Origin of the sequence: Calothrix sp. CCY 0018 (genome assembly GCF_963920925.1) — a bacterium.
GTDB lineage: Bacteria > Cyanobacteriota > Cyanobacteriia > Cyanobacteriales > Nostocaceae > Rivularia.
The window spans coordinates 1-115,013 of the sequence record NZ_CAWUDI010000030.1; the positions used below are offsets into that span (position 1 = coordinate 1).

The 115,013-nt window shown below is 37.4% G+C and carries 87 protein-coding genes and 3 pseudogenes; 39 read left to right on the forward strand and 51 right to left on the reverse strand.

Features of this window, described 5'->3' with window-relative positions; translation table 11 throughout:
* The coding region (locus ACM03V_RS21020; protein ID WP_414622747.1) for a WD40 repeat domain-containing protein at positions 1-307 on the forward strand (307 nt) is incomplete at its 5' end.
* A gap of 91 nt (positions 308-398) precedes the next feature.
* On the opposite strand, the gene ACM03V_RS21025 is transcribed toward ACM03V_RS21020, so the two are convergent.
* The 6 genes from ACM03V_RS21025 to ACM03V_RS21050 form a co-directional block, all read right to left on the reverse strand.
* Positions 399-1,715 carry an AAA-like domain-containing protein gene (locus ACM03V_RS21025; RefSeq protein ID WP_414622748.1) on the reverse strand — a complete coding sequence of 439 codons (1,317 nt, stop codon included), beginning with the start codon at positions 1,713-1,715 and terminating at the stop codon, positions 399-401.
* A gap of 343 nt (positions 1,716-2,058) precedes the next feature.
* On the reverse strand, positions 2,059-2,391 hold the full coding sequence (locus tag ACM03V_RS21030) for a hypothetical protein (protein ID WP_414622749.1): 333 nt from the start codon (positions 2,389-2,391) through the stop codon (positions 2,059-2,061).
* Between the two features lie 47 nt (positions 2,392-2,438).
* Positions 2,439-3,350, reverse strand: coding sequence for a hypothetical protein (locus ACM03V_RS21035; protein ID WP_414622750.1), 912 nt, complete (start codon positions 3,348-3,350; stop codon positions 2,439-2,441).
* A 57-nt stretch (positions 3,351-3,407) separates the two neighbouring features.
* Positions 3,408-4,544, reverse strand: coding sequence for a hypothetical protein (locus ACM03V_RS21040; protein WP_414622751.1), 1,137 nt, complete (start codon positions 4,542-4,544; stop codon positions 3,408-3,410).
* 5 nt (positions 4,545-4,549) lie between these two features.
* Positions 4,550-7,513, reverse strand: coding sequence for a dynamin family protein (locus tag ACM03V_RS21045; RefSeq protein WP_414622752.1), 2,964 nt, complete (start codon positions 7,511-7,513; stop codon positions 4,550-4,552).
* 339 nt (positions 7,514-7,852) lie between these two features.
* Complete coding sequence (locus tag ACM03V_RS21050; protein WP_414622753.1) at positions 7,853-8,878, reverse strand: AI-2E family transporter; 1,026 nt, start codon at positions 8,876-8,878, stop codon at positions 7,853-7,855.
* A gap of 537 nt (positions 8,879-9,415) precedes the next feature.
* Here ACM03V_RS21050 and ACM03V_RS21055 point away from each other — a divergent pair.
* Positions 9,416-10,387, forward strand: a complete 972-nt coding sequence (locus ACM03V_RS21055; protein ID WP_414622754.1) for an AAA-like domain-containing protein — start codon at positions 9,416-9,418, stop codon at positions 10,385-10,387.
* A 196-nt stretch (positions 10,388-10,583) separates the two neighbouring features.
* Here the strand turns inward: ACM03V_RS21055 and ACM03V_RS21060 are convergent, their stop codons facing one another.
* Complete coding sequence (locus ACM03V_RS21060) at positions 10,584-12,668, reverse strand: reverse transcriptase domain-containing protein (RefSeq protein WP_414622755.1); 2,085 nt, start codon at positions 12,666-12,668, stop codon at positions 10,584-10,586.
* A gap of 17 nt (positions 12,669-12,685) precedes the next feature.
* Here ACM03V_RS21060 and ACM03V_RS21065 point away from each other — a divergent pair, with 17 nt between their 5' ends.
* From ACM03V_RS21065 to ACM03V_RS21075, 3 genes are all read left to right on the forward strand, one after another.
* The gene (locus ACM03V_RS21065) at positions 12,686-13,144 is read left to right on the forward strand and encodes a hypothetical protein (protein WP_414622756.1); all 459 of its coding nucleotides are present in this window, start codon (positions 12,686-12,688) and stop codon (positions 13,142-13,144) included.
* Complete coding sequence (locus tag ACM03V_RS21070; RefSeq protein ID WP_414622757.1) at positions 13,141-14,484, forward strand: recombinase family protein; 1,344 nt, start codon at positions 13,141-13,143, stop codon at positions 14,482-14,484. Before ACM03V_RS21065 ends, ACM03V_RS21070 begins: the two co-directional genes overlap by 4 nt.
* Positions 14,485-14,576: 92 nt before the next feature.
* Positions 14,577-15,218: a hypothetical protein gene (locus ACM03V_RS21075; RefSeq protein ID WP_414622758.1), complete on the forward strand. Its 642-nt coding sequence runs from the start codon at positions 14,577-14,579 to the stop codon at positions 15,216-15,218.
* 83 nt (positions 15,219-15,301) lie between these two features.
* Here ACM03V_RS21075 and ACM03V_RS21080 read toward each other — a convergent pair whose 3' ends face one another.
* The 11 genes and pseudogenes from ACM03V_RS21080 to ACM03V_RS21130 all read right to left on the reverse strand — a co-directional run bounded on the left by ACM03V_RS21080 (position 15,302) and on the right by ACM03V_RS21130 (position 23,738).
* The gene (locus tag ACM03V_RS21080; RefSeq protein WP_414622759.1) at positions 15,302-16,303 is read right to left on the reverse strand and encodes a hypothetical protein; all 1,002 of its coding nucleotides are present in this window, start codon (positions 16,301-16,303) and stop codon (positions 15,302-15,304) included.
* 283 nt (positions 16,304-16,586) lie between these two features.
* Positions 16,587-16,961: pseudogene (locus tag ACM03V_RS21085) on the reverse strand (reverse transcriptase N-terminal domain-containing protein); the annotation flags it as partial.
* A 275-nt stretch (positions 16,962-17,236) separates the two neighbouring features.
* Positions 17,237-19,087, reverse strand: coding sequence for a DNA translocase FtsK (locus ACM03V_RS21090; RefSeq protein WP_414622760.1), 1,851 nt, complete (start codon positions 19,085-19,087; stop codon positions 17,237-17,239).
* Position 19,088: 1 nt separating this feature from the next.
* On the reverse strand, positions 19,089-20,174 hold the full coding sequence (locus ACM03V_RS21095) for a peptidoglycan DD-metalloendopeptidase family protein (RefSeq protein WP_414622761.1): 1,086 nt from the start codon (positions 20,172-20,174) through the stop codon (positions 19,089-19,091).
* A 228-nt stretch (positions 20,175-20,402) separates the two neighbouring features.
* Positions 20,403-20,888 (reverse strand): hypothetical protein, encoded by a 486-nt coding sequence (locus tag ACM03V_RS21100; protein ID WP_414622762.1) that lies wholly within the window; start codon positions 20,886-20,888, stop codon positions 20,403-20,405.
* Between the two features lie 9 nt (positions 20,889-20,897).
* Complete coding sequence (locus tag ACM03V_RS21105; protein WP_414622763.1) at positions 20,898-21,398, reverse strand: hypothetical protein; 501 nt, start codon at positions 21,396-21,398, stop codon at positions 20,898-20,900.
* A 67-nt stretch (positions 21,399-21,465) separates the two neighbouring features.
* Positions 21,466-22,302: a phage terminase large subunit family protein gene (locus ACM03V_RS21110; protein ID WP_414622764.1), complete on the reverse strand. Its 837-nt coding sequence runs from the start codon at positions 22,300-22,302 to the stop codon at positions 21,466-21,468.
* Between the two features lie 13 nt (positions 22,303-22,315).
* Positions 22,316-22,534, reverse strand: coding sequence for a hypothetical protein (locus ACM03V_RS21115; RefSeq protein WP_414622765.1), 219 nt, complete (start codon positions 22,532-22,534; stop codon positions 22,316-22,318).
* Positions 22,518-22,781, reverse strand: coding sequence for a hypothetical protein (locus ACM03V_RS21120; protein WP_414622766.1), 264 nt, complete (start codon positions 22,779-22,781; stop codon positions 22,518-22,520). Before ACM03V_RS21120 ends, ACM03V_RS21115 begins: the two co-directional genes overlap by 17 nt.
* A gap of 8 nt (positions 22,782-22,789) precedes the next feature.
* Positions 22,790-23,386, reverse strand: coding sequence for a hypothetical protein (locus ACM03V_RS21125; RefSeq protein ID WP_414622767.1), 597 nt, complete (start codon positions 23,384-23,386; stop codon positions 22,790-22,792).
* Positions 23,340-23,738 (reverse strand): hypothetical protein, encoded by a 399-nt coding sequence (locus ACM03V_RS21130; protein ID WP_414622768.1) that lies wholly within the window; start codon positions 23,736-23,738, stop codon positions 23,340-23,342. The genes ACM03V_RS21125 and ACM03V_RS21130 overlap by 47 nt, the downstream gene beginning before the upstream one ends.
* Positions 23,739-24,380: 642 nt before the next feature.
* Here ACM03V_RS21130 and ACM03V_RS21135 point away from each other — a divergent pair.
* The 6 genes from ACM03V_RS21135 (at position 24,381) to ACM03V_RS21160 (ending at position 36,359) form a co-directional block, all read left to right on the forward strand.
* Positions 24,381-28,364 carry a metallophosphoesterase gene (locus tag ACM03V_RS21135; protein WP_414622769.1) on the forward strand — a complete coding sequence of 1,328 codons (3,984 nt, stop codon included), beginning with the start codon at positions 24,381-24,383 and terminating at the stop codon, positions 28,362-28,364.
* Positions 28,361-29,572: a CHAT domain-containing protein gene (locus ACM03V_RS21140; RefSeq protein ID WP_414622770.1), complete on the forward strand. Its 1,212-nt coding sequence runs from the start codon at positions 28,361-28,363 to the stop codon at positions 29,570-29,572. Before ACM03V_RS21135 ends, ACM03V_RS21140 begins: the two co-directional genes overlap by 4 nt.
* Before the next feature lie 76 nt (positions 29,573-29,648).
* Positions 29,649-32,939, forward strand: coding sequence for a CHAT domain-containing protein (locus tag ACM03V_RS21145; RefSeq protein ID WP_414622771.1), 3,291 nt, complete (start codon positions 29,649-29,651; stop codon positions 32,937-32,939).
* 2 nt (positions 32,940-32,941) lie between these two features.
* Positions 32,942-34,099, forward strand: coding sequence for a CHAT domain-containing protein (locus tag ACM03V_RS21150; RefSeq protein WP_414622772.1), 1,158 nt, complete (start codon positions 32,942-32,944; stop codon positions 34,097-34,099).
* The gene (locus ACM03V_RS21155; RefSeq protein WP_414622773.1) at positions 34,096-34,872 is read left to right on the forward strand and encodes a hypothetical protein; all 777 of its coding nucleotides are present in this window, start codon (positions 34,096-34,098) and stop codon (positions 34,870-34,872) included. The genes ACM03V_RS21150 and ACM03V_RS21155 overlap by 4 nt, the downstream gene beginning before the upstream one ends.
* Complete coding sequence (locus ACM03V_RS21160; RefSeq protein WP_414622774.1) at positions 34,842-36,359, forward strand: two-component regulator propeller domain-containing protein; 1,518 nt, start codon at positions 34,842-34,844, stop codon at positions 36,357-36,359. The genes ACM03V_RS21155 and ACM03V_RS21160 overlap by 31 nt, the downstream gene beginning before the upstream one ends.
* Before the next feature lie 157 nt (positions 36,360-36,516).
* Here ACM03V_RS21160 and ACM03V_RS21165 read toward each other — a convergent pair whose 3' ends face one another.
* On the reverse strand, positions 36,517-37,059 hold the full coding sequence (locus ACM03V_RS21165; protein WP_414622775.1) for a hypothetical protein: 543 nt from the start codon (positions 37,057-37,059) through the stop codon (positions 36,517-36,519).
* Positions 37,060-37,162: 103 nt separating this feature from the next.
* Here ACM03V_RS21165 and ACM03V_RS21170 point away from each other — a divergent pair, with 103 nt between their 5' ends.
* The 4 genes from ACM03V_RS21170 to ACM03V_RS21185 all read left to right on the forward strand — a co-directional run bounded on the left by ACM03V_RS21170 (position 37,163) and on the right by ACM03V_RS21185 (position 41,778).
* Complete coding sequence (locus ACM03V_RS21170; RefSeq protein WP_414622776.1) at positions 37,163-38,476, forward strand: clostripain-related cysteine peptidase; 1,314 nt, start codon at positions 37,163-37,165, stop codon at positions 38,474-38,476.
* Positions 38,477-38,526: 50 nt separating this feature from the next.
* Positions 38,527-39,447, forward strand: a complete 921-nt coding sequence (locus ACM03V_RS21175) for a HipA-like protein (RefSeq protein WP_414622777.1) — start codon at positions 38,527-38,529, stop codon at positions 39,445-39,447.
* Entirely contained in the window at positions 39,444-40,214 is a 771-nt protein-coding gene (locus ACM03V_RS21180; RefSeq protein ID WP_414622778.1) for an HIRAN domain-containing protein, read from the forward strand. The genes ACM03V_RS21175 and ACM03V_RS21180 overlap by 4 nt, the downstream gene beginning before the upstream one ends.
* 316 nt (positions 40,215-40,530) lie before the next feature.
* Positions 40,531-41,778: an ISL3 family transposase gene (locus tag ACM03V_RS21185; RefSeq protein ID WP_414622779.1), complete on the forward strand. Its 1,248-nt coding sequence runs from the start codon at positions 40,531-40,533 to the stop codon at positions 41,776-41,778.
* Between the two features lie 336 nt (positions 41,779-42,114).
* On the opposite strand, the gene ACM03V_RS21190 is transcribed toward ACM03V_RS21185, so the two are convergent.
* The 8 genes from ACM03V_RS21190 to ACM03V_RS21225 form a co-directional block, all read right to left on the reverse strand.
* Positions 42,115-43,587 (reverse strand): hypothetical protein, encoded by a 1,473-nt coding sequence (locus tag ACM03V_RS21190; RefSeq protein WP_414622780.1) that lies wholly within the window; start codon positions 43,585-43,587, stop codon positions 42,115-42,117.
* The gene (locus ACM03V_RS21195; RefSeq protein ID WP_414622781.1) at positions 43,575-44,789 is read right to left on the reverse strand and encodes a hypothetical protein; all 1,215 of its coding nucleotides are present in this window, start codon (positions 44,787-44,789) and stop codon (positions 43,575-43,577) included. The genes ACM03V_RS21190 and ACM03V_RS21195 overlap by 13 nt, the downstream gene beginning before the upstream one ends.
* Positions 44,753-45,664, reverse strand: a complete 912-nt coding sequence (locus ACM03V_RS21200; protein WP_414622782.1) for an AAA family ATPase — start codon at positions 45,662-45,664, stop codon at positions 44,753-44,755. Before ACM03V_RS21200 ends, ACM03V_RS21195 begins: the two co-directional genes overlap by 37 nt.
* Positions 45,652-45,825: a hypothetical protein gene (locus ACM03V_RS21205; protein WP_414622783.1), complete on the reverse strand. Its 174-nt coding sequence runs from the start codon at positions 45,823-45,825 to the stop codon at positions 45,652-45,654. The genes ACM03V_RS21200 and ACM03V_RS21205 overlap by 13 nt, the downstream gene beginning before the upstream one ends.
* 61 nt (positions 45,826-45,886) lie before the next feature.
* Positions 45,887-47,122: a hypothetical protein gene (locus ACM03V_RS21210; RefSeq protein WP_414622784.1), complete on the reverse strand. Its 1,236-nt coding sequence runs from the start codon at positions 47,120-47,122 to the stop codon at positions 45,887-45,889.
* A gap of 234 nt (positions 47,123-47,356) precedes the next feature.
* The gene (locus tag ACM03V_RS21215) at positions 47,357-48,418 is read right to left on the reverse strand and encodes a trypsin-like peptidase domain-containing protein (RefSeq protein ID WP_414622785.1); all 1,062 of its coding nucleotides are present in this window, start codon (positions 48,416-48,418) and stop codon (positions 47,357-47,359) included.
* Between the two features lie 240 nt (positions 48,419-48,658).
* Positions 48,659-49,111, reverse strand: coding sequence for an NACHT C-terminal helical domain 2-containing protein (locus tag ACM03V_RS21220; protein ID WP_414622786.1), 453 nt, complete (start codon positions 49,109-49,111; stop codon positions 48,659-48,661).
* A gap of 151 nt (positions 49,112-49,262) precedes the next feature.
* Positions 49,263-49,418, reverse strand: coding sequence for a hypothetical protein (locus tag ACM03V_RS21225; protein ID WP_414622787.1), 156 nt, complete (start codon positions 49,416-49,418; stop codon positions 49,263-49,265).
* Positions 49,419-49,463: 45 nt separating this feature from the next.
* On the opposite strand from ACM03V_RS21225, the gene ACM03V_RS21230 reads away from it, so the two are divergent.
* Together ACM03V_RS21230 and ACM03V_RS21235 are read left to right on the forward strand one after the other, a co-directional pair.
* The gene (locus ACM03V_RS21230; RefSeq protein WP_414622788.1) at positions 49,464-51,608 is read left to right on the forward strand and encodes a CHAT domain-containing protein; all 2,145 of its coding nucleotides are present in this window, start codon (positions 49,464-49,466) and stop codon (positions 51,606-51,608) included.
* Positions 51,609-51,614: 6 nt separating this feature from the next.
* Positions 51,615-53,252, forward strand: a complete 1,638-nt coding sequence (locus tag ACM03V_RS21235) for a hypothetical protein (RefSeq protein WP_414622789.1) — start codon at positions 51,615-51,617, stop codon at positions 53,250-53,252.
* An 84-nt stretch (positions 53,253-53,336) separates the two neighbouring features.
* On the opposite strand, the gene ACM03V_RS21240 is transcribed toward ACM03V_RS21235, so the two are convergent.
* Complete coding sequence (locus tag ACM03V_RS21240; RefSeq protein ID WP_414622790.1) at positions 53,337-53,651, reverse strand: hypothetical protein; 315 nt, start codon at positions 53,649-53,651, stop codon at positions 53,337-53,339.
* Between the two features lie 239 nt (positions 53,652-53,890).
* Here ACM03V_RS21240 and ACM03V_RS21245 point away from each other — a divergent pair, with 239 nt between their 5' ends.
* Positions 53,891-54,508 carry a Uma2 family endonuclease gene (locus tag ACM03V_RS21245; protein ID WP_414622791.1) on the forward strand — a complete coding sequence of 206 codons (618 nt, stop codon included), beginning with the start codon at positions 53,891-53,893 and terminating at the stop codon, positions 54,506-54,508.
* Positions 54,509-55,055: 547 nt separating this feature from the next.
* Here the strand turns inward: ACM03V_RS21245 and iscB are convergent.
* The 3 genes and pseudogenes from iscB to ACM03V_RS21260 form a co-directional block, all read right to left on the reverse strand.
* Positions 55,056-56,333 (reverse strand): annotated as a pseudogene (gene iscB / locus ACM03V_RS21250) (RNA-guided endonuclease IscB).
* A gap of 435 nt (positions 56,334-56,768) precedes the next feature.
* The gene (locus ACM03V_RS21255; protein ID WP_414622792.1) at positions 56,769-56,972 is read right to left on the reverse strand and encodes a ribbon-helix-helix domain-containing protein; all 204 of its coding nucleotides are present in this window, start codon (positions 56,970-56,972) and stop codon (positions 56,769-56,771) included.
* 571 nt (positions 56,973-57,543) lie between these two features.
* Positions 57,544-57,717: a plasmid partition protein ParG gene (locus ACM03V_RS21260; protein ID WP_414622793.1), complete on the reverse strand. Its 174-nt coding sequence runs from the start codon at positions 57,715-57,717 to the stop codon at positions 57,544-57,546.
* Between the two features lie 203 nt (positions 57,718-57,920).
* On the opposite strand from ACM03V_RS21260, the gene ACM03V_RS21265 reads away from it, so the two are divergent.
* Complete coding sequence (locus tag ACM03V_RS21265; RefSeq protein ID WP_414622794.1) at positions 57,921-58,550, forward strand: hypothetical protein; 630 nt, start codon at positions 57,921-57,923, stop codon at positions 58,548-58,550.
* A gap of 77 nt (positions 58,551-58,627) precedes the next feature.
* Positions 58,628-60,328, forward strand: coding sequence for a hypothetical protein (locus tag ACM03V_RS21270; RefSeq protein ID WP_414622795.1), 1,701 nt, complete (start codon positions 58,628-58,630; stop codon positions 60,326-60,328).
* Between the two features lie 380 nt (positions 60,329-60,708).
* Here ACM03V_RS21270 and ACM03V_RS21275 read toward each other — a convergent pair whose 3' ends face one another.
* The 6 genes from ACM03V_RS21275 to ACM03V_RS21300 all read right to left on the reverse strand — a co-directional run bounded on the left by ACM03V_RS21275 (position 60,709) and on the right by ACM03V_RS21300 (position 71,722).
* Positions 60,709-63,609 (reverse strand): CHAT domain-containing protein, encoded by a 2,901-nt coding sequence (locus ACM03V_RS21275; RefSeq protein ID WP_414622796.1) that lies wholly within the window; start codon positions 63,607-63,609, stop codon positions 60,709-60,711.
* Positions 63,610-63,695: 86 nt separating this feature from the next.
* The gene (locus ACM03V_RS21280; RefSeq protein WP_414622797.1) at positions 63,696-67,298 is read right to left on the reverse strand and encodes a hypothetical protein; all 3,603 of its coding nucleotides are present in this window, start codon (positions 67,296-67,298) and stop codon (positions 63,696-63,698) included.
* 2 nt (positions 67,299-67,300) lie between these two features.
* Complete coding sequence (locus ACM03V_RS21285) at positions 67,301-67,696, reverse strand: hypothetical protein (RefSeq protein WP_414622798.1); 396 nt, start codon at positions 67,694-67,696, stop codon at positions 67,301-67,303.
* A 30-nt stretch (positions 67,697-67,726) separates the two neighbouring features.
* Complete coding sequence (locus ACM03V_RS21290; RefSeq protein ID WP_414622799.1) at positions 67,727-69,973, reverse strand: caspase family protein; 2,247 nt, start codon at positions 69,971-69,973, stop codon at positions 67,727-67,729.
* A gap of 31 nt (positions 69,974-70,004) precedes the next feature.
* Complete coding sequence (locus tag ACM03V_RS21295) at positions 70,005-70,970, reverse strand: DUF1822 family protein (RefSeq protein WP_414622800.1); 966 nt, start codon at positions 70,968-70,970, stop codon at positions 70,005-70,007.
* 17 nt (positions 70,971-70,987) lie between these two features.
* Positions 70,988-71,722 (reverse strand): hypothetical protein, encoded by a 735-nt coding sequence (locus tag ACM03V_RS21300; protein WP_414622801.1) that lies wholly within the window; start codon positions 71,720-71,722, stop codon positions 70,988-70,990.
* Between the two features lie 620 nt (positions 71,723-72,342).
* Here ACM03V_RS21300 and ACM03V_RS21305 point away from each other — a divergent pair.
* The 6 genes from ACM03V_RS21305 (at position 72,343) to ACM03V_RS21330 (ending at position 79,789) form a co-directional block, all read left to right on the forward strand.
* Positions 72,343-73,926 carry a type I restriction-modification system subunit M gene (locus ACM03V_RS21305; protein ID WP_414622802.1) on the forward strand — a complete coding sequence of 528 codons (1,584 nt, stop codon included), beginning with the start codon at positions 72,343-72,345 and terminating at the stop codon, positions 73,924-73,926.
* Positions 73,927-74,046: 120 nt separating this feature from the next.
* Positions 74,047-74,718 carry a restriction endonuclease subunit S gene (locus ACM03V_RS21310; protein WP_414622803.1) on the forward strand — a complete coding sequence of 224 codons (672 nt, stop codon included), beginning with the start codon at positions 74,047-74,049 and terminating at the stop codon, positions 74,716-74,718.
* Positions 74,719-74,736: 18 nt separating this feature from the next.
* Positions 74,737-78,120, forward strand: coding sequence for a type I restriction endonuclease subunit R (locus tag ACM03V_RS21315; RefSeq protein WP_414622804.1), 3,384 nt, complete (start codon positions 74,737-74,739; stop codon positions 78,118-78,120).
* A 223-nt stretch (positions 78,121-78,343) separates the two neighbouring features.
* On the forward strand, positions 78,344-79,039 hold the full coding sequence (locus ACM03V_RS21320; protein ID WP_414622805.1) for a M48 family metallopeptidase: 696 nt from the start codon (positions 78,344-78,346) through the stop codon (positions 79,037-79,039).
* Between the two features lie 52 nt (positions 79,040-79,091).
* Positions 79,092-79,265 carry a hypothetical protein gene (locus ACM03V_RS21325; RefSeq protein ID WP_414622806.1) on the forward strand — a complete coding sequence of 58 codons (174 nt, stop codon included), beginning with the start codon at positions 79,092-79,094 and terminating at the stop codon, positions 79,263-79,265.
* Between the two features lie 278 nt (positions 79,266-79,543).
* Entirely contained in the window at positions 79,544-79,789 is a 246-nt protein-coding gene (locus ACM03V_RS21330) for a Pb-reticulocyte-binding protein (protein ID WP_414622807.1), read from the forward strand.
* Positions 79,790-79,980: 191 nt separating this feature from the next.
* Here the strand turns inward: ACM03V_RS21330 and ACM03V_RS21335 are convergent, their stop codons facing one another.
* Genes ACM03V_RS21335 through ACM03V_RS21345 form a run of 3 tightly spaced genes read right to left on the reverse strand, consistent with a single transcriptional unit; the run spans position 79,981 to position 85,088 of the window.
* On the reverse strand, positions 79,981-80,328 hold the full coding sequence (locus tag ACM03V_RS21335) for a type II toxin-antitoxin system PemK/MazF family toxin (protein ID WP_414622808.1): 348 nt from the start codon (positions 80,326-80,328) through the stop codon (positions 79,981-79,983).
* The gene (locus tag ACM03V_RS21340) at positions 80,328-80,561 is read right to left on the reverse strand and encodes a hypothetical protein (RefSeq protein ID WP_414622809.1); all 234 of its coding nucleotides are present in this window, start codon (positions 80,559-80,561) and stop codon (positions 80,328-80,330) included. The genes ACM03V_RS21335 and ACM03V_RS21340 overlap by 1 nt, the downstream gene beginning before the upstream one ends.
* A 30-nt stretch (positions 80,562-80,591) precedes the next feature.
* Positions 80,592-85,088: an eIF2A-related protein gene (locus ACM03V_RS21345; RefSeq protein WP_414622810.1), complete on the reverse strand. Its 4,497-nt coding sequence runs from the start codon at positions 85,086-85,088 to the stop codon at positions 80,592-80,594.
* Positions 85,089-85,421: 333 nt separating this feature from the next.
* Between ACM03V_RS21345 and ACM03V_RS21350 the strand changes: the two genes are divergently transcribed.
* The 7 genes from ACM03V_RS21350 to ACM03V_RS21380 all read left to right on the forward strand — a co-directional run bounded on the left by ACM03V_RS21350 (position 85,422) and on the right by ACM03V_RS21380 (position 89,632).
* A complete protein-coding gene (locus ACM03V_RS21350) occupies positions 85,422-85,784 on the forward strand; it encodes a hypothetical protein (RefSeq protein ID WP_414622811.1) in 363 nt (120 codons plus the stop codon).
* Positions 85,785-85,856: 72 nt separating this feature from the next.
* Positions 85,857-86,657 carry an antirestriction protein ArdA gene (locus ACM03V_RS21355; RefSeq protein WP_414622812.1) on the forward strand — a complete coding sequence of 267 codons (801 nt, stop codon included), beginning with the start codon at positions 85,857-85,859 and terminating at the stop codon, positions 86,655-86,657.
* A 332-nt stretch (positions 86,658-86,989) separates the two neighbouring features.
* Positions 86,990-87,730: an HNH endonuclease gene (locus ACM03V_RS21360; RefSeq protein ID WP_414622813.1), complete on the forward strand. Its 741-nt coding sequence runs from the start codon at positions 86,990-86,992 to the stop codon at positions 87,728-87,730.
* A gap of 56 nt (positions 87,731-87,786) precedes the next feature.
* Complete coding sequence (locus ACM03V_RS21365; RefSeq protein ID WP_414622814.1) at positions 87,787-87,924, forward strand: hypothetical protein; 138 nt, start codon at positions 87,787-87,789, stop codon at positions 87,922-87,924.
* A gap of 76 nt (positions 87,925-88,000) precedes the next feature.
* A complete protein-coding gene (locus ACM03V_RS21370; RefSeq protein WP_414622815.1) occupies positions 88,001-88,294 on the forward strand; it encodes a GIY-YIG nuclease family protein in 294 nt (97 codons plus the stop codon).
* Between the two features lie 118 nt (positions 88,295-88,412).
* The gene (locus tag ACM03V_RS21375) at positions 88,413-89,309 is read left to right on the forward strand and encodes a hypothetical protein (RefSeq protein ID WP_414622816.1); all 897 of its coding nucleotides are present in this window, start codon (positions 88,413-88,415) and stop codon (positions 89,307-89,309) included.
* 92 nt (positions 89,310-89,401) lie between these two features.
* A complete protein-coding gene (locus tag ACM03V_RS21380) occupies positions 89,402-89,632 on the forward strand; it encodes a hypothetical protein (RefSeq protein WP_414622817.1) in 231 nt (76 codons plus the stop codon).
* A 395-nt stretch (positions 89,633-90,027) separates the two neighbouring features.
* Here ACM03V_RS21380 and ACM03V_RS21385 read toward each other — a convergent pair whose 3' ends face one another.
* Positions 90,028-90,600, reverse strand: coding sequence for a Uma2 family endonuclease (locus tag ACM03V_RS21385; RefSeq protein WP_414622818.1), 573 nt, complete (start codon positions 90,598-90,600; stop codon positions 90,028-90,030).
* 607 nt (positions 90,601-91,207) lie between these two features.
* Here ACM03V_RS21385 and ACM03V_RS21390 point away from each other — a divergent pair.
* Positions 91,208-96,016, forward strand: a complete 4,809-nt coding sequence (locus ACM03V_RS21390) for a caspase family protein (protein ID WP_414622819.1) — start codon at positions 91,208-91,210, stop codon at positions 96,014-96,016.
* 239 nt (positions 96,017-96,255) lie between these two features.
* On the opposite strand, the gene ACM03V_RS21395 is transcribed toward ACM03V_RS21390, so the two are convergent.
* Entirely contained in the window at positions 96,256-97,599 is a 1,344-nt protein-coding gene (locus ACM03V_RS21395) for a peptidoglycan-binding domain-containing protein (RefSeq protein ID WP_414622820.1), read from the reverse strand.
* Positions 97,600-98,454: 855 nt separating this feature from the next.
* Between ACM03V_RS21395 and ACM03V_RS21400 the strand changes: the two genes are divergently transcribed.
* Positions 98,455-100,620 carry a caspase family protein gene (locus ACM03V_RS21400; RefSeq protein ID WP_414622821.1) on the forward strand — a complete coding sequence of 722 codons (2,166 nt, stop codon included), beginning with the start codon at positions 98,455-98,457 and terminating at the stop codon, positions 100,618-100,620.
* A gap of 115 nt (positions 100,621-100,735) precedes the next feature.
* Here ACM03V_RS21400 and ACM03V_RS21405 read toward each other — a convergent pair whose 3' ends face one another.
* A complete protein-coding gene (locus ACM03V_RS21405; RefSeq protein WP_414622822.1) occupies positions 100,736-101,086 on the reverse strand; it encodes a hypothetical protein in 351 nt (116 codons plus the stop codon).
* 364 nt (positions 101,087-101,450) lie between these two features.
* On the opposite strand from ACM03V_RS21405, the gene ACM03V_RS21410 reads away from it, so the two are divergent.
* Positions 101,451-101,810, forward strand: coding sequence for a DUF3768 domain-containing protein (locus ACM03V_RS21410; protein WP_414622823.1), 360 nt, complete (start codon positions 101,451-101,453; stop codon positions 101,808-101,810).
* Between the two features lie 61 nt (positions 101,811-101,871).
* On the opposite strand, the gene ACM03V_RS21415 is transcribed toward ACM03V_RS21410, so the two are convergent.
* The 6 genes from ACM03V_RS21415 to ACM03V_RS21440 form a co-directional block, all read right to left on the reverse strand.
* Complete coding sequence (locus tag ACM03V_RS21415) at positions 101,872-102,117, reverse strand: hypothetical protein (protein WP_414622824.1); 246 nt, start codon at positions 102,115-102,117, stop codon at positions 101,872-101,874.
* Between the two features lie 81 nt (positions 102,118-102,198).
* Complete coding sequence (locus ACM03V_RS21420) at positions 102,199-105,978, reverse strand: hypothetical protein (protein WP_414622825.1); 3,780 nt, start codon at positions 105,976-105,978, stop codon at positions 102,199-102,201.
* A gap of 389 nt (positions 105,979-106,367) precedes the next feature.
* Entirely contained in the window at positions 106,368-107,090 is a 723-nt protein-coding gene (locus tag ACM03V_RS21425) for a DUF6753 family protein (protein WP_414622826.1), read from the reverse strand.
* On the reverse strand, positions 107,087-108,163 hold the full coding sequence (locus ACM03V_RS21430; RefSeq protein WP_414622827.1) for a cobalamin biosynthesis protein CobQ: 1,077 nt from the start codon (positions 108,161-108,163) through the stop codon (positions 107,087-107,089). The genes ACM03V_RS21425 and ACM03V_RS21430 overlap by 4 nt, the downstream gene beginning before the upstream one ends.
* Positions 108,164-108,193: 30 nt before the next feature.
* A complete protein-coding gene (locus tag ACM03V_RS21435) occupies positions 108,194-108,634 on the reverse strand; it encodes a hypothetical protein (RefSeq protein ID WP_414622828.1) in 441 nt (146 codons plus the stop codon).
* A gap of 1 nt (position 108,635) precedes the next feature.
* On the reverse strand, positions 108,636-109,769 hold the full coding sequence (locus tag ACM03V_RS21440) for a ParM/StbA family protein (RefSeq protein WP_414622829.1): 1,134 nt from the start codon (positions 109,767-109,769) through the stop codon (positions 108,636-108,638).
* A 948-nt stretch (positions 109,770-110,717) separates the two neighbouring features.
* Between ACM03V_RS21440 and mobV the strand changes: the two genes are divergently transcribed.
* The 3 genes from mobV (at position 110,718) to ACM03V_RS21455 (ending at position 114,100) form a co-directional block, all read left to right on the forward strand.
* Positions 110,718-112,385: a MobV family relaxase gene (mobV, locus tag ACM03V_RS21445; RefSeq protein WP_414622830.1), complete on the forward strand. Its 1,668-nt coding sequence runs from the start codon at positions 110,718-110,720 to the stop codon at positions 112,383-112,385.
* Positions 112,369-112,875: a hypothetical protein gene (locus tag ACM03V_RS21450; protein WP_414622831.1), complete on the forward strand. Its 507-nt coding sequence runs from the start codon at positions 112,369-112,371 to the stop codon at positions 112,873-112,875. The genes mobV and ACM03V_RS21450 overlap by 17 nt, the downstream gene beginning before the upstream one ends.
* 391 nt (positions 112,876-113,266) lie before the next feature.
* A complete protein-coding gene (locus ACM03V_RS21455) occupies positions 113,267-114,100 on the forward strand; it encodes a hypothetical protein (RefSeq protein WP_414622832.1) in 834 nt (277 codons plus the stop codon).
* 112 nt (positions 114,101-114,212) lie between these two features.
* On the opposite strand, the gene ACM03V_RS21460 is transcribed toward ACM03V_RS21455, so the two are convergent.
* Both ACM03V_RS21460 and ACM03V_RS21465 read right to left on the reverse strand, forming a co-directional pair.
* Positions 114,213-114,488 carry a hypothetical protein gene (locus ACM03V_RS21460; RefSeq protein WP_414622833.1) on the reverse strand — a complete coding sequence of 92 codons (276 nt, stop codon included), beginning with the start codon at positions 114,486-114,488 and terminating at the stop codon, positions 114,213-114,215.
* 175 nt (positions 114,489-114,663) lie between these two features.
* A pseudogene (locus ACM03V_RS21465) lies at positions 114,664-115,013 on the reverse strand (hypothetical protein); the annotation flags it as partial.

Here is a 115,013-nt window from a genome sequence, read left to right on the forward strand (position 1 = left end):
TTATGTCAACAGCGTGGCTTTTAGTCCCGATGGTAAAACTTTAGCCTCTGGTAGTTGGGACAAAACCATCAAGTTGTGGAATATCAGCAGCGGTAAAATCATTTCTACCTTAGATGGGCATCAAAGTTATGTCAACAGCGTGGCTTTTAGTCCCGATGGTAAAACTTTAGCCTCTGGTAGTGCCGACAAAACCATCAAGTTGTGGAGTTTGGATTTGGATGATTTACTGTCTAAGGGTTGCGAGTATCTTGAAGAATATTTGATTACTCGGGATGAGTTGAGGGGGGAGTTGTGTCCGAAGGAGTGAGGAGATGGGGAGATGGGGAGAGGGGGAGATGGGGATAATTGACCCCCCTCTCCTTCGATAAGGAGAGGGGATGGGGGTGAGGTAATTCGAGTTATCCAAAAAAATATTGCCGATATAATCCGCAAGTTGCTAATGTTCTTCCATTTTCTACTTTGATTAACCCTAGAGCGTTTAATTTTGAGCAAGTCTTGTTACTCAATTGCGCTTGTTGTGCATTTGAAATTAACTCTTCCATTCCTGCTTTTAATTCGGGATGCTCTTCTAATATTGATTCGATGCGTCGTAAATATGTACTATATATTCCTGTTGTAGTCGGGGCTGTTTCTAAAAGTTCTTTTAAACTTAAATCTTTACGGGCTATATGGTATAGCGCTAATCCGACTAAATAGGGATGTCCCCCTACCATTCCCATTAATTCCAATACTTCTGTTTCGCTCCAATTAAGTTGGTAATTGTTTGCTCCCCAAAGTATTTGCTCTAATGTTAATTCTAGTAATGCTACTGGTAAACCGACGTTAAAAGGTGATTGATTTAAATTTATCGGGACATAAACTTCCGTGGAATGGGCTATTACCAATCGCAGTCGCTTCCAAATTGGGCGTTGTTTTGCTTCTTCATGCAATACTCGCAATAAACCTAAAAAGTCTGGATAAATGTCGGGGTGTTCAAATACCTTATCAACATCATCCAAACCTAAAGTGATTGGCTTGTCAATTTCTGTGAGCAAATATTTTTCAAAGTATTCCTGACAGCATAGGTTCCCACCTATTACACCAGCTAATTCCCAGTATTCATCTAGATTATGAGATAAGTCTAAAGCTCTTGCAACGCTGGCACAAAACCACTTCAGAAAAGTCTCGGTATTCTTAAAACAGTCTTTTGTTGCTGACTCTAGACTTAAGTATACAGTTCTATCTCCCTGTTGCTCTGCTTGATGTAAAATTCTAGCTAATAACGAAGATTTACCCATTCGTTTGGGTGCTTTAATTCTAATCAAAGCACCAGCTCTAGTAATTTCCTCGTAACAGCGTTCTTCAATCGGTGGACGTTCGATATAGAACGGAGAACCTACTTGGATCTGTCCCTCTGGATATTCCGGGGTAAAAGATTCAGACTCAGGTATAGATGTTTGATTGGGTATTGATTGAACCAGTTCTTCAGATCGATGATTGTTTGAATTAGATTGATTGGGGGGAGCAGCATATTCACACCAATTCTCTATACCTAGTTTTCCACACATATCAATAAATTTTGTTCTGTCAACTGGTCTGCAATTAACAAAATTACTCACAGTAGATGCTGAAACCATTAAGTTTTCTGCAAAATTCTGCTGGCTGTAAAATTCACCATTTATGCGCTGCAAAACTTGAGCTTGTCTATCTCTTCGTAAAGTAACTGAGCGACCCATAGCAATTTGCAAAAAACTTTACGTTTTTATTCTATCAGAATTAGATGAATTCAAGGGTACGGGTATTAAGAGATACTGTTGGCAAAATATTTCTAAATTATTCTTTTTAGCCTCTCTTTATTTGTGACAGCTTAAGCCCATAAACCATTTGTTAAGAAGCAATTCGATTTATGTACTACGGTTTATTTCAATCAGCTTACTCGTTCTTAAAGCATATTCTTGATATCCGAAGATAGCCATTGTTCTCTACCTCCGTATAATAACTTCTATTTATTGCTTTAATTCATACAAAGTTAATTACAGATAACAAGGCTAAGTACGGATTGAAATTCTTTGTATTGCTTTAAGTTGTCACCAATAGCTTCTTTCTGATAACTTCCTCAAGTTTCTGGCTATTATTTTGATGATATGAAATAAGGATTTTGACCCATTTTATTCTTTCTTTTAATTGATTATTTTTATCACCTTTTATAGCTTGATAATATTGAAGTCCATATTTATTATCGGGATCTAAAGTGTTTTTGACTGTTTTAATAACTTCGTCTTGTTCAACTTTCATTTCATCTGCTAGTTTTTCAACTATTATCCGAATATGTTCTATATTGCTTGCGAATTCTGGATAAATATTGGTAGTAGAAGGCGTTTCTTCTATATATATTTTTTCAGAAACAGACAAAGTACGATAAGCTAAAAATAGAGAAGTTGCAGTTGTTAATATAAATCCTATTTGAAAAAAAAAAGAGCTTTTATTAGCTGTTTGCGTTGACGAACTCCGTCTACCCAAAGCTTCTTTACTGACTCTTTTGTCACCTGGGGTATCTGAGTATCGCTCAGCAAGTTTTCTAATGCTTCCGGTATCTCTGGTAAGTTAGTTTTATCTAATTTATTAGCTTTAGTTACGATTGGTTTTGGTTGCGAACGCGACCATTCTTGAGTTAATAAAACCCCTAACTCCTCATTTTCTACAGACAAATCATTTAGAGATCGAGGATTTGCGATATTAAGTAAAAGTGCTTTACCAACAGTTTCACCTTTCAATAGTCTGTCTACAAGTTCTATCCATTGATTGCAGCTTAAATCATTGTTTACACCACCCCACCAGTTTTTATTGTGGAGGTGTTGTTGGGGAAAAACAGTTTGAGCGGGTATTTTTAATAATAAATCATGCATATTATTATCTAGTTCGCTGATGTGCTTTTCCAACCAGTTACCATTATTAGTTAACTGTAATAGCTTTTCTACGTATTCTTCTGTAAAAGTAATATCTAAAAGTCTACCTAATTCGCTTTCTGCTGGTTTGGGGAATCTGACTAGCTCGCAGCTTTTTCCATCTTCTTGTATTTCTTTTAATGCAGTTCTAATTTCAGTTAACCACATCCAGATTAACCTATTTAATCCTGTTAAATACTTTTGTCGATCATCATTCCAAACAGATTCATTTAAAGGATTGGAATTTATTGTCACAGCTATATCGTAACGAATTGAAGTACCTTGATAATCTTTCCTTTGTGAGGGAATACCAGAAATAAAAATATAGCCTTGATTGTCTTGATTATATTCTAAAATAAAAGTAGGTTTTTCAATATCACTTTGATAATAATTCGAGTTTGGTATTCTCGGTTGTTGTTTGAGCATAAAAGAATAATCCAGTCTCGAACCTCGGGTTCTAATGTATAGATTTACCATAGTCTGTTAACCTTTTTTCGCAATATTTCCATTCGCAATCTGCTTGAATCGAGAACTAGGCAATTGTTTAGAAAGCTTACTAATTGCATTATTGAGTAGCAAGTCATTATCATTTAACCAATCCCAAAACCTAGTAAAAAGATTGCTATCCTGACGATTTTCTACGATTTGTTTGCATATAGAATTAAGCAGTCCTATAGTACCTAATGGTTTTCGTACTGGTGAAGAATTACTTATGTTGCGAACCAAATACTCGCATTTCAAAGAGAGTTTACCATCAGTATTTTTCCATACAGCATCCTCTAGTTCTATACATCCAATAGTATCAATAGGGTGATATTCAATCTTATAGGAAGAGGATTTTGATTTTTTAATACTTGCTGATTTTTTTTCTGAAAGTTCTAATTCTACTGCTTTTATTGCATGTCTATAAAATACTTCAATACGTTTATATAGTTTGTCACTATAATCGTAAATACCACCATTATCATTAAAATAGGTTTCGCATTTAACTGGTACGAATAATACCAAACCAGAGTCTGCTTTTTCTCGTCTTGCAATAGCCCATTTTCGTACCAATGTTTCGACTTCAAGGACTTGTAATAATTCTCGCGATGCTTTAGCTCTGTGTTCATTATCTGCTTCCATTATTAGGTTGGCATCAATCGGTATGATAATCACCGAACTATCTTCAACCCATTTTTCGCACTTTTTCCAAGTATCTTGACCTCTAGGAGGGGGTTCTGTCAACCAGCCACCAGGATAATCTAAAATTGCAAAACGCAGTTGCGATGCATTGTTTTCTTTTTTTCTGGCAAGGCTCATTACTAAGTCAAAGATAAATGGATCTGCTGTTCCCATACCTGTAGGTTGAAAGTTAGAAAAATCTAATCCTGCTTCGATATCTAAGATGGTATTTCTAATCCTTTCTTTAGTTGGGCTGGTACGATCTTCATTTATAAAGGGAGCGATTGAGACACCAGTTTGAGCCAAAGCTTCTTTAGCTTCTTCTAATAGGGCAGCAACAATGGAAGTTTTACCAACCCTAGAAGGACCTATGAGAGCAATTTTATAGAAGAAAACTTTTTTGGCTTTGTCGTTAGCATAGTTTTCAAAATTAAGTTTAACTGTTTTTTTATTCATAACTTTCATCTTTGTATAGAAATATTTAGTAACTGTTTAAGTTGGGTAATAGCATTATCCACAGTTTTTACTGTCATATAATTATTTTCTATTGCCTTAAATTCATTTACCCAAATATAATTTGTGTATGACAAAGCAAAATCAAAAAATTGCCTGTCTGCATCTGTAGACCTTACCAAGCTATCTTCAAATTTTACGGCGGCAGAATAGAGAATATTGGAAACAAAAGGTTTTTCTCTCAATATTTTTTGAACAGCATAAGATGTCTGAATTATTTTCCCCGTAATCATCTCTAAAACTCTCTTTTCTGCGTCCTTTGACTCGCAAGATATATTAGTAAAAATTAATCTTTCTGGAGCTAATTTTTGAGTTTCTTCTATGAGTCTTGGTAGTAAGTGACTTTGAAAAATAGCATTTTCTTCGCCGCATTTTAACAGATATTTTGTTGCTTCTTGTAAAGATGGAAAAGGATTGTTGCTTTCTTTACCTTCTAAAAGTAAAAGTAACCTTTCAAGTGCTTCTTTACCTGCTGGAACATCCGCTATTAAGTTTCCAGTACAAGCAGATATTATATTACTTATCCTTATCCATAATTCTTCTATTTTAGTTTCAAAGTAAATATCTAGTTGACTGTAAGTATCTGTCAAATAGGCACGGGCACGGTTAATTTCGTCTACTGCAAAAGCATCTACAGTTTTATCTATATCAAACCTGCCGCGAGCTTGATCGTACCAATCTTTTTCTCCTGTTCCTAATCCATTTTTTGCCCATATTCTAATTTCCTGATGTTTTTCTTTTATGGCTTCTACAAGTTTATTATCTGTAATTGAGCCTTCATCTTTTTCGGATTGGATTTCTTCTCTCAATTCGCGGTTATTATTTGCTAATTTAATTGCTAATTCTTGTCTTAAAAGTTTGGCTTTGTCATAAATAGTACCATTCATACTTGTAGTCTGAGAAGGTATTTTTCTCAAGGATGTTTCTAATTCGTAAATTGCTGTGCTAATTTTTTCTACAACAGCTTGCCATTGACTAAAGATTGAATTTACAATCTCTTCATCCATAACTGGAAGGCGAGCAATTAGATGATTTAAAGCTGGGAATAAAACTTCTTCTTTAACGTTATCTGGATCTATCGCATTACAAGTGAGTACTTTATAGCGACTGTCAGGTTGATTTTCGTTAAGTTGTCTGTGAATATCATTTATCAATATTTGATAAAGCTCTTTATCGTCTTGCTCTCCATTGTTAACAACAATAAATACAAAATCTCCTAACTTAGAAACTCCTTCTACTGCTTTGGCGATTAAATTTAATGCTTTTCTATCTTTATTACCCCAATAGGATGATTGAGCAGTAGGACGCAAAATCAGTAAGACTAAATCTACTTCATTTTTTAATGCTTGTACGTGATGTTCTTCTGCATCCAAATTAACTTCACCAAGTCCGGGTAAGTCTACTAACACTAACTTTTCTACATCCAGTAAAAAAGAACATTTAATTTCAATATTTTTGACTGCTAAATAAAGACGAGAACAATTTGGGTCTTTTTCTTGTTGTTGGGGATATGCTACCCAAGGACGTAATTTAGTTAAGTCTTCGATTATTTTTTTTTCACCAGTAAGGTAATTCTCATAGGAGGAAATTGCAGCTTGCATTTGCCTGAGACGACCTAACAATTCAACATTTTTATCTGTTGCTAGGTTATTGCGATTGTAGTCAAAGTTTTTAAATTCTTCTATAGAGTTGACTACAGATAAATTTAATTCTCTATGAAATGGTTTAACTAATTCCTCAAGAAAATTGTTTTTATCTCGTAAGCTTAGAATAGCTTTGCGCTCGTGACTATGACGTATAAGACTACGCACCGCAGTTACCGGAATACCTTTTCCTGTAGGAATTGCTTCTTCTGGTAGATTGCCAATAGTTTGTAATAAAGTACTTTTACCGACTCTAGCTTGTCCGCTACAACCTATAGTAATTGCTTGACGAGAAAAACGCTTTTTGGCATTTTCTAATTGTTCAAGAATCGGCATAATCTCTCTATTCCAATAAATAGAATTTCTACCAAAATCTTGAACTTGCATTTTTAAGTCTTGTGTAAGTTGGGGATGTTGTGAAAGATTATTTAAGCCATTGCTTAATTCTTTAATTCCCTCATCTATTTTATTTATGTTCTCAATATATTTACTAATAATGCTAGCTTGTTGATTTCTTTGCTTAATGATGTTGTCTATAATTTGGGTAAGTTGCTGAACTTGAGGTATTGGTTTGTTAAATACTTCTGTTTCAAGTAATGCTTGACTGACTTCTTCTGGGTTTTCTTCCCGTATTTGGTTCCAAAAGTTTTTAAGTTCAGTAATAAATTTATCATAATTTGATTGTTCTAATCTTTTAGATAGAAAATTTTCTGAATTAATTACTGATGCTTGTTCTAAATCTAAAAAGAATACTCTTGACTGATACTTCTGAAAATCGAAATAGCTTTTCTTTTGAAAGATAAATCCTAGTTCCCCTCGAATATAGTCATCATAATAACTTAACTCATCATCACAAATGCTGCTAGTATCAATGATACAGAAAAAATTATTCAAATTAAATTTTTCAACCGAAGTATAGATATTTTTTAAATATATTTTGTCTTGGTCTTTTAATCTATATTCTGTACTAAAAACACATAGGAATATATTATCCTTAATACTTTTATAATGCTCAAATACCTGATTTTTATATTCAATATTATTGTCGCTTATATTTATAATTTTTAAGCTAGGTATTTCTTTACTTTCGTGAATCAAAATACCATTTTGAAGTTCGTCATTATTGTCATATTCATCAATTGGAATCTCAACTAACTTTTTAGAAAAATTTAGTTTTTCTGTTTGGGTAAAATGCGTGATAATTACATCTACTAATTTATTAGCTAGTGTGGAATCATATCCGAACAAGATTAAATTTGTGCTACTCATTTCTAGTTTGATTTATTTTATGTATTACGTTGCATATCAGTGTTTTTTTAATTAGATGTTTCTATCAAACACCGTTGTCATATGAGTTAAGCCTCAAGATATTCGACTTATTTTTTTTATTTACCGATTTCCCTTTGATTTAATTCGAGATTCGAGTATTATTCTCGAATTAGAAAATGTCTACTCATCATGTTATTTAAGAAAAATTATACGTTAACAACTTCAGGAAACTATTCAAACAATTATCTAGATAAGATTGCAGTTTCGATGTGATGATAGAATTATTAAGTAGTGCTTATTTGTCGCAACCTAATATTTTGGCGCAATTTACCTACCAGTTTAATAACTATTTAAAATATCTTTAATTAAAACTTCTTGTATAGAAACTTGTAACACAATAACTAAAGGAACTGCTAAACATACACCCATAAAGCCAAAAAACTTACTAAAAATAACCACACTTAATAGAGTTATTACTGGTAATAAAGATACTTGTGATTTCATAATCAAAGGTACAATAATAAAATTTTCAATTTGCTGAATTGTAAGATATGCTAAAAATACATAAACCGCCTTTAAAGGCTCATCAAGCAATACTAATAGTATTGGTGGAATTACACTTAATGTCGGACCAATATTAGGAACAACTTCTAATAAACCCGCTAAAATTGCATTAATTTCTGCTGCTGGCACACCTATGATTTTTAAAACAATATAGCTTAAAATACTGATTAAAAACATTGTAAATGTCGTAGCTTTTATCCAGCATACCAAGCGATTTTCGCAAATCAATAAAATCTCATTCATGCGACGACGGTAGAAAGTTGGGAAAAGGAAGATAAAGCCACTTCGGTAAGGTTTTGGTTCTACCAAAAGCATGATAGTTAAAATAAAAAAAAGTAGAAAACTTATAAAAATACTAACAAACTGATTAAAGAAGGGAAAAAGGTTTCCGAAATTTTCTGTTAACCAATTAAGCAAATGTTTTGTAATATTGAAATCTTTTATATTATATAAATAGTTTTGTGTCTCTTGGGGAATAAATTGCATAATCGAGTTATTCCACAACTTAACTTTATCTACAAATTTGGGTAATATTATTTGAAACTGGTTTAACTGCTGGGGTATTTTTGAAAAATAAATAAGCCATGCAAAACCGAATATTAATGAAATTAGTAATATGACTGAAATTGCAACTCCCAGACCTCGCTTAAGACCAAATGTTCGTAATATCTTGACAATCTCGTTTAAAGCAATTGCTAATACTATAGCTGCAAACAATATTAATAAGACTTCTCTAATTAGCCACAATACACACATTGATATAGCTAAAATTGATAAACCTATCCACCTTTTTACAAGCATATAATACCTTATTTCAATAATATTTAATATTTCTATTTCTCATTAGCAGGATATAGCTGATTTTAAAATAAATTCAGTTGCTATAAAAATTGCCAGTACAAGCAGATACGATATTAATTGTCTGTATCCATAATTCTTCGATTTTATGTTCAAAACAAATATTTAATTCACTTTGACTGCTAAGTACAGATCGGAACAATTTGGATTTAATTCTTTTTATTTTGGAAGATATGCTACCTAAGAACGTAATTTAGTTATGCTGAACTCAATATTCTTATTAAACACCATTGTCATATGAGTTAAGCATTGAGATATTCGAGTAATATTTGATTTCTATCTGATTTATGTTTGAGTTAATTCGATAAATACTCTAATTCTCGAATTAAAAAAAATTGGTTTTACTTGTAAATTATTCATAACTCGAATTAACTCGAAGCTAACTTGAATATCTGGGGGTCTAACTCGAATCGGTTATGCTTCGATATAAACAAGTATCTCTATAGGAAGGTACGTTTCCTAAGTAATCTAGTAATATATATGACAAAAGAAAATGATTTTAAATTTGGAGAGAGTTTAGCAGAAAATGCTCTCTCTTACGTGGTTAGACAGGCTGATGAGGAACTTTACCGCTATCTGAAAGCTGGAGACTTTTGTTATATTTTTAACTCCCGACAGATGGGTAAAACCAGTTTAATTGTCCGAACCCAAAATCGACTCAAAGCCGAAGGATATGCTTGTACTTCTCTAGATTTTTCTGTCAGGGTTAATCGAGACATGAAGTCGGAGCAGTGGTATGCGGGAATTGTTTACAAATTAGTAACTAATTTTGAGTTAGGCAATCCCAAAGATTTTCTGCTTAACTGGTGGAGAGATAGAAGCGCAATTTCTGGTGTGGAGCGTTTGGATGAATTTATAGAGACAATATTATTAACATCTATCAAAAGTCAGATTGTTATATTTATAGATGAAATAGATAGTGTTTTAAGTTTGCAATTTCCCACGGACGATTTCTTCGCGTTGATTAGAAGCTGTTATGAGAAGCGTAATTACAATCCCGAATATAAAAGATTAACTTTCGTTTTGGTGGGAGTTGCCACACCAGGTGATTTAATCGGGGATAAAAGACGGACTCCGTTTAATATTGGTAGAGCAATTCAACTTGATGGCTTTAAAGAAAATGAAATTGAACCGTTAGCGAAAGGATTTAATGAATATGCTCGATATTTATCTGCTTCTCAGGAGTTGGAAAAAAATGAACTTGCGGAAGCTTTGGCTGCTCGGGAAGAGGAAGTTAGGATATTAGCTCAAGCGAATGATACCTTAAGACAAGCGCAAACTAAATCCGAGGAAGCGAATCAAGCATTAAAGAAATCTCTGCGGATGGTTTGGTTTGGTGCTGGGTTGTTGGCTGTGTCTATTATTGTTAGTTCGGTGTTTATTCAAAAACAACTTCACGATGCTACTGTAGAGCGATTAGAAGAAACTGGTGTCGTTTGCCAAATTAAATGACCACTTGACAAATTAATGTCCTCTTAAATATTAAGCCGCAAACCCCTATATCGTAGTGGTTTTGTTGTCTTAGCCCCAAATTATGTAGAAAGAAGCGTATCGACAAGCGGAGGTGTCCTCTTCTATTGATCCTATTATTATGGTAGTTGCATCTGGTTTGCATTTTTCTCAAATTCTCAAATAATTAAATTGGAATTTAGGAACTAATCCCTAATAACTCTCCTTCAAAAGCTTCACCTTTGAGCATTCTATTCCAGTAAATATAGGGAAAGCCATATTTTTTGAGCAGCCACATAATGTAGCGCTCCTTTGTTGGATCGATTGGAAATGTGGGGTAAAGCTCGTTATCATAACCAAATTCGGCAAGTACTACCTTGCCGTATCCTGTAGTTATTGGACAGCAAGTATAGCCGTTGTATTTTTGAGTAAAGTTTTTTGAAACAATTAAAGCCAGTAAGTTATGAACAACAACTGGCGCTTGTTTTCTTACAGCAGCAGCTGTTTTTGATGTTGGGAGACTTGCCGCGTCACCTAAGCTAAATAAGTTGGGGTAAACATTGTGCTGTAGCGTGTATTTGTTTACATCAACCCAACCTTGTTTCGCTCCATCAAATACAGCTAATTTGCTTTGTTTGATAAAGTCAGGTGCGCTCATAGGTGGCGTAACATGGAGTAAGTCGTATTCGATAGCTATCTCTGAAACACCCGAATCTGTTGATACATCAAAAATCGCTGTTTTAACATCAGCTTTGATTTCTTTGAGATTGTGTTTGTATTTTACGTCTATCTGTTTACGCTCTACTACACGAAGCAGTGTTTGGGCGAATTCTTTTACACTAAAAATTCCTCCCTGTGCCGTGCAAAACAAGACTGAGGACTGAGTGCGAACCCTTTGTTTTCTAAAGGCATTATGGTCGCCAAACGAAGACGTTTGAGCATGGCAGTTTCTACATAGGAGTTGCAGGTTATCTTTGACATCAGTACCACCAGCCCGACGTGCTTTCATATGATGCAAGTCGAGATATTTGGTACATCCGCAAATACTACATTTAGCTCCTCGTTCTGCTTTTATCTCCTCTTTCAATTCGCGCCATTCATGGTTATCTGCATTACCAAGCCAGATTTTATCGGGTATTGCGACTTCGGGATTAATGAATGTTGCAGGCTCGAAACCTTCCAAATAGGGATTAGGTAACGAGCGCGACCGAAACTTAGTTATCGGTTTATCACTCATACGGTATAAGTACGAGTAATCTTCTCCGTTTTTGATTCCCAAGTTATATCGTTGTCCGTTCTTATGGATTTGACGCATTTTATACATCTTCATAATCCGGCGAGGTTTTAAGCGATGTCGTTTCTGCAACCAAAGAAATAAGCGCTCGTTGACCCAGAAATCTAAGTCTTTAGCTGTTTTCTTTGCATTAGAATGACAGTAATAGCCAATCCAACCTCGTAGTACTGCATTTAAAGCAGTAAACTTGAGCAAAGGAGAATCCTTAAACCGTTTTCGCTTGGTCATCTCCTTAACTTTCGCTTTTAGGCGTTTCTTAGCTTCTTCGGTAGGTGTAACCAATACTTTTGGTTTATCATGGGCGCTAACGTAGCGTCGGACGTGGAAACCTAAGAAATCAAACCCATTATTTACGTGAGTAACTCGCGTTTTCTCAACGTTGAGTTCCAAATTCAATTCTTCTTTGAGAAAAGATTGAAACTCTTCACGTAGACGAAGTGCTTCTTCCTTACCACCATTAGTCAACAGCAGCCAGTCATCGGCATATCGTATCAAAGCACAGTTACCCAAGCGTTGCGTTCGGCGTTTCTCTTTTTGCTTGCGGTTAAGACTTCCGTATTTATTCCACCAAAACATATCCAGTTGATGTAAATAAATGTTCGCCAAAAGTGGAGAGCAAATGGCACCTTGTGGTGTACCAGAATCAGTACGACGAAACAAAGAGCCTTGCATCATCCCCGCTTTGAGAAAGCATCCGATTAACTTAAGAAGACGTTTATCTGCAACTCTTTTCGCCACGAGTTTTATTAAAATATCGTGGTGAATGTTGTCAAAAGCTCCCTTGATATCGCCCTCAACAACCCAGAAGTATTTACTACGTTTGTTAATGTAACTATCCAAAAGGGCTATGCAATCTTGTGTTCTGCGTTTTGGTCTAAAACCGTTGGAGCAGTTAAGAAAATCGCTTTCCCATATTGGCTCTAGTGCCATCTTCAAAAGCATTTGTACTACTCGGTCTTTAAGGGTTGCGACGATATAGTAAGACTGCACATAACTTCAATTCACTTTTGGGAAGTTGTGTAACCATTACTAATCCTATCCATCCGTTGTACGGTCAATCTGTTGTAATAAAGCAGATTCGTAAAGTTGGGCAGGAAACCAAAATAACTATAGAAAGTCCACTAGGAGGATTCTTATCTCTTCCGGCATCAGAAACTGACCTGTGGACACAACAAACTCGTCAGGTGGAAACAGTCTCCAAGTTTTTACCTGAGAAATTACTACGTTTGAGCGAATGGGTAGCGGCGCGTTCGCAAAACGTTACGGATGAATTTTCTTGTGTGAAAGAAAATAAAAGTGAAACTCACACGGGAATTAATCATGATAAAACAGCATCTACTACCCACCGCTCAACCAGAACACTCAGAAAAAATAAATCGTCTAATAAAAATAACAGCAAGGCTAGTAGACAAGGTACTGGCAAGCAAAAGTCTCGACGCGGCGATAGCGAGGAGCAAACCAGATGAATAATAAAATAAGAACGAGCCATCTGGAACGCCGTGCGGTAGTCTATCTGCGACAATCTACACTGACTCAAGTAGAATCACACCGGGAAAGTACTGATAGACAGTATGCTTTGGCAGACCGTGCATCAAATTTAGGTTGGGATAAGAGCCAAATATCCGTTTTTGATAGTGACCTGGGTAAAAGCGGTCAAACCACAACCGGACGTGAAGATTTTCATAAGCTTATGGCTGCTGTAGGTTTAGGAGAAGTGGGAGCGGTTTTAGCTCTGGAAGCTTCTAGATTTTCTCGTTCTCAGGCAGATTGGCATAAACTTATAGATATCTGTGCCCTTACAGATACATTGGTAATTGACCACGATGGGATTTACGACCCGAATGATTTTAATGACCGAGTAATATTAGGATTTAAGGGAACTTGGAGCCATACAGAATTACACGGTATGCGTCTGCGCTTACAAGGAGCCAAGTTAAATAAAGCCCAGAAAGGAGAACTGCGCTGCTCTCCACCCACTGGTTATGTTTATGACCCAGAAGGTAAACTAGTAATAGATCCAGACGAAGGTGTAGTTGCTGCAATAAAGCTAGCCTTCCAACAGTTCCGCGTCCTTGGAACGGCGTTTAAAGTGATGCGCTACTTTTGTATAAACGATATTCCTTTTCCAAGAAGGCGCTGGCGACAGAAGCAAATTGGTACACTTTACTGGGGACCAGCCAATCTTAGTCGTATAACTACCCTATTACATAACCCAACTTATACGGGAACATACGTATATGGTAGACGACGTTGCGTTAACGTAATCGAGGATGGTCAAATAAAGAAAGTTAAAACTCAGACCCTACCCCAAGATGAGTGGAAAGTTGTAATCCATAATGCTCATGAGCCTTATATCAGTTGGGAGGAATATTTGTCTAACTGTGAGCGACTTAAACAAAATAGTCCAGTTTCTTTATCAGACGGATGTCCAGGCACGCCCAGAGAAGGTTTTGCTTTGCTCCAAAGTTTAGTTATTTGCGGTAAATGCGGAAGAAAGATGAGTCCTCGTTACCACGGTAATGGTGGTTGTAGAGCGGCTTATGAATGCACCCAAGCTCGTAAACAAGATGGCAACATGGGTGTTTGTTGGAGTGTTGCCGGAGCAGCAATTGACAAAGCCATTGCAGATCATGTGCTTGAAGCTATAAGTAGCGAACAACTCGATATTTCTCTTGCAGTGCTTTCTGAACTTGATGACCAAGCCCAGGAAGCAGACAAAACATGGCAACTCAGGTTGGAAAGAGGGCGTTACGAGGCTGATAGGGCAATAGTCAATATGACGCAACTGAACCAGAAAATCGTTTAGTTGCCCGTACATTAGAAAGACGGTGGAATGAAAAATTACAGCAATTAACAGAACTAGAAGAGGCATACTCGCAAGCCCATCAAGTACAAAGGTTGGAGTTAACAGCAGCACAAAGGCAACAAATTTTACATTTAGCCAAGGATATTCCAACACTTTGGCACGCTAGTAGCACTACTAATCAAGAGCGTAAAGAGATACTAGGATTATTAGTAAAACAAGTTGCTATTACTCCAATTGATGCTCCAGAACGTTCTACTCGTATCCAGATACTCTGGCACACGGGAGTTACGAGTATCTTATATGCACTACGTCCCACAACTGGTCAAAGATTCCAAACACCAAACGAAGTTATTCAACTGATTGAGGAATTAGCTCCTGGTCGAACTGATACCGAAATCGCTTTGGAACTTAATCAACGAGGTTTGGTGAGTGGAACTGGTCGAGCTTTTACCAAAAAGAGTATAGCTTGGATTCGATGGAAATTTGGGATTGAAAAACCTTTAAGCGACCCAATTGTTGCGAAATCAGGGGTTAGCCCGGAGGGCTACTATTCCACCAGTGCCTTAGCATCACTGCTAGGTGTTGGAATTCATACAATTTACTACTGGCGAGACAAAGGGATTATACAGGCTTTCCAAGAAACAGAGAGAAGTCCTTGGTGGTACATTGTTACACCTGAAGTGTTAGATACTTTACGTGAAAAAATTTGTCGCGTACCAGTAAAACCTAAATAATTTTCCGTTTGTACCCGTCAATAAAATAACAACATTGAAATAATTGTTTACCCTTTGAAAATGATTCAAAGGGTTTTTGTTTATCATCCCTGCTGTTGTGGGATAAATTTCTTACCATCATAGTGCCAAGCAATTTCATCTGGATCATGCCCCTTTGTCCATTTTCCAAAATTTCTTGCGGTTTTCTTGTGGCGAAGGGTACTTGGAGATACATCTAATCTTCTTGCTAAAGCTGCACCAGTTAGTGAATCTGGTATTGCATCAGAATTTTGAATTTTTTTAATTGATTGTGAGCTGCTTAATGGCTGCGAAAGTGACTCACTATTGTCTGTTGGAGTTTTAGGATGATTATCATACGACACTGATGATTGTTTAGGAGGTGAGTCACTCGGAGGCTCACTAAGAACAAGAACCTCTTTCTGCTCTAATGGCTCACTCAATGAGTTACTGTTTGACTCTCCAGTAATCTGTTCGGATTCTACCAGCCCTAATGATGAATCACTCTGTGGCTCACTATTTATATTTTCTAATGATTCACTCGGTGAGTCACTAATTAGCTCATCTTCCTCACCAGACTTGACTGACTCACTAAGGTAGCTCATATTTGGCTCACTAATACACTGCGGCTCCGGTAGCTCACTTAATGATAAAAAGGAAGATTCCTTTGACTCATCATCCTGAAACGTTTTCTGCTCCGAGTCAGGTTGATTGTAGTCTACTGGTGACTCACTTACTGGTAATGGTGAGAACTCAGATTGTTTTTTCTCTTTTTTAGTCTTTGACTGGGTATCTGCTTGTGCTGTATTACCTGCTTGCAAATTTGATTGTAAGCCTTGATAAGCCTGCTTAAGAAATGCTACTTCCGAGGCGCAGGCTACAAACTTTTCCTCCAAATCATCGAGACGTTTAATAGTCGAAGGTGTGTCAGAAGGTGTTGTAGGTGTGCTACTAAAAAAATAGTTTTCAAGGATTGCGATAATTGCAGCAGAATCAGATTTCAACCCCCGCTCATTCTTAAATTCAACTAAACGCTCATAAATCCGTTTGGGTGGGTAGGCTGCTACACGCGGATTGTCCGTTGCCATAAAGCACCTGCGCTCTTCTTAGTTCCTCTTTTAGTTTAACCCAACTTTACCGACTAAGTAGACTACTAGTAAGCTACTTAGTATTACCTATTATGTCGAAGTTGAATATCTAAAATGCCACTAGTCGCTCACTGGTAACACACTCTCTAAATCAATATTACCCAACCTGTTATTTTTATAATGGCTATGCTACTCCTTTAATTAAAAAGCTCTAAGATGAGGAAATAAAGGGATTCTTTTAAAGTATCCCAAAACTTCATTGAGTCGAGGTGCAATATGAATAAATCGTCGGCACTTTTAGAATGCGGGTAAAACCATTCTTTTTAGGAATAGGTACTTCTCGTAATCCTTGGTGTTTCCAATCGTTACCCATTGAAAGTAGTTTGAATAACTCAAAACGTTCTTTGAATTCCAATGCTTTCTTACCATCAATCCCCGCCGTTTTTCGCCCTTTATTAAGTTGGGTTACTTGACGGATTGCTAACAACTTAGCTGATGCGGATTTCAGAACTAGTTTTTGAAGAGACTTGGCTTTTGCTATGTCACCAACTTTAATAGCTTTGAATATTCTCTTTTGTAGGCGAAAAAGATTCTTGCGGAATTTCTTCCACGGTAGGCTCTTCCAAGATTCACTAGTATTACTACTGTGTCTAATCATACTCTGCTCCATTGAATATTTTCTGAATACCCGACAGCAGTTTCCGCTGTCATCCTACCCGCTGTAAGGGATTCGGCTCAACCTAGCTTACTGAAGTTTCGACTACACTTCAGACCTAAAACAGCGTTTTTACTTGTTCCGCTTCAAAGATACTGGTAGAGACTTAGAGCGATTCAATTTGCCTAACACCTTCCTGGGGAATTGCATTTAACATCTAAAAATTAATGCGGGAGTTGCGGTGTTGAAGTCCTCATGTTTTGTTCAGGTTGAGGCTTTTATTTAAATATTTGATGCAATTCATAACCCCGACTGTGGAGAGAATGTATCTGAGATTTAGTTAAATCATTAAGCTCAATACTAAAAGAAACTTCCTCCGACTGATTATTAGAAATACTTTCAATCGACAAGCTAGAAAAGTCTAGCCCCGAATCCCAACAAGGAATATCTGTAGAAGTATTCATCGCTTGGTTGAGGTAATCCCCAAAATCAGCTTTTGTACCTAAAAATAAACCTTGAAGACGCATAACACCTTTGGGAGACTTATAAAGCATATCTCCACTACCCAATAAACTAGCTGCGCGGTTATCGTCGGGATTACCTAAAATAATCCCGCTATCTTCTGGACGGGATACCATAAAAGCAACCTTACCCGAACAATTTGACCGAATTAGAGGTTTAATTACATCTTTATCGGGACGTTGGGTAAACAGAAAAATATTGATTCCCGCAGCACCTGCTTTAGCTAACAGCTTCATCAAATCCATTTCAATCGGTTCTTTATAGGTACTGTCTGAAAGTAAATCAAAACATTCATCAGTTACAGAAACTATTCGGGGCATGAGACAATCTGGAAACATTTGGTTGTACTCTTTAATATTTTCAACTCCTACTCGTTTAAACTCTTCGTAGCGAAGTTCTTGCTCTGCTACCAAATAGTTGAAAATTTGTAGGGTATTAGCAGCATCTTCTGCTACGGGTGCGATGAGATGGGGAAGTCCATTAAAACAGGTCAGAGATACTAATTTGACATCACTTAGAGCAAGTTTGACCAAGCTAGGAGGATAGCGCAGTGCCAAATAAAGAACCATTGCTTTTTCGTACTGGCTCTTCCCTCCACCAGTCATACCCCCTCCCAAAGTATGGTAAACATTTGAGTCGCAAAGTGAAATTTCAATATAGTTACCATCAACATCCACACCACCGGGGATAACTATTCGATTGATATCAATCTCGCTTGTTAAGTCAACATAATCGCTAAAATGAGCTATCTGTCGTTCTAATCTAGGAATATCAAATACAACAGCACCCGGTACAACAGATATCATTGGTGGGTTTTCAAATCCAAGTTCTTCCCCTAATTGCTGAACCAAATCGTTGCCAAGTCCTTGAACCTTCTTATAACTAACTCCTTTTTTCAATTTGATTTTGACACGTTTGAAAGTGGGACCAACTTTAGTATCGATATAGCTACAGCTAATACCAAAATCATTAAGAGTTTCAACTAAGGTGTCACCTACCTTAAGATCAAATTTTTCTTCAACTTCTCCAATCTCTTGTTCGGTGCTACTGATTAAATTACTGTTGTTGGGGTTTGTTTTACTGTTCGGTAAAGATAAAGATGGTATTTCTCCCGTTTTCTTAGCAACTAATTCGGCTGTTTTGTAGACCAATTGCTTAAGATAAATATTTTTGGTTGAAGAAGCAAGCTTAACAAAATCTTGATAGGATTTACTTTCTTGATATTGCTTATACAGTTCCAAAATAAAAGCATCTCTTTCGTATGTACTAATATATCGATTGATTAAAACATACTCTAATGCTAGCTTGGAAAAAGCCAAATCTTCCAAGTTTAATTCTTCCGAGCAAACATCAATTATTCGGTCACAATCAGTACCGCTTGTTACGGCTTGGTAAATAATTGCAAATAAATAATCATGGTCGTAATTCTTGACGGGGCGAATTATTTTACTACCAAAGTCCGATTCTTGGAGAATATTTGCCACATACAACTGCTGGTTGAAATCAAATAATTGTTCTGCTTCCGCAAGAATATCTTGGTTAGATAATCCTTGTGATTTAAGAACGGTAACAGCTTGATGAATTTCGGCGCTAGTGTAATTTGACATATCAACGAACAACCCTCCGAGACAATTGCTTTCGGTAATAGCGACTTAATTCGCTGATATTTTTTGGATTTTGGTCGTAAGAATTGCACGGAAATGAAGCCCAGATTTTACCTACCTTACAAGCAGCCTTAGCAAAATTACCTGACTCAATATCGGAGATAGCACCATTACGACGAATATATTCAATAGCCATCCTATCTTGGGACGCGGGAGAAAAATCTGGCAGGTTTAACTTTGGCTGTAAATCCCACCAAGATTTGTCGAGCATTTGATAAGCACCAGCAGCAGTGGAACAGGTTTTCTTACCATTGATTGAGGCACATTGTTTAATTAAAGGATGAGTAGAAAAACTATTCAAAGTGCCATTAAAAACTAACTTTTGATAACTTTTGGTTCTACTTGTCCCGGTTTCAGCCCAGCGGATAGTTGCTAAAAAAGCTTCCATTCGAGGTGAGTAGTTAGATTTTAGTTCGCGTTGCTGTAAATAGGGGCGTGGGTTCACTGGCTTATTATTTAGCCTCACCTCGAAATGCAAATGCGGTCCGGTAGAAAATCCCGTGCTTCCTATCTTGCCGATTGTTTGTCCTGCTACAACTCGTTCTCCTTTTCTTACAGAAAGCTTGCTAGCATGACCATATAGGGTTGATTTACCCGCACCATGATTGATAATTACAGCTTTTCCATAACCACCCTTCCAACCAGCGAACTCAACTAAACCAGCTTCAAAAGCATAAATTGGAGTACCTTTGGGGGCACCAAAGTCAATACCGGAATGAAACTTACGTTCCCCGGTAAGGGGATGAATTCTCCAACCAAAACCACTGGTGATAGGTGAACCTTTAGTTGTCGGAAAAGCTGTGCTTTTAGAGTCGGTAAGCTTGTTTGTGTTTTTCACTAATCTTTGGAGTAACCGAATTGGTTGTTGGGATTCAACCCATTCTGAAACTTGGGGAAGTGCGATCGCCATGCATAAAATTAAAGTAGCAAAAGCATATCCCCAGTTTCTATCGATAGACAAACTGCTACCGGACTCTTTCAAGCCTACTATTTTAGTATCGTTACTTTCAATTTCCAGTTTGATTCGCATTATGACAACTAGAATTGGTAGAACTCAGTAACTTCTCAAAATTATTCTTAGGATTCTTGCAAATCGAATCAGTTGAAGTGGGTTTGGATTGCGGAATAATCGCCTTGGAGATTGGGAATTTAATTTTTTGAGTTACATCGCCCAAGTTATAAAATTTGAGGTACCCCGGTTGGAGAATATCAAGTACCCACACCAATAAAGTTACTCCACAGCAAATTTTGACCAACATTATTCCAATTGCCGAAATACAGGCATGGCAAACGAAGGTGCTTCCTCCGGTACAACTTCAATCTTCTTCCCAGAAGCATAACCGGGTCCTGTATAGCTACCATTGAGTAAAAAATTAACCAACATTACGAACAACCACAAACCAACAGCACCTACACCAATTGGAGACTTTATACAATCACTAAGGAAGTATGCAGGATACCAAAGGAAACGCGCCGGATTCTGTGGATGCAATCTATGAGCTTTCCACGTTTCTACATAGGGAATTTCAATTTTAGGGACTTTTGGTTTATAGCTTGTTTGTGAATTGACGTATCTTACTTCCACAGGTTGGGAATCAACAGATATTGGCATTCCTGACTGATGATTTACCATACCTCCTTGTTGTTGAACTTGGTTTAACATTCCCTGTAAGCGTGTAGTAGGAACTATCGCACCACCATCGGAATAGTCAATATCAACATTGTTGCGACGATTTCTGGACATATTTAACTCCTAATTTGCATTATTATTTGGATTGGAATCATCATCACCCCATAAATCCTCTTGTTGAAGTTGAGAATAAAATTCTTGTGGAGACAATGTTTCAGATTTGCTCGCTACATCTAAATCAGAATGATTAGATAACGAACGAGAGGGAAAGTGAATTAGGTTATTAGTAGAAACACCATTCAAATTCGGATTAACAGGTGGAGGTAATTGAACATTATTTGAGCTTACGGGGATGTTTGTATTTACCGAATCATCAATAATCTCATCACTTTCAATTGCGTTGTTGTAATCAGAAATTCCCCAACTCAAAAAACTAGCAAAACCAGCGATAAAGATAATTGCACTCATCCAGTGTACGGATGAATTGGGGGACGGCATCATCTCAATTGTTGTGCGGGTTGAACCAGAAAGAGTTGTACGGATAGGAGTACGTTTAACTGCCGCTACAACATTAAACGAACATAGAGCAATACAAACTATCGCAGCAGCAAACTTAACGTACATGGTACATTCTCCTTGATTTGGGGTTCTCGATTACAAACATTATTCAGAGCTTCATTAGTATGGTATTTTAAGGTTCTGTGTTTTCTGACTTTGGAGTTGCTGGTCTGACTGTCTCCTTCATTTCTTGTAAATAAAGTTTTCGTTCTTCTTGTTGTTTTTTGATTTTTTCACGAATTTCTCCTACTTGAGCTAATTGTTCAACTGGATCGGAATATCCACGGGCGCGTAATAACTGAGCTTGAGCTAGTGAATATGGTTCTTGAGCATTACGAATTTGAACTAACATCTGATTCAAATCCACTACGGGTTGAGATTCCAGATTTTGCGCGTAATCAATTGCTTCGAGTTTCCCTAATATCATTACAGCAGCCGCACCTATAGGAATCTTTTCTTCTACCTTCGTTCCGTCGGTTTTGCGATAACCCCAGTAAAAAGTATCATTGCCCGAAGCCGCTTCTAACAAAACATCGAGGGAGTTGAACTTTACTATTTCCAATGCAGGCATATAATGGAGGCGGTAAAAACCAGAATTTTCATCATTCTGCATCGTAGATATTTGACTTTTGAGTTGCTGACCCCATAAAGCTGCTGTCATCTGCCTCCAGCCGCTCAAATTTGGCGCACCTTCAACAGAAGAGTAACTGGAAAGATGATCAATGTTGTAATCAGTGCGAGAAAGTTTTTCCAGATAAACCTCTCGTATTTGAGAAACTTGCGTTTTAGCTTGCTGTACGGCTGAAATTTGATTCCTTCCTGGTATTTGTTGCTTCCACCCAACTATTAAAGCTACCGCACCAATTACGGAAATTGCTCCAACAGTGGAAAAAGCCGTCCACAAGCCTATACTTACCTTTTTCTTCTTTCGAGTCGGCTTTTTATCTCGAACGGGCACGAGAGTAAACATTGGAACTCCTTATTTAAGTATTGTCAACAATTAAACTTAATTGCGGGCGTTTATTTAGCTCGCGAGCAACAGCAATTCCCGCGCCACCAACAACTATTCCGGTTAAGAGCAATAATGGATGTAGGGCAAGGGCTGCACCTACTCCTATCAATTGACCTACCATTCCAGAAACGCCCAGATTCATTAATAATCCACCTGCGGTATTCACTAAAAAGTCAAACGCTGCGTTCATTTTTATTAGCCATCCAAATTACTATTAGTGCCAAAATTAACCCAATTATTTCGCCGATTCCCACTCCAATCAAAATAGGCTGAATGCTAGAAATTTCTTGCCTTTCTTGAGTAGGGGGAACTGCTACCCACGTTCCAATAACTGTTCCAGCCAAAACACTGAGAAAGTTTATACCAACTGCAACTGTTGAATTATTCCGCATTTGCAATAAACTTTCATCGCGAAACTGATAACAGATAGGTAGCATTTGATTTACTACTTCTTCTGAGATTGCTTTATTTTCTGCTGCGAGGACTTCAACTGTTTCTGCTGCGGTGCTGATGTACTCAGCAGTAAGGGATGACTCTCCTCTCCCCAGTTGACTTTGCCGAAAAAATCATTTTCTATGCGCGAGTTAATCCGCTCCTGAGCTTGGTCAAATTCATTTAAATTATCTCCAGTTCCGCTAAATATAAACTCCTCTAGAGCAAGAGTGGAAGATTCAAGGACTACTCGATGACGTAATTGTCCAAGTTGAATGCCTCTATCCGTGTCCCCGTAGAGCATTCCCACGAAGCTGTCTCCAGAAGCTTGTTCTGGATCTACACCAAATCTTTGCTTGATGTATTCGCGCTTGTTGAATTTGCGATCGCCTAATTCTTCGGAACTATTACGCATCTCAATCAAATGCCGAGCAGCTTCCTCCAAAGACATATTTTCTTTATTTGCAGCAGCCTTCAGATTCACCAACTGGGATTCAACTTGTTCTGGAATTGTATTTTCATTAATCTCTAAATCCAATAACTGGCAAATATTTCGCACAACTTCAGGTGAAACTTGTAGCTGTTGTGCTAGCTGATTGATATGCTTCATTTCGTTCAAGTCTCCTAATTACTGTTTGTACTATTGGATTATTTTGTTCTGCTTCGGATATGTGCTTGGTCAAAAAGTCGTACAGAGTCATTTTGTTGACAAGACGTAAATAAGTATCTAACCCACCAGCAGGAATCACCTGTTCTAAATATTCTTCAAAAGTTAACCTTCTAATTCTGATAGCTACATAAAAAATATCAGCTACTTCAACTGCTGCTGCATCAAAATATCCTCCGCGCTTCTTAGGTTTCACGATTCCCGCGTATGGGAACCATTGCTGTAAGGCTGCAATTGAAATTCCATATCTCTGAGAAAGCGTCTTCTGTGTGTAGATAACGTTTTCATATACCATACCCACTTAATTCCAACTAAATATGATTGTCTGTGCGGAAAAGGGCTAACTTAAGTACCACAGTGATGTTTGTTAAATAAAAAATATTTAACAAATCCAGTTACTTTAATTTAGATTGAACTGGACTTAAGCTTAGTTAAATTTATGCCTAATTCAGCAAACAATTGTTAGGTTACATATTGGATATCAGCAATGCAAGCAGGTTTATATATATGAAGTGAAAAAAATAAAATATACTTGATAGTGTAAAAATACGCTTTAGTAGAAAAATATTCTCAAAAGAAAAAGAATGATGTTTAAATTTTCTATCTAAATCCATAACTGATTGATTATTTATTTAAGTCAGTACAATGTGCAAGTATTTTTCTGAAGCACTGTAAAAAGCTTTAAAACGATATAGTGCGTCGGTTGCACATAGCAGCAAGCATCTTTAACTTGAAGAATTCTTAAATTCTTACCTGCTTTTTTAACGCTTGCCGTCATTTTGTTGATTTTCTTGGTGTCCCACTTGTTTGTCTAACGTCATACTTCAGCAATGCAGAAGAGATTAACGCAAAAAAAATTATCGTCATAAATGAGACAATAAAGGCGAAAAGCATTAGAATAATCTCAATTGCGACCAAGTAATTCACAATTTTATTTATGGCGCGTCGATCACTAAAAGCTAGTCAAAAAGGTATTGCAATAGTCAAGCAAGCTATATCGCGTAGGGGTTTAACTCAACAATATTTAGCTGAAGGATCAATGCTAACTAGAGTTACTGTGAGTAAGTTTATTCATGGGAAACCAGTTAATACCTTCGCTTTTAAACAAATATGTCAGCAGTTATATCTTAATTGGGAAGAAATTGCGGATTTAAGTGATATTGATCAAGTAGATGTAAATGTTGGTAGTGGGTTGGGAGCCAATATAGATACCGTTCCCACTTTAAGTCATGTTCTCCACATTTCAGATTTACACTTTGGCACAACAGATAATGCCCGCACATGGTACGCTAAATTAGCAGAAGATTTACGCTACGAATCATCATGTTCTCGTCTTGATGCAGTTATTATTTCTGGTGATATTGCTAGTCAATCTAATCCCGATGAATATGCTGCTGCCCAATTATTTATAAATCGTTTATCCCAAGAATTTCAACTAGAACCGCATCAAATCGTAATTGTCCCTGGAAACCACGATATTAATTGGAAAATATCGGAAACTGCTTATTTCAGAATTACTATTGAAAATTCTCAACAAGAAACTGAAGAACATTTAACAGATGAACGAGGAAAATTTATTAGAGGTAAAAATCCAGAACAACATAAACAAAGATTTATTAATTTTAGTAGATTTTATGAAGCGATTAAAGGTGAACTTTATCCCTTAGATTACGAACAACAATATACTTTGCAGCATCTACCAGAGCAAAAATTGCTCATGTTAGGTTTAAATTCTGCTTGGCAAATTGACCATATTGACAAACATAATGCGAGTATCAATTCTGAAGCCTTGAGCAATGCCTTAAGCCTTATTCGCCAAAATCCAACTTATGAAAATTGTTTGAAAGTAGCCGTTTGGCATCATTCGCTTAATAGTACGTTTGGCGATCGCATTACCGATAGTGGTGTAATGGAGCGTTTGACTGCTGCTGGCTTTCGCTTTATTTTGCACGGAAGCGTTCATAGGGCTGATAACTCTTCTTACCATTATGATTACAGGGTTGATGGAAAACAAATAGATATTATTGGTGTTGGAGTATTTGGGATTTCACAAGAACAACAGCTTTCCTACTATCCTTGGCAGTATAACTTACTAAAAATAGAAGAAAATAAACTAACCATAGAAACTCGTAAGCGTGATGAGGTAAACGGTGTTTGGATACCGGATACTAGATGGAGGCAAGATTCAACTGAACAGCTTGTTTCACATCATGTGATTGTTTTAAATCAAAATTATGCTAATGCTACCAAACTTAACTTTAACAACAGCAACACATTCAAAGAAAATGAAGAAACTGATTTAATAATACCTAATCCCTTCATCCCTCGCAGTGGAATAGTCAAAACCTCTCAAAAATTCTTTGGTAGAGAAAAAGAACTTAATCGGATATTTGAAATCCTCAATAGTGGAAGTAGTGTAGCGCTGATTGGTGCCAGAGAAATTGGTAAATCTTCACTACTCTGGGCTATTTCTCAACAAGCAGAAACCAAATTAATTCCGTCTCGTAAAGCAATTTATCTAGACATGAGCCAAGTTTATGACGAGGAGGATTTTTACTTCGCTTTATGTTCTGAAATAGGAATTGAAGATTGTAAAGGAATTCGTTTGACGAAGGCTTTACAAAAACAACGTCCCCAATTGCTGCTGTTACTTGATGAAATTGAGAAAATGACTTGGGATGGTTTTAGAAATCAGGTAAGGGGACAATTACGGGGATTAGCTAACGGACACGATGCGCCTTTACGTTTAGTCGTGGCTGCTTCTACTTCTTTAGATCAACTTTTTCCTGATAGTAATGAAATAGGGATGGTTTCGCCGTTTCAAAATATTTGCCTTGAAGAACAGATTAATTTGTGGGATGAAGCTACTGCTCGTGATTTTATTAGTAGCCGTCTTGCATCTACTCCAATCCGTTTTACAAATGAAGAAGTTACGGAGATTGTGACGGCAAGTGGCGGTCATCCTAAAGAATTGATGCAATTGTGTTATCAAACTTATGCTCGTTATTTACAGAACAAGGAAAAATCTTTTAAAAAAGATTCCGTAGAAACTTTAGTAAGCCATTATGTGCTTTTACATAAATCTCAAGACCAAGCTTATGTGGGTGAAGAATTAGAAGTTTCTTTATCTCAAAACTCTGTAACAAATGGAAACAATGCTGGTTTAATACAAATCTCCCAAAACGAAGCCACCGGAAACGAACTCAACATCTTCCTCACTGCTCCAGGCTTCCACTTCAACAATGACAACACCACCAGCTTACCCCTAGACCCCGATACCGCGAACATAACCCAAACAGCAAACTTCAAACTTACCGCTCTACGTCCAGGAAAAACTAAAATTCAAGCAGAACTTTACGTTGGTGAAACCTATAAAACAACTTTAGAAACTGAAGTTGAAGTTAACGCATTTGAAGAAACCCAACTTCGTCCCCTCGTCGCTGCTCGTTCCCGTCCGGTTCCCCAACCAAGTTTCATTCTACAGGTAAGGACTACTTGGAATGCAGATATTTCTGCTTGTGTTTTCAATTATCACATCGATAGCTACCAATCGCGGTTGTTATTCGCCGATAATTTTGATTGTGCTTCCCAGTCTCTATCTGCTATTTGGGTCGAAAGAATACAACAGTTATTAAAAGCTACACTCGAAGATACCGCAAGTAGCCAACCTGGAGATTTCCGTTCCCGTCTTGTTTCCTTTGGTAAGTACCTTTTTGAATCGCTATTCCCAGAAGAACTGCAAAGTACTTTCCGCACCATCGCAAATTTAAATTATCCTTTCACTTTACTGATAATCGCCGACCAAGATGCTTGGTTTCCTTGGGAATTATTACATGATGAAAACTGGGAATTATTAGATGATGGAAAGGAATTTTTGGGCGATCGCCTAATTATCGGAAGGTGGCTTTGGGAGTTAGAAAAAGCACGTCCTTATGAGTTTCCTGTGGGTGCGGTGAATGTTGCTCATTATGCCAATGTGGAACAGCCCGAATTGTGGAATCAGCTTTTGTACTCATCGGGAGCGCCGCCACCGATTCCCATGCAAGCTGGTATATTTAATGATATGAGTTTATTTGAATCAATACGTGGTTTGCATTTAATTCGTTACGGTCAATCTGCGGACGCTGAAAACCGTCAGGATGCACCAGTGCGGATTGATAACGATAACGATATTGGGGAAATTGAGCGGGAGGTACAACCAGCTAAGTTAAGTTTGCGCCGTAATCATCCCCTTGTGTCTTTAAGTTATATAAATGCGGGTCAAATGGAATTAACTGCATTAGAGCAAACTTGGGCTTCTACTTTTGTGAGAGCAGGTTGTAGCGCCTTTTTGGGTTCGCTCTGGGCTGTGCAACCGGATGTGGAAGCGGCTTTTATTAGTGCTTTTTATAACAGTATTTGGAGCGGACAAACTTTAGCGGTGGCGTTTAATACGGCTCGTAGATTGGCTAAAGCCGTTGTACCAGAATCCTTGGATTGGCTAGCTTATGTGTTATTTGGCGACCCAATGGCGCGTCCTTACCGACCTGTTCCGGGACAGGGTTATGCGGTGGTAGAACCCATTGGTCAGGAGATTGATGACCCCGTAGCACCGGGTACAACAGTGAGATTTCGCGTTAGTTTGCGGCGCACACCTCCTGTATGGTATGAGAATCGGTTGATGGAGGTAGCTGAAGATTTAACATTTGATGATTTACGTGTTTTTATTGTCACGTCCGGATTGCAAGTGACTCCTGGTGATTCTATAATCATGACACCCACAGCAACCGGGGATTACTTAGGTTGGTTTATGTTAACAGTTCCCCCCAAGATAGAAACTCGGTCAGTTTTAGTTCAGGTGTACTTTGAGGACGGAATAGAACCCGTTCACAGTTTGCGGTTTTCACTTAAAATTGGCAACGGGGAAGTTGAAGGGATATGAGGGGAACAGTTAGTCCGATTGCTAGTAAACAAGTTAGTAACTTCCTGGAAATTCTGGTTGAGAAGGATTTTTATTATATTGGACGCTTCCAATTTAAAAGACCAACTGATAGAGAACTAGAACTTTTTACGGTTGAAATATTGGAATGTTTTGCTGAACTGATAAACGAAGTTAATCGAAACAAAAGCAAAAGTATTAAATTAGACCGGGAGTTTTGCGATCGGTCTTTGGTAAAACTAGCAGAATGGGGACGAATTGCTTATCAAGAATTTTTTGGTGAAGACAGACCAAATAAAATTCTTACCAAGCGCTTAAATGAAAATGTAGCTCCCACCTTTGTTTCCGAAATTATGCCTTTTCCTTGGGAAGTTCTGTTTGAGGGGAGTGAGGAAGACTATGAACGTGGTAATGCAGAGATGTTTTGGGGACTGCGCTACACTCCAGCACGAATTCTCAATCCAGAAAAAGACATCACTGACTATGTTTTAGAGCAAGCACAACCTTCAGATATGTTATTTTGCTTGCATCACAGATTATCACAAGCGCATCATAAAGAAAGACCGGAAATTGAAAAGTTGGTGAGAACAACTCCAGGAAATCGCTTCACTTTGTTGGGGAGAACCTGCAATTTAACTAATGATAAATGCATCGATCCTGTAGGGGATGACTTGCTCAAATATATTTACAAAGCCAACCACAATATGTTGCATTTTGCTTGTCATTGTAAGCAAAGTAACAAGGGTGATTCCTTGCTGGTTTCTTTTCTTCAAGATGAGGAAATCGCTGAAAAAGCTTTGGTATTGGAGTTGGAAACACACAAATTCAGGTTACGTCGGGGAAAATTTCTTTGTCAACCGCTGGTGTTTTTGAATGCTTGTCAATCCGCTGGGGGTACGGATGAGTTACGTAGGACTTTCAATTTACCCAAAAAGTTTATTCAGCATGATGCAGCAGCGGTGATTGCTACAGCTTGTCCGGTTCCGGATCTATTTGCGGCAGCTTTTGCGAAGGTGTTTTATCAGTATTTTCTGCGGGGAATAGTGATGGAGAATGAAGTAAGTGGGGAGAAAATGGTTAAGATTATGAGTATTGGGGAGGCATTACGAGCAACGAGATGGTATTTTTTGAAGGAGTTTAATAATCCGTTGGGGTTGGCTTATGGGTTGTATAGTCCGGCAGGTTATCGGGTAGGAGAATCGCTAATATGAAGACTTTCAACTAGCGACAAAAATTCCCCACTCGTCGGTCTAACTTATCAATGTGGGTAACTTCATATATAAAAATATGGTTGTATCTGGTCAGCAATATAAAAAATTATACGATGCTTTAATTGATGCTTTTCCTAACAAAGCTTCACTGGAGCAAATGTTAGCATTTGAGTTAGATAAAAACCTAGATACAATTGTAGGGGGCAGTAATTTAACAGAAGTTGTCTTTATCTTAATAAAAACAGCAGAAGCTGACGGATGGCTTGAAGATTTAATTGATGCTGCACGTAAGTCAAACCCTACAAACCTACAGTTAACAGCTATTGCTGAAGAATTGTTACCAAGTTATTATCCAGGAAAAATTACTCAGCGACAAACAATTCTGCTTCTGGCAGTCAATCCTACAAATACCTCCAGACTGCGCTTGGATGAGGAGGTGCGGGAAATTCAAGCAGTTTTAAAACTTTCTAAACATCGAGAAGAGTTTGAAATTATCTCCCTATGGGTGGTGCGATTAGATGATTTGCGCCGTGCTTTGTTGGATCATAAACCACAAATTGTGCATTTTTTGGGACATGGTACAGGTGACGAAGGTTTAGCGCTAGAGAATAACTCTGGACAAATGCAATTGGTAAGTGCATTATCTCTTACAAGAGTATTTAAGTTGTTTCCCCAAATTGAGTGTGTACTACTTAATGCTTGTTATTCTGAAGTGCAAGCAGAGGCAATTAACCAACACATTGATTATGTGATTGGGATAAACAATGCGATTGGGGATAAGGCTGCCATTGAATTTGCCGTTGGATTTTATGAGGCATTGGGTGAAAATAGAAGCTATGAGGAAGCATTTAACTTTGGTTGTGTAGCTATCAAAATGGAGGGGATTGCAGAGTCTTCCAATCCAGTGCTGTTGAAAAGAAAAACTAACTCAGTAAATATTAAAAAAACTGCAACAATTAAGCAAAAGAAAATTTTGTTTTTATTAGCCAATCCCAGGGATACATCAAGGTTGCGCCTGGATGAGGAAGTTCGGGAAACCCAGATTGCTTTGAGAAATAGCAGAAGACGGCGGGAATTTCAAGTTCTCCAAAGATGGGGAGTACGTCCTCGCGATATGCGTAGCGCCTTATTAGAACATCAGCCTCAAATTGTTCATTTTTCTGGACATGGGGCAGGAACTGAGGGCATAGCCCTGGAAAACGACCATGGACAACTGCAATTTGTAACTACAGAAGCATTAGCAAAGTTATTTGAATTTTTTCAAGACAAAATTGAATGTGTCTTTCTCAATGCAGAATATTCCCAGGTTCAAGCAGAAGCTATTAGCCAATATGTTGATTATGTAATTGGGTACAATAATCCAATTTCTGATAAAGCAGCGATTGAATTTACAGTTAATTTTTATACAGGATTAGGTAATGGGAAAACCTATGAACAAGCCTTTAAATTTGGTTGTGCTGCTATTGCTTTAGCAAATATTACAGAATCAGCTATTCCTGTACTTACGACAAAAAAAGATGTTCAGAATAACTACTTCTACTCTATTTCATTAACTACATCTCAAGCATCAGTATCCCTTGGTTTAGAAATAGAAGTTTTAATTTCCCTGAAATCATTTAAAGCTAGCAGCAACAATGATTATGTGCTGCAAATTCCACAATATCAAGCGATCGCCAACGAACTAAACATTCTTCTCAATGCCCCAGCTTTCCAACTCAACTGTGAAAACACTGCCAGCCTACCTCTCGATACCGATATCGCCCAAGAAACCCAAACCGCAACTTTCCACCTCACTGCCCTCCGTCCCGGTACTACAACCATCACCGCCGAACTCTACCGAGGTGACACCTTCGAGACAACTTTAGAAACACAAGTACAAGTCGCAGATTTTGACGAAGCAACCTTCACGCCCCAACGCATCACCACCCAACCCCGTCTCGCTCCCCAAGCAGATTTTATCTTCCGTATCCAAACAATTGGGAACGAAACCAACTCCACCTGCAAATTCCAATACCAACTCAAAAGTTTCCGTTTTCCCTCACGATTTCCCGATAACAACATCTATACATCAAGGTCACTTTCAAGCACTTGGATAGAACAGGTGCGGGGGTTACTAGTAACTACACTCGAAAATATATCCGGTAGTTTATCCCAAGAGAGAAAATCTCGCCTAATTTCCCTTGGTCAATACCTATTTAACCACCTTTTCCCCACTGAATTACAAGGTGATATTCGCAGCTTAATACCTCGAAACTCGACTTTTACAATTTTAATTCTTACTAACCAAAATACCTCAATACCCTGGGAATTATTACACGACGGTCAAAGATTTTTCGCAGAACGCTTTATAATCGGACGCTGGTTATCTGAATTAAACGACACCAGACCTTATGAGTTTCCCGTAGGTGCAGTTAACGTCGCTCATTACGCCAATGTCGAACAACCAGAACTTTGGGCAACTTTACTCCAACCCCCTGGCGCACCTCCACCCCAGCCTTTACCAGAAGGGGTATTGCATGATTCTACAGAAGCTATGCGGGGTCTACATTTAATTCGTTACAGCCAACCAGAAGATGTTAATAACCTACATAATGCCCCCGTAAGATTAGATAATCCCAACGATGCAGAAGATATAGAAACTAAAATACGCCCTGCGAAGTTAAACCTGCGGCGAAATCGCCCATTTGTCACCTTGAGTTACATGAAAACCGATACTCCAGAGTTGACAGAATTACAACAAACTTGGACATCAGCCTTTATCCACGCTGGATGTAGCGGTTTTACTGGTTCTCTCTGGGCTGTGGAACCATCTGTAGAAGCAGCTTTTATTAGTAGTTTTTACAATAGTTTATGGGCTGGTGCATCATTAGGCGAAGCTTTTTATACTAGTCGTCAGTTAGCTCGTGCAGTTGCTCCCGATTCCCTTGACTGGTTAGCCTACGTACTATTTGGCGACCCAATGGCACGTCCTTACTTACCAGTGGAAGGTAAAGGTTATGCGGTGGTGGAACCTATTGGTCGAGAAATTGAAGAACCATTACCCCCAAATGTTCCCATTCGCTTTCGTCTCAGCTTGCGTCGTACTCCCCCAGTATGGCATCAAGAACGAGTCATTGAAGTTGCAGAAAACCTAACCTTTGAAAATTTACAGGTTCATGTCAAAACTATGGGTTTACAGGTGACTCCAGATTCTCCAATTGAGATGAATTTTGCTCCCAACGGCAATTATTTAGGCTGGTTTACTTTAGTCGCACCACCAGAAATGGTCGATAGTTCGGCTTTAGTACAAGTTTACTTTATGGATGGAGAAATACCAATTCATAGCCTCATGTTCTCGCTTAATATCGAGAATAATGGAGGTGAATAAAGATGGGAGGTATTAGTAGTTCGATTCCGATTCAAAACCAATTTTCTCCGTTAGAAATTTTGGTAACAGAAACAGCATATCGGATTAATATTAAAGATTTTTCTAGAACTGCTACAGAATCAGAATTGCAAAATTTTACTAAAGGTATTTTAAATTGTTTTTACGATATAGAAAAAACGATTAATAAAACTAAGCAGTTACAATTATCACCAGAAGAATGCCAGCAATACTTGATGGAATTAGCTGTGTGGGGAAGACGTGCTTATCAAAAATTCTTTAATGATGATGCTCAGAAAACTACATATCAGTATTCTCAGTTATCTAATAAATTAGCTCCTATATTTATCTCCGAAGAAGTAACTTTCCCTTGGGAGATACTTTACGAGGGAGATACAGAACAAATAAGTTTGGATAAAATTTGGGGTTTTAATTATCCAGTTGCTCGCAGACTAAATTTAAAACAATCTGATTTTCTTTCTGAGCAATTATCACCTTTGGATATGCTTTTTTGTTTACACCACAAACTTTTGCAAGCTCATAAACATGAAAAACCAGAAATAGAAAAAATAGTTAGAGCCACGAAAGGTAAATTTTATTTATTAGAATTATCAAAAGAAAAGCCAATAAAGAATGGCATATCTTTTCTCAAACATCTTTATCAAACTCAACATAATATATTACATTTTGCTTGTCACTGTCGTGCTTGTAAACAGTACGAAGATGAAATTGATGCTTTAGTTATTTCTATTATTGAAGGCGATAGTAGTGCAGGAGAAATAGAATTAGAAACATATAATTTCCTGGATGTAAGTGGTAGTTTTCAATGTCAACCTTTGATTTTTCTCAACGCTTGTCAATCTGCGGGAGGTTTTGATGATTTGAGAAAGACTTTTAATTTACCCAAAGAATTTATTCAAAAGGGTGCTGCGGCTGTAATAGCTACTGCTTGTCCCGTACCAGATTTATTTGCAGCTGCTTTCGCTCAACAATTTTATAAATACTTTATCAATCAAAAAATGATGATTGGTGAAGCATTATGTGAAACTAGGCGATATTTTCTAGATAAGTATAATAATCCCTTGGGTCTTGCTTATGGTTTGTACAGTTCTCCTTACTATAAAATTGCCCAAAAACCTGGTGCTGTAAGGATAAATTTATGAAAAACTCACCACCTACAGAAATTAGCCAAAGCGATGTCGATGATTTACTTAGACAGTTGCAAGAAATACGCTGCTCAATTACTACTGCACGGGAAAGTATTGCACCGCTACAAGCAAATCTCGCAGAAACTTACAATGAATTTAAAGCGGTAGTTGGTGGGTTAAATCGTCAATCAATGCGCTTACAAGCAGAAATTACCTCTCTTCGCATTCAAATTAAACGCTTCACACAATACGAAGACGATGCACCACAAGAGGATATAGAATATGATGATTTTATTTATGAGAAGGAAGAAGCAATAACAGAAACTAGCTTTCAAGACCCGGAAGCAGTTGAAAAAGATATGGTGCTAGAGCATATCTTTCGCGTGTTAGACCCCGATATTGATGATGCTGATGCTGAACTAGTTGCAAATCTCCAGGGAATATGTACCGATCCAACCGCTAGTTTAGCTGATGTTTTAGAAGAATTACCTTGGGGTGTGGTTTGGACAACTTGCAGTTTGCAAGAAACTTTAAAAGACCAGTATTATCGTTTGAGTATTTGGCAGCAAGCTTTAAAACGGCAGTTAGAAAATTTAAATCGAGATACGGAGCGTTTGCAAAAAGACCAGCGTTACGCTCTTTGGCAACAACGAGAAAAAGGTGCAGATGACTGGCACAATTTTCTTGATAGTTGTTTAGAACAGCAGCAAGACCAAAATTATGAGTTACAAGCAGAGTTAGACCGATTACGGGAGGAGTGGAAACAAGTTACCAGCAGCAACCTATGAGCAACCCAAACTATCGACTTGACTTACCCGTACCAGTCAGCGGTGAGGATTTACCCATCCCCGTTACAGATAACGCACCGCAGGAAAAATTCGCAAAAGATAAAAAATATATAGAATGGCATAACATCGCCAGTCAGCGACATATCAGGGATTTAGCTTTCGACTTAGTTAATGGGGATTTATGGTTAGCGACTGGGGGAGGAGTGCTGCATTGGTTCCCAGGAGCAGACCGATTTACCCGCTACGCTAGCGAACATGGTTTACCTGGTAACTCAATATTTAATATTGCAGTCGATGGTTCTGGTCAAGTTTGGGTGAGTGGGGAACGTTGGGGACTCTACTACTTAAAAAACGACATTTGGCGACCTTACACCATTTTGGGAGAGGTGAAAGTAAGCTATTTAACTACTGATTCCACTGGTAAACTATGGGTGGGAACGGGTAGCGGTATTTATGCTATCAATAACCCAGAGCGCAAACCAGTTTTAGAATTACCCCCTGCTGGTTTTCCACCAAGGGCGATCGCCATCAATGACGACAATGATATTTGGCTGTGTAATGCCACAGGTGTTCATCATTACCAAAATTCAGCTTGGATGCCCATTAGTAAAGGCGTACAACGGGATATTCTTACCCTAGCACTTCAGGGGAATAACCTGTGGTTGGGTACATTTAGGGGACTGGTACGGATTGATTTACTTACTAATACTCCTCACAAAATTGATGCTTCTGCTGGTGAAGTTACAGCCCTTGCACCTTGTACTCAAGGAGTTTGGGTAGCTTGTGGCGGACAAGTGGGTTTAGCTACAGAAAGTAGCTGGAAATCTTTGAAAAATAAGCGATTTAATACCCCTATCACCAGTTTGGTGGCAGTAAGTGACGACAAAGTATGGATTGGTACACACGATGGACTATGGCAGGGTGGGAAAGAAAGTATAAGCAGGCAGCTAACAGATACTCCTCCCGATGTCATTGGTTCTCCAGAGCGCTTTTTCAGTAACTTAGTGCAAGCGCTATCAGTACAGCAATTAGCAGACCGTTCGATATTATGGATTGGAACGGCGCGGGGTTTGTTTCGCTACGACCTATTTACAGAGAACTGGCGGCGCAATGGTCACTTTGGAACGCAAGATATTCGCGCTATTCTGAATATCCCAGAACAAGATACCCTTTGGGTTGCTAGTTGGAGTAAAGGTTTAAATGGTTTAAAACCGCAAAATCAACTGGAAGCAGCATCTAATATTTCCGAACCAATTTTAGTCCTAACTGCTGGAAACAGTAATTATTGGGCAGTTGGATTAGATGGTCTTTATAAATACCATGATTATACTTGGATACGAGTAATTACGAATCAAAAACTTCCCGTCAAAGGATGGCTACAAAACTTTTCTCAAGTAGTCTCAGACCATGCTTGGCTGGCTACTTCAGCAGGATTATTACTCTACAAACCCGATACCAGAGATAACCCGGTTAGAAAAGGTAATTAATCAAGACAAAACATCAGATAATCTACTGTTAGAAAAATTTAGAGAATTGCAATTTGCTGTTAGTAACCGCGATGTGAACCAAGCTGAAGATTTACTTGCAAAACTGAAGGTAGATATTATTCATAATTAAGTTGTTTGCATTTAAAATTAGTAGAATTCATTTAGATGTTAACAGAACAACAGCCTCTATAATCAAGCTTGTAATTGCCAGCCCCAAGTACAGAAAGAGCAGTTCTTTGTAACGCATAATTCGCCAAACATTGGTATAAATTTCGTACTGTTGAGTGCCTTTATATTGTTCGCCTTGGACATCGAGAACTGAAAAATTAACAAAGCTTTGCTGTTCAAATGATTTAACTAAATCGTCACTATTCAAAAACTGTTTAATTTTTTTCATTCTCAAAAAAGCACCTCGATGAAAATGCATCCACCATGCATCGATGAACCAAAATAATATAGGCATTAATGCAGTGACTATAACGTATTTTCGTAGTTCATTTTGACCTAAAAAGATAGTAATGCTTGCAACCCAAATTACTACAGAAAAATTTTTGACGTTTTGAGTGATTGTTTCCAAACGTGCAATCGATCTATCTACCAAATCTATTTCTAATTTGAGACAATCTAATTGATATTGAAAACTCTTTTCTTGAAACTCAGATATATCAGTCTCATCTCGATCTCTGGTTTGCTCTCCCATTAGCGTCTTCCTTAAGTATTTTGATATTAAATTTTACCAGTATAAACTACAGTATAATTAACACAATATTGTAAATAAATACATGTAGCAACTTAGCAACCCAATGACCCAAACAAACCGACGCTGGACATTAATGGTCTACATGGCAGGGGATAATGGTAAAGTTTTCGACCAACTCCAAGGTGGAAAAACCCTGATGGCTCCAATGGAAAGCCAGGGATGGAAGGATATTGAAGAAATGGAAGCGGTTGGCTCAACGGCAGAAGTGGCTATACTAGTCCAGTTTGATACTCTTAGCGACCGCGAACACACTTATCGTATATATATTCCAGCCAATGGTGAAAAACGGGAAATTCAAAATATCCCAGAACAAAACACCGGGAATCCCGATTCTCTACGGGACTTTATTGTTTGGGGTATTGAAAAATATCCAGCCGAAAATTACGCAGTCATATTATGGAATCACGGTACTGGTTGGAAAGAAGATGATATTTACGAATTTGCCAGAAATCGCGGTTTGCAAATCCAAGCAAGTGAGGATGAAGTACGTTCTTTAACCCGAAATAATCGACGGTTATCCCATGCTTTCTTTCTCTCCTCAATTACCGAAGTATTGCAACTAGAAGATGAAGATTCTCGTGCGATCGCTTTCGACGATTCATCCTTAGATTTCCTCGACAACGCCAAACTTCAGCAAGCTTTTCGGGAAGCAGAAGAGAAAACAGGTAAAAAAGTTAGCTTAATTGGCATGGATGCTTGTTTAATGAGCATGGTGGAAGTAGCTTACCAACTGCGGGCAAATGCTAATTACATGGTTGCATCACAAGAAGTAGAACCATTATCAGGTTATCCCTATACAGCGATTTTGCAGAATTTAACTGCCAACGCAGAGATAGCACCGGAGGAATTATCAAAATTAATTGTGCGGGAATACAAACGTTATTACGAAGGAGAATCACGAGGTAGCGTCACTAAAGTTACCCAATCAGCAACCAATTTGATGATGCTTGAGAAATTGGCTCTGGTTTTGGGAAGATTAGCGACAGTTTTACGTCAATTGTTGACTGAAGAAGATATTTACACCGAAAGTGCAATTTATCATGCTCAACGTAAAGCAGTACGTTTTCATGATAAAGATTTTGTTGATCTACATAACTTTTTAAAACTGTTAGGGGATAAATATGCAGGGGATAATAGTCAATTGACTCAAGTTATTGATGAGGTGATGAATTTGATGATTTTGGAAGTTGAACCGCAGATGATTTTAGCTAACGTGGGTTTGGGGGTGAGATTTGAGCGAGTTAAGGGATTGTCGATTTATTCGCTAGTGAGAGGTTATTCTCAGTTTTATGAGCGTTCGGATTTTGCTGGTTGCGGGTGGGGGGAGTTTTTACGTCTTCATAATGATATAAATTGAGGGTTGGTACGGCTTATTTTGATTTGGTCGCTTACTCTATACCTTGATTTATGACCTCGGAATTCCCAATCCTGCTTGTTTCCCAAAAAGCTTATGAAGAATCCTCTAATGAAGCTTTAGGAAGTAAGTATAAATTTTGGTTTTACCATGAAGAATTTGGTCGTTGTCTTTATAAGCAAAGTCGAGAAAATTTGGGAGAAGATTGGGCAGAAAAAGTAGCATCCGAGTTATGCAAACTATTGGGACTTCCCCATGCTATTTATGAATTGGCTTCGACTTGGGAAAGTTCGCGTGGCGTAATCTCACCCAACTTTTTACCGCAAGGGGGAACGCTTGTTCATGGAAACGAGCTTCTTTCCTCAATTGTGGCGAACTACCCTGCGTTTAAGACTTATGGCGTTTCTCAACATACAATAGATGTAGTGTTGGAGGTGATCGCAAGCGAATCTGTAAATTTACCCATTGGTTGGACACCACCTTCTGATATCCAAACAGCAGTAGATGCGTTTGTTGGCTATCTTCTGTTGGATGCGTGGATTGGTAATGGCGATCGTCATCACGAAAACTGGGGGATTGTCCGAATCAAAACAGCATCTACCTCAGAAGAAACGGCACACCTAGCACCCACCTATGACCATGCTTCAAGTTTAGGACGTGACATGAATGACTCACAAAGACAGAAACGCTCGGTTGAGGCTTATGCAAACAGATGTTTTTCGGCGTTTTATGGCAGTATTGATAATAAAAAGACTCTTAAAACTTTTGATGCGTTCTCACTCGTTGCTAATCGTTACCCAAAAGCGGCTTGTGTGTGGTTGGCTCGACTTGAAAATATCACAGAAGCTAATATTTTAAATATCTTTAATCGCGTTAACTCGTCGCGCATTTCCACCGAAGCAAGTAATTTTGCTCGGTCTATTCTTGAAATCAACAAACGCAGGCTAATTTCCTTGAGGGAAACACTACCTTGAAAACACCAAAAACACTATTTCTAACTTGGCAAGACCCCATTAGTCGCTATTGGTTTCCCATTGGTCGAGTAACATTTGATGGGAGTACCTATCAATTTGTCTACACCAAAGGTGTAAAAGAAGCTGAAGAGAAATCTGCTTTTAAACCTTTGTCCTCGTTTCCCCGCTTAGATGAGGTTTATACATCAACCCAGTTATTTCCTGTATTTGCGAATCGACTAATGTCGCGATCGCGTCCCGATTATCAGCGTTTTATTGAATGGCTCAATATTCCGAATGATGAAAATGACCCAATTACAATTTTAGCTCGGAGTGCTGGGGAACGAGAAACAGATACACTCGCCGTTTTTCCTTGTCCAGAAATTGATGAACGGGGACAGTACCATCTTTATTTTTTCTCGCATGGATTGCGACATTTACCAAGTAGCGCTATTGAGCGGATTAATCAACTCGAATCTGGGGAAAAGTTATGGTTAGCTCACGAATTCCAAAATCCCTACGATTCTCAGGCTTTAATTTTAAACACCGAAGACCACTACTTCGTCGGTTACTGTCCGCGATATTTGCTTGCAGAAATTTTTGAGTTGCTTCGACACAATTCTAACTTAGATGTGCAGGTAGAGCGTGTAAATAAACCTCCAACACCGCTCCAATTTCGCCTGTTATGTAAAATGAGTGTCGATGTGGTCGATGATTTTCGCCCCTTTTCAAGTTCTCAATATAACCCTCTCGCGGAGTCTATGAATTTTAGGTTCTTCAGTACCTAGTATGCTAAAAAAATAATTAAAAGCTATAAAATGAGGAAAGAATAGCGCACATTGACTCGTTAGAGGCTCGAATTGAACTACCGCTACGCTTTCTTCAATTGCGTATAGACGGGCTTGTCAATAACTCATCAAAACCTAAAATAATCATAGCCCGCCTATACGCCGCTACGCTAATTGAAGAATAGTTCAATTCTGAAATAAAAATAAATAAATGTATAAAATAAGAGCTAAAAGCTCTATTCATGTTGACATATAAACCTATTTTATTGTTCTCTAGAATGAGAAGAAGGCAGAAAAACTGGGTGTTTTTACTATTATGACTTCAAAAAGAGAAATTAAACTATTAACAGAGTTGATTAATCTAGAAGGGATAAAAGTTATCTCACATCAAAAATATCAAGGAGTCGGAATAATTTTACAGGTTGAATCAACTGACTCAGAAAGTATTTGTCCTCGCTGTGGAACAAAAAGTCATAGACTACATCAAAATCATAGATATATAATAAAAGATTTGCCGTTAGGCGAACAACAAGTCTTTTTGGAAATTAATAAACGGCAATTTAAGTGTGATAAATGTAAAAAACCATTTAGTGAGGACTTAGATTTTGTAAGAAGCAGAAGAACCTATACTAAAAGACTTGCGAAAAAAGTAATACAACAAGTTTTAGATTCGGATATTCACAGTGTAGCAAAAAAAGGGATTGTGACGACAGAGGAAGTAGAAAGAATGCTAAAAGACGCATCGGATAACTTTGAATTGGCTAAACCATTAAGCTTAAAAAGGCTTGGTATTGATGAAATAGCATTAGTTAAAGGTAAAGGCAATTATTGTGCAGTATTAGTAGATTTAGATAAGTCTAAATTACTTGCAATATTAGAAGGAAGGACACAAGAAATAATCAGAAAAGTGCTAGATTCGTGGGGAGAAGAAGTGTTACAGAAAATAGAAGAAGTAAGTATAGACTTATGGCGGGGATACAAAAACATCGTTAATGAATTAATTCCAAACGCACAAGTTGTCGCGGATAGATTTCATGTAATGACACAAATAAATAAAGAGTTAGATTCAGAACGTAAACGAGAAAAAAGAAACATAGAAGATTTTATTAAAAAAAATAAGTCATATTCAGAAAAAGAAGATAATCTTAAAATTCTAGATGGATTAAATAAAAGTAAATACGCTTTATTAAAAAACGAAAAAGACTTAAATGAAGAGCAGAGAACGAAACTAGCTCAAGTGAAAAAAGTTTCTCCTACTCTTAAATTAATGCATGATTTAAAAGAAAAAATACGAACCATTTTTAATGAAACAGATGATTGGTTAACAGGATTATTTAAAATAGGTATATGGTTATTTAAAGCAAAAAAATGTTTTCCAGTTAGTCAGAAAACAATTATTAGATGGTTAGATGAAATAATCGCTTACTTTGATAACGGTACAAGCAGTGGTGTTGTAGAAGGTATTAATAACAAATTGAAACTTATTAAACGTTCTGGTTATGGATTTAGAAACTTTGATAATTTTAGGGTTAGGTGTTTACTTAATTGGTACTTCATTTATTGAATTAGTTTTCCTTTGTACTGAAGAACCACTAGCTTTTTTATAAACTAATCGTGTTTTGTCAGTTTTTTGAATTTTATCAATTATTTGATAAATTTTTTTTACATTTAAGAATTGAACTATGATTCGATTAGCGCAGCGGCGTAGAGGCAGGCTTTAGTCCTTAAGGTTTTAACAAGTTAATTTACTAGCCTGTCTCTACGCAATCGAATCAAGCGCAGCGGTAGTTCAATTCCGGGCACCAACGAGTCAATGTGCGCTATTATTTCTTCAATTGATGGCTTTTTGTTGTATTTTTAGCATACTAAGTACTGAAGAACCGAATTTTATTTATTAACCTCATTCAGGTAAATATCCAATATTTTTAACAATTTCTTGTAATATATTTTTACATTTACTCCAATGACGTGCAACTTGTGCTGAAGTTAAATTTAAATCTTGAGCAATGTTTGTTAGTGTGTTTGGAGGATCTTTTAATAATCGCCTTTGAGCAAGCAACTGACAGTTGCATTCGGGGTGTTTCTGAAGATGACAATTTCTTAATCTTGCTTCAGGATCGCAGTCGATGTAATATTCCAGTTGTTGGAATAAGTTTCGTAGTTCTTGATTTTCATAATTTTCCTGACCGTAGTAGTTTCCGAGTATGTCAGAATATGTTAATTCCTCTCCTTGCCAATCGAAAAACGTATCTTCTAATATTTCATCTAAACTTAAATTGGTATGATTATCCTCTATATTGTTAATTTCTCCATAATCATCTATTAATACTGTATCTAAGCTCAAGGCAGTATAACTATTTTTTAAATATAACTTTCTAATTTGGCGACCTAGATAGCTATTAATCCATTGCATCAAATCTTCTTGAACTGAAGTTGTACTAATATTAAATTTCTCAATGTTTTGAAATACCCATAGCCAAGTTTGCTGTAAGGCAGAATCATAATCAGGATGAGAAGATTTTATTAAACCTGGCAAACGTAAAATCTTTGCAAACAGAAGATTCATAGCTTTTCTTCTTTCCACACTAAGCTGTGGTTGTTTGCACGCTTCTATTATGAGTTGACGTAGCCATTCATCTTTATCCTCCTTGAAGACTTGATACTCTTTATCAGAAAATAGATCGGGTAACTCTACTCCTGCAACCTGCACATCATGTCCTTGTCCTTCTAAGTTAGCAAGTTGAGCTTCTGCATCCACATGATGACTACGAATCAAGCTACTAATCTCATGAGTGTAAACCAGTAATAGTTCAAATCCTGCCTCTTTCAGTGGTTCCACAAAAGTTTCAACTAAAGAAGCAAGGCGTAACACTTCTCCCACATCGTCTTCTTTTACACTCTCACTCAACCTTTGCGCCAACTCCCGCGCTGCCTCATCCGGCTTAGTATAAGCCAACGCCGTCCATTCCTGCGCTTCTCGCAAATCCCGTGTATCTGGGTCATCATCACTCAACCGCTGCGCTGCATAATCCAGCAAAAACTCCCCCAACTCATCAAATCTCTCTTGTCCGAATTCCTCCTTCAATTCCCGCAACAACAAATTTCGGTCAGCAATATCTATTTCATACATCTCATAACCCACTTGCCGACACAACCGCGACAGCAATACATGAGCAACAGCTACCCAAGGGGCTTCAGGAACAAAATTCGCCCAAATTTGGTAAAGTAAATCGGGTGTCAGTACCAAAGGAAACGCTGCATGACGAGCCAAGTTGTGGTGTGCTTTCCCAAACTGCTGGGCAAACCCTTCAATTCGTCTTTGGGCAATTCTCATAGCACGGGTTTGATTAAAATCTGTTGTTACATCAGCCATGAGTACATCACCTCTCCAGCAATATATCGACCCCGCAAAACGCTAATTGCCGCATTCATACCCTGGGAACTCATTTCAAACATTGATACAAAACGAGCAATTTCCCCAGCTGTAGTTTGCCGCCAGCATTCACTCGGCATCGGATTTAGCCAAGCAAAATAACGCACCGACTGCTGTAATTGTTCAATCCATACCTTAGTATTATCGACCCGTTCTTGGTCAAAATTCCCCCTTGCTGCTCCCGCATCGCTAACAATTAATACTGCGGCTCGTTCATCAATGTCCTCTAAAAATTCAGAAACAGGCTTTGCATCAAGCATCGCCGGATGTTGATACAAGTATTCATCGGGGTAATCGTGAAAATAATATACATTGGTTGTTCTTAATCTTCCTCCCCGCTGTGCTGTTTCTGCTAACTGCCGCGATAATTCATGAAACGGCACCATCGAGCCTTCTTGGTCAATTAATAATATCAAATCCGAGCGATTAGTACGTGGTGGTGTTAACACAGGTTGCAGTAAAATCCCTTCCCGTCCAATTTTCGCTACCGTCTCTTCCAAATCTAACTCGGTGGGCATTCCTTGACGTATCGGACGACGCAGAGAGCGCCAGCATTGCTTCATTTGTCGTTTGGTAACGGGGAAATATTCAGTCAAAAGTACGTAGCGGGGGCGTTTAATTTCTTGTTCGCTGCGACTACTCCGTACTGCTTGCACCGCTTGCACTGGTTCAGGAGTAATAGTAGGAGGTATATCTAAATCGGGTAATGGTTCATCAACTTGAGGTTCTTCAGGTATTGATGTTTCGATTGAGGAAGATTCGTAATTTTCTGGTGTAGGGGAATCGGAAATTAAATTTGAAGTGTTAGCGTCCGATTCAGTTTCATTTAATGTTAGGGAATTTTCTTGCGTGTTTAAATCGGAATTTACAGGAAGTGATTCGATTTGTATCCACATCTCCTCAAACAAGCGTCGAATGAGGCGATTTTCCTCCTCAGACTTTGCCCACAACATACAGCAAAGCTGTTCTAATTCCTCACAGTTACTAATTCCAAAACCTGTTTCTAAACTACGTACAACCGCCAAATATTCTTCAACTCCCAACGGTAAACCATGACGTTGGCGCAGGCTGTTAAAAATATCTAGCAGTGGTAGTTCTTCTAACTTCATGATTGTTGTAAATACCGCAAATGGTCTTCCCATTTCTTCAACAAAATTTCGGGGAAAGGTATTTCTCCCTGCAACTGTTCCAATACCTCATCTTCAGGAAACTGACGCAATACTGTAAACCAATCTAGTAATTCACTAGTGCTAACTTTTTTACCAGCTTTTCCTTTCTCCATTTTCTGCCGTAATTCTCTAAAACGCTCCACCGCAGCTTCTATTACTTTGGGGTTAGATTCAGGAAAGTGAGACTTGACAATACTCGCTAATTGTGGGTAAGGAAACTGAATATAATAAAACAAACAACGACGCAGAAATGCATCTGGTAAATCCTTCTCATCGTTGCTGGTAACAATGACAATCGGAGGGTGATTGGCTTTGATTTCTTCCCCCTTCTCTTCAATCGTAAACTGCTGCTCGTCCAACTCTCGCAATAAATCATTGGGAAAGTCAATATCTGCTTTATCAATCTCATCAATTAACACCACGGTGCGTTTTTGATTTTTAAACGCACGTCCCAAAGGTCCCAATTTTATGTAATTATCTAAATTCTTGATTTGAGAATTGCTTGCTTCCTCGATGCGAGCAAGTTGAGCATCATGCAAGCGTCCTACAGCATCGTAGGTGTAGAGTCCATCCTTGGCTTTGGTTGTGGATTTAATATACCAAGCTTCGTAGGGTAAACCCAATTCGTGAGCAACTGCTCGCGCTAGGGTAGTTTTACCGCATCCCGGTTCCCCTTTGAGCAATAAGGGACGTTTCTCAAGAAAAATGGCGAGATTGACAGCTTTGATTAATTCTGGTGATGGAAGGTAAGGGGAAAGTCCGTATTCTTGGCAATCCTGGGGTGAAATAGGTTTACCAATATAGTATTGCTTGCCGTTGGCAGTCAGTACGCTTGCTAAATCAACCATTTTGCTAATCCCCCTTCCCAACTATGACCGCAGAAATCGCAAATCTCTTCATAAACAAATTCGGGAATACCATTTTCTGACTTTTCTAATAATAGTTTGGATGTTAAACCTGCGGGTATTTGCATACTTTCTATGGCTGTCACCATATCGATTAAAAACATAAAATTAAGATATCTAGTGAATTTAGAGTAAGATTATCTTACTACCTTAAAATTACTTATATTAGTAATATGTCTCACCTCTGTAAGTTGCAAACGCCCCTCTACAAAAACCATTAACACGACCCCATCCATCAACATCAAGCTTTGAAGCTGTTGCATCAAAATTATAAAGTAACTGTTCTAGAGAAGGATATAAATCCAGAAGCCATTGTGAAGAATTGCGTATAAATTCTTGAATAATTGATATTGCTTCAGGATAGTACAGGTAAGCTCCTTGTAATAAAAGGCTATTATGATTAAAAAAATAATCGGGTTTTTTAGCTTCGATATCAGCTAAACCAAGCACAAATTCTCCTCGATAGAAGCTAGTATCTACATCAATTACAAACTCATCAATCCAAGGAACTATAATTTGTTTTATTCGTTCAATAACAGGAACAAAATATCTGCCACCTAAGACTTTATTAAATATCTCTTTAGAATAAAAATATTGATAGCTCAAAGTACAAGTCAGAGGAAGATTAGGAAGCGAATCCAATTTCCTATTTAATTGAATATTTAAAATATCTCTAAGTAAATATGATCTTTCTTCTTGAACCTCTAAAATCAACACAACATAAGTTACAAGTACTAAAGGGTAAAGCCTAATAAATCGGCTTTTCTCATCCGGAAAATTAGATTTGGGGGGCAAAGGCTGATTTGTAATAATTTTGAAAGCTCTAATTATTGATGGCACATATTGTGAACTACGATCGTGATAAATAATTCTTGCTAATATTTGTATAAATGGCTCACTTTGTGCTTCTAAATACTTAATACATTGCAGACACTGAGACTGATTATCTGTTGATATTATTATAGGGCAAGTATTAATTTCATTCCGCATTACCTTAACTAATTTTTTTGCCTCTTGCAGCAATAACCTTTCCAAGGAAATTGAGTCATTATTAGATAACAATTGCTCAACTTGTTGAATAAGCGTATCAGAAATACGAGATGTATTATAAACTTTTTGCTCTTTAATATCTTTTAGTAATTCATCTATACGTAACTTTACGTCTTCCCCTACATCTTCCCGAATTACCTCCAAAAATCCACAAAGTGCAGATTTACCAGGAGAAATTTCCCCAAAAATAACTAACTCATTCATCAAATTAGGAATAAAATCATTCGTAGGTGTGTTCAAAACTATACGGTGTAGCAATGGGGTATCTGTCCCAAAAGCTCTAATCAAATAACCCCTACGCTGGCTTTGATTCTCCATCAGGGGTCTAAGCAAAAGTAATAATTTTTGCATCAATTCACTACTTATCACCATAAATCTACTTATCGCTGAATTCAAGAGTCATTATATATAGAAAATTACGCTTATTGCACCTGTATTGCTTTTATCATTCCCAAAATTTCCCAAATACAAGCCAAGACATAGTTATTCAAAAATTATCAGCTACGCTAGCTTTCACTTTGCACAAGTAGCCCGAGCATATGTATTAATTGTTTTGTAGTGTTAGTAATTGTCTTTATTCGCTAACTATTGTGCTAAACGAGCATGAATTTCTGGTGCATTGTTTTTCAGGTCATTCAATAGCGCGATCGCACTTGTTCCTGCATTACGTAAATACCTTCGTTGCGTACTTGGTTCCGGAAGCATCCCACCGCTATGATGAATTCCAACCACCTGAAAATCATCATCAAGTACGGGTGAACCAGATGACCCAGGTTCTGTACTTGTAGTATATTGCAATACTTTATTATCGGCGTAAGCAATAAAGTTATTTTGTATGGAGATTTTCTTTAAATGTCCGCCTGGATGCTGAATAATTGCTACACGATCATCTGGTCGCACTAATTTACTTTTCAAGATTAAAGAGTTACCAAAGTTGGGTGTATCTTTCAAGGTGACTACAGTAAAATCAAGTTCTTCGTTAGTGTAAAAAACACCATCTGCTAAAGCTCCAATAGTCTGTGTTGGGCATTCTTTACCGTTGATATCGAGTTGATAGTTGAAGCTAAAATCACTTTTTTCTGCAATTTCCTGAGTTTTGATAACATGATTATTTGTCATCAGTAAATCAGGTGCAACCATAAAACCCGTACCCAATCCTTCGGAAGTACGGATACGAACTACGGCTTTTGAAGCTTCCAGAGCCAGATTTAAAATGTAGATATCCCGTAATGTATTTTCGCCAATAATCTTTTCTTTAATATCAGCGGTATTATCTATTCCCTTCCAGTTGTTAATTCCACGACTTACACTGGCAGGAACATCAAGGGGATAATTTTGAAATAGTTCTACAATAAAATCTGTATCTTCATCCCCGGTAAATGGCTGAATATGGTTAAGAAAAACTGCCAATGCTTCTTTATCGTAAGCAACCCGTCCAAATTGGCATAAAAATCGCACCACTTCCACAGAAACACTCATGGGTGTACCATCTAAATCTAAACGTCCCAAGATAGTGTTTGCTTGTGGTGTACCTTCAAACACTCCAATAATTAGACGACGGCGATCGCGCACATTAGCAAAGTCGGGTAAGTTTTGAATTATACGGGTAAGGCGTTGAAAATCAGGTGTGGATAGCTGTACGGTCATGATTATTTCTCCAATTAAATGCGTTGCTAAGTTTTAGCGGAGTTGACAGTTAAATTTGAAGCTGGTAGTACCGAGCTATTATAGTAGTTATTTATTTCAGGACTTACGCAATTGTCACAAGACCCCTGTTGGTGCGTGACACGAAAACCCTATTATTTCGTTAGCAATCAAGCGAAGTGTCACAGCACCCTACGACTAAAATATGCCAGTTGCGTAAGTCCTATATTTTTACAAAGAACACTACTTGTTTTGATAATTATCAAGTTCAGCAACTGAAAAAAATAAAGTATATTCTATTTCCTGACGTACTGCTTCGCTGACTTGACAACCACTTTGAAGGCAATCTACTAACAATTTATTTGCATCATAATACTGTTGAAGTAATTTTTTATGGTCATCGGTAAATTGCCAATCGTGACCTATATTACGAGATTTAATCATAGTATCTCGTAATTTTTTAACCCAGTTTTGAACGGTAATTTGTTTTCGTTGAGTTTCAATTTCGTTCTTTAAATTTATTAATAGATTATTTCTTTCAGGATTAAAATTGGCAGCATTATCTAGATAATCAATCAGGAAATCTATACAGTCTTCTGAGTTTTTATCAATATTTTCAGTATGAGCGATTGTACGTGTAAAGTCTATATCAAAAACAAGTTCGATCCCAACTAATATGTTGCAGCACAGATGCATCGTTACCCAAAGCAGCGATTAGGAAAGATCGACGTTCTCTCTCAGTTCCTACAAAGGGTTTGAGAATTTCCACAAACTCATTGATAGTACTGGGGTCTAATTTCACCATCGACTCAACCTTTCACCTGTGTCAATTTTGTGAACAATACACTTAAGTATACTGTATAAAATACTGATAATTTATAGCTGTGAGCGCGATCGCCTCCGTATCACCAGCAGGAGTTTTCAGGTGTTTTGCTTTACTTGTCGGTGTATCCTTTAAAAAAGGATATTGATTTATACCAACTACAAGTGCATCTCGTCTCATAGTAAATAAATATATATTTATACTTTGTATCAGACACCTGACTTAATGAATTCTTCCATTTACAAAACTCTTATAGCTCTGTTACTAGCTTTAAAAGACCTACCAATTCCTTTAAGTAGAGACGAACAATCAATTTTACAAGATGTCGGACAACAGCTTGATATTGACCCTGATGACTGGGATTTTATTAAAGAACAGATAACAGCACTTATTGAAGCCAATTATACCCTAAACCAAATTTTTCAAGCAAAAATACGCCAATTAGATGCATTAGATGGTCGAATACCCAAAGAATTTTTCCCAAATTTAGCTGAATTAGAAAAGGAAATTTTCGGAGAGACAAAAGAAGTAGTAACTTTCGATGGTCAAAGCAAAGACGATAATTACAATAAATCAAAGCAAGTCTTTAATATTACGAGCAGCATTCTAATTACGGAGAACCAGGATCAAACCACTAAGAAACTCGGTTTTTTAGAACAAATCTCTGAATACGTAGACAATTATCGTTATTTCAATACTTACTTTACCGAAACCAACAACCAAACAATAATCCCACCAACCGAACCCCTAATCCACGGACAAGCTTATTTACTATTTATAAACATTAGTCCAGAACCACAAGGAATAGATAAGGAACCAATTACCTTTCCAGATAAAACCTTAACTCAGCTTTGGAATGACCAAGAAACTTTATCACTCGATGTGGTAGTCACTTCAAAGGATTTCAAAATTCATCCAACTATCAATAAGTTATCTTTACCCCGCACTGGTGCATCTGATAACCTCCAATTTACAGTAAGACCTGACAAATTTGGCGATCGCGGTTATATCAAAGTAGAGTTGTTCTACCGTGGTTACTTGCTTCAGTCCAAGCAACTCGGAGTCCTAATTATTCCTACTATTGGTGCAGAAATCCCCGAATCTTTGCATCCTGCCCAAACTAGTCGAGTTACATTTACTACTACGGATTTACTTACCAACGAACAACTAGCAATGCTTCCCGAACGGGTATTAACTGTAGATGTCGAACTTGACCAACGGGATGGGAGTATTGATTTTCGCTTTTTAGATCGGACTCAAGGCAATCAACAACTGGCATTTTACGATACTACCTTACAACCTACTGCGTTGGGAAATGCGATCGCCGGAATTCGTCAACAACTAAAATTAACTTCAGAAAGTGAATATCGTTGGTCAGTTGATGGGAGTTTGGAGTTACTCAATGCTTGGCTTCCCCGTTTAGCAAATGTCGGACGTGAACTTTACCGTCTACTTTTACCTCCAAATCAAGCTGATGGGGGAGAGAAATTAAAAGCTGCGTTGGCTCCTAATACTGTTATCCAAGTCAACCCAGTGTTAGGAAAAGTAACAATTCCTTGGGCTTTATTGTACGAGCGAAAAATCCGAGAGAGCAGACAAAATCGAGTGTGCGAAAATTTTACGCAACACGACCTAGACTGTACAAATTGTCCTAATAAAAATGACCAGAAAATAATTTGTCCCCATGCATTTTGGGGTTATCGTTATTCCATAGAACAATTACCATGTTGGACTAGCAATAAACATTATTCTGTAGCATTAATCCGACAAATCAAAAATGAGAAGCAATTACAACTGAGTTTTAATGTGTACCGGGATTTTCAACTTTGGCGAGAACATTTACCCAAATTAGAAGCTGCTGGTTCGGTAAATATATTAGCTGCTGAGGAAATGCTTGAATTAGAAAGTATTTGGAGTGAATACGGGCAATTTTTGGATTTGGTGTATTTTTACTGTCATGGTGGTGTTGAAGAAATGCCAAAACGACCCTATTTAGAAATTAGCGATGACCGAATTTACAGCAATTTTCTCGAATGTTACGAATCAACTTGGTTACACCATCCCCTCGTTTTCCTCAACGGTTGTGCAACGGGTGATTACAGTCCCGAAAGTTATGTTAGCTTGATTGATGATTTTTTAAATGCAGGTGCAAGCGGAGTTGTTGGAACTGAATGTCCTGTATCGGAAAATTTTGCAGAATACTATGCTACGGAGGTATTCAAGCATTTGTTTGCAGGAAAAGCACTGGGACAAGCAATGCTAGAAGTGCGACGAAAATTACTGCAACAGCAATACAATCCCCTGGGTTTAGTTTATTCTTTATATGCTGCCCATGAAATTGCTTTAGCGCGTTCGGTAACTCAAAACTAAAATAATATGAAACGCTGGATTTTTGCTGCGGTTTGCTTGTTATTAATTGCTCCCACACCTGCTTTAGCTGACACTGTGATTACGGTGGATGCTAAAGATAAACCGTTGCAGATAAAGGGTTGGTTGAATGAAGAGAATACTCTTATCGGTAGCATACGTCTTTCTGCTCCAGCAAAGGTAGAACAATTTACATTTCTGGCTTCCGACTTGCAGCGTCAATCAGGAGATGAAATAATTGCTCGTCAAAAAATATCATTTATTGGTGAAACCAAATTACAAGCAGGTATACCCAAAGATTTTCAGGTTAAAGTTAGCAATCCTGAGTCATCAGGAACCTATAAAGGACAAATTGAAATACGAATTCCCGCTCAAAAGCCAGAAATTATTGATATTAACGTATTAGTAAAAGCTCGACCAAATTTAACGCTTTTACGTGGAAACGAACAGGTGCAATTACAATTAACTCAATGTACTTGGTGGTTAGATTGTGGGTTAGCACATTTATTATTTTCCAAAAGTGCATTTTTGCAACATTGGGATTTAGCTTTTGACAATGTAGAAGATGCATCTGTAAGAGTGACTGGTGCTGAAGTATTATTGAAAGGAGAACAAACAGGATATCAGTTAAACTCAAATCAAATTAAGATACCGAACATCCCCCAGACTTTAAAAGCCAACCAAATAGTTAAATTACCTTTAAGTTGGGATAGCAAAAAAATCCCTTCCGACCGCTACATAGGAGCAGCTTATATTTCTTTAGAGGATGCTAAAGAACGTTTGATTATTCCCATTAATTTGACAATGCGGATTGCTCCTTTAATACCACTTTCTGTATTAATTATAGGTATAATTTGCGGTCGATTAATTAAATATATGCAAGAACAAGGTATTCCCCAAGCTGAGACTTTAGGTAAAGTCAAAGAATTAGAAAAGCAAGTTACTCAAGCTGACCCAGAGGATCAAAAAACTCTCATACCCATGCTATCCAAAGCTGAGCAACTGGTGCAGCAGATGAAGTTAGAAACAGCAACAACAGAAGTTGAGAAAATATATGCTCGTTTTGAGTGTTTGCAACAATTACGCAATATTGAACACAAATTAGAACCCTTCAAAACTTATCCTCAAGTGAAGGGGAATAATGGGATTCTTGAAAAAATAAATAATACTCGGATGCAAATTAATTTATCTCAAGATGAGAAAGCAAAAAATTTATTGGAAGAATTACAACAAGATATCGGTAAATTAGAACTTTCACCAATGATGGGATACAAGACACCGTTTAATTTATCAGAACTTGTGAAAGAAGTAAAAGATGCGGCTGTTGCAGTTGCTGCTGCTGTACAATCTAGCGTGAAAAAGCCCGTGGATAAATGGGTGCTATGGTCACAAAAATTCCTAATTTTCTTATCTGGAAGCAAATTTCGTACTCAAGCAACCTATTGGTTTGCGCGTCCTTTGTTCTCGCTGATATTGTTGCTTGGTTTATCGATAGTAGGATTGCGTTCTTTATACGTCCAAAAGGGAACCACTTTTGGTGCTGACCCTTTTTCTGATTATTTGGGGTTATTTGTTTGGGGTTTGAGTGCGGATGTAGCGAGTCGTAGTTTGAGTAATTTGGCTGGAGAAGAGGAGAAAAAGGAGTAATTTTACTAACTTTTTCTTCATTTGTATAACTTTGGCAGCAACCAATCGAACTAACTCAATATCCAAATCTAAAGACTCAGCAATTTATTCTACAGTTGCACCCAAGTTCAACATCAAAGGAACTGCTTCTAATTTTCTTTCTGTTTTACCTTCCTGTTTGGCTTCTTGGTAAACTTTGGTTTGTTTTAACTCGCTAAATCCAAACATTTTTTCTATCTCCTCTCGACTTTTTTTGGAGAAATTTGTAGACAATAAATTTAACCTAGCCAGAAACTTTTTTCCCCATCCCCCCAACCCCCTCAACAGGGTTTCCGCCAAAATATTCTCCTGAAACTTCAACTCCACCGCTTCCAACCGCGTCAACAAATCATCCCCAGCTATCCCCGATTGCTTAACCACTAATATGAGATACAAGTTTTGGATTACATAATCAACATTGCGGTTGCGATTAGCGTTACTCTAACGAGTCGTGCCGCGCTGTAGCTTGCGTCACCCGGAGAGGTGATACGCGCAGCGTGTCCCCTTGGGACTCAGCTAGAGCATAGCGGCATATCGCACTCATTAAAATTAGAATAAATACAGGTATTCTGTATCTACTGACTACACGAATTAAGCATCAAATATAGTTCTTTTGATTTATGACTATTACTCCATCGAAACTATTAACTTTTGAAGAATTTATAGATTGGTTGCCCCAAAATTCTGCAAAACGATACGAATTACATGATGGCATAATTGTAGAAATGGCTCAACCAAGTGGTAAGCATGAAAAAGTAACGGGTTTTGTAGCAGGAGAAGTTAGCGTTGAATATAAACGTTTAAAATTGCCATACTTTATTCCAAAAACAGCATTAGTAAAGCCACCAAACAAATCGTCAGGATATTTACCAGATATTGTTTTAATAAATGATGCGAATTTAGATAATGAACCGTTGTGGGAAAAAGAATCTACGGTTATTCATAGCGCTTCTATTCCTCTAATAGTCGAGGTTGTTAGTACAAATTGGGAAGATGACTATTACACCAAGTTCGGTAATTATCAAGCGATGAAAATACCTGAATATTGGATAGTAGATTATGCAGCTTTGGGTGGAAGAAAATTTATTGGAAATCCGAAGCAGCCTACGTTTTTTGTATGCGAATTAATAGATGATGAATATCAGATGGCTGCTTTTAGAGGTGACGAGCGAATTATCTCTCCTACTTTCCCCGAACTAAACCTTACAGCACAGCAAGTTTTTGATGCGATTGTTTAAGCACAAGAGTACAACTAATTATTCTTGCTCTTCAAAAATAGATAGTAAATCTCGACGAGCATTAACTACTCGAAGAATTTCAATACCCGAGTTGCCCTCATAAGCTCGCAATTTCCTTTAAATCTTCCGTTGCAAGAATGTTAATAAAATATCTGGGATTCATTTTTACCTTTCGCGCACTTGCTGCAAATCTTTCAAAATTTGACCTACAAAAGCTTTTCCATCAATAGGTGGAGTTTGCTCACTAATTACAATTGCTGGATCTATTTTTTCTTTCACAGAATTTATCCAGTCAGTATCTGCTTGCTGGTATTCATCAAGAAGCTTGAAAGCAACTTCTAATACTTCTTGTGCATTGCGATATTTACCTGTTTGCAGTTTGTTTTAAATAAATTGTTCTTGTTCAGGGGTAAGTATCATGCTCATGGCGTTTGATTTCACCGTTTGCTTCATATTTTAGCAAGACGATTCTTTAATCATCTAAAACTCCTCTCGTGGGATACCAGGGAGGAACACGGACGGAAAATAAATTCGCCGCGAATTAACGTCAAAACGCATAAGAGTAACCATCTTTTTTGTGGATAGTTTCGCAGTATTTATAAGAAATACCTTGTACTAGTTTTTTACGAGTTGAAATATTAAAGCTACCAGAACTTCTGGTTGCAATTCTACCTACATATTCACCTACTTTTTTGCCTGTAGTCACGATTGCTTTTACGATGTCACCTGTTTGAAAACCTTTAACAAACTTAAATCTAGGCACATATCTTGACGGGAAACCATATTTATCGATGCGGCACATTTGCCGTGTACCATGACCATTACATTTAATTTTTAATGGTTGGTTAGTTAAGAGTTTTAAATCGCCTACATTACCAACACAAGCTGCATCAATCCAATGCTGTTTATCAAATTTTAGCCGAGTTCGGTTATACTTGGTTTGCGCTCCTGTCGCAGTTTTTGTTGGCAATAAACTAGATAAGGTTTTAACTAATTTATTCCTAGTCGCGTTGACCGCTGCTGCATCTTTCAATGTTTTTTTAGCTTGAGTTTTGATTTTTTGAAGCAATGCAGGTTTTTTCTTCAAAAACTCTTCAATCGGTCTACTTCCTTTCTTCTTATTACATTTTTCGCAGGCTAATCAGAGATTACTAACTCTATTGCTGCCTCCTCTTGACTTTGGGTGAATATGTTCTATCTGTAATGGAACCTCTTTTTTTCCACAGTAAGAGCATTCTCTAACCCATTTTTCAAGTAGATATTCACGTACTTGATAACCCTGCAACTCACCTTGTTGATACTCAATACCAGATATTTCTGGATTTTGAATTTGTTGCATATCGAATTTGATTTTTTCAATCCAGAATTCTGATATTGGTGCATAACGCTTTAAGCGTTTTACCCAAGTTTCAGTTGTTAATATTCGATGTTCTAGACTTGGAGGAAGCCAGTTTTCTTTACGCTTGCGATTGTAAAAACGTGGTTTCCTGTACCGAGTTTTTCTATTTCTACGGCTATGTCTTAATTGTCTACGTGATAATAAAGCATCTTTTATTTGATAACCTCGATGTTCTAACTCTGCACCCCAAAGAACTTTTTCTCCATCAAGTAATGCGATACCTGTAAATTTACTTCCGGGGTCAAGTTTTAGCGTTAATGGTCTAATAGTTGGGTTATCAATTGCAGCTTTTAGTATCAATGTAAACGGATACATTCTGTAAACCGCTGCCTTGCTTTTTTCTAGTAATCTACGCGCTTGTTTTGGTGTTACTGGATTTAGTTGTTGTTTATTTGTATCAACTAAAAATACATAATTTTGTTGCATTATTAGTGCCTCAATTGGTTATGTTAGCTTTCTCCCAAAGGGAGACGCTGCGCGAACGACATTGTTAACGGTCGGTACTTTTCAAACAACACTTCCTTAACCCTTTAAAGATGTTTAATTGTTTGATTCTAGAGCAAGGAACTAGCTACGCATCCCTTGGTAGGTTCTTTAACGCTTGCCGTTAACGATAGTCTGGTCAACTTAGGGCTACCAGTTTTAGGCTGGATGCCCCGTCTATGAAAGAGCGGGGTCGCTGACCCGAGATATTAGTTTTTTTAACTAGTGTTGGCTCTACACCAAACTGACGAACAATCAAAAGCTGCTCTTTTTCAGTTGGCATTTAACACTTGCCGTTAACAAAAGTCTGGTCAACTTAGGGCTTTCAGTTTTTAGGCTGGAAGCCCCCGACTTCAAGTCGGGGGTCATTGACAATCCTTACGCTTCGCCATCTGAAGTTTTCTCCTGTTCCAACCATTCGTTCATTGCCTGCTCAATTAATAAATTGCATAAGTTGCTGATTGTGCGCTTTTCCTTTTTGGCTCTTTCCTCAAGGGCTTGCATCAGTTCAGGCTCAATATAAATTGTGGTTCTAGGTTTTTTTGTAGGCACGTCAAAATATAAAAACTGGTCATAACTCATTATTTTTGCTCTCTTCTTAATATTTGTCACGGTGCATTACTAGTTGACATAGTTCATCACCAAGTCTACTATAGCTGTATTGGTAAAAAAACTCGTACAGATCCAATGCATAAACAAATATAAAAATACTGCTGGTAGGACATATAGTCTCGCCTGAAAACCTTTCTCATTGCCGAGAAATAAACAGCTTTCTGGTTTAATCAATCAGAATCAAGGCTAGCTTCGAGTTCTTCTATAGAAATATTTTTGTATCGCGCATACTCTGCGAGTTGCTGATTGATACTTTCAAAATTAGCTTCCAACCTTGTAGCAATGATTTGATCTGCAAATGCAGCGGGAGGACGACCTCGGAGTTTTGCCTAAAGCTTTAGCTTCCGAAAATCATAAGGGGATAGGGTAATCGAAAAACGAACATTATCTTCTGCCATGCCTAATAACTCTTTTGATTGTGTCTGAATTAATTTGCATATGTATTACCAAGCCAACCCACAGAAATTGCACGGAAACGAATTGAGAGTTTATTCAATAAAGACACCACTCAATTCAGTCCCGAACCGTACAATTGACCATTTTATGAAGATTGTTCTTCTTCTGATTCAACCCAAGCAACGATTAATTCTTTGGCTTTTTGGCTCATGGAGGTTTTACTACGAGCGCAAGCGATTTTAAATTTTGTGCGCTCGTCATCTGACAAAAAAACCACAAGCTTTACGGTTTTATCTTCCGTGTTTTTCAAATTAGACACATTTCACCCATTACAATACTTAACTCAATTATGTCATTGAGATAAATATAATCATATAAGCAGCATAGGTAAGTTAAGTATTTTGTATTAATATACCTAAATAGGTTATTACTCCAATAAAATAATAAAATAAATTTCAGTTTCGATTCCAAAAGTCCAATGCTCCCGTAAACTCCCTTCCTTGTAAACAGGAATCTCTAAAGATGAAAAACTGCGAAATCCTGAAAAAATTACCGAAAAAAGGTTTGGAACCCAGGCAATTCCTACGTCACTGCTTTGGTATTGCTGAACTGACTCCCTCAGAATTACTTGAAGAAGAAACAGACAGCCAGTATCGCAAAAAATGCATTACCGTACTTTGTGCAATCTTTGATATTCAGCGAGCAACGGTTCGCAAATGGGGAAGCGACCTTAACTTTGAAGGAATGCCTAAATATTGTAGGGTTGCGCTTGCTTATATTTATGCTGCCCAAACTGCACCCCATGAGCTAGGAAACATCCTAAAAGGAAAATACGCTCCACCATCGGTTGATGCTCAAACGTTTCTAGAGAAAGTCCTTCTCAACGGGCTAAGCGAGCAACAAGTATTGCAAGCTGTTTCTCATGCTAATTTTCGTGGGACTTGCGTTCAAACCCTTACTCAAGTTTTGCATATCGGCACAAAATCAGTCCAAGACTGGGGGCAGGATATGTCATTTCGCAAAATGCCTCAAATTCACAAACATACTTTGGGTTATGCATTGGCTGCTATCTCTCAAGTTTCATCAACTGATGCTTCTCTCAAGCCAAGCAAGCCCGCAACAGTGTCTAAAATGCTCTCAACAGCAGCTTAAGTTATTCAGATTAGTCGGATTAGAAAAATTGGTCTTTGTGACAGACCAAACACTAATAAAAGCAAAGCAAATTTAACATGACTTCACTAATTCTTGCAACCGAAAGGTACACCGAGCAGAACTATATTGACTCCAATCCCACGGTACACATCGAGCAAAGTACTTTGGAGTATCTGTACGCGGCTTTTTCGCTCTACGAATGTAAGCACACTCTTAATAGAAAACAGTATCGCGCACTGTTGGAAGAGTATGGATGGGATAAAGGGGCAACGGAAGAAAGGCGATCGCTAAAAATTGCAGAGAATTTTCAAGCATTTGTTGGTTGTCCAGAACACTTGGCTGTATTGCCTGTGCCGGTATTACTGCGGTTATGCTCGAAGAATTACCAGGTTTTAATTGAGAAGTTGCAAGATATTCCTATCGGTGGATTGACTTGCAGACTTGTATTGGATCTGATTCAAGAAAGAGCAAAGTTTCTCAAATCTCAGAGAAAAGAGAAAAAAGTTGGTAATTGGCGAGCAACACCTGATGGTAGTCGATATTATACTTTCGGCAAGATTATTGAGGATGACCATCAGACGGGAGTACTTACGGATAAGTTGATAGAGCAATCGGGATTGTCCCCGCAGCGGATTGTCAGAATGGCGATCGCCAACCTATACGATAATCTTCAAGCTGAGATTCCAGAGGATAGAATTAGCACTTTAACGGAATTAATTACTGACGAAGAAGCTAGCGATACCAGCGATTCGGAAGATATAGTGAATCAAATAAACTGGGAATCGAAACAGCAAGAATTTGAGTCATTATTGCAAAAAGATACAGAAGATACTGACTCTGAATATCCCGAAAGTGAGGAAGAATCGAATATTGGCTTGTCAGAAGATATACAGCCTATAGTTATTCAAACACCTGTATGTGAAGAATCAGAAACAACACCTATATCATTAGATCTAGCGACCAAATTACAATTTATTCGTTCTTTACCAATGCCTTTTAACAAGAAGGATAAAAATTTTGCTTGTGAAGTGGTTAATTCGATTGCTTCGACAAGTGAAACTTGGGAATCGATTGCTACGGTTACTCAACGTGATTCCACGTCTTTAGCGTTTGTAATTGGCTTCTTGGACAAAGAGCAAAAAGCTTGGTTTGATAACTTGCCCAAACTGTTGGCTGAGTATGCCGTGACTCATCCAGAAGAGTTGATGTGGGTTGATGGAGTAACCCGTACTAGAGCTTTGGCAATTATGGGTTTTGAAGTTGGTAGTAAGGTAGAGGTGATAACTGATAGTCATAGCTGCTTCGGGCGCAGAGGTCATATTGTTGATTTGTCAATGAAAAGTAAAATTCCCATTGGTGTAAGATTTCCGGGAATTAGAAAATATTTTTACTACAGCGATTTAAAATTAGTTTGTAATCAAAACGAGGATACTGCTGCATCCGAAGATATTTCAAAAAAAGTTGAAATGCTATTGCAAGCAATTTGTTGGGAAGAAGTTGTTTCAATAACAGAAAATTGGAACGAAGAATTAAAATCTACTGTTTGGAAAGCGTTGGGTGAAGAAGAAAGACAAAATATTAATGAGTTGAAAAATCAGCATTTTGAAAAGCTTGAAAAAACGCCCCAAGTAGGAGATAAGGTTATTTGGAATAATTGCCCAGGAAATTTGAGTAGCTGGCAGCCATTTTTGATTACGGATATACAAGGTGCGGAAGCGGAGTTAGATGTTTATATGTATATGGTGCCGCTAGCTGATTTGTCTAAGGTGGAAAATTAATTTGGTGTAAATATTTTTGCTTATATCAAGAACTATACACAAGAATTCAAATGTCGCATATCTACAAGGATATATTTAATCGCGTTACGCCTTTATGCGTTTAGCTGAGTCCCAAGGGGACACGCTGCGCGAACGCTAATCGCCTTTTAACTAGATAATCATCAACGCGACTGTATTTGAGAAATTTATGTAATTCTTTCACTTATCTTACAGGCGAACAAATATAGCAATCCTAGATTAAACGTGAGAAAATACTATGTTTGATTTAAAAAATATAGTTAAATTTTTCACTCTTGTTTTTGACACTATATAGAGCTTTACAGCGATAAATACTAAAGATTAATTACGTAATTTCTCATGCATGATTTAGGATTGCTATATTAAAACTTATACTTATTACCAACATTCAAAAAAGTATAATCGCCATAAAGGCAAAATCCAGCCCAAAAGAAAGGATTAGAGGTATCTAAACCATCGCAGTTGGGCAGTTGGTTATTTAAACAATCTAATTGAGTGCGACGCAGAGCGCGATCGCGAGGGAATTTTTCTAAGTAGTGGTAAAATTTGCTCATAAAGGAAACTGCAACTTTATCGGAAACTTCCCATAGGCAACCAAGAATACTTTGAGTGCCAGAACGCCACAATGTTTCTGGTAAACTGATAATCCAACGTCCGGGAAGAATAAAGTGGTCGGCAGACCAGCAAGAGGAAAGAGTTGCATGACGCAATCCTCTTAAGTCGATTTCTGATAGTTGTCGAAGGCTGAGAATGTCTTTTTGTCCGGAGTCGGAAATTAATACTAGCCCGGATTTATCTGGTTGGTTTGGTTCAAATGTACCGTGACAGGCAATGTGCAATAAGTTAGCTTGAGATAATTTTTCAACAATCGCGGTTTTAGTAGCAGAATTATTAGCTAGCAACTGGAAATAAATATTATTGTTTTTTAACCACTGAACTACTTGCTCAAGTTCTCTGTTGACTCCTGGTAAAGCTTGAAATTGCTGAATTTGTTTCGATACACCAACAACTAAAGCTTGTTTTCTGGGAGATGATAAAGGTTTGATAGATTTACTCTTTAATTCGTAAGCGATGGAAACAGCATAAGTTTGTATTAAATATTTATTCTTATAAGTAATCGCTGCGAATGGAAAACCGTGCAGTATATCGTCAGGTATGACAGTTAATGCTCGTATACGTTTGGGAAGTTGTTGCAGTATTTTCGGCAAATCTAACATATCTGCAAGATTCTCGGTAACATCTTGTCCTACCTGCGATACTGCGATCATTTTTTGATTGTAGTTTAGATTATTGCCGACACCAATATCTCGATAACCGTCAAATCCTTGTATGCAATCATACCATTGCTTTACGCAGTTTCGTACTTTGATACGAGTCGTAGGAATTACGTTAAAATCAAACAAAAATAAACCTGTTTTTATTATTAATATACGGTCAGGTAAAATTAAAAACATTAAGGTAATTCTGTCTTTAGGATGAGCGATGAACCGCAGCCAAAATGACTTAGAAGGTAAAATTTTATCAATAGTTCTCTCTGGTTTAGTTGTGCGTTTTGCTAAAGCGTCTTTGTATTTATCAATATATTCAACTAAAAAATTAAGTCGTCGTATTAATTGAAAACGCAGCCATAGCCGCTGAAATAAATTAACTCGATTTAACCGTAATTTTAAACGACTTAATTGATTAATTTGGGATGCAATATATTCTTCGTCTGCCGTCCATTTATTTAAAAGATAAAATACCTGTTCGGTAGGAGGAAGAGTGATGGTAATTTGTTCGAGTAATTGATTTGCTGATAAAGTAAGCGCTTCTACCGCAGCAGGTGAATAATTTAAACGAGTCCGACACCAAATCATTATTCTTTGTACCTGCCAAAGTTCCGGTTTTAAACCCATTAATTCTAATTTAAGACAGATTTTTGATAGAATTAGATGGGCTTTTTCTATTTGTTTTAAATTATTATTGTTAGTACCTTGATAGTAAACCAAAGTGGCTGATAAAACACGTATTCTTATTTTAACAACTTGAGAATCAGTATATTCAAATACCTTGTTAATATGTTCAAGTAAATTACTTGCATCATCAAGCTTTAGTTCGCTTAGTAATAATTGAAATGCTAAAGCACGGTCTTCAAACCAAGCTAAATAATTAGAAGATTGATTTGATAAATCTAGTTTTAATTTTGCTTTTGTTAAGGGTTGTTCATCAGATATTTTCTTGCTCATTCCCGTCACCGAAATACTTGACACCGGGGAATTGCTGCGAGCATTACAAAGTTGCAGCAACAAATCTGCTCGCGATACTAAAGTACTATCATTAATTTTCAACGCATCGCGCTGAGTATCTAGCAAATAATTTTGAGCCGCACTAGTTTGATTCAGTTGAATTAAAATATGAACAAGATTGAGCTTTGCTCGCAACATTGCTCGTGGAGAACGAAGTTGACGACAAAGTTTTTCAACCTGTTGAAATTTTTTTAGTCCCTCACCTAAATTTCCCTGTAAAAGATTGAGTTTACCAGATAACTCTAACCATCTAATCTGATACTCAGGATGTTGGGTTTGATTGAGTTGTATTTGTGATTCCCAAAGTAAGTTATCTGCACGATCAAATTCACCTTTTTCAAGGAGAGCAGAAGCGATATTTAATTTAAGTGGGAAAAATGTTTGCAATGCTAGGGAAGGAATATTTTGAATATCTTCTCCTTGAGCATAATATAAACCCCTTTTAAGACTAATCAAAGCTTCTGCATATTGTCCCAAACTAGCTAACAAACGTCCCATTGCTAGATATAATTCGGCAAATAATACAGTCCGTTTTTCAGAATTTGCATCGCTCCAAATACACCCAGACTCCCACTGTAGTAAACTTGGTAAAGCAAATTGAATATTATTAATATCGCCAATTCGTGGTGACATTTCTAGAAGCAAGTTTTGGGCTTGATTTAAATCACCTTTATCTATAGATATTTGAATTAATCTTAAACGAGCATAGTCAGCCCAATATTCGCTTTTTCTTTGTTCGTATAAATTAATAGCTGCGCGAAGTAAATTGTCTGCTGCTTCAAAATTACCAAATATTCCAGCTAAATCTGCTAATGACTGGATAATTTTTAAATCGGCATCTGTAAGTTGAGAGTGTAAAAGCCGATATTGAAATATTTCATATAAATCATTATAAGCTCCGATTAAATTACCTTGAAACCATTTTTCTTGAACAATATTATAAGCAGCTTCGAGTTCGGTAAAGGTATCGTAGGGCATTGGATGTTTTTGAATCTTGGTATGAATATAAATTTAGAGACATTGCAGTACAACGTCTCTACAATTCAGTTATTTATCAATTTCTTCTACTCGGTTAATTCAACTGATTTGTTCTCCGGTAAAGTTACGATATAAATAGGTTTATCTTGATTACAATTTGAATTAGTTTCTTTATTTTTGCTATTTTCTTCATTCTTACAAGAGTCATTGATAGGTGCTTGAGAAGCGTTATTTACTCTCATATTAAATCTACTAAATCTGCTAATATTGTTGAAACCTTCTCCAGGATTAGGAGATTGATTTGAACTACCTCCTCCACCGCTACCATTTCCGCCACTACCATTTCCATTACCCCCTACACTCAATTCCGCTGCTTCAAGCTTATAAAATCTTGCTCCAGAGCCGGAAGAAACGCTTTCATCAATTGGTTGACTGAAGTCTAAATTATTCAACTGAGGTGAGTCTTGAACAAAAAATACTCCTTCTTCTGTTTCAACAGAATTATAGTTGCGATTGTTGATTTCATCGAATAAATTGTTGCTAGAGTATATTTTTTCTCCTTGCGAATTCACTTCTTTAACAATCCGCTTGCCTTCATTTATGTCAATTAAAGCTTTTCGTAAATTCAAGTTAGCATCGCCGCTAAAATGCGGTATAGATTCGTCAATTAACTTTGATGCTTTTTTGTATTCACCTGCTTTAAGCAATTCGTCAATTCCTGTTATTCGCTGCTGCAATTCTTGTTTTTTCAGTATTTTATACTGTAACGGATCTTCAATTAGCTTCTTAACTTGCTTGCTAGAATCAAACCTGGTTTCAAAGTCTTTACTTGACGCTAATATCTCCTGATAACCCTTTGTTCTTTGCAATACTTCATCATCTTTTAGGAATTGAACATTAAAATTACGCGCCCCATCTTCAGGTTCGGCAACTTTCATGAACCTTGTAGGAGGTTTGTCCCCACCCCCACCACCACCTGTACTAAGTCTTACCCATTCATCATTAGATGAGCTAAGTTTGACGTATAATTCATTCGGTTGGGATAAAGAGTATTTAACAGATTCAACGTCATCTATTGCAGCAATATAACCAGGAAGATTGTCACCTTTATAGGTACTAGCACGGGATGCAATAGTATAACCAGCGTCTCCAGAGCGACTTACAAAACCAACTTTGAAACCATTTGCTGTTTTGGTAACATTTAAATCGCCAAATTCTGTACCACCAATATCGCTTTCAACTTTTACTCCATCAAGAGTTGTGCTAATTTTTCTACTAATTGGCTGATTGACTAATTCAACGTTTTTACTGCGGAGTTTGAGATTTTTTTGAGGAGTAATTTTAGTTGATACTTCAAATGAGTTAGTACGTTTAAATACGTATTTTGTTCCTGATAATTTACTTCCTTCTTTAGCTAAATCATTCGCTGTCGGTAGTGTTTGGAAAATCAGTTTATCTCCCACTACTTTTACGGAATCATAATCAATATTTGGACGTAAACTAACTTCATCTACTGAAGTATATTTGTTGATAGGAGGTAGCTGAGTAAATAAATTTCTGTCCGATAGAGAAACACCACCATGTAGAAAAACGTTCTGACCAAATTGTTTAAAGGTTTTAGAAACTAAACCAGGCATTGTTTCTGTTTTAATTTCTTTATCACCTGATTTGTAGAAGCATACAGGTTTTTCGGCAATGATTTCTGACTGATTACTACAAGGTTTTGTAGCCCAGTTTTTGAATTTTAGCTGATTTTTGTTGGCTTGAACCCAATTCGCAAAATTCCAATCGCGTTTAACCTTGACATCGCTTAAAAAATTTAAACTTGTGCTATTGCGAGAATTATTTATCCAGCTTATTAACAAGCTCCACTTCATAATCGAGTTGAGCTTTTTATATTGTGGCTCAAATTGAGCAACTTCTTGATAATTAGCGTTCCAAAAAGCGTTAAATTTGTCTGAAGTAATGTTAGCGGCTTGTTCGTTTTTATCTCCTTCAACTTCAAGGGGGTTGTGAGAGCGAGCAGAAACTTTAGTAGCAATGGGGGAAAAAAGAATCTTGTTTCCAGCGTCTGCAACCTGAAATTCTTTTGTGTTTGGCTCGAACCAAATTCTAGTAGAAGAATTTTTTTCTAATTCTTCCTTATATATTGGTGAAACGCTAATATTTTTTTTAGCTTTAAAGTCTTCAACGGATTCTTCTGGAGCCGAGTTAGCATAATCAAAACTCCAAATTTTAGCAAGTAAATCTGTATAAAACAGATTCATCCCAACTTCTGTTCCCTGCAAATCGCCGTCATAACGAGCGTATATAAATCCTTGATTGATTTCACCTCGCAAAACTTTATCAATTTCTGCAATTTTACTTTTTACTTTGGCTTTGTAAAACTGGTCAAGTTCTTCATTTTTTTGCTTAATTAAATTATCTCGAAATTGCTGGTATTGCTGCTCTTTCTGTTGAGTCTTTACAGTCAGTTCCTGCTCGATATCAGCTCTTAGCTTATCTGACTTTTGTGCAGCAACAACTTCTGCTTTAATTTCTTTACGTAATTGATTCTTATAGCGTTTCAGTTCTGCGTCAATTTCTGTATCTTGCCTTTTCTTGTATGTATCAACTTCTTGCTTTAATTTCTTTCCAATTTCCCCTTCTCGGAATGCTTTTTTACCTGGCTCGGATTTGATAAATTTTGATAATTTATCGCTTAATTGACGATAGGGAACTATATCTTTTTTTGCTAAACCCTGTTTTGCATTTTTTATATCTTCTTCGCTAATTACAGGTTTACCGTTTAACTTGATTGCTTGAATCAAAGATTTATTATTATCTAGAACTTTTTGCAATCCAGAGTAATCAAAACTTGGATCTAGAGAAAATCCACTACCATTTACATAGTTAAAATCTTGCGGACGCTCTTTTATTCTTTGTTCTGATTGCCATAGTGCTGCAATATCTTCTAAATTAATAGCTTGGCTGTTATCATCAATATTACGTCCAGCTAAAGTTAAAGTAGAACCGTTGACTTGAGCAAAGGTAATATTATTAACTTGAGCGATAAACTTTCTTAAGTCGCTTTCGTTGTTAATTGTAGTTGTATAATACCCGTATTCACTACTAAAGACTTTATCTCCGTCAATATTATTGCGTCGAGTTATGTTAGCAGACTGATTGTTAGGATTAATATCGTATTCAAATACTTCTATTACTTTAGGCTTTTCTCCTAAATTTTTACGATGGCGATCGCCAATAGAAGCAAGGTTCTTAATTTGCTGTTGCTTATCATCTGTTTTCGGTACAATTGCAATTACTTTACCTTTTCCCACATAACGCGAACGAGTTTCGCCGTGTTCAAAGTTAGCAACCTGACTCATAAAGTCGTAACGCACTGTGGGTAAGTCGTAGACTGTCTGGTTAATCTGATTGCTATTTAATCCTTTACCAGAAACAACTGCGAACAATAACCAGTCTCGTAATTGCTCTTTCTTTTGACGAGATGTTAATTTTTCAAATCCTTTGTTTGCTTCAAAGTTAATTACCTGAGCTTTATTTAATGGGAAATTTCTATTAGTTACAATCTCTACCGATTCTGCTTTTACTTGCGGTGCAGTAGTGTGAACATAAACCGCACCTAAAGCGATTGGAGATGCGATTATTGCACTAAGACTTAGTAAGTTAATAATTTTTTTATTCATGACTAATTACCTTTTTCGCTTCTAGATTGCTGTAATTTTTTCATCAAGTCTATATATTTTTTTTCTTGCGGTGAAAGTTCTTCACCTGGTTGTTGAGGAAGCCATCGCACCAATGCATTTTGATATAGCTCTATTACTTGTGAGGTGCGTTCATCTTTTTTAAGAAAAGAATGTTTTTCGAGAAAAGTTGTAGATGCTTTGAGTACTTCCTGATTATTCTGTAACTGGCTTGCTTTAACTAAGGTTTCATAAGCATCCTTTCGCGCTGCAAATGCGGTGTATTCGTATATTGCAAGGCTACCAGTTACAACAATCATGATGCTTGCTAAAATAACCTGTATTTTTATACGTTGATCTTTCGGTTTAGCCTCACGGAATTTTAAACGGTACACTGCCATATTTAAGTTCCTGTAAATTGAATTTATAATTTAATGTGAGAGTTTTTTAGAAACGGGACATATTGTTCCTTTACAACTTTTCAATTTAAATTGCTGCCAAAACGCGAATATTCCCACAAAGATAGCAGCAGTAAAAGTTAAGCCAAAAATTAATTTAACTGTTTTATTTTTACATAAGCCGATCAAAATATATTGATTTTGTTGCTTATCTTCAACTTCTGTATTTTCCTGTGGGGATTCATATATGCATGAATCTAAATTTTTAGGAATAGCTGTTGTAATCAAGATTTCTTTAGTTAGCCAATCGTCCCATTTTTCGGATTCTTGAGAGTCTATAATATCGGGAATAATTGCACGGGATGATACAAGTTTGATTAAGTTATCTATATTTGTATCATCAGAAGCTTGCAAAGTATCTTCTATACTCCGTGAGCGATTTGATAGTATTTCAATTTTGCCTTGCTTTAGTAAACTACCATCAAAATCGCTAGTACTAACAATCAGCTTGAGAATATCTTTGTACTCTCTTTTTTCCTGCTTCCATGTATCGGGTATAAAAATCGGAATTTCTGTTCCTTCGCACGCAAAAGCTTCTTGCCCCGGTTCTAACTGAATAGATGTTTTCCCTCCTAAAGGAATTATGTTAATTTCAAAAAGTTCGGTTAAATTTAGTAATACGCAGTAAAGACGCATATTACTAATATTAGTTACTTTAATCGCAATTTTTGGAGGTATTAACTCGTTATTGTCAGCTTGGTATTCTAAAGCAATTTGACAATCTTCTATTTCTACATTGTTTTGATGTATTTCCATCCTGACAGCATCTGTAGGAATGCTGCTATTTATCGGACTCGTAATTGTTGCAATATTTGTCCATCGTGCAATATGTTCTAAAGATCGAATGGCTTGCAATGTACTTTCATAATTAAATCCAGCAGTGAAAGATATTAATTGTCGATTATCGCTATTACGAATAATAATGTACTTATGCTCAAATGCACGCAAACGAAAATCAGCTTCATAAGCATCAAACACTTCACATAAATACAGTGAAGGACGTTCGCCACAAAAAGCTTCTTTCATAGCTTGACGAAGAAATTTGATTCCCGAATCATATCCTTCAAAATAGATTTTGAGATAAGATGATGGGATAGAAGTAATTACTACTTTATATGTTAATTCAGGGTCTAATTCTTCTTTTTCTCCAGATATATGAATATAGCTTAACTGCGGTAAAGTTTTCGTAATCTCAGCTACAGCGATCGCCCGTTCTAATTGATGTGTATTTTCTACTGTTATGGGAAAAATAGCTAATCGAGTTTTTTGATTTTCGGAGCCAGCAACAATTCCGTGAATTGCTCCTCCGTCAATACTCCAACCATATTCTCCATTATATGTAGCTGTAAAATAAAGCTGTCTTTTATTCGCTTTACCACCCAAAAATGGTTGATCCAGATAATTTGAGTTTGTCGCTTCTATTTGCGGTGATTGATTTGGGTAAAAACTACGTACACATACATTAGTTCGCTTAAATAAATCGCGATAAGTCAAAGTATCATTTTTTTGCAAACTGTCTAGTAAGAAGTAGGAAAATACTCCTCTCTTTTGAATATAATGTTCTCTCGCTTCTTCATTATCGCGACAAGCAGCTAATAAGATATATTCCGATGATGGTAGATTAAATCGACTTTGTTTGTTGTTAACAGAGGTAAATCTTTTCATTTCCTCGGCTGAGAAGATAAAATCATCAATCGGTCTTTCTTTCAAGTTAACTGCTACTTCACGTACACCCGTATATTCAGAATTATGACTGCGAACTCCTCCACCTGAATGACAACAATCTAAAATGACAACAATATGCGGATGGTTTTGAGCAACTTCAGAAATTAGTTTAGCAACTTCTTTATCTGCTAAATCCCAAATATTATTTTGTCTGCTATCCCAACAAACCAAAGTTTCATTCAATCTATCTGGTTCTAAATGCCAAAATTCTACTGCTGCTTGCTCCTGCGAACCATGCCCGCTAAAGTAAAATAAGGCAGTATCATCGCTTTGAGCTAAACAAAGGTGTTTTCGGAAGTTATCAATTATTGCCTGACGAGTTGCTTCTTGGTTGATTAACTTTTTAATATGTAAATTATCTTTACTTTTTGCAACTCGTTTAACTAAAAAGTCATTAATTGCTGTAATGTCGTTAACGCATCCTCTTAAAGAAGGAATAGAGGGCGATCTATATTCATCGATTCCAACTAATAAAGCATAAGTATTCTGACTCATAGTTTCACCTTTGAGATATTAATTGGAATGATTAAACAACAAATTTTTCGAGAATACTATCTTCTTCAAGACTAATTTTCAAACCAAATTTATCTCCTATATTTCCTTTAAATTTCAGTTGCAGCCAGTTACTGGCTTTTGATTGTTTCTCAAGTTGAGGAATTATTTTATCTTGGTCATCTTGCAATGCCATTTTGATACCATCTAACAAAAATATAGATTCACTTGCGGGATAAAGTCTGAGAACAATCTCTACTTCATTTGAACTCAGTTGTGTCTGACGAAGAATTAATAAAAGTGGTTCGGATGGATGCTTGAGATGAATAAATTTTGCTGCACCAGTTTCTTGATTTGCAGATGTCTCAACAGGTGAAATACTTTTCGCTATAGCTAAATTAGCTTCCCATCCATTGTCTAATATACCGTCAAACCATTTACTTAATTTAACTATTTCCTCGTTAATCCGATTTGTAGCATTTTCAATAATACCAGCCGGATTACTTGCATATTCCTTAACTTTTATGGGTTCTAGTTTGTGTAAATAGGTTAAAAAATCTCGTAGTGAATCTAATTGATTTAGAGGTAGTTTTTCGCTTTCAACAGATTCGACAAAGCCTAATATTCTTGCTTGTCTATTATCTTCGTCAATTTCTACTACTACATAACCAATTCGTTCCGATAAAACTTCAGATGGTATTTGACAAAACTCTTGTTTTGGAATTACTGGACGACACTCTAGCAGACCTTTATCTTTAATAAACAAGGTAGCAGTATTGATTAAATGCGGCATAATGCCATCCAAACCATAACTTTTGTCTAAATCGGTTTCAATTTCCATGCACTGACAGTAAAAATTGAAAGCTAATATCGCCAAGACATTTAAATAAACTTCCTGCGATTTTTGAGCATGATGCATATTGCTAAATTTTTCCGCAATATTTATCATTTTCCCATCTATGGTTAACGTAAATGCTAATTTTTCTTGGATATTACTCATGACTTTATTCTCCGTATTTATTCACTAAGATACTTTTTAAAGTAAGGAAGAAACTCTTCACTAGCTCTTATATAAAAGCTATAAATAGAACCATGCGTATTTCCTAATTCTAATTCCTGATAAATCTCTTTCCAGGTTTTTCCTTCTTCACATTTCTTCAAGACAATTGTTTGATAGCTGACTTTGTTCTTGAAAATTTTACTTGCAAACTGCCCTTCTGGATCTTTTTTTATAAATGCTAAAAAGTGTTTATATTCTATCCATTCTTCAGATATTTTAAGAAACGGATTAATTTCATCTGGGTCATATCTATCAAGGATATTAGAACCAGATTCATTATTATCAGTTGTAGAAATAACTTTCATATCAGAATTTCGCTTGTTCCAATTAATCCAGTGGTAAGCATCAATATTTATGTATTTTGACTTATTCCTAACCCAACTCATAAATGAGCCTTTGTCTGGGTCATATCTAGCAATATTTTTACAGATAAACAACCATAGTTCTTGAATAAATTCTTCATAGATATACTCGGACTTACTAGCATTTCGAGGTTTCGGCATCTCCACTTTTATCCGTTCTCCTAATAAACTAACTAATTGTGTAAGTGCATCTCGTTTTTCTAATAACGCTTCTTGTTTCGCTTCAAAACTAAGTAAATTACTTTTATCTTCTGCTCGTATTGCAGCCTCTTTAGCTTTTACAGCTAATTCATCTAAACAAGGAGAAGACTGCGATTGATTTTTCCCCATAGCAAAATAGTCCTTTGTGCGTTCGTGTTATCTCTCGGTATTTCTGGCTGTTTTTGTTATCAGTATTTACAAAAATTTGCATAGTTATAATTTGTTGCGCGATCGCCCTTTGGTAAGATGCTCAAAACCGAAGAATGTTTATCCCTGTTTTGCCTTCCTAAATTAATCTCTACAGCAAATACAAGCTTTTATGCATTTCTTATAAAATTATTTTTATTGATAAGTACTCCATTAGATAGATGTATTAAAAACAGATTCATTATAGTTACGCAAACACAATTTAAATACGTATATTCACTTATATAAATTCATTATGATACATAGTCTCCAGTTAGTCAATCTGTTACTCCTTTTTCCTTATATATACTCCTAAAAACAATCATCTATGAGTAAAGATACTTTATTGCTTAATCAAAAGTAATAAAAAATCAACTAATTTCCGAGGATATCGGAGGATTGAATTATTAATAATAGAGTTATGTGCTTTTCTTAGCTTTAATTCAAGCGACTTCTAAGACTTTCAGCATTTCCAGATTGCGCTGGCTATTTTAGACCTGATGTAGCACAATCAACGCAATTAACTTGATATCATATGTACTTGTCTGTATAAATGCGATTCAATGGCAAAACTTACCCTTCCCAAGTTGGAACGTCATCTTTTTGCGGCTGCGGATATTTTACGCGGTAAAATGGATGCTTCGGAATTCAAGGAATTTATTTTTGGGATGCTGTTCCTCAAGCGAGCTGCTGATGTTTTCGACGTGCGCTATCAGCAGATTGTTAAGGATTTTATCAGTAAGGGTTTGAGTGAAGCAGATGCAAAGGAAAAAGCTAACAACCCCAACCGCTACATTGCTATGGATTCGGAAGCTTACACTCTATTCGTACCTCCACAATCGCGGTGGTCGGAAATTCGAGATACTTTTCACGATAAAATTGCCAACAAGCTGAATATTGCGCTGCAAAGTCTGGCAAATGCCAATCAAGAAGTATTGCAGGATGTATTTGAGCATATTGATTTTAACCGACAGGTGGGTGGTAAAAGTACTTTAAATGACCAGCAGCTACGTAAACTTATTGACCACTTTAACGAGCAACCGCTACGCAATGAAGATTTAGAATTTCCGGATTTATTGGGGGCTGCATACGAGTATCTTATTTACTATTTTGCCGATTCTGCGGGTAAAAAAGGCGGTGAATTTTATACTCCCCGTGCGGTGGTTAAGTTGATGGTGCGGATTGCTGACCCCTGCGAAGGTATGGAAATATACGACCCCTGCGTCGGTTCTGGGGGTATGTTAATTTTGTCGAAGCAGCACATCGAAGAACATGGTGGAAATACTCGTAATTTCCAGCTTTACGGTCAAGATAATAACGGGGGTGTTTGGGCAATTTGCAAAATGAATTTGTTATTGCACGGTATTCCTAACGCTCGGATTGAAAACGATGATACCTTGATGGTGCCGATCAAATCCGGGGGTAAGTTAAAATATTACGATCGCGTTTTGAGCAATCCACCGTTTTCGCAAAACTACAGTCGGGGTAACAATAGCAACCCGATGGAATTCCCCGATCGCTTTCGGCAATTTTGTCCTACATCTGGAAAGAAAGCCGATTTAATGTTTGCTCAGCATATGTTAGCGGTATTAAAACAAGATGGGATTATGGCGACAGTAATGCCCCACGGTGTTTTGTTTCGCGGAGGGGAAGAGAAGAATATCCGAGCCTTATTTATTGAAGAAGACAATTTAGAAGCGGTGATTGGTTTACCACCACAGTTATTTTACGGTACTGGAATCCCGGCTTGCATATTGGTGATGCGTCCCAAAGCTGCGAAACCCTTGTCAACTCAAGGTAAAGTATTATTTATCAACGCCGATGCCGAATTTCAATCTGGACGCGCTCAAAATCATCTACGTCCGGAGCATATCGAAAAAATAGTTTCCGCCTATCAAGAGTTTACCAGCAATAGGGATTATGCGGGAATTCCCAATTATGCAACCGTAGTGACAAAGCAAGAATTAGCCGAGAATGATTACAACTGCAATATTCGTCGTTACGCAGATAATACACCACCACCAGAACCCCAAGATGTGAGAGCGCATCTTTTGGGTGGGATTCCCAAGTCAGAAGTAGAAGCGAAGCGGGAGTTGTTTGATGCTCATGGTTTTAATCCCATGAATTTATTACAACCGAGAAATTAGTCAAAAACCTCTGTGCCCCTCTGCGCTTACCTTTGCGTCCCTCTGCGTTAAAAAATATAAACATGGAAGAAGAATACTTAGATTTTAAAGCGAATTTAACCGAACGTTCCCAGATAAAGCATGAGAAACCCCACACGCAACCCGGAGCAATTTAAAGATTCACCTTTGGGGAGAATTCCGAAGGATTGGGATATAAAGCCTTTGACAGAATTGGCTGAAATTAATTCAGGTGTTACTTTAGGTAGAAATTTAAGTGGTTTTGGAACTGTAGAATTACCCTACCTAAGAGTTGCAAACGTTCAGGACGGCTATTTAGAATTATCAGAAATCAAAACCGTTCGTATTTTTAAACAAGAGATTCCAAGATATCTTTTACAGCCAGGAGATGTTTTGATGAATGAAGGTGGTGATTATGACAAACTTGGTCGTGGAACAGTTTGGTATGGTCAGGTTTCACCTTGTTTACATCAAAACCATGTTTTTAGAGTACGCCCTAACCAAAATAATTTAATCTCTGAATTTTTAGCTCTCGTATCTGCTTCAAGCTATGGTAAAAAATTTTTTATTTTGTCTTCTAAGCAATCTACTAATCTTGCATCAATTAATTCAACACAGTTAAAATCCTTCCCAATACCATGTCCGACTATAGGTGAACAAAAAATAATTTTAGAAATAACTAATACTTATGATGTTCGCATTCGCAAAAAAGAAACCCGATTAGAAAAACTCAAACTCGTAAAAAAAGGCTTAATGTCCGACCTACTAACCGGAAAAGTGCGGGTAAAAATATAATCAACAAAGGAGAAAAAAATGGGATCGGGACCCGAATACACATTTACAGAATTACCAACAATCGCACAACTGCAAAAAATGCAGCAACTTCAAGGTAACTTACACTGGGAACACATCGAAGCCAACCATTTAGCAACAACCCCGGAAGAACGCAACAATTACCAACAAGTCCTCTTACTCCCCCGACTCCAGCGCAAATTACGAGAAATCAACCTCGACGACAGCGGAAACCCCTGGTTAAATGAACGTCGCATCACCCAAGCCATCAACCAACTGCAACGTCTGGGAACTGGTAAACTGATGGAGAAAAACGAAACCGCTACAAATCTCCTCCTTTCCGGGGTAAAAGTTGATGGAATCACAAATCAACAAGTTACCATCAACTTGATCGACTTCGACCATCCCGAACGCAACGATTACTTAGCTATTAGTCAATTTCGCGTAGATAAACCCGGTGCAACCAGTCCCAAAGATTCCAGCCGTCCGGATATCGTCCTCTTCGTCAACGGTATCCCCCTCGTCGTCATCGAATGCAAGGCTCCCGGTGCAAATATGCTCAAGTCGGGAATACAAGATTTACTCAAATACTCCAATCAACGCAACTCCCCGATACCAGAAGGCTGCGAACCGCTATTTTACTACAATCAATTAATGATATCCTGCACATCCGGACGCGCTGTAGTCGGAACCGTGGGAAGTCAAGCCAAACATTATTTAGAATGGAAAGATACCACCCCCTTCGATGCCAATCGAATCGCGGATATTTTAGGTATTGAGAATCCGACGCTTCACCCAGAGGAATTAATATCAAGCGAGTCAAATTACTTATCGGAAGACCTAACCCCCCAACCCCCTTCCCTGCAAGGGAATGGGGAGAATTTAAAGCCTCTCTCCGATGCTGAGAGAGGTTTGGAGAGAGGTTTTTCCAAAGAAGACTTAATCGACTCTTCCAAACTCAACCGTCGGGAGCAACTAATCGCGGGAATGCTTCACCCGGCGAACTTACTCAACATTATCCGCCATTACACCCTTTTTACTACCAAACAAAACCGTCGCGTTAAAATAGTCCCCCGTTACCAGCAATATCGGGCTGTGGAAAGCGCGATTCAACGCTTGCAAAACGGTCAAACCAAAGTGGAACATGGAACCGATGACCAAAGAGGCGGTATTATCTGGCACTACCAAGGTTCTGGGAAAAGCTTAGATATGGTGTTTATTCTCCGCAAACTGCGAACAATACCTAAATTACAGGCTTTCAAAGTCGTCGTTATTACCGACCGCACCGATTTACAAAAGCAACTTTCAGAAACCGCAACTCTTTCTGGTCAAAGTTTGCAAATTGCCCAAAATATCAAAGATTTAGCCAAAAAACTACGGGACACCGGACCGGGTATAATATTCGGAATGATTCAAAAGTTTCGGAAAATCGTCGATTCGGAAGAATGGACTGACTTAGAAGAATTGAACCCAAATTTAAACGATTCTCCAAACATCTTACTATTAATCGACGAAGCCCACCGTTCCCACAGCAACACCCTGCACCTTTATTTATCCGCAGCTTTACCCAACTGTGCCAAAATCGGCTTTACCGGAACTCCGATCATATCTTCCAAGAAAAAACAAACCAAAGAAATCTTTGCTCATGCCGAAAATCCCTACATTGATATCTACAGTATCCGCGATTCCCAAAAAGATGGGGTAACGGTTCCGATATTCTACGAAGGTTTGGAAACAATGGGAGTGGTACGAGGCGCGAATACTTTAGACCAACTTTTTGAAGTCTTATTTGCTGAATGTACCCCCGAACAACTAGCGCAAATCAAATCAAAATACGCCAAAAAAAGCGATGTCCTCAGAGCCAAAGAACTAATTAAAGCCAAGGCTAGACATATGTTACGGCATTACGTCACTCGCATCATGCCCGGTTCATTCAAAGCTCAACTAGCAGCTAGCGATCGCGAAGCCTGCGTCATATACCAAGAATATCTTACCGCAGCCAAAGCCGAACTTATTCAAGAGTTAGAAGCCAAAGCTCCGATATTACAAAACTTAAAATTAGAAACAGCACCAGCCGAATATCGCGACTTATTGCAAGCTTATCTTTATCTAGACACCATCAAACGCTTAGAATTCGCGGCTATTGTATCCGCAGATAGTAAAAAAGACCCCCAAAGTTGGAAAATCTGGACTGATGAAAGCAACCATAATAATTACATAAATCGCTTTTGGAAAACCCTGGATGAAGATGGTTTAGCTTTTTTAATCGTCCAAAATAAACTATTGGTAGGTTTTGATGCACCATTAGAACAAGTATTATACGTAGACCGCAGCTTAAAAGAACACGATTTATTGCAGGCGATCGCCCGTACCAACCGCACCGCTACAGGGAAAGATTACGGCTTAATTGTAGACTACTATGGCATCGACATCGCCGCCGCAATGCAGGTATACGACTCAGAAGACGTAGACGGAGCTTGGTTTGATGTCAACCAAGAATTACCCAAATTAGAAGCAGCCCATCGTCGAGTCATGGACTTTTGGCAGCAACGGCATTTTAGTATCTACGACGACTTAGAAGCCTGCGTAAATGCACTTAACCACGACGAAATTTGCAGAGCCGAATTTTATCAGCTTTTACGGCAATTTCTCCAAGAAATGGATGCTTTTTTACCGCGTCCCCAAGCATTACCTTACCTCAAAGATGCCAAACAACTCGGACAATTAAAGAAAATAGTCGATGATATATTCCGCGACGAACGACCAGAAGACCCCAAACCCAAAGTACAAGCGCTGATAGACGAACATATCCAGTCCCAGGGAATTGACCTGAAAGTTGCCCCCGTCAACATCCTCGACCTTAACTTTGAACAACGAGTACAGCAACGTCATTCCACCCAAACCAAAGCCGCAGAGATGGAACACGCCATCCGCTACCATATCCGCACCCACCTTGACGACGACCCGGTGTATTATCGCAAACTCAGTGAAAAGCTCGAAGAAATCTTACAAAATCATCAGTCAAATTGGGATTTAATAGAAGCAGAATTTCTTAACTTAGCCCAAAAAGTCCGTAGAGAACAAACCGATAGCGAGGAAAATCAAACTAACATTAAAGTCAAAATACGTCCCTTTTATAATGCTTTAATCGATGCATTAGAATCACCTAACCCTAAACAACAAACAGAAATTCAAACTTTTGCTAACGAACTAGTAGAGTTTATTTACAGCCAAACCAATATTATCGGCTTTTGGAACGACCTTGTAGTTAGGAAAGAACTCCGCAAACAAATTTGGTTGAAATTAGAAGATTCAATGTTCTTCCCAGATAGTAAACTAGATGCGTTAGCAGATCAAATTACCCAATTAGCAGAACGACATGATAAATCCTCCGCCGGAGGTTGAAAACCCCCGTCTAATAGCTAAAGTCGTCTAAAGACGACTGAAAAATCACCAGCCATATTAAATATGACGGGTGCGATCTCAGTCCTATTTATAGGACTTTTGCTATTAGACAGGGACTTGCAGTCCCTGGCGAAACTGACAACAGGGGACGGAGGCTTTCATTATCAGCAATTTTTAATTACCCATTACCCATTACCAATTCCCAATTACCAATTACCAATTAATGAAAACAATTAATTGCGGAGAACTTTCCTTTGAACTGCGAGAAAGCAACCGTCGTCGTACCGTCGAAATTACCATCGAACCCGATGGACAACTAATACTAGCCACACCCCCCAAAGTTCCCTTAGATAAACTTGAAAAAATCATCAATCAGCGTCGCTTTTGGATTTATAGCAAGCTGCTGCAAAAAGAAAGCATCAAACAACCACCAACCGAACCTCAAACCTACCTCCCCGGACAAGGTTTTTATTATCTCGGACGCAGCTACCGCTTAAAATTAGTAGACACCGCACAAACCCCCCTCAGACTTTACCAAGGACGATTTGAATTATCGCGTCAACATCAACAGCAAGGTAGAGAATTATTTATCAACTGGTATCGTTCCCATATTCTTCAACATCTGGAATCAATTACCCCATCTTTGATAAGCAGAATCGGAAAACAACCCAAATCCATCCAAATCCGCGAACTCGGTAATCGTTGGGGTTCGTGCAGTTCAAAGAATGATATTTACTTTCATTGGCGTGTTGCATTACTTCCTCATGGAATGATTGAATATGTAGTTGTCCATGAAATGGTTCATCTAGTTCAACCACTACACAATCAAGACTTTTGGGATAAGGTAGAGCGAATTTTACCCGATTGGGAAGAAAGAAAAGAATGGCTGGCGAAAAATGGGGCAGTTTTTACCTTGTAATTTATTAATAAATCTATGATAAAACTAGCTTCATAACAAACTTTTTTTTAATATGACACAATCCCAATCACGACGCACCCGTATATTATCACCAACTAAGATGGCATCCTCTGAGAAAGAAAGTCATCAAAAAGAAAACGAAGCTCTTGCTATGCGGTGTCGTGATATTTTTGAGAGATTGCGATACACCCGAAGGGTGTCGGCTTCGCCTATCGCAGCTAATTGAAACCCATTACAACTGGCATATTGCAATTAACCCAAATACAGAAGAATATCTTATAGACCCTACATTAAAAGGAATAACGCAAAAGAGACGGGATACTTATGGTTATAGTAACCAGGTAAAATTAACAATCTTCCGGTTAAATGATACGGGAAGTTGCGGCAGAGTATAATTGTATATTTATTATTTTACCCATTAAACAATTGTATTTGGTTGAAAAGAAATTAATGCTTATAAACAAGTATTGATTTGATCAAACAACTACAATATTGGGAAAAATAATGATTCAAGCAATTGGTTCAGAACAGGTATTCGTATCAAACTTAGAACAGTTCATCAGTAAAGCTGACAAATTTATCAAAACATATTACTCAGGTGTCAGCGATGAAAATCACGTTCAAGAAATAGTGCAAGAATTGAAAAAATTAATATTAGATACTGACTTGCAACAACTGGAAATTGATTACCAGTATCATTGTGAAATTAAAGACTTGATGGGTGATTGCGATGATTCGGCTTGGTTTTAACTCGATTGTAGTGGTTTATTTATTCCTCCACTGCACCTAATGCTTTGAGCGTAGTAATTTCGGCTTCGGTTAAGCCTTTGACACCTGTGATGTTCATGCGTTCGTAAGGGCGATCGCTTTTTAGGTTTTGAGACATTCGCCAGCTTCTATGTACTAAATCGGAGTATCATAACAATTATCAGATAATCATATTACGATAGTTGAAAAGCTTGAATCATAATTTCATTCAGTTTTTGTATATGTTTAGTTGTTAACTGACCTAAGCGTCTTACTATTAAAAGACGATTTAAGGTAGCAATTCTTGTAACTCTCACTTTAGAAGAAATACGTAACGCCGTTGTGGCAAAATCTGGATCGGAGTCTAGTATTGCGAATTCTTCTGATGTCAAATTATTGACATTCTGAGATGAGATAAAGCAAAGAGTAATTTCATTTTTTGCCAAATCTACCCACAATATCACCGCAGGACGCAATTTTGTTTGACTTAAATCTGTGAAAGGAAATTGAGTTAAAACAATGTCACCTTTGCTCAAGGTCATCAAACTGCTTCTCCATCTTCGGTGCTATAAATATCAGGTTCATCATACAAGAAATCTAAAGCTCCACCTTTTTCTGCGAGATGCATCAGTTCCAGGGTTGAAGGGTGACTAACATCGCTAAACAATTGTTTTTCGAGTAAGGCTTGTTCTTTTGCAGAAAGTGAACGGATAATTTGTACTAAAGTATCAACTAGTTGAGTATTCACGGCTTTAAGTATTTGTGGGTTGTTCACAGTATTTTAGGATTACCTGATATTTTAATTTTACATTTCTCCATCCTCAACTGCACCTAATGCTTTGAGCGTAGAAATTTCGGCATCAGTTAAGCCTTTGACACCTGTGATGTTCATGCGTTCGTAGGGTCTTCCTTTTAATGTCTTTTTACATTTACCTGCTTCAATATCCCAAATTTTAATAGTTTCATCTCTACCAGAACTGATTACATTTTCGCCATCAGGACTAAATGCAACAGACCATAAAGCGCTGGTGTGACCCTGTAAAGTTTTAATACATTCACCAGTTGCAATATTCCAAAGTTTCACTGTTTTATCAAAGCTAGCACTGGCAAGTATATCACCTCTTGTATTGAAGATAACTGAAGGTATACGATTAGTGTGCCCATGCATGGTTTTTAAACATTCACCAGTATCTATATCCCAAAGTTTCACTGTTTCATCATCACTACCACTGGCAATTATTTTATTTTCAGGAAAACAAGCAATTGAATTCACCCAGTCTTTATGACCTTCTAGAGTTTTTATACATTCACCAGTATCTATATTCCATATTTTGATGGTTTTGTCATAACTACTACTAACAAGTAATGCATTGTTGTAGAAGGCAACAGAACGTACTAAATCTTTATGCCCGTATAAAGTTTTTAAACATTGGCTAGTAGCTATATCCCATAGTTTTATTGTCAGGTCTTCGCTACAACTAGCAATAACATTACCTTCTTGGCTGAAGGCTACAGAGTATATTCGATTGGTATGTCCATGTAAATTTTTCTGACATTGACCAGTATTTATATCCCATATTTTTACCAAATTATCAGAACCACCGCTAGCAATTATTATTCCATTAGGACTAAAAGCAACAGAATGCACTATATTAGAATGTCCCTGCAAGATTTTGAAACATTCATCTTTATTGCTCTTAGTATTCCATAATTCAATTATTCCTTCAGAACTACCGCTAGCAATAATTTTTCCATTGGGATTGACGGATAATGAAAAGATTGAATTAGTATGTCCTCCTAATGTGTCTAAACATTCCCCACTGGAAACATCCCACAATTTTACAGTTTCCCCATAGCTCGCACTAGCAAGTGTCTTGCCATTAGGGCTAAAAGCAACTGAACTAGTTCTTGGTGAGTGCCCACGTAATGTGTTTAAACATTCTCCGCTCGAAACATCCCATAATCTTATAGTTTCGTCATAACTAGCGCTAGCAAGTATCTTGCTATTAGGGCTGAAATCTATCGATTTAACGTTATTTGTATGTTGATCTAATATTCGGATACATTTTCCACTAATAGCTTCCCATAATCTTACTGTTCCATCACAATCACCACTTGCAATTAATTCACTATTGGGACTGAAAACCACTGAAACAATAAAATTTTTATGTCCTTGTAGGATTTGAATGCATTCCCCATTATTGATATTCCACAATCTAATTGTTTGATCGCAGCCACCACTTACAAGGATTGGCTTATTCGGACAGAAAGATATTGATGTTACTCGATCTGTATGACCTTGCAAGATTTTCATACATTTTCCACTCGCAACATTCCATAATCTTACAGTGTGGTCATAACTGCTACTTGCAAGTGTTTGACCATTAGGGCTAAAACTTACTGAACGTAACCATCCAGTATGTCCCAGTAAGCTCTGGAGACACTTACCATTCTTTATATCCCAAAGTTTTATTGTATTGTCGTTACTACCACTTGCAATTATTTGGCTATCAGGACTAAAAGTGACTGAATTTACCCAGCTTGTATGTCCTTCAAATATTTGAAGCTGTCTTCCTGTATCAAATTGATACAAATAAACCATGCCATCGCTGTCGCTCATTGCTATAAAACGACCATCAGGGCTAAATTTTACTGAAGCTACCATACCGAGCATTTTTGTGAAAATGCAATCAGCTAAATTTGCTCTAGCAAAATTAACATGACGCAAGCTGGTACTAGTAAAATCAGCTTCTTGAATGACAGTATGGCTGAAGTTTTTGCCTTCCAAAGCAGCTTTATCGACCTTCACAGCCAAAGTCGCCGCATTTCCCCCAACATAACCTACCTCCTCTTCACTCCTCCCCCGCGTCATCTCAATAACCTTAATCAGCGCTTCATTATTCCCCACCATTCCCAACATCAAATCCATCACCGCTTTTGTTAATGGCGATCGCCCGAAATTTTCCCTTAATTTCTCCAAAGATTCTTTCGTAAATGCTTTTAATTGAGGAACCGCAATACAATTTCCCTCGTTATCTAATTGATACTCAAAATAACCAGACCAAGTATAATCAACAGGTACTGCGGTACGATCCAAACAAGATTGTGCTTGTGCTAATTCCGTAAAATCGTCAGCTAAAGCGCCTAATTCAGCCGCAAATTTATACGCTACAAAAAACTCCAACAAAGAACGATGCGCCGGAGTATAATCCCCATTAGCATTACGAATCAGCATTGTCTGCCCCATCATATCGTAGTGCCAATGATCCAAGTCATTTTGTTCTTGCACAATAGAACCAAACAAGCGCCGAATGCGATCGGGAAACAACTTATAATTAATGCTCATTTGGTCATTGGAAAGCATTTCCCAAGAAAGTTCGCACAAAAAATATAGCTTATCTGCCAAAGAAGTAAATGTGCGTTCGGCTTTGATATCCCGTTCCATCTTTCGTCGCACTGCATACAAATAAACCCGCGACATATCCACTGGTTTACCCGCTTCAATATCTGGTAATGCTTCTAAAATTAAATCAGTCATCACCGGACGACGAGCCAAGTCTAATAGTTGCGGATTGTCCATCACTTGGTCAACGGTTGCAGCTTCCGCTTGATGTAACAATACTTGTCTTATTTGCTCGTCGTTGAATTTCTCCAGTTCCAAAACTTCAAACTGTGGCGTTTCTCCGGTTAAATTCTTAGTAGAAGCTTGTAACTCTGCATTCAGTAAAGCACGTCCTTCTTGAGCTTCCGGAAAATGTTCCGTGCGACAAGTTAAAATCACCTTGGCACCAGGAACCACCACCTTAGCCAGTTCCCAAAAGTTATTAATCATCTGCTGACGGTCAACTTTTGCAGCCATTTCATCAAAACCGTCAAAAATTAGCAGCAGCTTACCCATGCGGTTCAACTGGTCGAATACATCGCTATTTATACGGATATTATGCTGAGTAAAAAAGAACCCCGCTAAAACATTTTCTACATTCAAAGCTTTTGCAAAATCTCGTAAAGTAATCACTACAGGTAAACGGGGACGTTCCAAGCCACGTTTTTGAGCATCTTTGTAGCGCTGTAATGCAGTCCAAGCATAGTGAAAAGCGAACCAAGTTTTACCAGTACCGAATTCCCCCAGTATAGAAATATGCTCCTTCGCGGGGTCATCCAACCATAAATCAATATAGCCATCAATCCAACCGTCGTCTTCCTCATAACGGCTCACACCTATGCGCTGTTTAGTAACTGGATCAAGTTCTTCTTTAGTACAAGCCAATGATACATATTTAGTATCAACTTTTCTACGTTTGATTTCTGCTTCCAGCCAATTAACATAACCGCTAAAATCAGCATCAAGGTCAATCAGTTCGTCAAAAGTAAAACAATCAAGATAACGGTTTTCTTCCTTCTTAACTTCATCACGGGCTGCTCTAGAAATTCGACGAGTAGTTACTAACCAACCTTCATCAGTTTTTTGCTCCTGCACCGAGGAGCGCAAAGCCATTACATCACTAAGTCCGATTTCTCCAGCAATTCCCCGGACTAAAATCCGGTCAAAACTACGCCTTACAGGAATATTGATGATAAATTCAAAATACTCTTCCGCCCAAACTTCATGATTTTCAAAGCTGTAACCCAAAGTTTCAAACCAACCGCGCATTTGTTGAGCTAATGCGATTGCTTCGCAAAAGCCTTTTGGGCTTAACGCCCTACATTGATTTTCAGAAGTTACATCTAAAGTCTGTGCATTTTCCGATAATGCTAGATAATTCTGCGCTGCCAAACGTGCTATTTCTGTACGAATACCTTCAAGAGTTGGCATTCTCTCAAGTTGTTCTTGAATACTAGAAATACTTGTATGTAAAGAACCAATTTGCTGGCTCATCATCGTCGAAGCTGGATTGCGGGTAAGTTTCGCGACTTGCGAAAACACGATGTAAAACGCTGCAATCTCCCGCTTGATATCAATTCTCAAATTTTTGATTTGATCACCCAAAGCATAAGCATCAACAAAAGCATCTACCTCAGACAGCAATATTGAAGGGTTGTTGTGGTCAAATGCTTTGCGAAACGCTGCTTTAATTTCCTGCTGACGAAACAACTCAAGAATGGGCTTAGGCTTACCAACACCATATTCTACAAGAGTATAAGCATATACCCCGCTAAAATCTCCTGGTGGATGTTCTGGGTCAATTTTAAACTGCTTAAGCAGCTTAATTGCAGTCTCATTACGCTGAACCTTTTCTTTAATTAAAGGTTGAGCGATGCCACTAATCGCATTAAACAGCAAATCCAGATTAATTAAGCTCATAGGAGATTGTGCTTATTACAAGGGGTGTTGTAACTGCCAGCAGTTATTACCACTAAAAATTATACACTGCAATACTGGAGTCTAACTTTATACTTTCTCAATGATTCCTGATTGATTAACTTTCCGCATTAGGTGCAAATCACTCCAAAAATCCTAATGCAAGAAAATCATAAGTATTTACCAATATATCTGAAACAGAAAAGAGTACTTGCACCAGCACAAGCAAGTTATCGATTTTTTAAATAGTTAGTGTTTTTCACTTAGTCATGAAGCAAATGCAAATGGGATTACCCGTAGCACCATTATTAGAAACTTATCCAAAAATGAATAAATATGAACTCAGCAGTTGCTCAGGGTGAAAAAAATCAGGATTTTGAACCGATGGAAAGCAACATAGAAGTTTATCGTTCAACAACCATCAAGTTATTAGACAGTACTTTTCTCAATACCTTTATACTGTCAGATTTTGTTGAACTTGTAATTTTTTATGCTGACCAGGAGAAATTGACAATTGAGTTTCATCCCAGTCAGATACCTATTTTAGAAAAGTTGCTGAACAATCTTCGCAGCGTGACGGAACAACAAATTAATCAAAAGATAGAGACTTTGCAATGGGAATTGGAAGAAATGAAAAGCTGTGATAGTCAAATAAAAACGCCAGAATCTTTGCAAAACGGTAACGGTATTAAACAATAACATTTACTAGACAATTGTAAGACTTGCTGCAAGGGAACACATTAAAATAATTTCCTTATAAAAAAAATTTTAATGAAAACCCTGCAAGTCTTATTAAACTGCCCTTTCACTTCAATTAATAAAAAATACTCGACCATTAATATAATATTTGATTCAGAGTTAGATGCTGTATCTATAGCAGAGCAGCTTTATAATGTAGAACGCTTGGATAATATTTTATTTATTCAAAATATTGATTTAAGAGCTTTGAATTTAGCTGTTGCTTTAGCTCAAGTCAAAGCTCCCACTTTTAATGCTAGTTTAAAATGTTTGTTGCCATTTCCTAGAGAAGAAAGGGAATGTACCGATGAGGAAATACCTAAAATTTATGTCGCTTGTCTTAGTAGCTATAATGCTGGGTATTTACATGGTTTGTTGATTGATGCCACTCAGGAACCGGAAGATATAGAAGACGACATTAAATGGATGCTTTCATGGTCGCCAGTTGTAGACACTGAACCTTGCGAGGAATGGGCAATACACGATTATGAATGCTGGGAAGGAATAGAACTTAGCGAATACGAAGATATAAATCGTGTTTCTGAACTAGCGCAGCTGCTTGAAGAACACGGTAAAGCTTACGCAGTTTACTACCAACATTATGGCGAATATGCAACAGAACAAGACTTTAAAGACCGCTATTTAGGTGAATACGAAGACGAAAAAGATTTTGTTTATCAGATGTGGGAAGAATGTGGAATAATTCAACAGCTTGAAGAATTAAATATTCCTACATTCTACATTGATTGGAAAGCAATTGCACGAGACTGGTTTATAGATTCTTACTTCTCTATTGAAGTCGGGCTTAGAGAAACCTACGTTTTTAGTCGTTAGAAAAAGCAACGACTATATGCTAAAAGATAATATTTTAACAAAAACTATAATTATCTAAAAATAGCGTTGTTGTTTATAAATCATAGCTAACATTTTTTCTCTTCACTCCTTAAATTCGATAGAGTCTATTAGTAAAATTACAATTAAATTCATTAAAACATTAATAATTAATGCAGATTAATATGAAAAATTTACATAAAAGCACTATAGATGACACAAGTCTATCGACTATTTATAATGGATATCACAAGTTATAAAGAATATTTCCTTATTCTAGCGTTTTTAAAAAGGTCATATTTAATATGAGAACTCAAAAGTCGAAAGAGTGCATCTTGAAAATTTTAGACAAAATAGGTGAAAATTATATTAAAAAAAATCGGAGTATTCTTGAGCTATCAAATCAACAATTAATCTTGCCTAGATATTCTAAGCTTCTTCAAAATAATCGTTTTTTCTTTGGAATTTCTAAAATACAGCTTGATAGATTTAAGTTTCAGAGGCTATCTATTTTATTTATTTGTGAAAGTGAAGAAAAAGTTTTTGTATTGCCAGCAGAAGAGTTGTTATCCCATCTTAACTATAATCCTGCTCAAGATGGTAGTTGGAAGCTATCTATAGAACAACAATCAGATGACTTTTATTTGCTTATGCCTAGTCGTAATAATTCGATATGTATATCGCATTATCTTAATAATTATACATTGTTGAACTTAGGGATTAGACAAAAAGCCTTTACTATTCCTGAAGAAGTAACTGAATCTGAAAAATATTATGAAGGCACAACTACTAAGATTATAATTAATACATATGAACGCAATTATCAAGCACGTCAAAAGTGTTTAGAAAAACATGGTTTTGATTGCTGCATCTGTGATTTTAATTTTGAAAAAAATTATGGTGCTATTGGTAGAGGCTTCATGCACGTACATCATTTAATACCGTTATCTGAAATTAAAGAAGAATATGAACTCGATCCAATAAAAGACTTACGTCCTGTATGTCCTAATTGTCATGCTATGATTCATATGCGTAAACCTCCTTACACCCCTGAAGAGATATTATCTTTGTTTTAAATTTAAAGCAGAAAATCAACTTCAAAAACTAAAAATAAAACTAAAACAAGCATAACTTGATTTATCGAATCAAAAAGACCAGCAATTTTCTGTCTTCAATAGAATTACAGACGATTATCAAAGAACAATTAGCTCTGAATAAAGAATTGGGTTTAGTTGAAGAAGATACTCAAGTTGTAGATACGATTGAGTAAAACATACATAGGGAAAAATTATTCTATCTTGATAAGCACTGCTTAGGTTGCAAAAACAATCTAGGTGGTGCATATCATGGGTTATGTTTATCTTTTACATTTCTCGAATCCCATAGGTAATCCAAAGAATCCAAAAGGAACCGCTCAACATTATTTAGGCTATACCAGCAGAAGTTTAAAAAAGCGTTTAGAAGAACATAATAATGGAGTAGGGGCGAAGATTACTCGTGCTGTTGTACAGGATTACAAATACAAATTGCAACTGGTTCGCCACTGGTCAAAATGCAATCGCGAGTTAGAAAAGCAACTTAAACAGCGTCATAGTCCGGTTAGTTTGTGTCCCCTTTGTAAACCGATAAAAACTAATTAACAATTTGAAAAAATCAACCTTAATATAATGTGCTTCGCACTAAAAAAGGTGAATAAATAACTCTTTAATTGAATTATTAAAGGGTGCAGTAAACATCGAATACTATATCACTTCAATCATGCTTAACATCAAAAAGAATCGCCAACTCGGTCAACAAACATCTGCTCGTAAAGAAACAATTCAATACTACTACCGCGTTGCAGCCTTGTGGTATGAAACTAAATCCCAAGCCATTAATTTACTTGACTGGAAGCAACTTTGGTCAGAAGCGAGAGAAGAAGGAGAATTGCAGCAATTTCTGATTGCTCCAGGATACCGAAACGAAAATCAAAATCCCTATGCTGATGATGAAGGCGATCGCCGAGGTTATACACCACCCTCCTACGACATGAAAGCCTACTACGCTTGGCAGCACCAGCGTTTGACTGAAATCTTCGCATCTGGAATAGGGGATATATCTATGATTGATAAACAAAATCCCGACGAAAAGCAGCTTCAAAATATTCATAAGAATCTTCGGGATTACATAATTGAGCAATTGGATATCCTGCTTTTAGAACCAGAACATCAGCATCGGCTAGCTGAAATTAAATGTAACCTTACCTCAGATGAAATTGAAGAATGGATAGAACTCGATTCAGAAGATTATTTAAGTCCCGAAGAACAAGAATATCGCAATGAACTCCGGGTGAAAATAATCTACGCTTTGAGTGAATTACTGATAGTGCTTAACAAAGAACGAATGAATAAGCGTAACGAGATGAAGCGACTAGAACAACAAGAAGACTTTGAACTGGTTAACCTCAAGCACGCTGAAACCTTAATGGCACGCAATACGGTATCTCAAGAACTGAGTGATATTGATTTAAGAAGAATAGTTAGTTCTCGTACTAGTAAGCTTGAAGAAGCCAAGGCTTGGGCTCAAGAACATGGTTACGATTGGGAGGGTAACGATAGCGACATTGAAAATGTTTCTGTAGTTAACGAAAGGTTGGAAGAATGTTGTTCTAATTAGAAAAATAATAATAAAGCTGGGTTACTTTATGACTCAGCTTTATTTTTTTCAAGAAAATAAGATTTGTTTTAGTTTTATAGTTGGGGATGAATATGAAAACTCCTATTTGTGCAAACTTTATTTTACAAAGTACTGATAGTAATGACAAAATTTTTATTGTTACTACAATAGAAGAAGTTAAAGCCATAATAGAAGTACAAGATGGAGTAGAAAATTTATTAGGAGTACTAGAATTAACAATCGAGCAAGGAGATGTAATAGCTAAAATATTACGAGTTGGTTATAAAGAGAAGCCGATAAAAATTAAGCTATGCACTCTTTAGATTAGCAATGCTAAGGGCAAAAAAGATTAGTAACCGTTCACGGGATTTCGATACGCTACCGAAGAAAATAAGTACCGCTTAGATGTTAGATTAAAAGGCATTGCCCAAAAATAACGTTTTCAATATCATGATTTGAAAAAATTTTGTAACCACTTTTACGCAACACGTTCCCAACGAATAAGTTACATTTTAGTTATTTTGTTGAAAGGTAGTAATCCGGTTGGTGTGAGGAGAAAGTTTTTTAGAGGATGTTTGAAAAGTATCCGGCGCTTTATTACCGCTACTACATAAGCAAAACCCGCAGTAAGGCGGGTTTAAAATCAATCAGTCCACGCAGGTGGACATTGTTTGTGTAGCTGCGACTTATAGCCGCCAAGTAAAGTATATAATCTGACTTAAGGAAAGATTTTTGATAAATCTAATGTTAATTCTGGGAAATAAGGTAAATTAACTGATTCGTTGGGAAGATAAATAATTTTATGACGATAATTAAATTTACCTTGTGAATCTTGTAATGGTTCGCGATGAGTTTCTAAACAATTTTCAATTAAATTGAATATCCAGTAATCGGAAATAGCTGCTTGAGCATAAAGCGGTAATTTAACTTCTCGGTCGTATTTTAATGAAGAATCAGCGATTTCAATTAAAAGTAATACATTTTGGGGAGTAGGATGAGAACTGAGATAATCATCATCTTTATTTTGAAGAATTGCTACGTCCGGTTCGGGTTCGCTATCTGGATTTATACAAATCGGGTCTTGACTTTGTAAGGTAGCGTGGTTTGCAATTAATATTGATAGCTCTCTGATAAGTCGTCTGTTAAAAGTTGAATGTAGTTTACCTTTCGCTACCATTGGAATGATTTCTCCCCTAATTAGCTCAACTCGATCGTCTTCATTAAAAAATCCGAGTTCTGCTAAACGGTTGTATTCATCTATGGTAAAGCGTTTAGCCGTAATTATGGTCATAGCTTTTAGAGGTGGAATTATATTTGAATTTTAGCTGCTTCACATCAAACTCGAATTATCGAAAAATAGCGATCGCAATTAAGATCAATTACAGCTTCATATTAGGTTTAAGGTACATTTGTACTTTTAACATCAACTACAAATATTTGATATCAAAGTAAAGTGACGTAAAAAAAATTATCATTTTACTCAAATAAAAATATTTGATGTAATTTTGAAGGAGGAAATTTGATCTTGTAAAGTTTCCTTACTAATATTCTTTAAAACTGCATAAGTTCATTTTACTTCCACCCATATTATTTTAGGGAAGATACGATAAATAAAATCTTATCTAAAGTATCTGTCTTAAGATAGATTTATTCTTTTGAATCTCTCTTGGTATCTTTTGATAAAGAATAACAATTTAATAAAATAAATAATTATGATTCTTCATTTATGGAAAGTATAATAATTGCTTGAATAACTACTAGCAATTCAAAAAAACCGTTCCATAACAACCAGATTGTAAAGAAGTAAAAGCTAAAACTAAAGTTTTTTCTGCGATTATATTTTATTAACTTTGTCATTAACTTTGCTAAGTAGGGCTTGCTGAAAAACGAGATATGGAATGATGTGGGATAATAAAAGAACCAACTTTGAGCGCAATTTAGCAGTCGTCATCGGCATTGATCGATATGACAGCAGAGGAATTCACGACCTGCAAACAGCTGTCAGCGATGCGATCGCCATTGCGAACCTACTTCGAGATGAATATGGTTACAAAGACGAGCACATTGTCCGTCTGTTCTCTCCTAAAGACGATAAATATCCTCCAGCTACACTTGAACAACCGTTCTCTCCTGAAGGCGATAAATATCCTCCAGCTACACTTGAACAACTCCGGCTATTACTCACTGAAACCCTTCCAAATAAACTTAAACCAACTTCGGCGGATCGTTTGCTCTTTTACTTTGCAGGTCATGGCATTTCTCGCAACAGTCAGGATGGTCCCGCAGGCTATCTGGTTCCTCAGACGGCTGAACAGGGGAATCAGGATTCTTTCCTTTCAATGCGCGAATTGCATGACGCACTGAGCAAGCTTGAGTGCCACCACCTGCTGATCATTTTGGACTGTTGCTTTGCAGGTACATTTCGCTGGGCAAGCAGCCGAAAGTTAATGCCAATTCTAAAGACAGTTCACAAGGAACACTACGATCGCTTCATCCGCTATCCGGCTTGGCAAATAATCACGTCTGCTGCTCACGATCAACAGGCAATGGATTTTTGCGTAGACCAGCGTAGCAGTGCAAAGGAAGATACAAAACACTCTCCGTTTGCGCTCGCGCTGATTGAAGGACTACGGGACAATAAAGCAGATATCATTCAAGATCAAGTCATTACTGCCCACGAACTTTATTTTTATGTAAATAGGCGAGTTAACAAATTATCGAGCGAAATGCAAACGGCTGGAATCTATCCTATGCGGTTAGAATATGACAAGGGCGAATACATTTTTACCCGACCGGGCTTCAAGCGGGATTATTTAACACAAGCACCACCACTTAATGAAGATAATAATCCCTATCGGGGACTCAAAGCTTTTGAAGAAAAGCATTCACGCTTTTTCTCTGGGAGAAAGGCATTAGTGGAAGACCTATCGGGTCATCTTACCAATTCTCACTATCCCCTCACGGTTGTTTTAGGTGCGTCAGGTACTGGTAAGTCAAGTTTAGTACAAGCTGGACTGCTGCCTTATCTCCGGCAAAAGCAGGACAAAGAGCAGCCAGCACAATGTTGGTACATCCTCGATCCCATGCGCCCCGGCAAATCTCCCTTTAAAGAGTTAGCTAGAGCCTTTTTACCCGTTGCTAATAATAAACTAATCGATCAATTGGATCAAGTCAGTTTTTTGGATAAAATATTTGCTGAAATTCTTGATCCCAATAGCAAACAAGAGCAAAAAGCTGCCAATCTAAACCCAACTCAATCTGATATTCTAAAACGAGGCTTAGGCGATGAAGCTTTTGATGTATATAAACTGGCAGACTGTTGGAATAATGGTACTCCTGAAGCTAAATTGTTACTGGTGGTAGACTATTTCAATCAGTTACAGGGGTTTTGTCACCAGCCCCAAGAGCAAGCACAACTCTCTAGCCTTTATAGTGAAATTAACAATATTCTCAATCAACTTACTCAAGCGCTTCAGCAGAAGCTTGAATACTTCACTGATTTGATGGCAAGATGGAGTCAAGAGAATCCCAATACTAAGCTCTTGCTCGTCATCGATCAATTTGAAGAACTCATTACTATGAGCCAGGACAAGCGCGGGAGTGAAGAACAGAGTAATTCGCAGGAGCAGAATGAGCACAAGGAGCGGCAACGGTTCTTATCCCGTTTGAAGCTAACTTTGAAACAATATCCTCAGCAATTGCACATTGTACTGACGTTACGTTCTGATTTTGAGCCTTGGTTCCTCAACTCAAAATTGAAGAAGTACTGGAAGAATGCTCGGTTTCCGGTACGGGCAATGAACTCCGATGAGTTGCGGGATGCAATTGAGGGGCCAGCTTTAAAGCAAGCGTTGTATTTTGAGCCACCAGAATTGGTGGGCAAGTTGATTGATGAAGTGGGGCAGATGCCGGGAGGATTGGCATTGCTCTCATTTACGTTGAGCGAACTTTACATCAAATTGCACGAGCGTTGGACGAAGGATAATGCAACCGATCGCGCTTTGCGAATTAAAGACTATGAGGCACTCGGCGAAGTTGCAGGAGCGCTGACTCGTCGCGCAACAGAAGAGTATGACAACCTTGTTAAAAATAAAAAGTTTGGCAAAGCATTAGGTAAGGCATACCAAGCAACAATGCGACGGGTGATGCTGCGGATGGTGGCGATTGAAGGGGGAGGAGTTGCACGGCGACGGGTGCTAACATCTGAGTTAGAATATTCAGATCCAAAAGAAAATAAGCGTGTGGAGTATGTAATTGAGCAGCTTGTCAACGTTCGCCTCTTAGTGAAAGGACATGAAGATAAAGCACAATATGTAGAACCAGCCCATGATTTATTAATCCAAGGATGGGGTTTATTACAGGAATGGATCAAGGATGAGCAAGAAAATTTAGTGCTTCAAAACCGTCTGGCTGCACCTACACTTGATTGGAACAATGCTAAAGACTCTGCTGAAAACCCCGAGCAATTTCTGTGGAAACAAGACCCTCGTATTGAATTGTTGGAAAAAATAGCTGAATCTAAAAATAATTGGCTCAATAAATTAGAAGCAGAGTTTGTTCAGGCTTGTGTACAGCACCGCGATAGAGAATCAAGAGATAAATTAGAAAAAGAGATCGAGCTTTATACTGAACTATCACAAAGGCTGTTTACTGCAAATGATCGGCTTGATGCAATAGCTAAGATGATTGAAGCTGGAAAACGTTTGCAGGAAGGTCTGAAAATTACTGCTCATAAACGACTAAATTTTATAATTAAATTTAATCAATTATTAAGTGAATTAGGAGAGCTTAACAGCATTGATATAGGAGAGCCAGTAATCAATTGTAGCTTTAATCAAAAAAAACAAGTCATTGCTACTGTATCTGGTCCAATTAATGAGAATTTGCGCCTTTGGGATTGGAAGGGAAATCGAATAAAAGTTGAGAACAAAGAAGAGAGCATTTACGATTTAGCTTTTAGCCCAGATGGGAACATTCTTGTTACTGGTGGAGAGGATGGAATAATTAGATTCTATAGAAGAGACTTGCAGGGTCACTATTCCTTAGATAGCACTATAGATAATGCAAAAAAACATAGCTATCAAGTTATTTATGTAGACTTTAGTCCAAATGAAAATGAAAAACTTTTGGTTTCTGTTGGCATTGATAGAAATATAAATTTTTGGGACTGGGACGGTCATTTTGTGATGACGCTAACTACGCATCACTGTCCTGTAGGACAAATAGCTTTCAGCCCAAAGGACAAACTGATTGCTTTTACTGATGATGATGATAACAAAAAGAATGTTATAAAAATCTGGGAATATCAAGATAGAAAGAAGCTTCTCGAAATTGATACAAGGCACAATGGTGAAATTTCAGCAATTGCTTTTAGTCCTGATGGCGAAACTTTAGTTTCAGGCGATTCGAGTGGGAGCCTTTTAACTTGGCCCATCAGAAAAGATTTGAACGAACCTCAGTTCCTTATGTATGGTGAAGATGAATCAAGCGTAAGCGATATTGCTTTCAGCCCTGATGGCAAGATAGTGGCATCATCTCATGTTAATGGCATTATTAATCTTTGGGATACTTCGTGCATCACTTTCTCTAAAAACTTACAGAAATTATATAACTTAGCAGGGCATAAAAATAGAATCAGTAAGATTAGCTTCATATTAAATAATCTCGAATTACTTTCTAGTAGCTATGACAAAACAGTTAAATTTTGGTCTTTTCAAGACAGATTTAAAGGATACTCAGGAACTAGAGTTCAGCAAATTAGTTTTAGCGCAGATAACCGAATCGTAACTACCATAGATGAGGACGGAAATTTAAAGCTTTGGAGTTCCAACGGAGAATTAGAAAAAGAATTCAACGATGATCAAAGTAAGATTTGCAATGCTCAATTAAGCCATGACAATGAAATTATTGTGGCAATAGGAAACCATGGGGAAATTAAGCTGTATAGCAAAGGTGGGGAAATAATGTATAGTCCTACTGGTAAATATGAACAGCCAATTAGCCTCCTTAGTCGTAGCCCTAAAGAAGACATCTTTATAACAATAAGCAACGATACTACTATAGATCTTTGGAGGCTAAATAGAGATTCTTTGAATATAGAGTTATTGAATATATTAACTGTGTATCATGAGCAAATTACGGCAATTACTTTCAGTGGTGATGGTATGTTTTTTGCTTCAGGTAGTGCTGACGGCACAGTTAAAGTTTGGAATCTTGATGGTAATCAACCATCTAAAACAATCTCTTTTGTTGGAGGTAGTATTGTCCATCTAAGTTTAAGCAAAGATGGCAGTATGATTTGCGTAGTTGATAATAAACATGAAATCAAACTTTATAATCGTAGTAATGATATCATACATCTTAAAGGTAGAGAGAATAAAGAGAAAATTTCTGCTTTAACATTTTACGACGAAGATAAACTAATTGTTTCAGTTAATAAATCTGGTTACATAGATATCTGGAGTATCGATGCTACTTATCGACCAGGGATCAAAGCATTGGATGAACAAGCATTGGATAAAAAAATTGAGGCTGCTGCTTTTAGTTCCAATGGGGAAGAAATCGCTATGGCTACTTGTTTAAGTGAAAAACTTTATAGCTATAGAAGAATACAAATTTTGAATTTAAATCTAAACTTACTGATAGAAACTGCTCGTAAGCGCATTCGGAATTACTTAGAATATAAAAATTGGACAAGTCAGCTGTAAGTCAGCTATTTATTAGGGTTTTCACCTTAAAATGTACCCAATCTACTAGAGCGAAGTTCTATTCCTTATAAAATATAGCAATCCGGAATCATTGGTGAGAAAATACTGATACAAGGTATAAGTAAATTTTGCGTTTCTTAAGAATCATTTAGGATTGCCATATCAAAAAAACTGGAAAGACTATGACCTACAGGGGCGCGGGTCGATGTGGGAACTGACTTACTGAGACCCGGTCAATGTCAGGGGTTAGAAGTCCTATATGAAATTAAGTATGCTGGTGGAAATGAGTGGTAATCCCATCTAACGCATGTCCAACTGGTGGACGCTGATATCCTTGTTTTCCCATCTGTGGGGAACGTGCCGCGGAAAGCCGCCAGTGCAAACAGATCTTTATTTGTTCTATCAGCCCCTAAGCTCCAGCCGTCTGCTTTACGCTTGTAACCCTCTCCCTCCAACATTACCTCGGCATATTTTGTTACAACTTTAAAGTCTAGCTTGGGGTAACAGTCGTCTAGATAGTTCTTGATTTTTTGAAGCACCACCGTTGTGTCCTGTGACTCATCGAATTTGTTTTTAACAAATTTAGCTAATTCTTCAGAAGAAATATTAGTTCTACGAGCGTGCGCAAGTAAAGTCTCCGTAGCCTTGATTTGTTCGTCTGAGACTGCATTTTTATACGATATCAAGTCTGATGCAGTTTCCGGCGAGAAGATGTTTCCCAAGCCAGTTGTAGCAACCAGAACCCTAGGACTATCAAGTCCACGGGTGCTTTCAATTAGGTTACCTATTCTTGCAATCTTCTTACCAATGTTGCTCAAGATTGGCAGAGGATTCTTAATAGGACCTCTTGCAACCTTGTTCTCACCCGAGGATATGTATTGAACCAGTTGCAGACCCGATGTAGAAGTGCGTTCCGATGGTATCCGCGTCCCAGTGCATTGTGGAAATTTGGATTCCACTGGAAGACTGGACAGATGGAATTTAAAGTCACCTCCCGTCAAATTACCCAGTGAAACCTTATCCTTGCGGTCTATGCTTACTTGCCAACCGTTACTGTACGTGGCGCTCATTTTTCGCTCATGGCAAGGTGGAATGTATACGTAGCGAGAATACTTTGCCTCCCCAGGCGCATAGAGAAATACTATCGCTTCGTATTGAGTATCGTTGACCAATTTCAGCTTGCCATACTGTAGGGGTCTTTGGCTAAGATTGTCCAATCCTAAACTTACAAGAGTTTCAGGTGTGGCAATTCCATTAACTGGTAACCTGTTTGCTGCTTGGTAAGATTTGAGTTTTCTTAAGGTTTCCGACCCAAAGATCCCATCAACCGCAATACCTCCTAATTTTGATTGCAATGTTGCTATACCTGAACCTCTATCTCCATAACTAAAGGTTTTATGTACAGTCTCAGCTTGAGCAGCTGTCCCTGCGACTACTCCGGCTGTAATACAAGCTACCGCGATCGCAATAGACTTCACTACATTGAGTACTCTGTGTTTTATATTCACAAAAGCCCTGAGCTTAGAAGGTGGATTTAAGTCTTCGTGGCGAATATCAATTTGGGTATCAGCTAATTTTTTCATGAAAAATACATCCTTATAAAAATATGGAAGAATAGCAACACTTATCCAACTTAGCCTTTAGTAGAAGCGAAATTAGGAAATTGAAAAATGGTAAGGCTTAATATATTTACTCGTCTTACCTTTCAATCAAGTCATACCACTAACTATTAGGTAATAACTCCAAAAAAACTTTCAAAAATTAGGCTCTCTTTTATAAACTCACTTAAAATAAAGTCATTATATAGATAAGACTTTCAAGCTTAATTTAGTTTTTTTTTCTAACAGTACTAACATTCTTAAGTTGATATGAGTTAATAAGCTAGAAATAATTATGTGCTTATGCAGTTTAAAAACTCGCTCAACCGACATTTAACTTTTTGTCTAAAACTGGTCTTATAGCACCCCCTATTTGATTTTTGAACTACACGTAGGTGCGGCATAGCCACACAAAGCGTTGATACTAAAATATTAGCAAGTTGGTTTATAACTTAAATAAGATTGCTATGAGTTTAGTTAGCTGCACCCATTTATTCAACACCATAGAATTATACATTAAATAATTATCAAATTTACCAACTGTGAGTAAAAAAAAGTAAATTTCTCTCTTTATATAGAGAATTTTAAATTGTTAAATTAATATATTGGGTGCCAACCGTATTAACTTATGCAGTTATTCAGCAAAACTGTAATAAAACTTTGTACAGTCCCTTTATTTCACTGTAAATTGCCTTAATTTTTAATTTGGAAAAGAGAGATGAATAATACTTTATCGTCAAAAAAATGTTTTAATATTTAGGAACTGCATCTGTAGAAGAGATGCTAGTACAGCAATGCTCTTTTACGTTCATAAAACTACTAAAGTTGTCAAGGACACAAATGGCTGAAGAAACTAATCAAGCACCGAATTTGTATGCATTGTTAATTGGCATTGATTGCTATATGCCTAATAGATTACCCGATGGCAGTTGCTACGGTCACCTTGGGGGATGTGTACGGGATATCAATCATGTAGAAGCTTTTTTAAAAGACACAAGGAAAGTCCCAGAAACTCAGATTTTGAAGCTGACTGCTTCTGTCAATCCTGAAAATCCAAATCAAGAACAGCCTGTGGAGCCTCCAGAAAAACTGCCCACTCGCAAAAATATAGTAGATAGTTTTAGAAAGTTAGGTGAAATGGCACCACCTAAATCACAAGTTTACATTCAATACTCTGGACATGGTGGGCGAGCAAAGACACACTATCGAGATATCAAAGGAGATGATGGAATTGATGAAGGACTGGTACCTACCGATATTGGTACTTCAGAAGGACAGTACCTCCGCGACCTTGAACTTGCTAAACTCTTGAAAGAATTGGTAGATAAAGAACTAATTGTTACATTAGTACTAGACTGTTGCCATTCGGGAGGGGCAACACGAGGAGATGTACAAATTCGTGGCATGAATGTGGTGGATGATAAACCCCTTCAATCAACGTCTGAACCTGTTGCTAAACCAGATGTTCTGGTTGCAAATTGGAAGGCGCTGACTGAACAAGGAACTCGCGGATTGAAAGCAGTGGGGCTACCAGAAACGAAAGATTATCTGGTTTTGGCAGCGTGTCGTCAGAATGAGGTGGCCTTTGAGTATGCTTTTAATCGGGAAACTAAAGAGCGTAACGGGGCGCTCACATATTGGCTCTTGGATACCTTAAGACAGCAAAACCCTGGGCAAACATATAAAGATTTGTTTGAGCGCATTAACGCCAAAATTCACAGCCAATTTCCTTCACAAACCCCGATACTAATAGGTGAAGTTAATCGTGAGATTTTTGGCAGTGACCTTGCTGAAACTGTATATGCGGTTCCTATTTTGAAGGTTGAGCAAAATGCACAAACAGGCGAAATGCAGGCTAAGCTGGCTGTTGGTCAGGTAAATGGTCTTGGCAAAGGGGCAGAGTTTGCTATTTACCCTCTTAGCACAACTGATTTCACCAAAAAAGAAAATCGAGTTGCGATTGCCAGAATCCTTCAACGGGGTGCAACTGAATCACTATGCAAACTTGAACCGATAGAGGGCAAAGAGTTTAAGGTTGAAGATGGAGATCAAGCTGTTCTAATTTCTCCATCCATTAATCTTGTTCGCAAAGTTTCTCTTGTATATCAACAAGAAGCAACAATAGCAGAGCAAACTCAACCTGTACTACCATTTAACAAACTCTTACCAGAAATTTATCAACAGCAAGCAAAGGCTTTGGAGGCAATCAAAAAAGCTCTACCAGGAAATGGCTGGGTGGAATTAGCAGAAGAAAAAGTAGCAGAGGATGACGATGAGGGAGTTGCATATCAAGTTGCTCTCAATAATAACGGAGAGTATGAAATATGCGATCGCACTGGTCATCGATTTGAAAATATCACTCCCGTAAAACTAAGCAGATCGGATGCTGCTGTCACAGTAGTAAAACGATTGGTTCATCTAACAAAATATCATGCTACAGCAGAGTTAGATAATATGGATAAGACCTCACCTCTAGCAGATAAGCTAGTTATTAGCTGGCTAGGAACATCAGATGATTATCAGCCAGGGGATAAAATTCCACCTAGATCTCAGTTGCAACAATTTACCGATCCCAGTAGCCCAACGGTAAAAATTGGCGAATATGTATTTCTGTCAATTCATAACAATTCCTCACAAGATTTCAATGTTGCTATCCTAGATATTGCCTCTGACTGGTCAATCGAGCAGATATACCCAGGTAAGGGACTCAATTTGGAGACAATTGAGGCAGGTAGAAAAGAAGTGGTGCCTATTCCAGCAGGTTCAGCAGGAGAAGATATTGTGAAAGTATTTGCTACAGTTGGTTCAGCTAACTTTCGTTGGTTAGAACTGCCATCACTTGACGAAGAGCTTAAGCCCAAAGGATTAGCTCGATCCGGTAATCCCTTAGATACTTTACTTGCTGCCATTGATGAGGAGCATCCACCAACTAGAAAATTATCTGTAGCAGCATCTCCCAGCCGTGAGTGGACAACAAAACAGATTAGCTTGCTCGTCAAGGCGTAAACAGATATTTAAATCGGTTTGCGTTAAGGAAACTACTGGAACTTCCGCGATTAACTCAAACCGCACCGGGTTAGCTTGTCTGAGAGCGTATTTATTAGTCCATTTATACCACTGGTTAGCGTTGGGATATTCGATATTCACCTTTTCCGTCGTCGGTATTATCTTTGTAATAGGGAGGTTCGTAACCACCTTTACGCAATACGTTACCGCCGAATAGGTTGCATTTCCAGCGGTTAACCAAGTAATTAAACTTGACATCGGTAGGAACGTTATGTTTGGGGTCGTTATTGATCCAAGGTTGGGGAACGCCGTAATATAATGTAATATCTCCAGTACAAAGTGCGATCGCAGCATTAACTATGTCTTGAGGTGTTGCAACTATGCTTCCAGGTACATTCGTTTTACGAAGCGCTTTATCTAATAGTTTGGCGGCATTTGCGTCAACTTTTCCAGTTACAGGAAGCAAGTTATTTTGCTGAAATACATCCGCAACTTCAACCGGATAGTGTAGGCAAGATAGTTGCGGTTGACATTGTTACAGGTGAATGGGAAATAGATTTTGATGAGATTTCAGCTTCTACTTGACTTGAAAAACGTTACCCAAATGCACAGATTTGGATTGTACGAGTTGGCTCTCGGTATGTTCGTCGATTTGGCGCAAGTCGTAGTCGAAAAGTAAAAACGGTATGATTATTGGAAAAGTTAATGCAGACTATGAGCCAATTATTCGTGTTGCAATTCACGATTATAATGGTAAAAAATAATATTTAAGTTGAAAAAGTAAAAATTAAATATAGAGCAAGTCGGGTTGAAAAATAACGGTGAGAAATATGACAAATCAAACCGAACAAAACTCAACTGCTCGAATTCGCGCTCTCAATGATAAATTCCGTCAAACATTCGATATAAAACTTGGAAAAGTAATCATTACGCAGGGAGTCGGTTGTTTAAATACAAATCAGCTACAAAGATTACTTCAAGCAGTAAAGCAATTTAACGATTTCAATGAAAATAACGACCCTTGGAAAGAACATGATATGGGTAAAATAGAGTTATTTAATGAAAAGTTTTTCTTTAAAATAGATTATTTTGACCGTAAAAATTACTCACAAGGTATTGGTTCGGAAGAACCTGCGAATGTTGACAAAACATTTAGAGTAATGACGATTATGCTTGTAAGCGAATACTAGTTTACTAAAAGACGCTTATGAAAAATTACCATAAGCGTCTTTTAATTTGGAGTATGAAAAATCAAAAATCTATCTGATCAGAATCTTGATTATTTCTACTTTCCTCAATCATTTGATTAAATTCTTCGGAATTGACAAGTTTATCAGTTTCTTCGTTTTCTTTATCTCGTTCTTCCATTTTTTTTAAATCATCACTAGTTGGATAATATAGTTGATCAACATCAAGCTTTCCTTCTGCCAACAATTCTCCCGATGTCTTATCTTGATAACGATTACGAATCGAAATGTATTCTTTCTTTTGAGTCATTTGTAAAAATCCTCTTTTTTTATTTTTTCACACGCTAAGTTTAATTTAAACAAAAAAATACTAATCTGAATCAAAAGATAATTAGTAATTATTTTCCATATTGTTATCTGCTTTTATCGATTGATTTCCAGCTACTCTCGCGTAAATAGAAGGTGCTATTTGTTGGAAATGTTGTACATCTACTTCACTTAATCCATTAGCTGCAATTTCTTCAGCAATATCACCAATCGGTAATGCTTGATACTCCCCATCAAAATATTTAACTCGCATTTTGGGGCTAGATGAACCATTAGTCCACAAAGTAATTTCCTGCGTCTGCGGATTCCAGCTTACTGTATTTAACTTACCTTCTACCGTTGTTTTATCCTGAGTTGAAAGAAAAGCATGAATAATTGGCGCTATTTCCAATGTACGATTAGCTTGAATTTGTTGCGCTAACAAAAATTTCTCCTTGGAAGATTCACTTTGTTGATTTTGATTCCACGATTCTGGATACTCTACCGTATTCGCATCAATTATCACTTTTGCTGCTGAAGGTGGAGAAGCAATAATATTACCTTTGACGGTGTAACCCTGTACCGGAATATTATGAGCTTTTAATACTGCTGTCAGTTTCTCGAATGACTCAGGTTTCAATTCTCCTAATCTTTTGTCTTTAATCATTGCAACCCCAACATCCGGTTTTTGAGGATTTCTACTCGGTTGGACGGAAATAGTCACAGTAGCCTGGTAATTTTGTTTACTCCAATCCACATCAGCGAAAGCTCCCGATTTTAACTTATTTACCTCAATAGAATTACCTACTGGTGTAGTAATAGTTACCCCAGTACTTGCTTCGCTGGTTATCGTAGCTTTGGCGATCGCCCCTACAATCATTTGAGCATCCGAGGGTGAGAGCATTCCTAATTTTTTACCTTCTGCTAGCAACCAACGTCCCTGTGATGATGGATCAATATAGCTGGGGGCTAGTTCAATTTGTATCGGGACTTTCTCTCCTTTCCAAACCTTTCCTTGGTGTTCGGAAGCATATCTATGAGTACCAACAACTGTAAGTTCGGTAAACTGGAGTTGATTAAGCTGCTCTTTAATCTCTTCTCCAAAAATAGCAAAAACGGCACCAGCGCGTTTATTAATATCGTATTCTTCTTTTACTCGTTTAGTTGATAGATTCCACATCGCTGCTGCTATAGCTAAACGTTCTTTTTCTGGAATATTTTCTCTACTTTTGGCAGCATATTCATAAGCTAATTTAAAAGCTGCTTTCTCATGAGAAGGATTTAGAGCAGGATTGATATTAATATCGAGCTTACCAAGTTCAATCCAATTATTTTTGTTTTTCTGGTGCAGTATTTGAAAAGCATCTTTATTTTTAATTACAGAAGCTTCCGTTAACAATCCTAACTGTTTTTTTGCTGGAACAACCTGTCCACGTTTATTAATTGCAGTTTCTCCCGGTATCACAGCAAAGGCTTTATATTGATTATTTTCTTTAAGTAGAGAAACCTGCATTTGTGACAGCGAATAAGCTTGAGGATGCTTGGTATCTTTTTGATTCAATCGAATTTCTATTTGATTTCCTTTACGAGATTTCGCAACCATTCTTAAATTAGGTTGATGTCGATTTGCTTCTACTTCCTGTTTAATATCGTGTGCTGCTCGAATTAACCTTTCATATTTTTGCTTAATATTTGCCGCGATTTCAAGCTGTGAAGAATTAAAATCAATATCTCGAAATAAATCTCTAAATTGAGATAGTGGACGAGGGGTAAGAGCATTACTTTCAAAATGTTGATTAGTTTCTTGAACTAATAAATCAAGCGCGGTATGTAAATTGCTTCTAATAGGTTTATCCAAATAAGCCCATTTTTCATTGCGGTCTTCAAGAGCATAAACTTGAGGATAAGCACATAATTGGGTGCATAATTTTATTACTTCCTGGTTGCTACGCAATGCACTTTTACCGCTTTGTCCCTCAATCTTCAACTGTTGGTCAATTATTCCAGATAAATGATGAAATAGCTGCTTTACTTTTGCTAACCCTTCGGTAACTTCGTCAGGTGTTAAGGTATTCTTTAATTCTGGTTCCTGCACTGGAATCAAGTAATCTTGAAAAGCATTTTTTGTACCTTGGTTTTCAGATGTAAGCTGATGATTATATTCGCTAAAATCATTTAATAGCTCTCGTAAATGTTCTGCTTCTTTGGGTAAATTATAAGAAGCACATCGAGCAAGGTTAGCTGATAAATTAGCTAAAAATGTTCTTTGTTCGTTGTCAGGGACTTGACTACACTCCGATTCAATTGCAATTGCTTTCATCGCTAAATTAGCCACAATCCCAATATTGTCATTCGCAGCTTCTAAAGCTATTTTCTCAAAACTTCCACAGTAAGCTGCTTTTTGAGGTAAAACACTTTCTGGATAACGGTTTTCCGGTTGAGTCTTGAACTCAATTTCTTGTGTGGTGTTGGGAAAATTTTCAGCTAATGCGGTTAAAGGTTTATCACCGTCGCAGTCACTATTTAAAGCCGCTGCTGTGCGATGATTGAGTTTAATACTACCGGGATTCACTTCTTCTCCTTCTAATAGACGATTTGTTAGAACAGCCATGACGTTTGTATTACCAACTGGGGGACGGTGATATAAAACTTTCGCACCGTCGGGTTTAGTGCGATCGCAAATCTCCCAATCTTTCAAACGGTTGCAGGTCATCAGCATCGAAGACTGAAATCTGATAACTCTTCCGGTAGCGCAATCCCGATATTGTTCTTGAAGATGTTCTGACAGAAAATTGATAACCTTTGGTGTTTCGATAATTTGCAGATGTCCTTCCAAATCAGCTTTGAGAAGCTGGTACATTAATTCAGTGTCTTTATCTCCAAAAGCTTCGTTAATTACATTTCCGAAATCATCCAAATCGAAATCATGGATTAACTTAGTCCTGCTTTCTCTTTTAAAATCACCTTCTAGCCTTCTTTCCACCGTTTGAATGTAATCCAGTGCAACCTTACGCGGGTCGTTAGCAATGCTATCTAATTCGACCAAACGCTGTTGTATTCTGGGTAAAGCATCATTTTCTGCACCCTTGGGTAATCCTACCCAATATTGAGCGCCCGTTGCAGCTTCTACCGTGCGGGCATTTTCGCGATTACCAATACCAATTGTGAGAGTATATTCTCCTGGTTGAACTTCTGTTTGTCGATTAATTCTTATCCCAGTTTTCTCATCGTAGAGTTTATTTTTACGTCCTTTACCAAGTTGAGATTTAGAAAGCACTAAGTCATAACCGCTTCCCACATCAGAAAGATTAACTGGTGCTAATGTCCCTTTGATTGTTTGATTTGCGTTAATTCCCTCCTGAGATTTAATAATTCCTCTTACCTGGAACTGAGTAGAAGTAATATTACCTAACTGTTCGTGTAATTTATGGTCAATTCGTCCATCTCCATCCCCCACAAGTAACAAAGCCTGTTCTTTTGGTAAAACTCCCCCACACTCTCCAGTTTCATCATCTACAACTAACACTTTAATATCTTCGACTTCAGCAAAATACTCGCATTCGCCAAATAGTAAAGAACCATATGCAGCACCGAAATGTGGCTCATCAAAAATTTGTAACCGTAATCCCGATTTATCGGAAAAATATAGTCGGTCTTTTTTAGAAAACTGAAGATATTTATCTTGATGTTTCGTCAAATCATCCTCAGTTGAAATTCCAGGATAAACAATGCCGATACTCCACTTAACATCATTACCATAAAGATATTCAGCAGCAGTATTCTCTAAAGTCTCAATTAAAGGTTTACCATCAACTTCGATAGGTTTACCTGTTTTGGTACAGAAATATTCTAGAGCGATTGACATTAGCTCAACCTCTACGTGCTTCTCTCTTTCCCCCCACACCCCTATGGTTCTATGTAAGCAAACAATAAAGTCGTAAACTGTCAGGCATCCAGAAGATTTGATATTACGTTGACATTTACAAAGAACGAAAAAATAAAGTTGTAAACTGTGTGGTTGTAAAACTGCCCTTTAGCAAGAAACTACAAACAATAAAATTCTAAACTGTCACATTGCTTGTTAGTTCAAAGCACTCAGAGGTTTTACTAAAAAACAGTTGATAAGTCTCAAAAGTTATAGTTCAAGATTCTTTCTCCAAATCAAATTTTGATTCCTATGTGTGACAGTTGGTTTATAACTTTACGTCCTAGTTTACGAGTTTACGTTTGGGTTTAGAACTTAATTGTTTACGTTCATTCTACGAACTTACGCTTTGTCGGCGGAGTCGCCCAAATAACACAATGTCCTGACTTCGCTTTACGTCCGTACTGAGATAAAATCACACCTAACCTTTGAGCATCTTTGACGCATTCCCCATTTTCCAGATAACCTCGATTCCAATCAATCAAATTCCTGGCAAACTTCCCTTCTCTAGACATCGCCCATTTCATTGCTTCCAACTCATCCCATGTCAAAGTACTTGACTGCACCTTTGTATATCCACCACTCAACATTCCTGCAATCCAGGGAGGCGTTAAAATTCCCATGATTGCTCCAACTCCCAGGGTGAAAAATAATAATAAACCTGCTGGAAGTACAGAAGTTAAAAGTTTTCTGCTTTCAGTAAACTGTGCTTTACGAATTAGAGCATGAGCAGCTCTATCGATAGCAACTTTCTGACGCTCAACTGCAACTTTTTCCACTTCTTGCAAGTTGCGAACCAAATCTTGATTCCAAGTCTCAAACATCAGTTGCAGAACTTCCGGCGCATCTTTCAACATTACTTCTAATTGTCCGGTAGCTACCAAAATCAGAAATAAGGGGTCATCTTGGGATAAACCGCAACTCACAGCAAAACTCAATACCTGCTTTTTAAACCCTTCGCTTTTACCTTTCAAAGCTTCAGCCAGAAACTTATTAACTTGGTCGTTTTCTTCCCGATTTGAGTTTTCATCAACTTTTGCAGCTTGTGTCATTTAACCAACCTCGTTCGGGCAAATGCTGCATGAGCTTCTTTGATAAAATTCTTGACTCGCTGCTTCGATATCACCTGTAATTCAGGATGAGAAAGCGCACTTTCAAAAGTAATCCCCAATCTATCAATTGTATTTCTTTCCCAAAACGGAAACTTGGGAAACTTCATTTCTACAAATTTATGATTCTTTTTAGCCTCAAGAAACTCAGGCATTTCATCAACATGATCCCACTCATCGCAAAATCCACAATTTTTCACAAATACATGAGTTACCCTATCTCCTAAATCATTCAGAGATTTGATAAAGAAATTAACCGAATCCACACCTCCGGTACATACAAACCATTTCACAAAAGTAATTTGATATTCCTTACCTATTTCATCTAAATCATTCGTCTTTATCCAATTTGTTACCTTTGAATAGACTTGAGCGGGTAAATTAACAATCACTGATTTTTCAAATGCTAAATCAAAAATGTGGTCGGCTTGGTTAGCTTTTTTATCATCATCGCTAAAGAAAGCAGAATGCACGTTCTTGTAAATCTGAGAAATATCTTCATTGCTCTTATCTGCATCCACAATTGCTACTTTATGCTTTATTGAAGCACAGTATTCTATTAAAGCTCTACTAACAAAGGACTTCCCTGCGCCCCCTTTTTCACCGTCTACGATATGAATAGTCGTCGGGATTTTAACTAGTTTTTCTTGATTGCTAACAATATTATTGATGTTAGTAGATATTGGAGCAGTAGTTGAAGAGTTATTTTGAGATGTAGTTTCTAATTGCTCTTTATCTGAATTAGGTTTTGTTAATTCTGTGTGAGGCAAATTTGAATCATCACTTAATTCCCTTACCCAATCCTCAACCGATAAATTATCACTAGGTAACTTCGTACTGTTATCAGTATTTGAATCTTCGGTTTTTGGCGAAGTTGTGGAAGCAGAAGGTTTTTCTTGCATTGTGATAGATATATCTTGTGAATTATTAGTTAAAGCAGTAGGCAAATTCGTATTTTTCTTTGGTCTACCTCTTTTTCTTTTTTCCGCTTGTTGATTTTCTGTTGTATCGCTCATTTGATAAATCTCCGTTTAAGTAACAATCATTTATTCGGAAAACGAACCTAAATTACCCCACTCCCCACCTCCTATTTCAACTTCCAATTGTCCGACAAGCTTTTTTTCAATTTTGTCAGAGACATCAGAATTATGTTCGGGTTTAACTTCGTTTGATTTAATCGGTTGAGTTAAATTCCTATCATTTACAAAAGGGGTATAGAACCGCTCCAATCCTAAAGATGAGCAAATATAATCGACGTGAAGTAATAATTCCCTAACTGCATCTCTACCCAACTGTTGTTTAATATTTAGCGGAATTAAATCATCTTCAAGTAACACCAAAGGTAGCCAGTAAGGACGAATTGCTTGCATTATCAAAGTATTAGCAGAACTCAATTGATGATGTCTCAGATAATTTAAAACTTTTTCTTCTGGAGTTCCCACAAAAGGCTGGAATCTGATGCTGTAGTCAACTCTTCGTTTCTTCAACTTACGCTACCTCACCAACCGAACTTGAACCAGACATGAAATACAAAAACATCCCATAAGCATCTGTAAGTCTCGTTCCTAATTTGTACGTATCTACAGCATCGGGAACAATAACTCCACCGTGCCAGATGCAAGGTGTAGACGAATAACGAGAATTGAGTTCTTTCTTCAAATAATCTGCCGTACCTCCACAAAATACTATTTCATCAACATCACGAGGAACTACGTTGGTTAACCAGGATATTAGCGTCGCGATATAAAGATTTTTCGCTTCTTTGATTGACGTTACCAGCGCTGCTACCTCCTCATTGCGAGATGCAACTGTAGTGCTACGAGTTAGCTTGTACAAAGGAGTAGGGTTGATATCGTACCCGCTCGCAACTATAGCTCTACATAAATCAGATTCGGATAATCCGCTGGTTTTAGTCATAACGGTTTCTATCATCCTCACCATGCCTAAATCCGAAGTTTTACCGCTGTCTAATGCTCCCCGATAGCTTACTAAAACTGAAGCATTGCGATATCCAATCATGATAATTGCGCTTTTACGTTGCCCAATCTCTACCCCCACTCGTTTTGAATGAAGTAGAAATACTCCTGCACCTTCTGGATAACAATTGAATCGTCCTAACTCCAGTGACATATCTCCTGAAGGGGTTTCAAAATTTTTGAGAAGGGAGCGCAGAATATGTTCAAATTTCTTTCGGGATTCATATTCGTTAGCTGGAAGCAATACAGCCAAATCAAATTTAAAACAATTGCTCAACTTTAACTTTTGCGCCAGTACCCACATCGTTGCCAAAACTTTGTACAAACCTCGTTCGTACTTAAGCTCTTTCAATCCAGCATTAGCATAAAAGCGCGATGCAGCTAAATATCCCACTGCTGCATACTTTCCACCAAATCCCACCCAAGCAGCATTCGTAGGTTCGCATACTCCTAAATTATTTTGCGACAAATCATCAATTGCTGCTTTTGGTACGGCTATTACTTCCGGTTCCATAAATAAACTCCCAATTTTTGCATCAGCGCTTGCATAAATTGCTTTCAAACCGCTACCACCAATATCTGCCGCGAGAGTTAATTGAACCGGAATACTATTTTTTTGTGCTGTTTTTCTATTATTTTTACCCATGTTTTATGAAGAAGAAATTGCGAGTAAATATTGAGTAGTAAACGAGTAAGCTGTGAGAAATAAATGAGGGATTAATAATTTTATCTAATACCCTTTTTTGAATAAATTACCTCCTATATTCCTCACCAAATACTCATGAAATAATTTTTAATCCCTACTTCGTTGTAAAATGCTTATAGCAATGCTTTGAGGCTTTAAGAAATCATCTTTTTGGCTCTGAATGCTTCGTAATTGTGTTGGAATAAACTAATTAAATCATCTCGCTCGGTTTACTGCACTCCAAACATATTCCAGCCTGTTGATAAGTTCATTTGTAAACACACTACACAATTTTTTTACTTGCGGCTTAAATAATTATTGCGTTGAAATTAAACCCCGGTTTCCGTTCAATAAATTTCTTTTAAACGTCTTACTATAATCGGTATTAACAATGCTTATAGCTCCGAATAATAAATTAAACGAGATTGATTCGTAGTTCGTAATTTCAATTTTCACCATTTTTAATTCTTGATAACTTCAACAATCTTTCTATTTAGTAACGAATGAGGAGTAGAAGCGGCAATCTAGCAATAGGAAGATTCTTTTTTCAAGAATTTACAGCAAAAGCCTATCGTATTAAAAGTTATTCTTCAAAAGCTAGAAGCCAATACTTAGTAAAAGAACTTAACTCTTGCTGTGATTAAGTTTCAGTTGTATGGAAATGAAAAAAAATGTGTATAATTACATTCAGTTAAAACAGTAAATGCTAAAAATAGTACATAGTATTTACTGTAAAATAAGCAAAATAAAGAGGAAATACATAGAATATATGTAATTTATAAATGTATTTTGAAATTCATACGTAAGGTAAAAATCTTGTTTTAAGGATAAAATTTAGTGGCATCTGCTGCGTAAATTTAAAAACTTTGCTTCGGAATTCAAAGTACAAATAAAAACTGATGAAAAGCGATGATACCGCTAGCCGTTTGTAAAATCCAAAAAATCAAAGGCTGGGGAATGCTAAAAGGTAATGAAGCTCATACTGCAAGAGAAAGAGATACTCCCAACGCAAACCCAGAAATAACCAATATACGGATTATTGGCGATTCCTCTACTGTGGATTTAGTAACTTTAGTAAGAGACAAAATTGGTTCGCAAAAAATCCGTTCAAATGCTGTGCTTGCGGTGGAAATGTTGCTCAGTGCGAGTGCTTCCTATTTCCGTCCCAATGTACCTCATGAAGCGGGAACTTATGAAAAACAACGTTTAGATAACTTTGTGGAAGCATCTGTTGATTGGTTACATTCTTCTTGGAGAGAACGAGTAGTTAGAGCAGAGTTGCACCTCGATGAAATTACACCTCATGTTCACGCTTACATCGTGCCGTTGGATGAGCAAGGTAAACTCAACTGTCGCGCATTGTTTGGTGGAAAAATAAAATTATCAGAACTGCAAGATAGTTTTGGAAGAGCTATTGAACATTTAGATATCTCTCGCGGGATTAAAGGTAGCAAAGCGACTTACACCACGCTAAAAAAATATTATGCTGCCGTTAATCAAGATTCCCAACTTATAAATTTAGAACGCTTTCTTCCGGAAACTAGGGTACATGAAACAAGTGAAGTGTACCGACAGCGAATTATTCAAATTTTGAATCCTGAGTTTGAAATAATCAATTATCAACTCAATCAACGTTCTCGCTTGCTCAAGCAATTTAACGAGTTAAAGCAAACTGCAATACAGAGCGAAAAACTGCGCCAAAAATTAGAGTCAGAATTAAGAATCCTCAAATCAACTATTGAACGTCAAGAATTGCCTTTAGGCTTGGTTGCTTACGAATTAGGGAAAAATTTAGATAACCAATGGTTGTCCAAAACTAACGCTATCGACTTAGTGATGCGAGTCAATCAGTGTAAATTTGATGATGCACTTATCTGGTTGCGCGATAAATTCGGAGAGGAACAGATGCTAGCTGCGGTGACTAATCAAGTGGCTCGCAAAGCAGAGAGCATTGCACATCAATATCCGACAAAAGTATTCGTACCACCAGTACCCGATAAAAGTCTTTGGAAAGAAGTAGAGAAATATTTCCAAAATAATTACTGTATTCCCCAAAAATTAACGCAAACGCTCAATCAGCGAGGCTTGCTATATGCAGATAGCAATAATAATGCCGTATTTTTAGCCCGAAACCTTTCTTTTGAAATTACCGGAGCTTACTTACATTCATTAAAAACACCAACGAATGCTTTTAGCTTATATCCTGGAAGTAAACGTTCTGTTGGTTGGTTTCATCTGAGCATGGGAAGAACCTCGGATAATCCTATAACAGCAGCAATGTTAACTGCTTCGCCAATTGAATCATTGTCTCTAGCAATATTAAATACTCCTCATACAAATAGAACTCTTTACTTATCCATTGACAAGATTCATTCAAATAGTCTTCCAGAGCAGCACATTCCTATACCTGTGCAATTGCTGAATACTATACCAAATATAGCTATTGCTATACCCGGTAAAAGTGCGATCGCCATTCAAAAGCTTTTACCTCATTCAACCAAATTACAACCAAAGACCACTTGGAATAAGGAATTACAACAACGTCAAGGAGTTAAAAACTATGCCACGTTGGAATAAAGAACGTAATGAAATGACTATATTGTCATTCTTAATGAGTAATAATCCTTTATCGTACATATTAGGATTTGCTTTGTTGGGAATGATACTGGGTGTTGACCTTTGGTTCAAATCGATAACTGAGAATTTTCAAAAACCAGAGAAACCCAAGCAACCCGAAACAGCACAGGAATACGTTGAATGGGGTTACGAAGTAATGAATGAAATACCACCATTCCAACAAAATCAAAATAAAAAGCATCAAGCTAATTGCAAGAATGCACAAAAATCCTTTCAAAAAGCAATTTCTCTTGATTCTGAAATCGCTTTAGGCTATCAAGGGCAAGGTATGAGTCTAATTTGCCAGAAAAATATCGCGGCAGGTAAAAAATCTCTCCGCCATGCTAGAACCCTTTATTTACAGAAAGGTCAAAAGCAAGAAGCTAAAAATGTAGATTTAATTTTGAAATACGCGCTTGTATTAAGGTTTTACTATATTAACGGTCAATAGCTACTGAAAGAATTGATAGTTATTGACTGTTATTCTTATTATTATCACATCAAACTTGTGTCAAAGTAGGTCAAAAAATATCTATTTTACAAGTAAAAATATAAACAACAAATCGAAAGATAATATTTGAATTTTTGTGTAGTATTAGTTTATTCGTATTAACTTAAGCTACAGTTAAGTCAGCGTTTAATAGCATATCAAAAGCTAATTTTTTCTGGTTCGTGTTGCTACAAACGATAAATATAAAATCAACAAAAGTTGAAATAATATAAACGGGTGTATCTACTAAAAACAGCGAGAGAAGATAACAATCTAGTTATTATACGAGGTTGTGGAAACGATTAGATGGAAGAACACGAAAAGTATTTGTTCTAATTAATTCTCACAAATTATGAATCTATCTAATACTCTTACACTAGTAGAAAGTAACCGTTCGCAAAAAATTATTTATCCGAACAGAAATTTAAAAATACCAAACACGACTTTATCTAGGTGGCGATGGAGACATTATTATTGGACTACTTATCGACTTCCAGACGGTACTAAAGTAATGAGCGCTCGTCAAACAGCGAGATTGGTTGGACAATCGAAAGCGGATGTTATAGATTTTGTGCAATCCAATAATTTAGAAACAATAGATATAAAAATTCCTTCAAAAGTTATCATCAATGCAATTACTTTACCCACTGTTGCAATTTATTTACAGCACCTTCTTGAACAATATAAATTAGAACATCATCGATTGTCTCTGTGTCGTGAAGAATGGAAAGAATTTATAGACGCATTAAATTTTCAATCACAGAAAGATTTTGTTTTACCAAATCCCTGCTTTTTTAAAAGCAGTTCTTTAATAAAAAGAGCAAACCCGATTCAAATTCAACTTGATGATGATATTACTTTGGAAGTTTTGGTGTTAGCATTTGGAGAATATCGGATTTCCTATGCTCAAGGATTACACTGCATTGAAATGAATTATGATTGGTTGATGGAAAATTCACCTAAAAAAGCTAGAATGCTTTCTAAAATGAGGATATCTCGCCAAGCTGTTGAATGTCGATTTGTTACGGAATTAGGGATAAGGCAGGTATATACTTTTAGCTGTAATGATTGGCTCAGGATATGGGAATATTTTGCAAAGAAGGGGAATAAACTTGCTATTACGCTTTTGAAAGCTTGTGCAGAGGAGAATATTCCGACGAGGGTTGAGAAAGTGCTGCATTGGTGATTTTAATATTTCACTCAAGGTAAGGGCTTTATGGACTTAACCTTTGTTTTTTTAGTTGATTAAAATTGGTTTACACGTAGTCACGCGATCATCCTCTAAGTAATGTGAGCGCTTAGTGAAACTTCGATATATCGTCAATCTCCCGCATCACCCGCTCGATAGTAAAACGATGTATTTGGAGGTGTAAGTCTCTAGCTTCCACATTGCCGTAGGAGTGCAGGAATGCAGCATACAAACTTCTTGCCCCAAATTTCGCCGCAGCCTCGCGGATAATTTCCCGCAAGCATTCGTCGTCAGTACCGAACAATTCTTCGCTATTGTTATCTAAAGCATCGCAGAGGGCTTTGCAGGCAGTTAGGCAGCGCCCTCCAGGTGTACTTTTGAGCAAGCCTGTTGCAATCAGGCAAAGTATGAACGAAATTAGAAAAATATTTATTCATTGCTTTAATTATTGTTTTTTGTTGCGCGATAGAGGCAGCAAAGCTGAACGCGAATTATTAAACCCACATTCCGCACCCTAATCCAATTTGTCGCAGTAGTTAATAACAAAATAATTGTATATTTTAAAGGTTTATTCCCAACAACTGTAATATTACCCTTACTGGTACTTTTTGTACCTCCAACATCTGCACCTGGGATAATAACCCTTTTGGAATATAAATACTCTTAGAAATTGTTTTTTCACCACTTTTTAGCTGCCAGTCGTACCACGGCTGCTGGTACTGTTTACCGTTCTTCTTATTAATAGTCCTCCAGTGTATTCTACCCGTGCCTTCGCCGTAACTTCTTCGAGTAGTACTATTAGTTCGCTCAACAGGTAGTACCGATAATGAGTGTTCCTCCGACTGAGTACTACTGGTTCGCTCAACAGGTAGTACCGATAATGAGTGTTCCTCCGACTGAGTACTACTGG

Coding starts and splice junctions, on each gene's coding strand:
- ACM03V_RS21150 (WP_414622772.1), top strand. CDS start 32,942: ATGGGAGGTATTAGTAGTTCGATTCCGATTCAAAACCAATTTTCTCCG.
- ACM03V_RS21175 (WP_414622777.1), top strand. CDS start 38,527: ATGACCTCGGAATTCCCAATCCTGCTTGTTTCCCAAAAAGCTTATGAA.
- ACM03V_RS21200 (WP_414622782.1), bottom strand. CDS start 45,664: ATGGTTGATTTAGCAAGCGTACTGACTGCCAACGGCAAGCAATACTAT.
- ACM03V_RS21205 (WP_414622783.1), bottom strand. CDS start 45,825: ATGTTTTTAATCGATATGGTGACAGCCATAGAAAGTATGCAAATACCC.
- ACM03V_RS21280 (WP_414622797.1), bottom strand. CDS start 67,298: ATGAATAAAAAAATTATTAACTTACTAAGTCTTAGTGCAATAATCGCA.
- ACM03V_RS21225 (WP_414622787.1), bottom strand. CDS start 49,418: ATGAGACGAGATGCACTTGTAGTTGGTATAAATCAATATCCTTTTTTA.
- ACM03V_RS21300 (WP_414622801.1), bottom strand. CDS start 71,722: ATGGGGAAAAATCAATCGCAGTCTTCTCCTTGTTTAGATGAATTAGCT.
- ACM03V_RS21335 (WP_414622808.1), bottom strand. CDS start 80,328: ATGACCTTGAGCAAAGGTGACATTGTTTTAACTCAATTTCCTTTCACA.
- ACM03V_RS21170 (WP_414622776.1), top strand. CDS start 37,163: ATGACCCAAACAAACCGACGCTGGACATTAATGGTCTACATGGCAGGG.
- ACM03V_RS21310 (WP_414622803.1), top strand. CDS start 74,047: ATGAGAAACCCCACACGCAACCCGGAGCAATTTAAAGATTCACCTTTG.
- mobV (WP_414622830.1), top strand. CDS start 110,718: ATGATACCGCTAGCCGTTTGTAAAATCCAAAAAATCAAAGGCTGGGGA.
- ACM03V_RS21235 (WP_414622789.1), top strand. CDS start 51,615: ATGAAACGCTGGATTTTTGCTGCGGTTTGCTTGTTATTAATTGCTCCC.
- ACM03V_RS21095 (WP_414622761.1), bottom strand. CDS start 20,174: ATGCGAATCAAACTGGAAATTGAAAGTAACGATACTAAAATAGTAGGC.
- ACM03V_RS21270 (WP_414622795.1), top strand. CDS start 58,628: ATGACTTCACTAATTCTTGCAACCGAAAGGTACACCGAGCAGAACTAT.
- ACM03V_RS21415 (WP_414622824.1), bottom strand. CDS start 102,117: ATGACTCAAAAGAAAGAATACATTTCGATTCGTAATCGTTATCAAGAT.
- ACM03V_RS21430 (WP_414622827.1), bottom strand. CDS start 108,163: ATGAGCGATACAACAGAAAATCAACAAGCGGAAAAAAGAAAAAGAGGT.
- ACM03V_RS21380 (WP_414622817.1), top strand. CDS start 89,402: ATGAAAACTCCTATTTGTGCAAACTTTATTTTACAAAGTACTGATAGT.
- ACM03V_RS21320 (WP_414622805.1), top strand. CDS start 78,344: ATGAAAACAATTAATTGCGGAGAACTTTCCTTTGAACTGCGAGAAAGC.
- ACM03V_RS21330 (WP_414622807.1), top strand. CDS start 79,544: ATGATTCAAGCAATTGGTTCAGAACAGGTATTCGTATCAAACTTAGAA.
- ACM03V_RS21145 (WP_414622771.1), top strand. CDS start 29,649: ATGGTTGTATCTGGTCAGCAATATAAAAAATTATACGATGCTTTAATT.
- ACM03V_RS21410 (WP_414622823.1), top strand. CDS start 101,451: ATGACAAATCAAACCGAACAAAACTCAACTGCTCGAATTCGCGCTCTC.
- ACM03V_RS21135 (WP_414622769.1), top strand. CDS start 24,381: ATGGCGCGTCGATCACTAAAAGCTAGTCAAAAAGGTATTGCAATAGTC.
- ACM03V_RS21215 (WP_414622785.1), bottom strand. CDS start 48,418: ATGACCGTACAGCTATCCACACCTGATTTTCAACGCCTTACCCGTATA.
- ACM03V_RS21070 (WP_414622757.1), top strand. CDS start 13,141: ATGAATAATAAAATAAGAACGAGCCATCTGGAACGCCGTGCGGTAGTC.
- ACM03V_RS21120 (WP_414622766.1), bottom strand. CDS start 22,781: ATGCTACCTATCTGTTATCAGTTTCGCGATGAAAGTTTATTGCAAATG.
- ACM03V_RS21040 (WP_414622751.1), bottom strand. CDS start 4,544: ATGAATAAAAAAACAGTTAAACTTAATTTTGAAAACTATGCTAACGAC.
- ACM03V_RS21110 (WP_414622764.1), bottom strand. CDS start 22,302: ATGTTTACTCTCGTGCCCGTTCGAGATAAAAAGCCGACTCGAAAGAAG.
- ACM03V_RS21090 (WP_414622760.1), bottom strand. CDS start 19,087: ATGTCAAATTACACTAGCGCCGAAATTCATCAAGCTGTTACCGTTCTT.
- ACM03V_RS21080 (WP_414622759.1), bottom strand. CDS start 16,303: ATGGCAACGGACAATCCGCGTGTAGCAGCCTACCCACCCAAACGGATT.
- ACM03V_RS21450 (WP_414622831.1), top strand. CDS start 112,369: ATGCCACGTTGGAATAAAGAACGTAATGAAATGACTATATTGTCATTC.
- ACM03V_RS21350 (WP_414622811.1), top strand. CDS start 85,422: ATGAACTCAGCAGTTGCTCAGGGTGAAAAAAATCAGGATTTTGAACCG.
- ACM03V_RS21190 (WP_414622780.1), bottom strand. CDS start 43,587: ATGGCTGATGTAACAACAGATTTTAATCAAACCCGTGCTATGAGAATT.
- ACM03V_RS21315 (WP_414622804.1), top strand. CDS start 74,737: ATGGGATCGGGACCCGAATACACATTTACAGAATTACCAACAATCGCA.
- ACM03V_RS21125 (WP_414622767.1), bottom strand. CDS start 23,386: ATGAAGCATATCAATCAGCTAGCACAACAGCTACAAGTTTCACCTGAA.
- ACM03V_RS21195 (WP_414622781.1), bottom strand. CDS start 44,789: ATGGGAAGACCATTTGCGGTATTTACAACAATCATGAAGTTAGAAGAA.
- ACM03V_RS21115 (WP_414622765.1), bottom strand. CDS start 22,534: ATGAACGCAGCGTTTGACTTTTTAGTGAATACCGCAGGTGGATTATTA.
- ACM03V_RS21400 (WP_414622821.1), top strand. CDS start 98,455: ATGGCTGAAGAAACTAATCAAGCACCGAATTTGTATGCATTGTTAATT.
- ACM03V_RS21425 (WP_414622826.1), bottom strand. CDS start 107,090: ATGACACAAGCTGCAAAAGTTGATGAAAACTCAAATCGGGAAGAAAAC.
- ACM03V_RS21455 (WP_414622832.1), top strand. CDS start 113,267: ATGAATCTATCTAATACTCTTACACTAGTAGAAAGTAACCGTTCGCAA.
- ACM03V_RS21185 (WP_414622779.1), top strand. CDS start 40,531: ATGACTTCAAAAAGAGAAATTAAACTATTAACAGAGTTGATTAATCTA.
- ACM03V_RS21220 (WP_414622786.1), bottom strand. CDS start 49,111: ATGCATCTGTGCTGCAACATATTAGTTGGGATCGAACTTGTTTTTGAT.
- ACM03V_RS21245 (WP_414622791.1), top strand. CDS start 53,891: ATGACTATTACTCCATCGAAACTATTAACTTTTGAAGAATTTATAGAT.
- ACM03V_RS21345 (WP_414622810.1), bottom strand. CDS start 85,088: ATGAGCTTAATTAATCTGGATTTGCTGTTTAATGCGATTAGTGGCATC.
- ACM03V_RS21045 (WP_414622752.1), bottom strand. CDS start 7,513: ATGAGTAGCACAAATTTAATCTTGTTCGGATATGATTCCACACTAGCT.
- ACM03V_RS21210 (WP_414622784.1), bottom strand. CDS start 47,122: ATGCAAAAATTATTACTTTTGCTTAGACCCCTGATGGAGAATCAAAGC.
- ACM03V_RS21305 (WP_414622802.1), top strand. CDS start 72,343: ATGGCAAAACTTACCCTTCCCAAGTTGGAACGTCATCTTTTTGCGGCT.
- ACM03V_RS21055 (WP_414622754.1), top strand. CDS start 9,416: ATGACAAAAGAAAATGATTTTAAATTTGGAGAGAGTTTAGCAGAAAAT.
- ACM03V_RS21275 (WP_414622796.1), bottom strand. CDS start 63,609: ATGCCCTACGATACCTTTACCGAACTCGAAGCTGCTTATAATATTGTT.
- ACM03V_RS21255 (WP_414622792.1), bottom strand. CDS start 56,972: ATGAGTTATGACCAGTTTTTATATTTTGACGTGCCTACAAAAAAACCT.
- ACM03V_RS21100 (WP_414622762.1), bottom strand. CDS start 20,888: ATGTCCAGAAATCGTCGCAACAATGTTGATATTGACTATTCCGATGGT.
- ACM03V_RS21050 (WP_414622753.1), bottom strand. CDS start 8,878: ATGCTTGTAAAAAGGTGGATAGGTTTATCAATTTTAGCTATATCAATG.
- ACM03V_RS21285 (WP_414622798.1), bottom strand. CDS start 67,696: ATGGCAGTGTACCGTTTAAAATTCCGTGAGGCTAAACCGAAAGATCAA.
- ACM03V_RS21155 (WP_414622773.1), top strand. CDS start 34,096: ATGAAAAACTCACCACCTACAGAAATTAGCCAAAGCGATGTCGATGAT.
- ACM03V_RS21440 (WP_414622829.1), bottom strand. CDS start 109,769: ATGGGTAAAAATAATAGAAAAACAGCACAAAAAAATAGTATTCCGGTT.
- ACM03V_RS21265 (WP_414622794.1), top strand. CDS start 57,921: ATGAAAAACTGCGAAATCCTGAAAAAATTACCGAAAAAAGGTTTGGAA.
- ACM03V_RS21140 (WP_414622770.1), top strand. CDS start 28,361: ATGAGGGGAACAGTTAGTCCGATTGCTAGTAAACAAGTTAGTAACTTC.
- ACM03V_RS21230 (WP_414622788.1), top strand. CDS start 49,464: ATGAATTCTTCCATTTACAAAACTCTTATAGCTCTGTTACTAGCTTTA.
- ACM03V_RS21390 (WP_414622819.1), top strand. CDS start 91,208: ATGATGTGGGATAATAAAAGAACCAACTTTGAGCGCAATTTAGCAGTC.
- ACM03V_RS21295 (WP_414622800.1), bottom strand. CDS start 70,970: ATGAGTAATATCCAAGAAAAATTAGCATTTACGTTAACCATAGATGGG.
- ACM03V_RS21165 (WP_414622775.1), bottom strand. CDS start 37,059: ATGGGAGAGCAAACCAGAGATCGAGATGAGACTGATATATCTGAGTTT.
- ACM03V_RS21375 (WP_414622816.1), top strand. CDS start 88,413: ATGCTTAACATCAAAAAGAATCGCCAACTCGGTCAACAAACATCTGCT.
- ACM03V_RS21355 (WP_414622812.1), top strand. CDS start 85,857: ATGAAAACCCTGCAAGTCTTATTAAACTGCCCTTTCACTTCAATTAAT.
- ACM03V_RS21395 (WP_414622820.1), bottom strand. CDS start 97,599: ATGAAAAAATTAGCTGATACCCAAATTGATATTCGCCACGAAGACTTA.
- ACM03V_RS21025 (WP_414622748.1), bottom strand. CDS start 1,715: ATGGGTCGCTCAGTTACTTTACGAAGAGATAGACAAGCTCAAGTTTTG.
- ACM03V_RS21385 (WP_414622818.1), bottom strand. CDS start 90,600: ATGACCATAATTACGGCTAAACGCTTTACCATAGATGAATACAACCGT.
- ACM03V_RS21420 (WP_414622825.1), bottom strand. CDS start 105,978: ATGTCAATCGCTCTAGAATATTTCTGTACCAAAACAGGTAAACCTATC.
- ACM03V_RS21105 (WP_414622763.1), bottom strand. CDS start 21,398: ATGTACGTTAAGTTTGCTGCTGCGATAGTTTGTATTGCTCTATGTTCG.
- ACM03V_RS21325 (WP_414622806.1), top strand. CDS start 79,092: ATGACACAATCCCAATCACGACGCACCCGTATATTATCACCAACTAAG.
- ACM03V_RS21370 (WP_414622815.1), top strand. CDS start 88,001: ATGGGTTATGTTTATCTTTTACATTTCTCGAATCCCATAGGTAATCCA.
- ACM03V_RS21290 (WP_414622799.1), bottom strand. CDS start 69,973: ATGAGTCAGAATACTTATGCTTTATTAGTTGGAATCGATGAATATAGA.
- ACM03V_RS21130 (WP_414622768.1), bottom strand. CDS start 23,738: ATGGTATATGAAAACGTTATCTACACACAGAAGACGCTTTCTCAGAGA.
- ACM03V_RS21035 (WP_414622750.1), bottom strand. CDS start 3,350: ATGCTCAAACAACAACCGAGAATACCAAACTCGAATTATTATCAAAGT.